74 protein-coding genes, 2 tRNA genes and 1 pseudogene are annotated in these 86,006 nt (G+C 47.8%); 28 read left to right on the forward strand and 49 right to left on the reverse strand.

The window, feature by feature from the left end; translation table 11 throughout:
* Positions 1-104 precede the first annotated feature (104 nt).
* Positions 105-1,850, reverse strand: a complete 1,746-nt coding sequence (locus F7D20_RS08065) for a glycoside hydrolase family 10 protein (RefSeq protein ID WP_158463596.1) — start codon at positions 1,848-1,850, stop codon at positions 105-107.
* A gap of 94 nt (positions 1,851-1,944) precedes the next feature.
* Here F7D20_RS08065 and F7D20_RS08070 point away from each other — a divergent pair, with 94 nt between their 5' ends.
* The 8 genes from F7D20_RS08070 (at position 1,945) to F7D20_RS08105 (ending at position 7,141) form a co-directional block, all read left to right on the forward strand.
* The gene (locus tag F7D20_RS08070) at positions 1,945-3,468 is read left to right on the forward strand and encodes a carbon starvation CstA family protein (RefSeq protein ID WP_158463597.1); all 1,524 of its coding nucleotides are present in this window, start codon (positions 1,945-1,947) and stop codon (positions 3,466-3,468) included.
* A 29-nt stretch (positions 3,469-3,497) separates the two neighbouring features.
* On the forward strand, positions 3,498-3,980 hold the full coding sequence (locus tag F7D20_RS08075; protein WP_158463598.1) for an outer membrane beta-barrel protein: 483 nt from the start codon (positions 3,498-3,500) through the stop codon (positions 3,978-3,980).
* Between the two features lie 5 nt (positions 3,981-3,985).
* Positions 3,986-4,597, forward strand: coding sequence for a recombination mediator RecR (recR, locus tag F7D20_RS08080; protein ID WP_158463599.1), 612 nt, complete (start codon positions 3,986-3,988; stop codon positions 4,595-4,597).
* A gap of 62 nt (positions 4,598-4,659) precedes the next feature.
* Positions 4,660-5,103, forward strand: a complete 444-nt coding sequence (locus F7D20_RS08085; RefSeq protein ID WP_158463600.1) for a hypothetical protein — start codon at positions 4,660-4,662, stop codon at positions 5,101-5,103.
* Between the two features lie 3 nt (positions 5,104-5,106).
* A complete protein-coding gene (locus F7D20_RS08090; protein ID WP_367383920.1) occupies positions 5,107-6,312 on the forward strand; it encodes a glycosyltransferase family 2 protein in 1,206 nt (401 codons plus the stop codon).
* Positions 6,313-6,351: 39 nt separating this feature from the next.
* A complete protein-coding gene (locus F7D20_RS08095) occupies positions 6,352-6,864 on the forward strand; it encodes a GNAT family N-acetyltransferase (RefSeq protein ID WP_158463601.1) in 513 nt (170 codons plus the stop codon).
* Positions 6,865-6,963: 99 nt separating this feature from the next.
* Positions 6,964-7,037 (forward strand) — tRNA-Asp (locus F7D20_RS08100).
* A gap of 30 nt (positions 7,038-7,067) precedes the next feature.
* Positions 7,068-7,141, forward strand: a tRNA-Asp gene (locus F7D20_RS08105).
* A gap of 1,258 nt (positions 7,142-8,399) precedes the next feature.
* On the opposite strand, the gene F7D20_RS08110 is transcribed toward F7D20_RS08105, so the two are convergent.
* From F7D20_RS08110 to F7D20_RS08170, 13 genes are all read right to left on the reverse strand, one after another.
* Positions 8,400-8,768: a DMT family protein gene (locus tag F7D20_RS08110; RefSeq protein ID WP_022252408.1), complete on the reverse strand. Its 369-nt coding sequence runs from the start codon at positions 8,766-8,768 to the stop codon at positions 8,400-8,402.
* 77 nt (positions 8,769-8,845) lie between these two features.
* Positions 8,846-11,347: an ATP-dependent helicase HrpB gene (gene hrpB / locus F7D20_RS08115; protein WP_158463602.1), complete on the reverse strand. Its 2,502-nt coding sequence runs from the start codon at positions 11,345-11,347 to the stop codon at positions 8,846-8,848.
* A gap of 29 nt (positions 11,348-11,376) precedes the next feature.
* On the reverse strand, positions 11,377-12,111 hold the full coding sequence (locus F7D20_RS08120; RefSeq protein WP_158463603.1) for a hypothetical protein: 735 nt from the start codon (positions 12,109-12,111) through the stop codon (positions 11,377-11,379).
* A gap of 98 nt (positions 12,112-12,209) precedes the next feature.
* Positions 12,210-13,388: a glycosyltransferase gene (locus tag F7D20_RS08125; protein ID WP_158463604.1), complete on the reverse strand. Its 1,179-nt coding sequence runs from the start codon at positions 13,386-13,388 to the stop codon at positions 12,210-12,212.
* Positions 13,389-13,455: 67 nt separating this feature from the next.
* On the reverse strand, positions 13,456-14,613 hold the full coding sequence (gene lysA / locus F7D20_RS08130; RefSeq protein ID WP_158463605.1) for a diaminopimelate decarboxylase: 1,158 nt from the start codon (positions 14,611-14,613) through the stop codon (positions 13,456-13,458).
* A 140-nt stretch (positions 14,614-14,753) separates the two neighbouring features.
* Positions 14,754-16,073 carry an aspartate kinase gene (locus F7D20_RS08135; protein WP_158463606.1) on the reverse strand — a complete coding sequence of 440 codons (1,320 nt, stop codon included), beginning with the start codon at positions 16,071-16,073 and terminating at the stop codon, positions 14,754-14,756.
* 94 nt (positions 16,074-16,167) lie between these two features.
* Entirely contained in the window at positions 16,168-16,884 is a 717-nt protein-coding gene (locus tag F7D20_RS08140) for a cell division ATP-binding protein FtsE (protein WP_158463607.1), read from the reverse strand.
* 33 nt (positions 16,885-16,917) lie between these two features.
* Complete coding sequence (gene hisIE, locus F7D20_RS08145) at positions 16,918-17,577, reverse strand: bifunctional phosphoribosyl-AMP cyclohydrolase/phosphoribosyl-ATP diphosphatase HisIE (RefSeq protein WP_293446659.1); 660 nt, start codon at positions 17,575-17,577, stop codon at positions 16,918-16,920.
* A 56-nt stretch (positions 17,578-17,633) separates the two neighbouring features.
* The gene (hisF, locus tag F7D20_RS08150) at positions 17,634-18,413 is read right to left on the reverse strand and encodes an imidazole glycerol phosphate synthase subunit HisF (RefSeq protein WP_158463609.1); all 780 of its coding nucleotides are present in this window, start codon (positions 18,411-18,413) and stop codon (positions 17,634-17,636) included.
* 48 nt (positions 18,414-18,461) lie between these two features.
* A complete protein-coding gene (gene hisA, locus F7D20_RS08155) occupies positions 18,462-19,178 on the reverse strand; it encodes a 1-(5-phosphoribosyl)-5-[(5-phosphoribosylamino)methylideneamino]imidazole-4-carboxamide isomerase (RefSeq protein ID WP_158463610.1) in 717 nt (238 codons plus the stop codon).
* The gene (gene hisH / locus F7D20_RS08160) at positions 19,175-19,765 is read right to left on the reverse strand and encodes an imidazole glycerol phosphate synthase subunit HisH (RefSeq protein WP_022252397.1); all 591 of its coding nucleotides are present in this window, start codon (positions 19,763-19,765) and stop codon (positions 19,175-19,177) included. Before hisH ends, hisA begins: the two co-directional genes overlap by 4 nt.
* A gap of 127 nt (positions 19,766-19,892) precedes the next feature.
* A complete protein-coding gene (locus tag F7D20_RS08165) occupies positions 19,893-20,426 on the reverse strand; it encodes an FHA domain-containing protein (protein ID WP_022252396.1) in 534 nt (177 codons plus the stop codon).
* A 4-nt stretch (positions 20,427-20,430) separates the two neighbouring features.
* Complete coding sequence (locus F7D20_RS08170; RefSeq protein ID WP_437182661.1) at positions 20,431-21,492, reverse strand: SPOR domain-containing protein; 1,062 nt, start codon at positions 21,490-21,492, stop codon at positions 20,431-20,433.
* A gap of 227 nt (positions 21,493-21,719) precedes the next feature.
* Between F7D20_RS08170 and rfbC the strand changes: the two genes are divergently transcribed.
* From rfbC to F7D20_RS08190, 5 genes are all read left to right on the forward strand, one after another.
* Positions 21,720-22,274, forward strand: coding sequence for a dTDP-4-dehydrorhamnose 3,5-epimerase (rfbC, locus tag F7D20_RS08175; protein ID WP_158463611.1), 555 nt, complete (start codon positions 21,720-21,722; stop codon positions 22,272-22,274).
* Positions 22,275-22,333: 59 nt separating this feature from the next.
* The gene (locus F7D20_RS13225) at positions 22,334-22,498 is read left to right on the forward strand and encodes a hypothetical protein (protein ID WP_367383922.1); all 165 of its coding nucleotides are present in this window, start codon (positions 22,334-22,336) and stop codon (positions 22,496-22,498) included.
* Positions 22,499-22,531: 33 nt separating this feature from the next.
* A complete protein-coding gene (locus F7D20_RS08180; protein ID WP_367383923.1) occupies positions 22,532-23,131 on the forward strand; it encodes a DUF4738 domain-containing protein in 600 nt (199 codons plus the stop codon).
* A gap of 71 nt (positions 23,132-23,202) precedes the next feature.
* Positions 23,203-25,065, forward strand: coding sequence for an SLC13 family permease (locus F7D20_RS08185; RefSeq protein WP_158463612.1), 1,863 nt, complete (start codon positions 23,203-23,205; stop codon positions 25,063-25,065).
* 160 nt (positions 25,066-25,225) lie between these two features.
* Positions 25,226-27,394, forward strand: a complete 2,169-nt coding sequence (locus F7D20_RS08190) for a helix-turn-helix domain-containing protein (protein WP_158463613.1) — start codon at positions 25,226-25,228, stop codon at positions 27,392-27,394.
* Positions 27,395-27,556: 162 nt separating this feature from the next.
* Here the strand turns inward: F7D20_RS08190 and F7D20_RS08195 are convergent, their stop codons facing one another.
* On the reverse strand, positions 27,557-29,773 hold the full coding sequence (locus F7D20_RS08195) for a RelA/SpoT family protein (protein WP_158463614.1): 2,217 nt from the start codon (positions 29,771-29,773) through the stop codon (positions 27,557-27,559).
* Between the two features lie 125 nt (positions 29,774-29,898).
* On the opposite strand from F7D20_RS08195, the gene F7D20_RS08200 reads away from it, so the two are divergent.
* Positions 29,899-31,428, forward strand: coding sequence for a DUF4301 family protein (locus F7D20_RS08200; protein WP_158463615.1), 1,530 nt, complete (start codon positions 29,899-29,901; stop codon positions 31,426-31,428).
* Positions 31,429-32,003: 575 nt separating this feature from the next.
* Here F7D20_RS08200 and F7D20_RS08205 read toward each other — a convergent pair.
* The 4 genes from F7D20_RS08205 to F7D20_RS08220 are packed head-to-tail and all read right to left on the reverse strand — an operon-like array spanning position 32,004 to position 36,911.
* A complete protein-coding gene (locus F7D20_RS08205; RefSeq protein WP_158463616.1) occupies positions 32,004-33,218 on the reverse strand; it encodes an ABC transporter permease in 1,215 nt (404 codons plus the stop codon).
* Positions 33,218-34,390: an ABC transporter permease gene (locus tag F7D20_RS08210; RefSeq protein ID WP_367383924.1), complete on the reverse strand. Its 1,173-nt coding sequence runs from the start codon at positions 34,388-34,390 to the stop codon at positions 33,218-33,220. Before F7D20_RS08210 ends, F7D20_RS08205 begins: the two co-directional genes overlap by 1 nt.
* 30 nt (positions 34,391-34,420) lie before the next feature.
* Positions 34,421-35,437 carry an HlyD family secretion protein gene (locus tag F7D20_RS08215; RefSeq protein ID WP_158463618.1) on the reverse strand — a complete coding sequence of 339 codons (1,017 nt, stop codon included), beginning with the start codon at positions 35,435-35,437 and terminating at the stop codon, positions 34,421-34,423.
* A 34-nt stretch (positions 35,438-35,471) separates the two neighbouring features.
* Positions 35,472-36,911 carry a TolC family protein gene (locus F7D20_RS08220; protein WP_158463619.1) on the reverse strand — a complete coding sequence of 480 codons (1,440 nt, stop codon included), beginning with the start codon at positions 36,909-36,911 and terminating at the stop codon, positions 35,472-35,474.
* Between the two features lie 187 nt (positions 36,912-37,098).
* Here F7D20_RS08220 and F7D20_RS08225 point away from each other — a divergent pair, with 187 nt between their 5' ends.
* Positions 37,099-38,001, forward strand: a complete 903-nt coding sequence (locus tag F7D20_RS08225; RefSeq protein WP_158463620.1) for a helix-turn-helix domain-containing protein — start codon at positions 37,099-37,101, stop codon at positions 37,999-38,001.
* 117 nt (positions 38,002-38,118) lie between these two features.
* Positions 38,119-38,853 carry a lipopolysaccharide kinase InaA family protein gene (locus F7D20_RS08230; protein ID WP_194253529.1) on the forward strand — a complete coding sequence of 245 codons (735 nt, stop codon included), beginning with the start codon at positions 38,119-38,121 and terminating at the stop codon, positions 38,851-38,853.
* 127 nt (positions 38,854-38,980) lie between these two features.
* Here the strand turns inward: F7D20_RS08230 and thrC are convergent, their stop codons facing one another.
* From thrC to F7D20_RS08250, 4 genes are all read right to left on the reverse strand, one after another.
* Positions 38,981-40,282 carry a threonine synthase gene (gene thrC / locus F7D20_RS08235; RefSeq protein WP_158463622.1) on the reverse strand — a complete coding sequence of 434 codons (1,302 nt, stop codon included), beginning with the start codon at positions 40,280-40,282 and terminating at the stop codon, positions 38,981-38,983.
* 7 nt (positions 40,283-40,289) lie between these two features.
* Positions 40,290-41,609, reverse strand: coding sequence for a cofactor-independent phosphoglycerate mutase (locus F7D20_RS08240; RefSeq protein ID WP_158463623.1), 1,320 nt, complete (start codon positions 41,607-41,609; stop codon positions 40,290-40,292).
* A gap of 32 nt (positions 41,610-41,641) precedes the next feature.
* Positions 41,642-44,077 (reverse strand): bifunctional aspartate kinase/homoserine dehydrogenase I, encoded by a 2,436-nt coding sequence (thrA, locus tag F7D20_RS08245; RefSeq protein ID WP_158463624.1) that lies wholly within the window; start codon positions 44,075-44,077, stop codon positions 41,642-41,644.
* A gap of 189 nt (positions 44,078-44,266) precedes the next feature.
* On the reverse strand, positions 44,267-45,136 hold the full coding sequence (locus F7D20_RS08250) for a tRNA threonylcarbamoyladenosine dehydratase (protein ID WP_158463625.1): 870 nt from the start codon (positions 45,134-45,136) through the stop codon (positions 44,267-44,269).
* A gap of 484 nt (positions 45,137-45,620) precedes the next feature.
* Here F7D20_RS08250 and F7D20_RS08255 point away from each other — a divergent pair, with 484 nt between their 5' ends.
* From F7D20_RS08255 to F7D20_RS08295, 9 genes are all read left to right on the forward strand, one after another.
* On the forward strand, positions 45,621-46,688 hold the full coding sequence (locus F7D20_RS08255) for a metallophosphoesterase (RefSeq protein ID WP_158463626.1): 1,068 nt from the start codon (positions 45,621-45,623) through the stop codon (positions 46,686-46,688).
* A 36-nt stretch (positions 46,689-46,724) separates the two neighbouring features.
* On the forward strand, positions 46,725-49,547 hold the full coding sequence (locus tag F7D20_RS08260; RefSeq protein WP_158463627.1) for a TonB-dependent receptor: 2,823 nt from the start codon (positions 46,725-46,727) through the stop codon (positions 49,545-49,547).
* Positions 49,548-49,704: 157 nt separating this feature from the next.
* Positions 49,705-50,070 (forward strand): hypothetical protein, encoded by a 366-nt coding sequence (locus tag F7D20_RS08265; protein ID WP_158463628.1) that lies wholly within the window; start codon positions 49,705-49,707, stop codon positions 50,068-50,070.
* A gap of 72 nt (positions 50,071-50,142) precedes the next feature.
* The gene (locus F7D20_RS08270) at positions 50,143-51,165 is read left to right on the forward strand and encodes an iron ABC transporter permease (RefSeq protein ID WP_158463629.1); all 1,023 of its coding nucleotides are present in this window, start codon (positions 50,143-50,145) and stop codon (positions 51,163-51,165) included.
* Between the two features lie 1,349 nt (positions 51,166-52,514).
* A complete protein-coding gene (locus F7D20_RS08275) occupies positions 52,515-55,778 on the forward strand; it encodes a helicase-related protein (protein WP_158463630.1) in 3,264 nt (1,087 codons plus the stop codon).
* Between the two features lie 2 nt (positions 55,779-55,780).
* Positions 55,781-56,473, forward strand: coding sequence for a DUF4391 domain-containing protein (locus F7D20_RS08280; protein WP_158463631.1), 693 nt, complete (start codon positions 55,781-55,783; stop codon positions 56,471-56,473).
* Positions 56,466-57,509: a PDDEXK nuclease domain-containing protein gene (locus F7D20_RS08285; protein WP_158463632.1), complete on the forward strand. Its 1,044-nt coding sequence runs from the start codon at positions 56,466-56,468 to the stop codon at positions 57,507-57,509. The genes F7D20_RS08280 and F7D20_RS08285 overlap by 8 nt, the downstream gene beginning before the upstream one ends.
* A 19-nt stretch (positions 57,510-57,528) precedes the next feature.
* Complete coding sequence (locus F7D20_RS08290) at positions 57,529-59,481, forward strand: site-specific DNA-methyltransferase (protein ID WP_158463633.1); 1,953 nt, start codon at positions 57,529-57,531, stop codon at positions 59,479-59,481.
* Positions 59,482-59,485: 4 nt separating this feature from the next.
* Positions 59,486-62,572: a type III restriction-modification system endonuclease gene (locus F7D20_RS08295; RefSeq protein ID WP_158463634.1), complete on the forward strand. Its 3,087-nt coding sequence runs from the start codon at positions 59,486-59,488 to the stop codon at positions 62,570-62,572.
* An 83-nt stretch (positions 62,573-62,655) separates the two neighbouring features.
* Here F7D20_RS08295 and F7D20_RS08300 read toward each other — a convergent pair whose 3' ends face one another.
* The 8 genes from F7D20_RS08300 to F7D20_RS08335 all read right to left on the reverse strand — a co-directional run bounded on the left by F7D20_RS08300 (position 62,656) and on the right by F7D20_RS08335 (position 70,952).
* Positions 62,656-63,102, reverse strand: a complete 447-nt coding sequence (locus F7D20_RS08300) for a LexA family protein (RefSeq protein WP_158463635.1) — start codon at positions 63,100-63,102, stop codon at positions 62,656-62,658.
* Between the two features lie 53 nt (positions 63,103-63,155).
* Complete coding sequence (locus F7D20_RS08305) at positions 63,156-64,511, reverse strand: Y-family DNA polymerase (protein ID WP_158463636.1); 1,356 nt, start codon at positions 64,509-64,511, stop codon at positions 63,156-63,158.
* The gene (locus tag F7D20_RS08310; RefSeq protein WP_158463637.1) at positions 64,508-66,142 is read right to left on the reverse strand and encodes an ABC-F family ATP-binding cassette domain-containing protein; all 1,635 of its coding nucleotides are present in this window, start codon (positions 66,140-66,142) and stop codon (positions 64,508-64,510) included. The genes F7D20_RS08305 and F7D20_RS08310 overlap by 4 nt, the downstream gene beginning before the upstream one ends.
* 92 nt (positions 66,143-66,234) lie before the next feature.
* Positions 66,235-68,205: a KUP/HAK/KT family potassium transporter gene (locus F7D20_RS08315; RefSeq protein WP_158463638.1), complete on the reverse strand. Its 1,971-nt coding sequence runs from the start codon at positions 68,203-68,205 to the stop codon at positions 66,235-66,237.
* Between the two features lie 316 nt (positions 68,206-68,521).
* A complete protein-coding gene (locus F7D20_RS08320) occupies positions 68,522-68,911 on the reverse strand; it encodes a PepSY-like domain-containing protein (RefSeq protein WP_158463639.1) in 390 nt (129 codons plus the stop codon).
* A 254-nt stretch (positions 68,912-69,165) separates the two neighbouring features.
* Positions 69,166-69,948: a ZIP family metal transporter gene (locus tag F7D20_RS08325; RefSeq protein ID WP_158463640.1), complete on the reverse strand. Its 783-nt coding sequence runs from the start codon at positions 69,946-69,948 to the stop codon at positions 69,166-69,168.
* 68 nt (positions 69,949-70,016) lie between these two features.
* Positions 70,017-70,181, reverse strand: coding sequence for a VOC family protein (locus F7D20_RS08330; RefSeq protein WP_228114143.1), 165 nt, complete (start codon positions 70,179-70,181; stop codon positions 70,017-70,019).
* 6 nt (positions 70,182-70,187) lie between these two features.
* Positions 70,188-70,952 (reverse strand): YaaA family protein, encoded by a 765-nt coding sequence (locus tag F7D20_RS08335; protein WP_158463641.1) that lies wholly within the window; start codon positions 70,950-70,952, stop codon positions 70,188-70,190.
* Between the two features lie 241 nt (positions 70,953-71,193).
* Between F7D20_RS08335 and F7D20_RS08340 the strand changes: the two genes are divergently transcribed.
* On the forward strand, positions 71,194-71,937 hold the full coding sequence (locus F7D20_RS08340; protein WP_158463642.1) for a DUF1349 domain-containing protein: 744 nt from the start codon (positions 71,194-71,196) through the stop codon (positions 71,935-71,937).
* A gap of 8 nt (positions 71,938-71,945) precedes the next feature.
* Here the strand turns inward: F7D20_RS08340 and F7D20_RS08345 are convergent, their stop codons facing one another.
* The 4 genes from F7D20_RS08345 to F7D20_RS08360 form a co-directional block, all read right to left on the reverse strand.
* Positions 71,946-72,704 (reverse strand): LuxR C-terminal-related transcriptional regulator, encoded by a 759-nt coding sequence (locus F7D20_RS08345; RefSeq protein ID WP_158463643.1) that lies wholly within the window; start codon positions 72,702-72,704, stop codon positions 71,946-71,948.
* Positions 72,705-72,832: 128 nt separating this feature from the next.
* Positions 72,833-73,648 (reverse strand): carboxymuconolactone decarboxylase family protein, encoded by an 816-nt coding sequence (locus F7D20_RS08350; RefSeq protein ID WP_158463644.1) that lies wholly within the window; start codon positions 73,646-73,648, stop codon positions 72,833-72,835.
* 24 nt (positions 73,649-73,672) lie between these two features.
* Positions 73,673-74,563, reverse strand: coding sequence for a helix-turn-helix domain-containing protein (locus F7D20_RS08355; RefSeq protein ID WP_158463645.1), 891 nt, complete (start codon positions 74,561-74,563; stop codon positions 73,673-73,675).
* 94 nt (positions 74,564-74,657) lie between these two features.
* On the reverse strand, positions 74,658-75,152 hold the full coding sequence (locus F7D20_RS08360; RefSeq protein WP_228114144.1) for a pyridoxamine 5'-phosphate oxidase family protein: 495 nt from the start codon (positions 75,150-75,152) through the stop codon (positions 74,658-74,660).
* A gap of 343 nt (positions 75,153-75,495) precedes the next feature.
* On the opposite strand from F7D20_RS08360, the gene F7D20_RS08365 reads away from it, so the two are divergent.
* Positions 75,496-76,461: a glycoside hydrolase family 5 protein gene (locus F7D20_RS08365; protein WP_158463647.1), complete on the forward strand. Its 966-nt coding sequence runs from the start codon at positions 75,496-75,498 to the stop codon at positions 76,459-76,461.
* 172 nt (positions 76,462-76,633) lie between these two features.
* Here F7D20_RS08365 and F7D20_RS08370 read toward each other — a convergent pair whose 3' ends face one another.
* The 14 genes from F7D20_RS08370 to F7D20_RS08440 all read right to left on the reverse strand — a co-directional run bounded on the left by F7D20_RS08370 (position 76,634) and on the right by F7D20_RS08440 (position 84,548).
* Positions 76,634-77,026: a TIGR04076 family protein gene (locus tag F7D20_RS08370; protein ID WP_158463648.1), complete on the reverse strand. Its 393-nt coding sequence runs from the start codon at positions 77,024-77,026 to the stop codon at positions 76,634-76,636.
* 21 nt (positions 77,027-77,047) lie between these two features.
* Complete coding sequence (locus tag F7D20_RS08375; RefSeq protein WP_158463649.1) at positions 77,048-77,560, reverse strand: GNAT family N-acetyltransferase; 513 nt, start codon at positions 77,558-77,560, stop codon at positions 77,048-77,050.
* 29 nt (positions 77,561-77,589) lie between these two features.
* Positions 77,590-77,826, reverse strand: coding sequence for a hypothetical protein (locus tag F7D20_RS08380; RefSeq protein WP_158463660.1), 237 nt, complete (start codon positions 77,824-77,826; stop codon positions 77,590-77,592).
* Between the two features lie 56 nt (positions 77,827-77,882).
* A complete protein-coding gene (locus tag F7D20_RS08385; RefSeq protein WP_158463650.1) occupies positions 77,883-78,476 on the reverse strand; it encodes a ribonuclease H in 594 nt (197 codons plus the stop codon).
* Between the two features lie 2 nt (positions 78,477-78,478).
* Entirely contained in the window at positions 78,479-79,159 is a 681-nt protein-coding gene (locus tag F7D20_RS08390) for a DNA alkylation repair protein (RefSeq protein ID WP_158463651.1), read from the reverse strand.
* A gap of 2 nt (positions 79,160-79,161) precedes the next feature.
* Complete coding sequence (locus tag F7D20_RS08395; RefSeq protein ID WP_158463661.1) at positions 79,162-79,830, reverse strand: AlkZ-related protein; 669 nt, start codon at positions 79,828-79,830, stop codon at positions 79,162-79,164.
* Positions 79,831-80,007: 177 nt separating this feature from the next.
* The gene (locus tag F7D20_RS08405; RefSeq protein ID WP_158463652.1) at positions 80,008-80,838 is read right to left on the reverse strand and encodes a nucleotidyl transferase AbiEii/AbiGii toxin family protein; all 831 of its coding nucleotides are present in this window, start codon (positions 80,836-80,838) and stop codon (positions 80,008-80,010) included.
* Positions 80,835-81,461 (reverse strand): type IV toxin-antitoxin system AbiEi family antitoxin domain-containing protein, encoded by a 627-nt coding sequence (locus F7D20_RS08410; protein WP_158463653.1) that lies wholly within the window; start codon positions 81,459-81,461, stop codon positions 80,835-80,837. The genes F7D20_RS08405 and F7D20_RS08410 overlap by 4 nt, the downstream gene beginning before the upstream one ends.
* Positions 81,462-81,636: 175 nt before the next feature.
* The gene (locus F7D20_RS08415; RefSeq protein ID WP_437182662.1) at positions 81,637-81,825 is read right to left on the reverse strand and encodes a GNAT family N-acetyltransferase; all 189 of its coding nucleotides are present in this window, start codon (positions 81,823-81,825) and stop codon (positions 81,637-81,639) included.
* Positions 81,826-82,000: 175 nt separating this feature from the next.
* A complete protein-coding gene (locus F7D20_RS08420) occupies positions 82,001-82,276 on the reverse strand; it encodes a DUF1294 domain-containing protein (RefSeq protein ID WP_158463654.1) in 276 nt (91 codons plus the stop codon).
* A 27-nt stretch (positions 82,277-82,303) separates the two neighbouring features.
* A complete protein-coding gene (locus F7D20_RS08425; RefSeq protein WP_158463655.1) occupies positions 82,304-82,681 on the reverse strand; it encodes a YccF domain-containing protein in 378 nt (125 codons plus the stop codon).
* A 24-nt stretch (positions 82,682-82,705) separates the two neighbouring features.
* A complete protein-coding gene (trxA, locus tag F7D20_RS08430) occupies positions 82,706-83,005 on the reverse strand; it encodes a thioredoxin (RefSeq protein WP_022121765.1) in 300 nt (99 codons plus the stop codon).
* A gap of 27 nt (positions 83,006-83,032) precedes the next feature.
* Entirely contained in the window at positions 83,033-83,635 is a 603-nt protein-coding gene (locus F7D20_RS08435; protein ID WP_158463656.1) for a YqiA/YcfP family alpha/beta fold hydrolase, read from the reverse strand.
* Positions 83,636-84,353: 718 nt separating this feature from the next.
* A complete protein-coding gene (locus F7D20_RS08440) occupies positions 84,354-84,548 on the reverse strand; it encodes a hypothetical protein (RefSeq protein WP_158463657.1) in 195 nt (64 codons plus the stop codon).
* 443 nt (positions 84,549-84,991) lie between these two features.
* On the opposite strand from F7D20_RS08440, the pseudogene F7D20_RS08445 reads away from it, so the two are divergent.
* A pseudogene (locus F7D20_RS08445) lies at positions 84,992-85,654 on the forward strand (RhuM family protein); the annotation flags it as partial.
* Positions 85,655-86,006: the final 352 nt, after the last annotated feature.

Raw genomic sequence — 86,006 nt, forward strand, 5'->3', positions numbered from 1 at the left:
TTCGAACCCTAGACCCACTGATTAAGAGTCAGTTGCTCTACCAACTGAGCTAAGGGTGCAACGTTAAGCCTCATTTCTGAATTGCGAGTGCAAAGGTACTGCTTTTATTTTATTCCACCAAATTTTTTATCAACTTTTTTCTGTTTTTTTTGAGCGCTTTTCTTGATAAAGGTGCCCAAAGTGTGCTCTATGTTCTTGTAATTCACGCAGTTGAGTGTGTATATGCCATCCTTGATTTTTTTGATATTTATTTTGCCGTTCTGGGGCTTGGTGATGTATACCGCTTGTTCCTGCATGTTTTTTACGATGATGTATTGGCAGTCTGTTTCGTGTATCGAGGACGACAAAATGATGCTTTCACCCGTTGTGGTCAGTCTGCAGGCTTTGCCATATCTTGTCGCTGTCTTCACCACGGCTGTCTGGTTCTGTTGTTTTGCCCGGCTCTCGTTGCCAAAGCCGTCGGTAGTTGTCACAGCATAATAGGTGGGTGTGTTGTCAGTCCTTGTCGTCAGTTGCCGTCTAGTGGTTCTTGTCAGTATCAGGTTGCGGGCATCATGGACGTCCACCGGATATTCTTTGCTCGCGTACACATTATTATATATAGAGGGTGTCTTGATGGCGGTTCCGTCCTCGTATTGCAGTCTGTTGTCCCATCTCAGCGTGGTGGTTCCTTCATTCTCTTCTATGCAGAGTGTAACCGGTTGCTGTGGTCGCTTGTTGCTTTCCCATGTCATGGGAGGCACAAGGGCAGGGTAGCGGTTGAAGTGGGCAGTCACGAAGTCGTATATACCCTGATGGTTGTCGAGCAGGAACTTGTTGCGGAAGAATGCATGTCCCTCGCCGATGTTGCGCAGGTGGTACAGTTCGCTTGTTATGTCGCTGATATTCCATTTCCCCTCCTTGGGGTCGAGGAAGTAAATGCCCAGTCCCGGTGCGATGATTTTGCCATAGCTATGCTCTTTCCAGTCGATGGCGAAGGGGAAGAACTGGTCGCCTCTGAAGTACATCATAGGGAATAGCTCGTCCATGAGTCCGTCTTTCAGCCATGCCTGGGCGTCCTGCGCCACCTTGGTATAGGCATTCCATCCATGGCTCCAGTATCTGCTCAGGTCGTCGAACTTGCCTATCGGCGAGCAACTCATCTTCACCCATGGCTTTTCCTTTTTCACCGCCTGATGGATCTTCTCCACAATGCGGGTAATGTTACCGCGTGCCTGGTCTTTGCTTATTCTGAACTTCCAGGTCTCGGGATAGCGTATGTAGTCGAGGTGGATGCCGTCCACATCGTATCGCTGTACGATTTCGCGACACATTTCAGCCAAGTAGCAGCCCGTCTGTGTCGCTTCAGGGTCCATGTATCCATCCTGGTCTATTCGCTTGATGAGTCTTGGAAATTTCTTTCTCAGCTGTCTGCATCCGTAAGAGTTCCATTTTCCCACGGGTATGGTCACTACCCATGCATGCACCTCCATGCCTCTTTTGTGGCATTCGTCGATGGCAAACTGCAGGGCGTCATAGCCGGGCGACTTTCCGGGGAATCCCGACAGACAGCCGTCCCAAGGCTCGTATTGCGAGGGATAGATAGTGGTGGCACGGATGCGTGTTTGCAGCAGTACGGTGTTGATGTTGGCTTTCTGCAGTCGGTCGAGGATAGCTCTCAGTTCCTCTTTCTGTTTCTCTGCCGAACGTTCCGACTGAGCATAAGAGTGGGGCCAGTCTATGCCCCCTATGGTGGTTAGCCACACGGCTCTTACTTCGTATTTTGGATTGGGGTTGACGGCATAGAAACTCTGGCCATACGAGGCCACTGCAAGGTGAAAAAGTATAAATATTATATATAAATAGCGCATAATCTTTCAATTTGGCAACAAAGATACTGATATTTTTTCTTATTCCAAATAAAAATGTTACTTTTGCCAAGAAATTTAAACAAAAAAAGAAGAAATGGTTAGCTTTTTACTGAGTTTGGTAGCCCTCGTTCTGGGTTATCTCTTTTATGGAAAGTTTGTGGCCCACGTGTTTGGACCCGACGACCGTCCTACGCCAGCAGTGACTAAGGCGGATGGGGTAGACTTTATCGTGCTGCCCAGTTGGAAAATCTTCATGATCCAGTTTCTCAACATTGCAGGTACCGGGCCTATCTTTGGCGCCATCATGGGTGCATGGTATGGTCCTGTGGCCTATCTCTGGATTGTATTGGGCTGTATCTTTGCCGGTGCCATGCACGACTATATGAGTGGAATGCTCAGTATCCGCCATGGCGGAGCAGGTCTTCCCGAACTGGTGGGCAAGTATCTGGGCGGCACCACCCGCAAGGTGATGCTTGTCTTCTCTGTGCTGTTGCTGATGATGGTGGGCGTTGTCTTCGTCTACAGTCCTGCCATTATCCTCGAGTCGATATGTGGTTCCAAGATGTTCTGGATCATCGCCATCTTCGTCTATTACATCATCGCCACCCTGTTGCCTATCGACAAGATAATAGGCAAGGTTTATCCTCTCTTCGCCATCTCGCTTCTCTTCATGGCTGCAGCTCTGATGATAGGTCTGATCGTCAAGATGCCTGCCATCCCAGAGTTGTGGGACAATTTGTCGGAGAGCAATCTCAATGCCAATCCGGCATGGTTGGGTGCCGAGCCTTTTATGAGTAAGAACCCCTTGTTCCCTTGTCTTTTCATCACGATAGCCTGCGGTGCCATCAGTGGTTTCCATGCCACTCAGAGCCCGTTGATGGCTCGTTGTATGAAGTCGGAGAAGTTGGGTCGTCCCATCTTCTATGGGTCAATGATTACCGAGGGCATCGTGGCGCTCATCTGGGCCACCGTTTCTATGTATTTCTTCTATTATGGAGGCTGGCGAGAGGTGGTTTCTCCAGAGGTGGTACAGCAGTTTACTGCCCAGGCTGCCGATGGCGGCAAGACCTTGGTGCAGTATTTTGATGCGCCCACAGTCGTCAAGTTGGTTTGCTCCTCTTGGTTAGGAGTGGCAGGTGGCGTGCTTGCCCTCCTGGGCGTAGTGGCAGCACCTATCACCAGTGGCGATACAGCATTCCGCAGCGCGCGTCTTATCATTGCCGAGGCCATAGGACTGGAGCAGCACTCCATGCACCGTCGTCTCTATATCTGCATCCCTATGTTTGTTGCCGCCATCCTTCTCTTGGTATGGCAGATGAACAATCCTGACGGCTTCAATGTCATCTGGCAGTATTTCGGATGGGCCAACCAGACCCTCTCTGTTTTCACCCTCTGGACACTCACCGTCTATCTGGTGCAGAGACAGAAACCCTTCATTGTCACCTTAGTGCCAGCCTTGTTCATGACGGTGGTTTGTTCCACCTTCCTGCTTATTTCCAAGCAGGCTCTCGGCTTGCAGTCTACTGTGGCCTACACGGGTAGCATCATCATCCTGGTGCTGGCATTGGTTTGGTTCTTCGCCTGGTACACCAAGTATCAGCGTACGATTCATTCATAATCATTTATTATAAACAACGTACAATTCACATGAAAAAATTAGTAGTTATGCTGGTAGCCCTGTTGATGACAGTAGCTGCCAATGCACAGTTTGAGGAAGGAAAAGTATATTGTGGCGCATCGCTCTCAAGCCTTGATTTGAGTTATAGCGGAAGCTCCGAACTGAAGTTCGGCATCAATGCCCAGGCAGGTTATCTTTTTGCCGACAACCTGATGGCAGTGGGAACCGTGGCTTATAATCATGTGGGCTCTTCAGATGTGAGCGACTATGTTTCTGTAGGAGCACAGGGACGCTATTACATCATTCAGAACGGACTCTATTTGGGCTTGGGTGCCAAGTATGTACATTCTGGTGGCTACAACGATGTGATGCCCGGACTCGAGGTGGGCTATGCCTTCTTTGTGAGCAAGACGGTAACCGTCGAGCCTGCAGTGTATTACGACCAGAGCTTAAAGGATCACTCCGATTTCTCAACCATCGGTTTCAAGGTCGGTGTTGGCGTATACCTCTAAGAGTTATGATGCGCCAATATCCTTCGGCCTTGCTTAACAAGGCGGTGGGCGAGTTTGCCAAACTTCCAGGAATCGGGCGCAAGACAGCCTTGCGCTTGGTTCTTCACATGCTTCGACAGAGTGATGAGGATGTGACGGCCTTTGCCGAAGCCGTAGAACGGCTGAAGAAAGAGGTGAAGTACTGCAGGGTGTGTCACAACATCAGCGATACGGATGTTTGCCCCATCTGCAGCGATCCGCGCCGCGATGCTTCCACAATCTGTGTGGTGGAGAATGTGCAGGACGTCATGGCAGTGGAGAACACCCAGCAGTTTCATGGACTCTATCATGTTCTGGGAGGCATCATCTCGCCAATGGACGGCATAGGTCCCAACGACTTGGAGATAGACTCGCTTGTAGAGCGGGTGGCTCAGGGTGGGGTGAAGGAAGTTATCCTGGCGCTGAGCAGCACCATGGAGGGCGATACCACCAACTTCTTTATCTCTCGCAAGTTGGCTTCCTTTCCTGTCAGTCTTTCAGTGATAGCCCGTGGCATCTCTGTGGGCGACGAACTGGAGTATACCGACGAGGTGACCCTGGGACGTTCCATTCTCAACCGCACCCCCTTTGCTCAGTAGCTGGGGGGTCATCTTAGACAGTCCTCAAAACTTGTATATATTAATACCTTCTATAAAAAAGTATGTTAGATCTCAAATTAGTACAGCGTTACCTCATGCTCAATTTCTGGGTGATGGTGGGCGTCTGTCTGCTGATAGTAGTGCTCTATGAGACAGAGGTGCTTCTGCCTCTCGAGCAGTTCGACAATCCCCAGTTGGAGTTCTTCCTGCAGGTAGTCATGGAGTTTGCCTCCATCATCGTCATACCTGTAGCCCTGAAGCTCTTCTCCATACCGTCGGTGCGTCGTCGGCTGTTGGAACATAAGGGCTCGGCATTGATTACCTGGGGCACCGCACGCATACAGATGCTCTGCGTGCCCATGTCCATAGACACTTTCTTGTATTATCAGACCATGTGGCCAGGTTTTGGCTATCTGGGCATCATTCTTTTGTTGTGTCTCTTCTTCGTCTATCCCTCTATGGGCAGATGTATGGACGAGACAACCGAATCCTCTAAAAAAGATTAGGCTGTGAAACTGTCAGTAGTAATCGTCAACTATAACGTAAAGAATTATGTAGAGCAGTGTCTTCTTTCGCTCCATAAGGCGTTGGAGGGAATCGAAGCCGAGGTGTTGCTGGTGGACAATCATTCTGTCGACGGTTCGGTGGAGTATCTGCGCGAGCACTTCGACTGGGTTCGCATAGTGGCGAGCCGGCATAATCTGGGCTTTGCCCGAGCCAATAACCTCGCCATCCGCATGAGTCATGGCGAGTATGTGCTTTTGCTCAATCCCGACACCATCGTGGCAGAGCCCACACTGCGTGAGGCTTTGGCGTGGATGGATGGCCATGCAGATACCGGTTCCTTGGGTGTTCGCATGCTGAATGCCTGTGGCGAGTCGGCAAGAGAGAGCCGTCGTGGAGTTCCTACGCCGATGGTGGCATTCTGGAAAATGATAGGACTCTGCGAAAGAATGCCCGCACATCATCGCTTCGGACATTATTATATGGGTTATCTCGACTGGAACACACCGGCAGCCATCGAGGTGGTGAGTGGAGCTTTCTGCATGCTGCGGCGCGAGGCGCTCGACAAGGTGGGACTCCTCGACGAGGATTTCTTTATGTATGGCGAGGATATCGACCTGTCTTATCGTGTCCTCAAGGGCGGCTATCGCAACTATTATCTGCCATCGCTCATCCTTCACTACAAGGGCGAGAGCACGCAGAAGTCCAGTTTCCGTTATGTCCATGTGTTCTATGAGGCGATGCTCATCTTCTTCCGTAAGCACAATTCGGGCATGTCGCTGCTGCTCACAGTGCCCATCAGCGCTGCCATATATGCGCGTGCCAGCGTGGCTGCTTTCGGCATGCTGCTCTCCAAGTTGCGCAAGAGCTTGGGCTTCACGCCCCGTCGCGAGGCTTCGCCCCGTTATCTCTTCTTGGGCAGTCAGCAGATGCTCGACGACTGTCGTTCCCTCAGTATGGAGAATGGACTCGATGCCCAGTTCGTCCTGGCAGATGCACAGACTATGCCCGATGGACACCTGTCGGTTTCTGTTCAGGCGATGTTGCAGGGTATGGGCAAGTCGGTGGTCAATATCGTCTACGATGCCGATTCCTACGACTATCAGCACATCTTCGGTCTCTTCATGCAGCAACCGCAGCGCCAGTGGAGGATAGGCACCTATCATGCCGCTACGCACAAGATAGTGACCGACCGTGATGTGATAAGCTGATGTATCTTTTATTTCTGAAATATGCTATCCACCGAAACTATGAAATCTTTCCCTCCAGTCAGTCTGCGAGCCATGGAGCCCGAAGACCTTGACACGCTCTATACGTTGGAGAACGACCGTACGGTATGGGGCGTGAGTGCCACCAATGTGCCTTATTCGCGCAGCGTGCTGATCGACTACATCACTTCTTCCAAAAGCGATATTTATGCCGACGGGCAAGTGCGGCTGATGGTTGACAACGAAGAAGGAGAGACGGTCGGTACAGTCGACTTGACCAATTTTGACCCCAAGCATCGCCGGGCAGAGCTTGGAATAGCCATAAAAAAAGAGTTTCGCGGTCAGGGATATGGCAAGTCTGTTCTGCACGAAATATTTGGGTATAGCCGCAATGTGATACATCTGCATCAAATTTATGCCATTGTGGGTTGCGACAATGCAGGATGCCTCAAACTTTTGAAATCGTTTGGGTTTCAGGGAGATATCTGTTTGAAAGACTGGATTTTCTCAGGAAAAGAGTATGGCGATGCCTATTTCTTGCAAAAAATTTTGTAAAAAAGTTGCAGAAAAATTTGGTGGAATCAAATAAAAGCAGTACCTTTGCAACCGCAAATGAGAAATGAACCTCAAGCGGTTAAGATTTAATCTTCTTTTGGTGCGTTAGTTCAGTTGGTTAGAATGCCTGCCTGTCACGCAGGAGGTCACGAGTTCGAGTCTCGTACGCACCGCTTGTTCATCTCATCATTTCGACCTTAACTGGTGCGTTAGTTCAGTTGGTTAGAATGCCTGCCTGTCACGCAGGAGGTCACGAGTTCGAGTCTCGTACGCACCGCAGAAAAGCCTTCAAGATTATTCTTGAAGGTTTTTTTTGTTGGTATGCCTGGAAAGTATTGTCTATATGTTTATTTACTTCTCTTACGAAAGTTAAGTATAAAAATGAGGAAAATGTCATTAAATGATGTGTTTTATTGGCTCATTGTGTGTATTCAAAGTAGGTTTTCTTGTCAACAATGATAGGAAAAATGGTGATATGGCAAGACGGTTTGCTTTCGCTGATGACTTTCTTTATGTGAAATTGATGACAGAGAAAACGAGAAGAAGATGCTGTTTTGTAAAATCTGTTTACAATGTTCTTTTGCACCGAAAATTCCTGTTTTTCAATAATGTATATTTATACATTATGCCTTGACGATGTGGCTTAGTATATTTATACAAATCAAAACATGGATAATAGCAATAAGTATTCATATAAAAGTTAAATATGAGTTAAATAACTTTCTTTGTGTTATATATTGTTAATTTATAACCTTACGTTTTTCTTTTTTATGAACAGATTTTAAAGAAAGTCTGGACTTCTGAATATGATTATTTTTCTGTTTTTGTACTACTGATAGATGGTGAACGTGTAAGATTACTTTACTTTGTGCTTAGCTGTAAATTGTGGTCAAAGTGGTCATGGTCAAAGTGGTCAAACTCGAAATCTGATGAGAAAAAAAGTTCTAAAGATAGTATATATAAATAATATATATTATTTATATATACTATCTTTAGAAGAGAAAAATACTTTCAAAAAATCGAGTTTGACCACTTTGACCATGACCACTTTGACCACATTTGTATTATTTCCAAAAGTTACAATGTAGAGCAACAGATATAAGATGTAAAAAAGCGTTATATACGTATTCCGCACATACTCAGTAACTTACAGCACTGTTTCTTGCCATTTTTGACCTGTTTTGCTTAACAAGTCATTCTACAAATGATCAAATAGCCGAAAAATGTTGTATCTTTGCAGCGTCAACCAATGAAAGTGCTCAGGGAGCCTCGCAGGAGGCATCTATTACGACCAAGGGCGGTCACAATAGACGACAGGCGCCGGTCATCTATTAAGACCCAAAAGGTGGCACTTTCGGGCAGCTGACAAAGTATTAAACTATCATTCCAAAACCTACAGAACTATGATTAATTACAGCATCGTAAAGCGCAGCGTGAACGCAAACCTCATCGAAATCAACCAGGCAAAGTCACGCATCAACCAGGCAAAGAAGGGGGGCAAGACTCTATAGCCAGCCGACCTTGCACAATTTCTCTTACTTCATGAACACGAAGTAGACGGCGGCAATGAGGCAGAGGAAGGCTGCAAAGTGGTTCCAGTGCAGACTTTCACCCTGGAAGAGAATGTTGGCAATGACGGCGAAGACGATGAGGGATACGCATTCCTGTATCACCTTGAGCTGAACCAATGAGAAGGGGCCGCCGTTGTCGATAAAGCCAATACGGTTGGCGGGTACCTGACAGCAGTACTCAAAGAAAGCGATAGACCAACTGAAAGCGATCACACCTACTAAGGGCCAGTGGCTACTGACGCCTGTTTGCTGCAGTTTGAGGTGTCCATACCATGCAATAGTCATAAAGATGTTGCTTAACACTAAGAGAAGTATTGTGTATATTCCGTTCATTGTTTTTTTATTTGTAAAAGTACATAAATTACTGAAAAAGCAGTCGGTTTTGGGGAGAAAAGTGAAGAAGCGGGCTTTTATTTTCTTTTCACTCCTCTCACAGCCTCGCTCTCTAAAGGGTTCTCGGGCCAGTAATGTTTGGGATAACGGCGCTTCAGCTCCTTGCGTACCTCAAAGTAGGTGCCTTGCCAGAAACTGGCGAGGTCTTGCGTGAGTTGTACGGGTTTGAAGCCCGGAGACAGGAGCTCCATCAGCAGGGGTTGCCTGCCGTTGTCTACCTTGGGTGTCTGAGTCATACCGAAACATTCCTGCAGTCGTACACTCAATACTGGCGCCTCGGTTCCTGGCCGATAGTCGATGCGGATGCGACTGCCCGAAGGTACTGCGATATGGGTAGGAGCCCAATGGTCTATCTCTTCCTGAAGCTCGTAGGGAACTTGTGCCCATAGTATCTCGGCAAGGTCGAGTTTCCTGAGCTCGGCTGTAGTCGTTCTCAGTTTTCCCTCTTGTTCTATATAGAAGGGAAGCCAGGCAGAGGCTGTCGTCAATAGGTGCTCGGTGGTAAGGTTGGGCACGTTCATTTCCGGGTGCCATTGCTTTACCTTTTCCACTCTCTGCTGCAGTCGTTTCACCTTCTCGTTCCAGTCGAGCATGCTGAGTCCTTCTTTTCTGACGGCAGAGCAGATGATGTCGATGATCTGTCCTTTGTCTGCGTCGTGGATGGGTTTGCTTTCTACGACGAGCTGCCCGATTCGTCTTTCACTTTGCATACGCACTGCTCCTGCCTTGCTGTCCCACGAGATATTGGTGAACGTAGATGTGGGCAGGTCGTTGATGCTGACGGGAGCGGAGAGGAATACCTTACCCTTGGAGCCTGCTGAGTTGAGCGAAGCGATGGCAAGCCAGGAGTGCAGGGACATGGGATCGTTTCGGTCGATGAAGATGTTCTGTCCGCCCGACATTCTGAAGTTGCCGATATTGTCGACAGCCATGGCAATTCGCTCCGGATAGGCTGAGGCGATCAGGCTTCCCACTTCCTCGGGGTCGACAGGATGGTTGTCCTCCTTCACCTTGAGCATCCTGCGATACTCCTGGGCTATCTGTGCGATGCGTGCCCATTTGCCCAAGTTCTTTCTCTCTCTTTGTGAACGCAGCATGGCGATGCGGAGTGTCATGTCTGAGTCCTCATGTTCGCTCATTGGGTCTTTCTCCTCCAGTACGGCTGCCATGTCGCATGCCAAGGCTTTCTGTGCATCTGTCCTGGAGTTGAGCATCATCTTGGCTATGCGGGGATGGCAGGGCAGGGATGCCATCTTTCTGCCAAGTAGCGTGACACTACCGTCCTCGTTGATTGCTTGAAGTGACAGGAGTAAGTGTTTGGCATTAAATATGTTGCTATGGGAAGGAGGCGTGAGCCAGGGGAGCGACATGGGGTCGCTCTCGCCAAAGGCTGCAATGTCGAGAACCATCGGGGTGAGGTCGGCTTCTTCTATCTCGGGCTTTCTTTGTTCCTGCATCAGGTGTTCTGAGGTCTTCGACCATAGTCGGTAACAGATTCCTTCTGCCACTCTGCCTGCTCGTCCTCTTCGCTGGATGGCCATGTCTTTACTGATGCGCACAGTCTCAAGATGACTGAGCCCTGTCCGGGCATCGTACACCAACTGACGGCAAAATCCTGAGTCTATTACGATTCTCACGCCTTCGATGGTGAGTGATGTCTCGGCAATGGGGGTGGCAAGAACGATTTTGCGCTCGCCTTGAAGGGAAGGGGCTATGGTCTTTCGTTGTCTCTCGGGCGAGAGATTGCCATAGAGTGGATACACCTGTGTCTGTGTGTCGGCAAGATTAGCGATAAGGAGTTCCTCGCATCTCTGTATGTCGGCTTGTCCGGGCAGGAAGGCAAGGATGTCGCCCTCGTGTTCGCGGTGGGCCCGCATCACGGCAGCTGCCACCTCTTTATATATAGTGTACTTGTCGGTATCGGTCTCGGCATAGAGGGTCTTCACGGGAAACATTTTTCCGGCACACTCGATGAGCGGTGCATGAAGGGCCTGACAGATGGCAGATGTGTCGATAGTGGCCGACATGATGATGATTTTCAGGTCGGGGCGGATGATATTTTGTGCCTGCAGGGTTAGTGCCAATGCCAGGTCGGAATGGATGCTTCTTTCGTGGAACTCGTCGAAGATAATCACGTCGACACCCTCGAGGGTGGCATCATTGACGAGCATTCGGGTAAGGATGCCTTCGGTGAGAACTTCGATGCGTGTCTCGGCCGACACCTTGTTCTCAAATCGTACACGATAGCCTACCGTCTTGCCTGCTGGTTCACCTATGAGACTTGCCATTCGTTCGGCTATCTGTCGGGCGGCGAGGCGTCTGGGTTCCAACATGAGGATTTTCCCCTTGCCGTTCATTCCTTCGAGGATGGTGAGAGGCAGCAGGGTAGACTTGCCGGCTCCTGGAGGGGCTGTGACAACAAGATTAGCCGACTCTCTCAAGGTTTGATTGATGGAGTCGGCTATGCTGAATGCTGGCAAGTTGCTGGCCAAGGAATTGATTTTCGTATTATCTGTCATGAATGGAGTGAGTCATACAGGGTTGATGGTTATTTGATGTATTTCAGGATCTGTCTGCTCTTTCTGCCTTTCCTGGCAGGCAGAGGCATGAATCCCTCGGTGAGTCCTGTCTTCTCGGTCATGGCATCAAAGACGGCAGCTGCATACTTGTCAAGTTTCTGCTTGGCGAGTTCGGCCTGGATGGCATCCTCGTCGTAGTTGTCGGCATAGAGCAGGGTGTGCAGGTCGTCGATGTATTTTTGCGGAATGTTACGGTGCGGCATCCTGCTTTTTATCTGCATGATTTGTGCGATGATAGGCTCGTCGGTCTTCGCAGCTATGGCTTCTGCCTTTCGCTTCTCGTAGTTGGTGAAGGTGATGGTGTCAGTGTCAGCGCTTTGCCAGTCTTCTGTCATGGCCGACTGTGAGGTGAGCTGGCTGTAACTGAAATATCGGATGAGCGAGATGTGGCTGTTCCACCCTAAAGCGGTGAGATATTCTTTCTCCAAGGGTGTGGTGGCGATGATGAGTTCTGCCGACTTGCACATTGTCTTCTGATAGATAAGGGTTTGCAGGCTTCTCTTCATGCCAGGATTATGGCAGTTTCTCTCCGAGATGTCGCCCAAAGGACAAACGATGTATGGGATTCCCATCTTTTTGGAACGTTGTGCCAGTCGGAATCCCTGGTATGACCATGCACCAAGAAACAATACCACGTCGGCATCCTCGATGTTGTCGGCGATGTCGAGTCTCTGCTGTAAAGTCTCTATATAGGCTTTGTACATGGCGTATTGCCTTTTTTTCTTGGTTATGAATAAATATATTTTCATCGTTGATTATTTAAGCTTTTTGTAAACAGTCTCGCTGAGTCCTTGTATTGTCCTCAAAGTTTGTGGCTGGTGAAGTCGTTCTTGTCGGCTCGCCAGTAACGCACTTTGTTGGCGAAGTTTCGCCAGATGATTCCGTAATCGTAGAAGGGCAACTTATACGTAGGAATGAGAGAATCGAAACGGGCGACTGCCCTGTGGGCGATGATGGTTCGAAGAACGATGAGCAGCAACAGAGCAAAACCTGCACAGCCCGTCAGTATCCAGTCTTTCATCACGACGGAGCACGCCAAAACTGCTATAGAGGCGATAAGGCTGAGGTGGGGAAAGAGATGGTCGAAGAACATCAGGGTTCTCATAGACAGGTTGCGATTGAGTGACTTGCGCGAAGCCTGCAGGTAGAGGCTCTTGTTGTGCCAGCTCTTATCGGTAGGGGCTTCCTGCTGAAGCCATGCTGATGGTGCCAGTTCGACAGCAGTGTCGCCACACAGGGCATACTTGTTGACCAGGAAGTCATATTCGCCGCGCACATATTCCAAGTTGCCCTGATAGCCCTGCTCGCGCATGAAGTCGCTCTTGCGGAAGATGACGTTGGGCATATTGGTGCGGTAGCCGTAGGAGCGTTGTGCTCTGCGCAACAGGTAATAGGCTTTTCTGATCATGTCGAACCGACGCACACTCTTGCAACTTTCCTCTGTGCTTACGTAGCCTAATACCAGATGGTTAGGCTCCTGGCACTGACGGGTCATGCTGGCAAGCCAGTCCTCGCTGCAGGCCATGCAGGCAGGTTCGGTGAGCAGAATCCACTCATACTTGGCAGCTTTCACACCTACGGTAATCTGCAGTTTCTTTCGGCTCATATAGCGTGAGCTCTCTGGTATGAAGGTATAATAAAGGTGTGGATTTTCTGAAGACTGACGTTTCAGAAAATCGATCGTCTCACCGTCGCTGCTCTGGCAGACAACCACTACCTGATAGTTGGCAGGATATTTCTGCTCAAGGAAAGTATGCAGGTTGCGTTCCAGCTCAGGCAGGTTGTCATGAGCTGTGATAAGTATGGTGACTGGAGGAAGTGGCTGGGTTGCGGCTGCATCTTCAGTCGTTCCCTCGGCAGACGGTTCTTCCTCTTTATTGAGACGCAATGAGCGCAGAAATGGATTGATCAGCGATCCGAGGACTGCCAATAAAACCACTGCTGCGCCAGCGATAATAGTAGTTAAACTGATTATCATCATTTTAGTTTTTTAACTTCCTCGTTTGAGAAAGTTGAGTTATTTTCTTTTCTCGTATTGTTAAGGTGCCTTACATTTCTTCTGTGATGTAGCCTTTAGGCAACTGACGGCAGTTGTACTGACTTGCCATAATCTCGCCATAGGCTCCTGCCGAACGTAGTGCAATGAGGTCGCCACGATGGGTCTTGTTCAGGTCGATAGCCTTGGCAAAGACGTCGCTTGACTCACAGATTGGGCCTACTACATCGTAGGTTTCTACAGGCTCCTCGCTCGTGATGTTCTCTATTTTGTGATAAGCTTGGTAGAGGGCAGGGCGTATGAGGTCGGTCATGCCGGCATCTACGATGGCAAACTGCTTGGCTGTGCCTTGTTTTACATAGAGGGTTCTTGTGATGAGTGATCCCATTTGGCCTACCACTGCACGGCCCAATTCGAAATGCACCTTCTGTCCGTCGCGCAGTTTCAGGTGCTTGGCATAGGTGTCGAAGTAAGACTTGAAGTCGGGTATGGGCACGCGGTTGGGATGCTTGTAGTCTATGCCGAGTCCGCCGCCCACATTGATGTTCTTTACTTCGATGTGGTGAGCTTCCAACTGGTTTTGCAGTTCATTGATTCTGTTGCAGAGAGCCTCGAAGTCACCCATGTCAAGTATCTGACTGCCAATGTGGAAGTGCAGGCCGAGGAACTTGATGTTCTTCATGGTTGCAGCTTCTGCAATGACACTCTCCATGTCTTGCATGGCAATACCGAATTTATTTTCTGCCAGTCCTGTGGTGATGTTGGCATGTGTGTGTGCTCCTACGTTAGGATTGATGCGAAAGCAAACCTGTGCTGTCTTGTTCTTTCTGGCAGCCAGCTCGTTGATGATTTCCAGTTCGGGAATACTCTCCACGTTGAAGCAGAAGATGCCTTTCTCCAGTCCGAGATTGATCTCCCAGTCGCTCTTGCCCACACCGGCATATACAATCTTGTTGGCAGGAAATCCTGCGTTGACAGCAGCTTGTATTTCTCCTCCGCTCACGCAGTCGGCTCCTAATCCTGCCTGGCTGATGATGCCCAGCACTTTAGGATTGGCGTTTGCTTTTACGGCATAGTGTACCTCGAAACCAGGATGTTTACCTGCTTCCTCGCAGATGGTTCTGAGGGTTTGTCTCAGCAGGGCTGTGTCGTAATAGTAGAACGGAGTCTGTGTCTCCTGAAACTTATCTATAGGAAATGTTCCTTTCATTTCACTTAAATCTAAAATTAATATCTTATATAGTCAAATTAGAAAATCCAATTTATTGTAAATCAGAATATCCAACGAAGAGTGAGTAGGAAGCATTGCATACGAATTCTTCACTCTTCACTCTTCGTTCTTCACTTAAATTACTTTTCAAACAGGTTGTCGCTCAAGTTCTGCAAAGCCTGCTTCTTGTCTCTTTCTCTGATGAGGAATGAGATGTTGTAGTTGGAACCTCCGTAAGAAATCATTCTTACAGGGATGTTCTTCATTGCCTCTGTGGCAAGTGTCTCGAAACCTACGTTGCTCCAGTCGAGGTCGCCTACCACGCAGATGATACACATATCTGTGTCGACAGTGACAGTACCATATTTCTTCAACTCGTTGACGATGTCGTTCAGGTGGGCGTCATTGTCAATACTCATGCTTACACCCACCTCAGAGGTGGCAATCATGTCGATAGGAGTCTGATAGCTCTCGAAGATCTCGAACACCTTGCGCAGGAAACCTGTAGCCAGCAACATACGGCTGCTCTTGATCTTGATGGCGGTGATGTTGTCCTTGGCTGCCACAGCCTTGATCTTGCCACGTACTATCACGTTGTCGATGATGGTTCCGTCGGCCTTAGGGTCGAGGGTGTTCTTCAGTCTTACTGGAATGCCGGCATACTTGGCTGGCTGTACGCAGGTAGGGTGAAGAATCTTGGCACCGAAGTAAGCCAGTTCGGCAGCCTCTTCGAAGTTGAGCTGATGTACTGCCTCTGTATGCTCTACCACTCGTGGGTCGTTGTTGTGCATGCCATCGATGTCGGTCCATATCTGGATCTCGTCGGCAGGAAGGGCTGCACCGATGAGCGATGCTGTATAGTCGCTGCCGCCTCGCTGCAGGTTGTCAACCTCGCCATAAGCATTGCGGCAGATGAAACCCTGCGTGATGTAGATCTGCTGGTCCTTGTTCTTCTCCATGATGTCGGCAAGCTTTTCCTTGATGTACTGTGGGTCTGGCTCGGCATTCTTGTCGGTACGCATGAAGTCGAGCGCATTGAGCAGCACTGCCTTGATGCCCTGCTCCTTCAAATAGTTGACCACCATGTTGGTGCTCATGATCTCACCCTGGGCCACGATACTCTTCTCCTCGAAAGAGGTGAAAAGATCCTTGGTGAAGGAACGCAGATAATCGAATTCGCTATGAAGGAATTCGCTTGTGGTTTTCTTCATCTCCTCGGTAGAGTAGAGCTCTTCCACATGCTGCATGTATTTCTTCTCCAAGTTGTTGATTACCTCGTTGGCGCCCTCTGGATTCTTCTTGTAGAGATAGTCAGAGATTTCAACGAGTGAGTTTGTTGTACCGCTCATCGCAGAAAGTACGATGAAAGTAGGTTCACCTGATTCTGTAACCAAGGAGGCTACTCCCTTCATGCGCTCAGGTGAGCCAACCGAAGTACCTCCGAATTTCATTACCTTCATAGTCTTAATATTATATTAATGTTTAATTTTATTGTTTTATTTTATTGTTTAATGAGGGTGTTGAATTCTTCACTCTTCATTCTTCGTTCTTTACTCAACTTTCCTCGCCGTCTTCGGTCAGGTCGATGTGGTTGTACTCATTGGTCACATCGTGCAGACTTCCGTCTTTGCATCGATATACGATGCCTGGGAACTTGTCGAGCATGGGGATGTTGTGGGTCGACATGACGACAGTAGTTCCCTGCTTGGTGATGTCTTTCAGCAGACTGACGATATGGCTTGCCGTTTCGGGGTCGAGGTTGCCTGTAGGCTCATCGGCAATGATGAGTTTAGGGTTGTTGAGCAGTGCCCGTGCTATGGCTATGCGCTGCTGCTCGCCACCCGACAGCTCGTGAGGCATCTTGTCTGCTTTCTCGCTCATGCCTACCTCCTCGAGAACTTCTGCGATGCGTTCGTTGCGGGCTTTCTTGTCTTTCCAGCCTGTGGCTTTCAGTACAAATTCGAAGTTCTTGTGTACACTGCGGTCGTGCAGCAACTGGAAGTCCTGGAAGATGATGCCCAACTCCTTTCTCAGCGCAGGAATATCCTTGCGTCTGATGGTCGTGAGGTCTCTGCCTAAGATTTCTGCCTTCTCAGTCTCACCTTCTACGAGGTCGAGCTCGCAGTACAGAGTCTTGAGCAGTGAACTTTTTCCCGATCCTACCTTTCCGATGAGATAAGTGAACTCGCCCTCGTCAACATGGAAGTTCACGTCCTTGAGGATACACTTGTCGGCTTGGTAGATGCTTACGTTTTTATATTCTATCAACATCCTAATTTTTTCTCCTTATTATATATATATGTATTACTTCATTTCACCCTTGCTCTTTGCTGTACGGCGCTTCTTGTCCCATTCTGGGTCGTGGCGCATCTGCAGCTCTTTTGCCACGTCCTCGATGCGCAGCTTTTTGCTGGTAAGCAGAACGATGAGGTGGTAGAGCAGGTCGGAGGATTCGTAAACGAGTTTCTCGTCGTTGCCGTTTGTGGCCTCGATGATGGTTTCCACTGCTTCTTCGCCTACCTTCTGTGCCATTTTGTTCACTCCTTTCTGGAACAGGCTGGTGGTATAGCTTCCCTCGGGCATTTCCTCATGACGCTTGTTGATGAAGTCCTGCAACTCTGAGAGGAAGAGGATAGGGTTCAGCGTGTTGTCCTCGCCCCAGCAGGTGTCTGTTCCCTTATGGCAGGTTGGACCCTGTGGATGTACCTTGACGAGCAGCGTGTCTTTGTCGCAGTCGTTCTGAATGCTGACAAGGTTGAGGTAGTTGCCCGATGTTTCACCTTTGGTCCACAGACAGTTGCGTGAACGGCTCCAGAAGGTGACTTTCTTTGTGGCTATGGTCTTTTCGTATGCCTCCTTGTTCATGAATCCCAACATCAGTACGTTTTTGGTTACTGCGTCCTGGATGATGGCTGGAACAAGGCCGCCCATTTTCTCGAAATCTATTTCCATTTCCATATCTATTTCTTTTTGCTTTATTTCTTAGTCTATATACTTCTGCTATGTGTTAGCTTCGTTTATTATATTCTCACGTTGATACCTTCATTGCGCAGGTATTTCTTGAGGTCGGGTATGGCAATCTCTCCGAAGTGGAACACACTGGCAGCCAGTGCTGCATCGGCCTTGCCCAAGGTGAAGGCATCACGGAAATGCTGCATGTTGCCTGCTCCTCCAGATGCAATGACTGGAATGCTCAACTCGTCGGCAAGTCTTGCCAAAGCCTCATTGGCGAAACCTTGCTTCACGCCATCGTGGTCCATGCTGGTGAAGAGAATTTCGCCAGCACCACGGTCGGCAACTTCCTTTGCCCAGTCGAAGAGTCCCAGTTCCACTCTTTCTCTTCCTCCCTTTACGTAGCAGTGCCATCCGTCGCTGTCGAGCCTGGCGTCTATGGCACATACACACACCTGAGAACCATAGTGTCCGGCTATCTTGTCGATGAGACCGGGGTTGCGTATGGCTGCACTGTTGATACTTACCTTGTCGGCTCCGGCATTGAGCAGTCGGTCAACATCTTTCAGTTCGTTGATTCCTCCTCCCACGGTGAAAGGTATGTTGATTTGCTCGGCTACTCGTGTCACCATGTCGGCAAAGGTCTTTCGCCCTTCAAAGCTGGCTGTGATGTCGAGAAACACGAGCTCGTCGGCTCCTGCATCGCTGTAGGCCTTGCCCAGTTCCACAGGGTCGCCTGCGCTGCGGAGGTTCACGAAGTTTGTGCCCTTTACGGTCTCTCCGTTCTTCACGTCAAGGCAGGGTATGATTCTCTTCGCCAAACCTTTGCTTATGTTTTGTTCAACCATATCTCTTTCTTCTTTTTCATTATTGCAGAAATCTCGCTATGAGGGGACTCAAAGACCTAATTTGTCTATGTCGATTTTTCCCTCGTAGAAAGCTTTGCCGAACACCACCGCAGGAATGCCGGCTGTCTCTAAAGCATCTATATCCTCGTTGCAGCTTACACCTCCCGAGGCAATCAGATGGAGATCGGGATAGGCTGCCATGATCTCTTTGTAGAGTTCGATGGCTGGCCCCTGCAGGGTTCCGTCCTTGCTGATCTCTGTGCAGAGCACGTTGCGCACACCCTTGTCGGTGTACTGTTTGAGGAAAGGAAGCAAGTCTTCTGCCGAGTCTTCCTTCCAGCCGTTGATAGATATTTTGCCGTTTCTTACGTCGGCTCCCAAGATAAGGCGCCCGGCTCCATATTTGTCTATCCAACTAAGGAAAAGCTCTGGGTTAGTTACGGCGATGCTTCCTACTGTCACCATGGCAGCTCCTGCGTCGAATGCTTTCTCGATATCTTCCTCTGTCTTGATTCCGCCTCCGAAATCTACAGATAGCGAAGTGGCTGACGTGATGGCTTTCAGCACGTTGTCGTTGACGATATGCTTGGATTTGGCTCCGTCAAGATCCACCACATGCAGACGTTTAAACCCTAATTTCTCAAAGTGTTTTGCCACTTCGGCAGGGTTGTCGTCGTACACTTTTTTCTGGTCGTAGTCGCCTTTGGTGAGTCTTACGCATTGTCCACCAATGATGTCGATGGCTGGTATGAGTTCTATATTCATAGTTCCATAAAGTTCTTGAGGATTTGTTCTCCTACCTTTCCGCTCTTTTCGGGATGAAACTGGCAGGTGTAGAAATTGTCTTTGTGCAGAGCGGCACTGTAGGGCTGTATGTAGTTGGCCGTAGCAATGGTTTCCTGGCATAGCGGCACGTAGTAGCTATGCACGAAATAAGTGTATGGATTTTCGCCCAGGTCTTTCATCAGGGGTGAAGAGAGGTTGTAGATCTCGTTCCATCCCATGGCAGGCACCTTGTCCTGATGCTGCTGGGGCACAAACTTCTTTACGTCGACATCAAAGATGCCGATGCAGTCCACGTCTCCTTCTTCTGAATGTCGGCACAGGAGCTGCTGTCCCACGCATATTCCCAAGACGGGTTGTGTGAGCGACTTAATGGTTTCGTCGAGCCCGTGTGCTTTGAGATAAAGCATGGCTTCTCTGGCCTGTCCCTGCCCGGGAAAGAGCACACGATCGGCCTTACGCAGGGTTTCTGCGTCGTCGGTGAGGATGGGGGAGATGCCGAGTCTCTTCATGGCATTCACCACGGAGTAGATGTTACCGGCGTTGTATTTTACGATTGCTACATCCATAAGCTGACGTTAATCTTAAGTTTACAGATGCAAAGATACGCATTTTCTTGCAATATAAAGAAAATATTGGCAAAAAGATTATAAAAGTGTGCGAATTTCTTTCAGATAGTAAGCGAAAATGGTATAATTATTCGTCTTTATTATCTGCGGAGCGTAAAATGATGGAAGTGGCTCCGATGGTAAAGAGTGTGCCGTCTTCTATGACGCGGCGCTCTCTGTCGCCCAAGATCACATTGTCGACAAAGGTTCCTGTATAGCTGGGACCGTCGCGCAATACATATTTCAAGTTGCCTTTCTTGTCGCGACTCACATTGATGACACAATGGTTCATGTCGACACTGGGGTCTACGGTCTCGATGGGGCAGTTGATGCCGCTGTTCTTCATGTATCGTCCTATGATGTTGTCGCCCATCTGCAGGGGAATGACCTGCTTGTAGGCGAAGACATTCTCTATCACAACGATAGAGCCAAAACCATGCTCGTTGGCTCTTTCGTCGAGCTTTTCCTCCTTTTGAGTCTCGCGCAACTTGGACACACCCATGCGTATGCCGAACTGCTTGTTGCATTGTGGGCATACAAAGACGAGACTTTGTCCTGCCTGGTACTTGGTCTCGTCGAATGTGATAAAGTTGTCACACTTGGGGCATCTTACTCTTTTCATGCGTTTATTCTTTTACGAGGGTTACCCATCCGTCGGCAAAGGCCTCGTGGTGGTGCAGCTGGTTGAGCGCTGTGTAAGCTTGTTGCTCGGTTTCATAGGAACCATAGACCACCTTTACATTGTTGGATGTAATGAGTACTCTGGTGTCCTTGAAGCCCTTGGCCTGCAGACTCTCCGTATAGGTAGCTGCATTGCGCTTGGTAACACGACTTGCCAGCACGATGCAATAGTGTGGCTTGGCTATTTCTTGCTTTTCAATCTCTGCTTTGTCTGTACGTTCGGCATTCCCCGCAATCTCTGTTTTCTTCTCGACTTCGCTGGCTACAGCCTCGAGTGCCTTGATGCTGTTGTCCTTTACCATTTCCTTAGGCATAAGACGGTTCAACATGCTGATGTCTACCTTGCTCTTCTGCACCTGTGGTGTGTCGAGTGGGGTAGAGAGTGTGAAGAAGGCAATAAGGGCGATACATGCAGCCACGGCATTGCGCAGCCAGCTCTTTCTGATCTGTACGAACTCGCTGCTTTCCTCTTCCTCCTCCTCTTGTTCGTTTAAGGACACGGTATCTGTTGTGGCTTGTCGGCTGCCCTCGTTTTCTTCCACCTGTTGGTTGGAATTGCTGTCGAAAGGTATGATTTCGGCTGATGCCGCTGTCTCCTCGTTGCTGGCAGATGCGCCAAGCTCCGCAAGTGGCTGCATGACAAAGCCGTCCAAACCATAGTAGTTTGGAGTCAGCAGGCCAGCCTCGCAGGGCTTAAAGGTATATGTGCCCTGGCTGTTGAGGTAGAGAGTACCTATGTCCGTCAATTCGTATTTTCCGTTGATGTCGAGCTCGGCACGAATCTCTCTCACGTCTTCTGCGATACGGCTCAGGGCATCAGGATAGCTGATGTCGTAGGCCTCTACATATGAAAGCGCGAGGAGCGAATCGTTCATAGTGAGCTGTGGATTGAAGCCAATAGTCCTCAGTGGTGGCAAAAACATGTTGTCTCTGCCATCATATCTTGCATCTACATGATGAGCCATGAAGCCTCCAAAGTCGGGGACTATCACGCAATCGTTGCTCAAAAGTAGGATCTCTATATGTCTTTCCAGTTCAATCACGTTTGCAAAGATAGTTATTTTTTTTCTTCCCGCCAACAATTTTATATAAAAAATAAGTAATAGACGATAAAAAGTTTTATTTGTTTTGCCGTTTCAAAAAAATATATTATCTTTGCCATATATATAAAATAAGGTATAGTGCTATTGCTTGCTGGAAACGGTTCAGGCGAAGCAGAATAAACTAAAGAGTAATGGAATATTTGAAGACTGAGATTGATGGGGTCTACGTGTTGGAGCCCAGGGTTTTTCGTGATGCACGTGGCTATTTCTTTGAGTCATGGAGACAGGCTGATTTCGATCAGCATATAGGTCGTCATGTAGAGTTTATACAGGACAATGAGTCCAAGTCGAGCTATGGTGTTCTTCGTGGACTGCATTATCAGAAGGGCGAATACTCACAGGCCAAGTTGGTGCGTGTCATCCGTGGACGTGTGCTCGATGTGGCTGTCGATATTCGTAAGAGCAGTCCTACTTTTGGAAAGTATGTGGCTGTGGAACTGAGCGAGGACAACAAACGGCAGCTTTTCATCCCTCGTGGCTTTGCTCACGGTTTCCTGGTTTTGAGCGACGAGGCTGTGTTTACCTATAAAGTAGATAATGTGTACGCTCCACAGCACGAGGCCAGCATCCGCTGGAATGATAAGGACATCCACATCGAGTGGCCTATTTCTGCCGATGATGTGCTCACCTCAGAGAAAGATCTCCTCAAGGCTACATCGCTGAAGGATGCCGAGGTCTTCGAGTAAAGAGAGAACAGTGTGACCCATTTTTTTCACAGTCACAGAAAAGGAAAATTAAATCATTGATGAAACGCAATATTATATTATTGGTCATAGGGTGCCTGATGGTGTTTTCGGCCTGTAAGGAACGTGCCCAGAAGGAAACGTTCAAAGAAGACATGAAGGCCAAGCAGATGCTGCAGGGCATGTGGATTGACGAGGATGACGAGGATGTGGTCTTTCGGGTGTAGGGCGACACTATTTATTATCCAGACTCTACCAGTATGCCTGCCTATTTTTATGTGTCGGCAGACACCTTGGTGATACGTGGCGCCAGTGATATTCGCTATGCTATCGTGAAACAGGCCGCTCATCTCTTCGAGTTCAAGACTCAGAATGGAGATGTGCTTAGGTTGGTGAAGACCAATGACAAGACCTATCTCAGTTCTTTCAAGCATCAGCAGCCCGTGGTGCTCAATCAGGGACAGCTGGTTCGGAGAGACACCATCGTGACTTTTGGGGCAGAGAAGTATCATCTTTATACACAGGTCAATCCTACAACCTATAAGGTGCTCAAGAGTACCTATAATGAAGATGGAGTGGGGGTAGACAATGTGTATTATGACAACATAGTAAATGTGAATGTCTATCATGGAGCCTCGCGCCTTTTCGGGCGTGACTTCCGCAAGCAGGACTTCAGCCGTAAGGTGCCTGACTCTTTCCTGAAGCAGGCGGTGCTGAGCGATATCGTTTTCCGTGCTGCCGACAAGGCGGGCGTACATTTCCGTGCTGTCCTTGCCATGCCCGACAGCTCTGTCAGCTATCAGGTAGAAGTGACTGTTTCCTTTGATGGTCAGCTTAAGATCAGTACTGCAGGCGCTTGATGTGTCTCTGTACTGATTTTTTTTGCCTCATTTCTTTTGTCATTTACGAAAAAATAAGTAGCTTTGCAAACATGACAGTAACGCTTATCATTTTAATCATTACCGTTGCCATGTTTATATGGGGCAGGGTGAGGGCTGACATCGTGGCACTTACCGCCCTGGCAGCACTCCTTGTTTTCGGAATTCTTACTCCCACAGAAGCTCTTGCAGGCTTCTCCTCGCCTATTGTCATCATGATGATAGGACTCTTTGTGGTGGGTGGGGCCATCATGCAGACTGGTCTTGCCAAGTTGACGGGCAACAAACTTATGGCGCTTTCGCACGGCAACGAAACCATTACCTTTCTCTTGGTGATGCTCGTCACCTCGTTTATCGGAGCCTTTGTCAGCAATACGGGTACGGTGGCTCTGATGATGCCCATCATCGTAAGCCTTGCCGCAGCATCAGGCTTACAGTCCTCACGTTTCCTCATGCCCCTTGCCTTTGCAGGTAGCTTAGGCGGAATGCTTACGCTTATCGGTACTCCGCCCAACCTTGTCATCGACGAGGTGCTGACCGAGGCTGGCTATCAGTCGCTCAGCTTCTTCTCTTTCATGCCAGTGGGCCTTATCGTCATTGCCATTGGCATCATCGTGCTCATGCCTCTGAGCCGGGTGTTCTTGAGTCGTAAGCAGAGTGGAAAGAAAAAGCAGAGTGGCAAATCGCTCGACGACTTGGTGCAGGAATATCGTCTGCTCGACAATCTGCATCGGTTTATTGTGCCAAGCCATCGTTCTTCTGCAGCTATCGATGAAAAGGGTGAGAAGCTTGATATAGTGGGCAAGACGCTCAAGGAACTCAGTATACAGAAGCTTTATGGAGTGAGTGTCATCGAGATAAGAAACGAGAAAAAGTCGCGCTTGGGACTGATGAAGGACATCAACCAGAATATGGCGAAGAGCAGCAGCGTCATTGGAGAGCATGACACCTTATATATAATGGGTGACGAGGCTAAGATGCAGCGCTTTGCAGCCGACTATGGTCTGCGCAAGATGAAGGACGTGAAGATAGACTTTTATGACTTGGGACTTTCCGAGATTGTCGTCATGCCTACTTCTCATTTTGCTGGACTCAGAATCGGTGAGGCCAATCTGCGTAAACGCTTCGGCATGAATGTATTGGGAATCCGTAGAGGAGACGAGTACATCACCGACAATCTTATTGGCACCCGACTGCATGTGGGCGACATGCTCCTGGTGCAGGGCGAGTGGACCAACCTGGCTCACCTTGCTGCCGATACAGCCAACTGGGTGGTGCTCGACCAGCCTGAGAAGACTGCCGACAAGGTGCTTCTCGACTACAAGGCTCCTGTGGCCGCTGCCATCATGTTGCTGATGGTGGTGATGATGGTTTTCGACTTTATTCCTGTTGCTCCTGTAACAGCGGTTATCATTGCCGGTCTGCTGACTGTCTTTGCCGGATGTTTCCGAAATGTGGAGGCTGCCTATAAGACCATCAACTGGGAGAGCATCGTGCTCATTGCCGCCATGATGCCCATGTCTACAGCCCTTGAGAAGACAGGAGTCTCGGCTTTGGTGTCGCAGACCCTGGTAGACAGCTTAGGAGCCTTAGGTCCCACAGCCCTTTTGGCAGGCATCTATTTCACCACCTCGCTCATGACCATGTTTATCAGCAATACAGCCACGGCAGTCCTCATGGCACCTATAGCTCTGGTAGCAGCCCAGCAGGTAGGGGTCAGTCCTTATGCTTTCCTCTTTGCCGTCACCTTGGGAGCCAGTATGTGTTTCGCCTCTCCCTTCTCCACACCGCCCAATGCGCTGGTGATGAAAGCAGGAGGCTATACGTTTATGGATTATGTCAAGGTGGGTTTGCCTTTGCAGATTATTATCGGCATTGTCATGACCTTCGTGCTTCCCTTGCTGTTCCCGTATTAGCGCTTTGTCATTTTGGTCATTAGTCATTTTCGGCTGTTAGAAGTTATAGGAATGTTTTTTTCTTTTTTAACTCTCGATGCTTACTCTTGTTGAATAAAAATAACTATCTTTGTGCGATAATTGAACCTATTTTCGTCACACATTAAAAATACACAGCAAGATGGAAATGAACGAGGAGTCCCTGAAAGCCTGGGACATTATAGAGAAGACGAGTGCCAATTTGTTTCTTACAGGTAAGGCGGGTACAGGAAAGACAACCTTCCTGAAGGAACTCAAGCGCAGGTCGCCCAAGCGAATGGTGGTTCTGGCTCCTACAGGAATCGCTGCCATCAATGCCGGTGGTGTGACCATTCATTCATTCTTTCAGCTGCCCCTTTCGCCTTATCTTCCGGGTACTACATTCGCTGGTGGTGAGAAGAAGCGGTTTCAATTCAGCAAGGTGAAGCGAAACATCATTCGTACGATGGATCTCTTGGTCATCGACGAGATTAGTATGGTGCGCAGCGACTTGCTTGATGCCATCGACTCGGTGATGCGCCGTTATCGTAAGCACGATCTGCCCTTTGGCGGCGTTCAGTTGCTCATGATAGGCGACCTGCAGCAGTTGGCTCCCGTTGTGACAGAACATGAGGAAAGTATGTTGCGCCAGTATTACGACACTCCTTTCTTTTTTTCGAGCAAGGCGTTGCAACAGGCAAGCTATCTCACCATAGAACTGCAGACCGTCTATCGTCAGCAGGACGAGAGGTTTGTGGCGCTTCTCAACCAGATAAGGGAGAACAAGGCAAGCGACGAAACCCTTGCTGCACTTAATCAACGTTATATTCCCGATTTTCAGCCTCCTAAGGGTGGTGACTACATTCGGCTTACTACACATAATATCCCTGCTCAGCATATCAATGAGCAGGAATTAGGCAACTTACCCTCTCAAGTATATAGTTTCACGGCAGAGGTGGAGGGCAACTTCCCCGAGACGTCCTATCCTGCCGATTTCAAGCTGCTGCTGAAGAAGGGAGCTCAGATTATGTTTATCAAGAACGATGCTGACCACCGGTTCTATAATGGTATGATAGGCGAGGTGACGGCTATTGATAACCAGGAGATCAGGGTCATGGGAAAGGACAATGGCGAAGAGTTTATACTGGAAAAGGCAGAATGGAGCAACTCGAAATACACACTCAATGAGCAGACGCAGGAGATAGAGGAAACCGTGGAGGGCACTTTCCGACAGTATCCCGTTCGACTGGCATGGGCCATCACTATCCACAAGAGTCAGGGACTTACCTTCGAGCATGCCATCATTGACGCCTCGCGATCCTTCACCCATGGTCAGACCTATGTGGCGCTGAGCCGTTGCAAATCGTTGGAGGGAATGGTGCTCAGCAGCCCTTTGTCTCGTTCTGCCATCATCAGCGACAGTACCGTCGATTCGTACAACGATCGTATGGTTTCTCCTACGAAGGAGCAGATTGCTACGCTGCAGCAGCTCTATGTTCAGCAATGTATAGCCGAGCTTTTCGACTTCCGTTCCCTGCAGCAAAGCTATGACTTGCTGTTGCGTTGCTTGGTGGAGTATTTCATGAGCAATTATCCACGACTCGTAGGCGAGTATCAGAAACTTGGGGTGGTGCTGAAGAGTCTGGCTGCTGTTTCCGACAAGTTCAGGGTGCAGTATTCCTGCATGCTGAATGCCAATCCCGATGTGAGCGATGAGGCATTGCAGGAGCGCATACACAAGGCTGCTCAATACTTCTGGCAAAAGACGGGTATACTGACCGACCTGCTGAAGAAGACGAATGTTTCGACCGACAACAAGACTGCGAAGAAGCAGTTTGCCGACCGATTCGGGACCTTTGCCGATGAAACGCTGCTCAAGCAGTCGCTCCTGCGTTATGAGCAGGAAGCCGAGTTCTCGGTGAGCGACTATCTGAAGAAGAAAGCGCTGTTTATTCTTTCGCGTGCAGACGAGGAATCAATGGGGGCGGGTAGTGGTCGCAAGCGCAAGTCGGCAGCCAAGGAACCCAAAGAGCCTAAGGCTCCCAAGACGCCTACTCGTCAGATCACTCTCGACCTCTTCAAGGAGGGCATGAATGTGCAGCAAATAGCCACAGCCCGCGGACTTGCCCAGAGTACCATCATCACTCATTTGTCACATTATGTGCGTGAGCGAGAGATTGGTCTCAGGACTCTCATCTCTTCGAGTCGCGAAAAGAAGATTCGTGACTTTATGCAGGCTCATCCTGAAATGAAGCAGATTTCTGAAATCAAGCAAGCCATGGGTGGCGACTATGAGTATTGGGAAATCATACTTGTCAGGGATGTGGAGTAGGAAAAATGCACAAAAAAAATGAAAGTACTTGCGATGACAAACGCAAGTACTTTCAACTGCTTATGAAAGTACTTTCAACTGCTTATGAAAGTGCTTTCAACTGCTTATGAAAGTGCTTTCAACTGCTAACGCAAGTACTTTCATTTTTTAGGGGTATCTGGCTTAAATTCTCATGACTTGTTTTACACCCTTCACAGCACTCAACTTTTTGATGAGAGCTTCGGTGCGTGAGGCATCATCAATCATCACCGTGATGTTGCCCGAGAAGAGACCGTCTTTCGACGAGATGTTGATGCCTCTCATCACGAGTTTATCCTCTTTGGATATGATGTTGGTGATGTTGCTCACGATTCCAATATCATCATTGCCGATGATTCGCAGGGTAATGGCGTACTTGGAGGTTCCCTTGCCGCTCCACTTTGCCTTGACGATGCGATAGCCGAAACGTCGCTGCAGTTCCTTGGCATTGGGACAGTCGGAACGATGCACCTTGATGCCTTTGCTTACGGTGACGAAGCCGAAGATGGGGTCGCCATAGATAGGGTGGCAGCAATGGGCCAACTCGAAGTCTATTCCCTTCAGATTTTCATCGATGACGAGCACGTCGTCGTTCTGTCGCATCATTTCCTCGGTAGGATTCTCATACTCGAACTCGGCAGCACTGGCGGCAGGACGTGTGGTGTTGGTCACGTTCAGGTCGTGGTCGCGTTCGGCGATGTATTTCTCAATGATGCTGTTGGGGTCTATCTTCTCCTCGGCAATGTCCTTGTAGAAATCAGAGTTCTCCTTGTAGCCCATCTTCTTGATGGTGCGTGCCATGATGCTCTCTTCTATTTCCAACTTTCTGTTCTTGAATCGTCGCTCCAGGAGTTCCTTGGCAAAGAGACCTTCCTTCTTCTGTGTCTCCTTGATGGCGAGGCGGATCTTGGCCTTGGCTTTCGAGGTCTTCACGATGTTGATCCATTCCTGACGTGGCTTCTGGTTGCTCTGTGTCAGGATTTCTATTTGGTCGCCCGAGTGCAGCTCTTGTCTGAAGCTTACTGCGCGCCCGTTGATCTTTCCTCCCACACAGGTGTTGCCGATACGTGAGTGGATGTAGTAGGCGAAGTCGAGCACCGTGGCTCCCTTGGGGAAGTTGAGCAGGTCGCCCTTAGGTGTAAATACATACACCTCGTCTTCCTTCAGGTCCATCTTGAACTGGTCCATCAGCTGCAGGTCGTCGTTGTTCTCGAGTGCGCTTCTGATGTTGGCGAGCCATTCGTCGATGCCTCCCTTCTCGCTCTTGATACCTTTATAGCGCCAATGGGCAGCCAGTCCGTGCTCAGCAATCTCGTCCATACGCTCTGTGCGAATCTGTACCTCCACCCATTTGTTCTCGGGTCCGAGCACGGTGGTGTGCAGACTCTCGTAACCATTGCTCTTAGGCACAGAGAGCCAGTCGCGCATACGTTTAGGGTTGGGCTGATACATGGCCGTGATGAGAGCGAACACCTGCCAGCATTGCATGTATTCCTTGTCGCGTGGCGAGTCGAGGATGATGCGGATGGCAAAGAGGTCGTACACGCCCTCGAAGCCGCATTGTTGTTTCTTCATCTTCTGCCAGATGGAGTGGATGCTCTTGGTGCGTCCCTTCATGTGGTATTTCAGTCCGGCAGCATCCAACTTCTCCTGTATAGGCTTGATGAATCGTGCTATGTAGGCGTCGCGCGAAGCCTTTGTGGCGTTGAGCTTCTCCTTAATCATATAGTAGGCATCGTGCTCCAAATATTTCAGACTCAGGTCCTCGAGCTCGCTCTTCAGTTTGTACAGACCCAGTTTGTGGGCAAGGGGAGCATACAGATAGCTTGCCTCTTCGCTCACACGCTGCTTGGCTTCGAGCTGGTCGGTGTCTCTGATTTGCCTCATCATATTGACACGGTTGGCTATCATGATCAGGATCACACGCATGTCTTCCGAGAACGAGACGAGCAGGTTGCGGAAGTTCTCGCTCTCTATGACAGGATTGCGCTTGTAGAGTTCGTTGATTCTCAACAGACCGCGGATGATGTGCGCCACGCCTTCGCCATATTTCTTCTCTATGTCGTCGAGCGTCTGGTAACCGTCCACCACACTGGTCTGCATCAGGATGGCGATTACTCCGTCGCGTCTGAGTCCTATTTCGTTGACTGCTATCTCGGCTGTCTGCAGAGCATACAGTATGGGATTGAGCCCAAAGACATCTCGGCTTATCTGATGGTTGATGAATGCGTGATGAATATCTTCTCTGATCAGTTTCTCATCCTGGGCGCTGAAAGTGTTGCCGACAGCAGTACGCAATCGTTCCAGAATGGTGAGGGTTTGTTCCCTTTCTTCGGGTGTAAAAGTGAATTTTTCGTCCATAATTCTTCCCTTTTCTTAAAAACTTATTGCAAAGGTACAAAAAATCGTCATAAAATTTCTTTTTTTCAAAAAAACTTACTACATTTGTAGCACAACTAAAGAAAAAATAACATAAATATGGTATCATGAATCAGCAAGAACTAACCCAAATTGCAGCTCGCGGCATTTCGGAGCAGCAAATAGCAAAACAATTGGAGCAAATCAAAAATGGTTTCCCTTTCCTTCGTCTCGAAGGTGCTGCAGCCATTGGTAAGGGAATTATGTCTCCCGACGCAGAGGAGGTAAAGAAGTATGAACAGGTGTGGGACGAGTACAAGAAGCAGGGTCACCGCATTGTGAAGTTTGTGCCAGCATCGGGTGCGGCAAGCAGAATGTTCAAGGATCTCTTTGCGTTCCTTGATGCGCCTTATGATGTGCCTACTACCGACTTCGAGAAGCATTTCTTCGACAATATCAAGAAGTTTGCCTTCCGTAAGTCTCTCTGCAGCAAGTGCAAGGAGAACGAGGGCAGCTGCGTATGCGACCTGATCAAGGCAGGCAAGTACAAGGCTGTGGTGGCAAATCTGCTGAAGGAAAGCGGACTCAACTATGGTCAGTTGCCCAAGGGCTTGCTGCAGTTCCATGAGTATTCCGACGAAGAGGTTCGCACGCCTATGGAGGAGCACCTGGTTGAGGCTGCGCTTTATGCCAGCAGTAACGGTGAGGCAAATGTCCACTTTACCGTTTCGCACGACCATCTGGAGCTCTTCGAAAAGATGGTGGCAGATAAGGTAGAGGGCTACGCCAAGAAATTCGGTGTGAAGTACAACATCTCTTTCTCTGAGCAGAAGCCAAGTACCGACACCATCGCCGCCAATCCCGACAACACTCCCTTCCACAATGAGGATGGCTCGCTGCTCTTCCGTCCAGGCGGTCATGGAGCGCTGATAGAAAATCTGAACGAGATAGATGCCGACGTGGTGTTCATCAAGAATATAGATAATGTGGTGCCCGACCGTCTGAAGGCCGACACCGTGACCTACAAGCAGGTGATTGCCGGCATCTTGGTTTCGCTGCAGCAGAAGGCATTCGAGTATCTGCGCGTTCTCGACTCGGGTACTTACAATCATGAGAAGTTGGAGGAGATTATCCGATTCCTGCAGCGCGACCTGTGCTGCCGTCGTGCCGACATCAAGGAACTGGAGGATGCTGACCTGGTGATTTATCTGCGCAAGAAGCTGAACCGTCCGATGCGTGTATGTGGCGTGGTAAAGAATGTGGGCGAGCCTGGTGGCGGACCTTTCCTTACCTACAACAGCGACGGAACGGTGAGTCTGCAGATTCTGGAAAGCTCACAGATCGACAAGAACAACAAGCAATACATGGATATGTTTGCGCAGGGCACTCACTTCAATCCTGTAGACCTTGTTTGCGCTACTAAGGACTATAAGGGCAACGATTTCGACCTGCCTAAGTATGTGGATCCCAAGACAGGATTTATCAGCAACAAGAGCAAGAACGGCAAGGAACTGAAGGCGCTCGAACTGCCTGGTCTTTGGAATGGTGCGATGAGCGACTGGAACACGGTGTTCGTAGAGGTTCCTCTCAGCACTTTCAACCCAGTGAAGACGGTCAATGACCTGCTTCGCGACCAGCATCAGGCGAAAGCTGAGTAAAGCAACTCAACTTACGCAAATTGGTAAGTGAAGAATTTAAAGAAGTTGGAGAAACTAAACCAATAAGCCTTAAGGGAATGTTTCTTCAGAGCAAAGGAGTCAAGGGAGCTGAGGGAGTTTAGAAATAACTCCCTCAGCTCCCTTAATTCTGTAATACCTTTTTTTACCGTCACTTAGTGACTTCAGCCCCCAGCGATAGATGCAGGGTTCATATTTTAGTATGAATCCTGTCTTTGTTTGACAAAAAACTCACCAACCGCTTTGGGAGGCATGATGACCAAAGTAGGGTTGGTGAGTCGGAGTAGTGGTCAACTAAAATCGTCAAACCACAAGAAATCTTACTCTTATACTATATAAATGTTCTTTTTAGCCCTAAAAATCTATGTTCTAAACTATCGAACTTATGTTCTAAACTTTCGAACTTAAGTTCTAAACTATCGAACTTGTGTTCTAAACTTTAGAACATAGATTTATAAACTAATAGAAAACAATTTGTATCGTATTAAAGAAATTGCTCGTGGCTATAGGGGTGCTGAGTTGTTACAAAGTATGTTCCAGAAAAGAAAGTTGCAGTATCATTTTCCTTGATATATTCTTAGTCGATTCTTGGCTGATGATAGTCGTTTGACAATAGCCTTCAGGCGCAGACGATACATGACACATGCCAATATGCCGTAAACAAACACCTGGCACCACAAACCCACATACTCCTTATGTATATCGGCAATGGACGCACCAGTGCCCATGATGCGCAGGTAGCCGTTCATGCCAAATGTAGAAGGGAAGAGCCGTGACACATACTTCCAGAATACAGGAATCTCGGATCCAGGCCACGAAATGCCCGACATGAAAAGCAACGGCACCGAAAGGAAGACGAACAGCATGATGCAATCTTCTCTTCTGTAAACCAATACAGACAGCACCATCGCCATGAAGATGCAGGCTAAAATGTACGGAATGATGAATCTGAGGAACACGAAATAGTCACCCACGTCGGGCAATCCAAACCACAGGGTCACAGCGGTGTACATATATATGGCCATCAGCAGATAGAGGATAAAGTAGAAGATGGCTTTGCCTATTACTATATCCACAGGTCTTCTGTACCATTTGCGCTTGGGCAGCATGTTGGCAAGGCATTTCTCACGCTGGTTTCCCATCGACATGCCGATGCCTAAGAAGAGTGTCTGCTGGATAATGAGCATCAACACTGGAGGAATGAGAAATGCAGCAAAACCGCTTTGCGGATTGAAGAGACTGATGTAGTCGTATTCTATTGGCATTCGGGCAATCTTTTCATCTTCACGGGTCATCGGATGCAGGTAGTTGTCCACCTTGATGTCTCGGTTCATATCGAGTGAGACATTATTGGCGGCAAGAAGCAAAGCTTTGTAATACAGCAGCGAACTCATGTCACAGTAAAGTCCGACGGTAGTTTGCTCACCTCTCCAGATATCCAGATTGAAGGTCTTCGGGATGCGAACCACACCGTATATTTTTCTTTCCATCAGCAGTTGGCGTGCCTCGTTGACATCGTTGCAATGTGCTGCCAGGCTGGCCTCTGGTGTCGCATCCATCTTTCGGATGAACTCACGACTCATACTGCTGTTGCAATCATCAATCACAGCAAAAGGCACATCACGCACCACCTCGTTTGTGTAGACATAAGAGTAGAGCAACGGATAGCAAAGAGGCACAAAGATGATGAAAATCAAGATACCCTTGTCGTGCATGATTTCCCTGAGTTCCGTCATCCAAATCTGTATGATATTTATGATAGATCTTGTCATTATGGTATGTACTTAACGTTGATGAATAAACGGCGATAGTGGTGGAGCGTGAGCACTGGCAGTAAGGCGAATATTGCCAGCGCCAGCACACTATGCCAGACATATACGATGCTGTATCCGTTGAGTGCCTGGTTGACGTACAACAGATAATAGTGGCGCAAAGGAAAGACTACACACAGCTTCTGCAGGATGGTGTCCATGGCTGTTACCGGGAAGGTGAAACCAGCCAAAGAGAATGACAGGATTCCCCATAGCGAACAGAGACACATGGAGAGTCGCATCTGTCCACATACACCGAAGAGAAAGGCTGCAAATCCCTGTGCGCCCAACACGGTGAGCATTCCCACGAGTATCATCGCCATGATGCCGCTGTTGCATGGATACTGCAGATAGCGATAAAAATAAACGGCATAGAGAATATAGATGAGCCAGAACACTAAGGTTTGTGGCAACAGTTTTCCCACAAGGGCGGTGAGCGGAGACTTTCCCGATATGCGATAGAGTACAAGCTGTGTGTCTCGTTTCCATTCCAGTCCGATGGTGTAGGCTGCGGAGAGCATCACCAGGAGGATGAAGATTCCAGGTATGAGCATATTGTTGAGATATACTGCATAGTCAAGGTAAGGGTTGTTAAGCGGATGTGTCTCTATCTTGATGGGTTGTATCACGCCCATCGCCTGTCGTGGGTTCATGCCGTGGGCATAAAGCGTTTCGCGTGTCAGGGCGAGACCTGTCAGCTCGGAAGCGTAGCGCATATCGCGCATCTCCAGGTTGCCCGGAACATAATAGCACTCGTTGGTATAGAACGAGATACGGGGCTGGCGATTGGACAAAGCCTTCTCTGTTGTCTTCTTGGGAAGATAGAAGAAGGCGTAGATTTCTCCTCGCTGCATGGCTTCTCTTGCCTCGCCGAAGGTAGAATAGTGACGCACGATCTTCACTCCTTCCAAAGAGCCGAGTATTCGGGTGATGGTATGAGTAATGTGGGTGTCGTCTTCATCAACCATGGCTGCAGGCATCTTGGTAGGCAAGCCGGCGCTCATCAGCGAGGTGAGGAATATAAGACAGAACAGCGGCGCAATGATCATGCAGAAGAGGAAGAGTGGGCGATGCGAGTACATCTTCAGTTCTCTTTTGCCTATCATGGCGAGCCTTCTGATAGTCTTGCTTATGATGTTCATGATGATGATTTTTTATATGCTTTAATTCTTTGAGGATTTGTCGGTTGCAGAAGATGACTTTCTCAGTACTGCCGACATGCCCGACATGATGTTGCTTACCGGCTGTAATGGATGAGCCTGTACCTCGAAGGTCTTCAGGTCGAGATCATCGAGAGCCTTGGTGGCCTTCCATACGGCAAAAGAGCCCACATCCTTCATCAGGGTGATGCGTACAGGAATGGTCTTGTCTACGGCAGGAACATACACCTCTGCCTCGGTTCCCACGGAATAGCCCTTCAACTTGTCTTCGCGGATATTGAAGACAAACCATACATCTTTTACCACCGACACATTCATGATAGGTGCGCCAGTGCCCACCAGTTCGCCTACTTCGGGGAAAATCTCGGTTACCAAGCCGTCGGCTGTAGCCGTCAGTACCGTCTCCTTGATGTAGGAATGTACTTCGGCAATGGCACCCTTAGCACGGTTGGCCTGTGCCTGTGCCATAGATTTTTCCTCTTTTCGGGCACCGTTCACAGCCATGTCGTATTTTGCCTTGGCGGCTTTCTCGGTAGCCACGGCAGCATCATATTGCGCCTTTGCCTCATCGCGCTTCTGCTCAGCCATCACGCCTCCCTCGAAGAGGCGCTGCACACGGTTGTAGGTCTTGCGCATCACATCCACGGCTGCTATCGACTTCTGCCACATCTCGTAGGCTGCCTGTATTTCTTCTTGTCGGGCACCACTGTACACTTTGTCCTCCATAGCTTTGGCGGCATCGTAGGCGGCAGTGGCCTGAGAAAGCTTTGCCTCAACATCGGGAGCTTCGAGTACTACAAGTGTATCACCTTTGTGAACAAAGTCACCTTCTTTTACTCTCAACTCCAATACGCGTGAAGGTACTTTGGAAGAGAGACGGTAGTCGGTCGTTTCTGCCTGTCCCTCAAGGGTTTCTTCCTTGGTGGTTTTGAACAGACCTACCGTGATGACAACGATGATGACGGCAATGAGCACCAAGGCGATTGCCAGAATACTGGTGATGATTCTATTCTTTTTCATTTCTAAGTTATTTCAGATTTAACATTGTTGTATTTTAAATATGTGTATCGATAGAACCGATGGCTTTTCGCAGATAGAGATTGGCAAGGCGTACGTCCACCTGTGCGTTTACCCATTCCGATTTAGCCTTGAGCCATGCAGTCTGTGCCTCCATCACATTGCTCAGCGTAATTACGCCTTCCTTCATGCCGAGGTTGGCGTAACGGAGGTTTTCTTCTGCCTCGTCCACACTGCGCAGGGTGGTCTGGTAACGCTCCAGACTCTCCTGAAGTTTCTGACGGCATTGGTTCACCTGCAGCTCAATCTTTTCCTTCACCTCTTCGGTTTCAAATCTGTGCATCAGGGCTTCTGCCTTGGCAGTCTTCACCTTGTAAGAGCGGTCGCCCCAGGTGAGGATGGGGACGTTCAGCGTGACACCTACATTCCACATACCTTTCATCTTGCGTTCAAAGCTGTTGAATACCGATGGGTTGCTGGCCAGATAGCCTCCCATCAGGGCTACCTTGGGCAGGTATTCGGCACGTGCCAACTTGATTTTCTCATCGTAAATCTTGTTCTGAAGTCCTAAGGCCTGCAGCTCTTTGCGGTTGCCTTCTGCCTGTTCTACCAGGTTGTCTGTCTTCGAATTGACCATTTCCACCTGGCCCATTATCGCTGTGCTTTGGCTCTTCTCGTCGATGGCATCTTCTACCTCTACTGCTTCGTTCATGTCAAGTCCGCAGATCCTGCAGAGGTTCATTCTTGACAGTTCTATGCCATTGTTCACCTGAATGAGTGTCACACCGGCTTCGTTCACCTTCACCTTTACACTCAGGAGGTCGGCCTTGGTAGCCATGCCTTCCTTTACCAGTTTCTCTACATCTCTTTCCAATTTGTCAACCAAAGCCTTGTAGCCCTCGGCAAGTTTCTTCTTGCTGTACAGCGCCACTAAGTTCCAGTAAGCATCGTCCACCTCTACAATGATGTCTTGCAATTCCTTGTCGTACAGGGTTCCGGCAGCCTCTTCGGCATATTGGGTAATCTTATTGTATGCTCTGATTTTGCCTCCCATATAAATAGGTTGAGTCAGGGTAACCGCTACGACACCTGCATTACGGGTATCGGTATGAAGGGCATCCACGACTCCTTGTCCTACAGAGTTGATGGTAGAACTCATTGGAGCGAGATTGGGAACTGCTGCAGATAGTCCTGTTCCTATATTAGATAAGGTGTGCTTCTGCTCATCGCTCAGCAGCGACAACTCGCGGCTTGTGTACATATATGCACCTGTAGCTGATACTTTTGGCAGGTAGTTGGTGGTTGCAGATTTATGGGTGTAATGGGCTGCTACCTTTTTCTGCCCAGCCATAAGTAGGGATTTATTGTTGCTGATGGCTCTGGCTCTTAATGAGTCGAGTGACCAACTTTTGCCGACGGCATTTGTATTGACCAATACAAGCGACAACAATCCAAGCATTAATACTTTTTTCTTCATTATTTTCTATCTGTTTTTATAATTCATGCGGCAAAATTACTACTATTAGAACACTATTTGGTGCTCTAATAGGTCTGTATGGTGTTCTTTTAGGGAAGTTGTTATGTGAAAGAACAATAAATCTACCTTTTAGACCACTAAACGTGTATGTTTTTTTACTAAATTTGCCAGCAAAAAGAACTAAAGTATGGCAAAGTTTGAAAAAATAGACATTTCTGACATCAGACTCATAGCGAATGCAGAGTTTATAGACTATGCAGACAACGACGTGGTTATTATTGATGACCTGCGCAATTTCTCGAGGTTGCAAGCCATCAAGGTGGATTTCCTTTTGATCATAGTCATCAAGTCGGGGCGTGTGGCCATGCAGGCAGACAAAGAAGAAGCCACGGCCTCTTCCAACGACATTATTATTTGCCAGCCCAACACCATTATGAACGATTGCTTGTTTAGTTTTGACTTTAGTGCCAAGGCTGTTTGTCTATCGTCAAAGATAGCTCGAAGCATGTTGCACATTGGTGATGTGGTGGATATTTCTTTCTATTTGAAGAATAGACCTATCATTCATGTGGGTGAGTCGAATATGAGTACATTCGAAAAATATCATGCACTCTTGTCTGAGCAAATAGTAAAAGAAAATTCTAAATATAAGAAGCTGATTGTGGGAAGTTTGGTGAATTCTTTCCTGTTTTGCTTGCTGAGCATCATAGAACAAAGTTCTCCGGAAAGGGAAACGCTCCATGTCTCAAGGGGCAGTCTGTTGTTCAAGCAATTTATAGAACTGTTGTCTTCCTTGGAGGTAAAACCAAGAAACGTGGATTTCTATAGCAAGAAACTTTGTATTACCCGAAAATACCTGTCGAATGTCTGTAAGGACAACAGTGGGAAAACTGCTTACGAGTGGATCATTGAATATTCGATAGAAGATATCAGCCGTCTTTTGTCTCATTCGGATATGAGTGTAAAGGAAATCGCCAACTATTTGAACTTTCCAAATCTTTCTTTTTTCGGCAAGTTTGTTAAATCTCATCTGGGTTGCTCACCGACTCAGTTCAGAATGATGAAAGGTAAAAATGCAGCTGAGAAATAGTATGTTGGCAGAGAACTCATCGTTTTATTGCGAAGTGTTCTTTGACTGTGTAATGATAAGTAAATGATGATGTATTTTAAAAAAACAACCATAAAGGTAAGTCCCAGGCACCCTGAGATGAGAGACTTCATTGAGCGCATTCCTGAGGTGTTCGAGCAGGAGGGACAATGTGTTTATATAGGAAGAAATGTGATTAAGGCATTTTGGATAAAGGTGAATGGTGAGGACAAAGAAGTGATGGTGAAAAGATACAGGCAACCTTACTTTGTCCAAAGAATACACTATACTTTATTCCGCCCCACGAAGGCGTGTCGTGCATACGAGTATTCCTTTAAGTTGCAGGCTAATGGCTTTGCTACCCCCGAAGGCTATGGATATGTGGAGACAAGGATTATGGGACTTCTCAAGTATTGCTACTTTATATCTGACGTTGAACATAGTCCTCTCCTTTCTGAGCAACTGAATGAACTAAAGGATTTCAACAAGGTGATGGCGAGTGATTTTGCTCGTTTTGTGAATCGTTTACACCAGAAAGGCATCGTGGATCTTGACTTGAATAGCAGCAATATTTTCTATCAGATCCAGGATGATGGTCATTACAGATTCTCTCTTATCGACATCAATCGCATGAGGTCCTACAAAGGATATCCTCCGCTGAAAATATGTGTAGAGAACCTGATGAGTTTTACTGGCAGAATAGATTTGTTCGAGTTTGTGATACAGCAGTATATGAACGTAAGGGGAATTAATGAGAATGTGATCAGGAAAATCTTGGAAGCCAAGAAGGTACATGACAGACGATGGAAACATATTAAAGGCTTTACACATTTATTTAAATGGATAAGAAAATAGGCGATAACTTCCATAACTTCTGAACTTGCTAAATTTCAGTATAAAAAAATTTCACCCATCCTCCAACTCTAAACAGAGAAGAAGGATGGGTGAAGTTTTTTTATGTGTTTGTGACTGTAGAATCTTCTTATTCGTTCATCAGATAGTTCTTGAATGAAGCGAAGTCCTTTGTCATTTCGATGCTCTGCTTCTTGCCCTTCATGAACTCGGCAAGGCGTGCTGGAATCTCGATGTCGGTGCCGAGGATGCTGTCCACCTTCTCCTTGAACTTGGCAGGATGGGCAGTCTCGAGGAACACACCAACCTCGCCTGGCTTCAACTGTTCCTTCAAGGCACGATAACCGCAAGCTCCATGAGGATCAAGCACATACTTGGTGTCGTTGTAACATTGCTTCATGGTCTCGGCTATCTGCTCGTCCTTGTATGTGGCACCGCTGATGTAGGTTGTGATGGCCTCGTGGTTGCCCTTGTAGAGGTCGTAGATGCGGGCGAAGTTGGATGGGTCGCCCACGTCCATGGCATTGGCTATTGTGGCCTTGCTGGGCTGAGGATTGTACTCGCCAGTCTGCAGATAGTTGTAGAAAATATCGTTGGCGTTGTTGGCAGCTATGAAGCGATGGATGGGCAGTCCCATCTCATGACCGAAGAGTCCGGCTGTGATGTTACCGAAGTTTCCGCTGGGCACGCAGATCACCAACTTGTCTGCCAGTCCCTTCTCCTTCATGCGTGCATAGGCGTTGAAGTAGTAGAAAGCCTGAGGCAGGAATCGTGCCACATTGATAGAGTTGGCCGAGGTGAGCTTCATGTGCTTGTTGAGTTCCTCGTCCATGAAAGCCGACTTGACAAGCGCCTGGCAGTCGTCGAACACGCCATCCACCTCGAGGGCTGTGATGTTCTGTCCGAGGGTGGTGAACTGGCTTTCCTGAATCTTGCTTACCTTCCCCTTAGGATAGAGCACATAGACGTGAATGCCGTCAACACCGAGAAATCCGTTGGCTACAGCCGAACCTGTATCGCCCGAAGTAGCAACGAGCACGTTGACTTCCTCCTTGCCTTCCTGACGCACGAAGTACTGCAGCAGACGGGCCATGAAGCGCGCGCCTACATCCTTGAAGGCGAGGGTAGGGCCATGGAAAAGCTCCAAAGAGTAGATGTTTGGCTCTACTTCTACCACAGGGCAGTCGAAAGCCAGTGTGTCGTAGACGATCTTCTTCAAAGACTCAGCATCGACGTCCTCGCCGAAGAAGGCGTCAGCCACCTTGTAGGCAATCTCCTGGAAGGAGAGTTTCTCAATGTTGTCGAAGAAGTCCTGTGGCAACTTCTTGATGACTTCGGGCATGTAGAGACCACGGTCTTCTGCCAGTCCTTTTACTACCGCCTTGTGAAGATCGGCGATGGGTGCTTTCTTATTTGTTGAATAATATTTCATTTTGATTTTAATTGATTGCCATAAATGTGTTCATAAATTCCTGCAGTTGCAGCAGTCCGTAGCAGCCTCTCACGCAACTTACCTCGTCGTACTTTTCTACGCTGTCGGGCTCGATGCCGGGATAGTAGATGATGAACGGTACGGGCTCTTTCACGTGGGTGCGAATCTCTACCGGAGTAGGATGGTCGGGCAGGATAGCGATGCATACTGGCTCGTCCCAAGTGCTTACCTCGTCGAAGATTGGTTTGATGAGTCGCTGGTCGAGGTTTTCGATGGTTTTGAGCTTCAGTTCCAGGTCGCCGTCGTGGCCAGCCTCGTCGCTCGCCTCTACGTGCACATAAACGAAGTCGTCGCCGTCTTTCAGCGCCTGGATAGCTGCTGCTGCCTTTCCCTCGTAGTTGGTGTTGGCAAGACCGGTAGCGCCCTCAACGATGATGTTGCGCAGACCGGCGTAATGGCCGATGCCTCGTATCAGGTCTACTGCAGAAATCACAGAACCCTTCTTGATTTGCGGATACATCTGCGAGAGGGTGAGCATGTGCGGACGATAACCTCCGCCCCAAGGCCAGATGATGTTTGCCATGCGCTCGCCACGCTCCTTGCGCGCTACATTGAACGGATGGTTCTCCAGAATCTCCTGACTCTTCAGAATCAGCTTGTTCAGAAGGTCGGCTGTCTGCTGGGCACTCATGCGATATTCGTCGCTCAGGATACCGCCGTTCTCAGCCACATCCTCGGCAGGAGTCTTGTCGCTGTTGCCGGCAAGAAGAGCCTCGTCAACACCTTCCATCGGTTTCACCAGCAGCGGTTTCCACTCTTCGTTAGGATGATCGTGAGGAGGAGCGCAATCTACATATTTGTTTCCGCCCTTGATGATCAGAAGGTGTCGATACTGGATTCCGGTGATGAATTTCACGATGCCGGGATACTGGCTGGCAAGCTTCTCGTTGAGGTACTTGATGAGCACGTCGGCGTCTTCTGTCTCCAGGTTACCGCCGTTGTGTGTCACGATGATTCCATTGTTCACGTTGATGATGTTGCAGCGCAGAGCGAAGTCGTTAGGACTCATCTCGTAGCCGATGCTTGCAGCTTCGAGCGGTCCGCGTCCCTCGTAAACCTCGTTCTGGTCGTATCCCATGATAGAACTGTTGGCAACCTCAGATCCAGGATGAAATCCGTCGGGTACGGTTACCAGTCGTCCAGTCTTTCCTTTCTTTGCCAGCATGTCCATATAAGGTTTGTTGGCGTATTGCAGGAGAGTCTTGCCTCCCAGTCGTTCTACAGCGTGGTCGGCCATGCCGTCGCCAAGTATGATAATATGCTTCATAATTGTTATCCTTTCTATCTGATAAGACAATATTAAATATTAGCGATACTCATGATGTTGGCAAACACACCTGCCGCTGTTACGCTGGCACCAGCGCCATAGCCCTGAATCATCATCGGATATTCCTTGTAGCGCTCGGTGGTGAGCAGTACGATGTTGTTGCTTCCCTCCAGGTTGTAGAATGGGTGCTCTGGGCCTACAGCCTGCAGGCCAACGCTTGTCTTTCCACCATCGAGGGTGGCAACGAATCGCCATCGTTTGTGCTCCAGGTCGAGAGTTTTGCGCTTGGCCTCGAAGTCAGCATCCAGCTCTGGCAGTTTCTTCCAGAAGTTGTCTATGCTGCCCTTGAAGTAAGAGTCGGGCACGAAGAGGTGCTTCTCCACATCTTCCTGTTCCACTCTGTATCCAGCCTCTCGAGAGAGGATGACGAGTTTTCGTATTACGTCCATTCCGCTGAGGTCGATGCGTGGATCGGGCTCGCTGTAGCCTTTCTCTTTGGCCATGCGTACGGTCTCCGAGAATGGTACTACGCCTGAGATGGCGTTGAAGATGAAGTTGAGCGTACCAGAGAGAACAGCCTCAATCTTAAGGATTTTGTCGCCCGAGTTGCGCAGGTCGTTGATGGTTCCGATGATAGGCAGACCAGCACCCACGTTGGTTTCGAATCGGAACACCACGCCACGCTGTATGGCGGTTTTCTTCAGTCGCTCGTAGTTTTCGTATTCGCTTGAGGCTGCAATCTTGTTGGCTGCGATGATGCTCACGTTGTGTTCGAGCAGACTCTGGTAGAGGGCAGCCACGTCCTTGCTGGCAGTACAGTCAACGAAGACGCTGTTGAAGATGTTCATGGCGAGTATTGTGTCTCGCAGCACCTCGGGTGTGCTGGGGTCTGAGTTCTTCAGTTCCTCGCGGTAGTTCTCCAGGTCGAGTCCGTCGCGGTTGAAGATGGCGTTCTTGGATGAAGCGATGCCCACCACGTTGAGCTTCAGTTTGCTGCGCTCCATCAGGTCGGCATACTGGTTCTTGATCTGTTCTATCAGCTTTCCGCCCACGGTTCCCACTCCACAGATGAAGAGGTTGAGCACCTTGTATTCAGAGAGGAAGAAGTTGTCGTGCAGCACGTTGAGTGATTTGCGCAGGAAGTCGCTCTTGACGACAAACGAGATGTTGGTCTCCGATGCGCCCTGTGCACAGGCGATGACCGAGATTCCGCTTCGTCCGAGCGTTCCGAAGAGTTTACCGGCAATACCTGCAGCATGCTTCATGTTCTCGCCCACGATGGCGATGGTGGCAAGTCCGCATTCTGCGTGCATGGGGAACATGGCTCCGTCGGCAATCTCGTTCTTGAATTCCTCGTTGAGCACGCGTACAGCCTCGTTTACGTCCTGCTCGCGCACACCGATAGAGGTAGAGTTCTCTGACGAAGCCTGCGACACCATGAACACGGAGATACCCTCGTTGGCCAGGGCGGTGAAGATGCGTCGGTTGACACCGATGACACCCACCATCGACAGACCTGTAACGGTGATCAAAGCCGTTCCGTTGATAGACGAAATACCCTTGATGGGTTTCTGGTCGCCGTCAATTTTGTTCTTGATTATGGTGCCTGGGGCATCAGGATTGAAGGTGTTCTTCACCTTGATAGGTATATTTTTTACACAAACTGGGTAGATGGTAGGAGGGTAGATGACCTTTGCTCCAAAGTTGCAAAGCTCCATGGCCTCGATGTAACTCAGTTCGTTGATGGTATAAGCTGATTTGATGACACGTGGGTCGGCAGTCATGAATCCGTCGACGTCGGTCCATATCTCGAGCACCTCAGCATCGAGTGCTGCGGCGATGATGGCAGCTGTGTAGTCGCTTCCGCCTCGTCCCAGGTTGGTGGTGCGCTCTGTGTGCTTGTCGCGGCTGATGAAGCCAGGCACGAGCGAAATGCGGGGCAGCTCGTCGAAGGTTTCTTTCACCAGTTGGGTGGTCAGTTCGCTGTCGAGGGTGTGCTTTCCACCGATGCGCTCCGTTTTGATAAACTTGCGCGAGTCGAACCACTTGGCGCCACGTATGAGTGTGGCCACAATTTTCGAGCTGAGCCTTTCTCCGTAGCTCACGATGGCATCCTGTGTCTTCTCGCTGAGGTCGTGGATGAGGTAGACGCCGAAGTAGATGCTCTTCAACTGTTCGAAGAGCGAGTCAACCGAAATGAATAAGTTTTCTCTGTCTTTGGTGTCTGTGATGATTGTGTCGATCATCTTGTGGTGACGGTCTACCATGGCGTCGAACTCTTCTTTCCATTGTTCGTCGCCTTTGAGGGCAAGCTGTGAGGTTTGCAACAACTTGTCTGTGATTCCTCCGAGGGCGCTCACGACTACTACAACACTCTGTTTCTTGGCCTCATTCTCTACGATGCGTTTTAAGCTGAGGATGCTTTTTACGGAACCAACCGATGTTCCGCCGAATTTTAATACTTTCATTGCTTGTTTATTTTGGTAATGTAATGCCACCCCCGAAACGACCGGGGCCGAGACAAAACTTGGTTGCAAAAGTAAACAATTTCTATCAAACTGCCAAGGATTTGCTCAAAAAAGTTACAATTTGTTTCTGAATCCTTGTTTGCGTGCAGTTTTTTATGGGGTCGTATGTTGAGTTTTGATGGAAGCGAATCAGTTTGGGGTGTTTATGATTTTTCCGATGACGATTCCTGCTATTGCCATACCGAAGGAAGCGGTGATGTGGCAGAGCGAGCCGTTGATTTGCGCCTTCGTCGAACACCATTCGTGCTCCACCAACTGCTGGTCACCGGGAGCGTCGTAGACGGCAGTCTCTGTGCCTCTCTCGCCGCTGAGCAATTTGGCCTTGGGGCAGAGGCAGCCTCCGGTGCCGCAGGCTTTGTTCACGCCCAGGTTCTGCATCGGCTTCTCCTCGCTGTATACGCATTGGAACTTGCGGCGGGGGAAGGTCTTGTCCTTCTTGAATTTCTTGCGCAAGGCCCGTGCCAAGGGGTCGCCCTCTATCTTCCAGAACTCAGCCTTCCTGATCATGAAGGGGTCGCAGCGCAGGGCTGCACCCATGGAGGAGACGAAGGTGATGTGTCGGGGCAGGGCTGTGGCACGTAGAATGAGGTCGGCCTTGTCCTTGAGCGAGTCGATGGCGTCGATGATGTAGTCGTATTCCTCCATGTGGAACTCGTCGGCTGTCTTGGCCTCGTAGATTTTCTGATAGGCTGTGATGTTGGCGTTGGGGTTGATTTCGAGAAGGCGTTCGCGTAGTGCGTCGACCTTCACCTGTCCGATGGTGCGGCTTGTGGCCATGAGCTGTCGGTTGCAGTTGGTCACGCAGACGCGGTCGCTGTCCACGATGGTGATGTGGCGCACTCCGCTTCGCACGAGTCCCTCGGCGCACCATGATCCCACACCTCCTATTCCGAAGATGAGCACGCGTGCTGCCTGCAGTTTCTCAAGATTGTCTTTTCCCAAGAGCAGTTCTGTGCGTCGTTGCATTCCTTGCTCCATTCTTGTTATTTTGTCTCCCATCTTTTCTTGAAAATATGTAATGTGTTGTGTTTAATGCGTTATTTTTTAATTTGCAAAGGTACAAAATAATCACTCAATTTTTGCAAATGGGGAAGTTAAAGAAATTAAAGATGTTGTCTTTTGTGAAGAGTTAAAGGAGGTAGGGGGAGTTAAGACACTACTCCTATAAGCAGCACGCTCTGGGACCGTGGTGTGATGTACGACACGAGCAGCATCGGAGCGTGTGCTTCTCGACATCTACGAGCATGGCGAGAGTGCTTACAGCAACTGATTTTTGTGACATCTGAACCCATCGGCGTTTCGATCGTCAGTAGATATATAGAGAAGGGGCGCATGTTTTCCCCTGTAGAACTCCTGTAACGACATTGTAGCATTCTTTATGGCCTAATTAAAATCGCTGTAACCTTATTGACACATGATAGCCGTACTTTTGCACCCGGAATTTAACAAAGAATATTTTATAGTCATATTTAAAAAAAAGAAAATGGAAAAGAAAATTTCGGGAAAGCATGGCAACAGAATTGCTGTGATGAAAGAGAGAATGGCAGCTGTGGTTTTGACTTCAGCATTATTGTTGGGCGGCGGCTTGACAGCAAAGGCTCAAAACACGGAAGTAACCACCTGCTCGCAGAGTGCGGCGACCGCCATTCAGCAGAATCCTAACTGGAAGGAGAATGCTGCAGAATGGCAGAAGCTGAAGGGCGAAATCACACTCTACATGACCAACGACATGGGCCGCAACGGCTATTACGACCAGAAACCTATTGCCGAACTGATGGGCGAGATGGCCGACGTGGTAGGTCCTGAGTGCGTGATTGCAGCCGGCGACATTCATCATTTCAACGGAGTGGCTTCCACCCAGGACCCATTGTGGCTTACCAATTACGAATGGGTTTACTCTCATCCCGAACTGATGCTCGACTGGTTCGCCGTTTGCGGCAACCATGAGTATCGTGGCAACACACAGGCTTTCATGGACTACGGCAAGGTGAGCCGCCGCTGGATGATGAGAGAGAAATATTACACCAAGGTGTTCGACCACAAGGGAACCACCCTTCGCGTGGTGTTCCTCGACACCACTCCTCTCATCGACTCTTACCGCAAGGCCTCTGTCAAATATCCCGATGCCTGCAAGCAGGACGTGGAGGCTCAGCTCGCCTGGCTCGACGAGACCCTGAAGAATGCCAAGGAAGACTGGGTGATCGTAGTGGGCCATCATCCCATCTATGCCTACACCACGAAGAAGGAGAGCGAGCGTCTCGACATGCAGAACCGCCTGTTGCCCGTACTCCATAAATATAATAATGTGGCCATCTACGCCTGCGGACACATCCACAACTTCCAGCACATCCAGAAGAAGGGCGACAACATCGACTACGTGGTCAACTCCTCTTCATCTCTGGCCCGTCCTGTGAAGCCTACCGATGGTACTGTGTTCTGCAGTTCAGCCGACGGTTTCTCGGTCATTTCAGCCGACAAGAAGCAGCTCCGAATGTCGATGATCGACAAGGACGGAAAAATCATCCACACCATAGAAAAGGTGAAGAAGTAAATTCAAATCGAAAAAATCATTATACAGGAAAATTTTATGAATCTCAAGAAAGTATTATTCTCGGCCCTGATGCTGACAGCCACAGGCGCAGCAGTCGCCGTGACAGAACCCGAAAACAATGTCCTGATGGGCGGAGTCATCAGCGGACGTGTTGTCGACGCAGAGCGTCAGGCTTTGCCAGGAGCAACCATCATGGTGGAAGATTTGCATACAGGAGTAACAAGCGATGTGAACGGTTTCTACACCCTGCCCAACATGAAGCCCGGAACCTACAAGGTGAAGGTGTCCTACGTGGGCTATTCGCCCAAGACCTACGTCATCAAGCTGGTGGGCAGGAACGTGGAGCGAAACATCATCCTGAGCGAGGGCAACGAGCTCAAGGAAGTGGTGGTGAACGGAGCCTTCTACGGTCAGCGCAAGGCCCTGCAGATGCAGAAGGAGAACATGGGTGTGACCAATGTGGTGAGCGCCGACCAGGTGGGCAAGTTCCCCGACTCTAACATCGGCGACGCCCTGAAACGCATCAACGGCATCAACGTGCAGTACGACCAGGGTGAGGCCAGGTTCGGACAGGTGAGAGGCACTTCTGCCGACCTTACCTCGGTGACCGTCAACGGCAACAGAATGCCTTCGGCAGAGGGCGACACCCGCAACGTGCAGCTCGACCTGATTCCTGCCGACATGATTCAGACCATCGAGGTGAACAAGGTGGTGACCTCCGACATGGACGGCGACGCCATCGGTGGCGAAATCAACCTCGTGACCAAAAACACCCCCAGCCACCAGGTGCTCAACTTCAACGTCGGTTCAGGCTACACATGGATCAGCGGCAAACCACAATGGGACCTGGCAGCAACATGGGGCAACCGATTCTTCCAGAACCGACTGGGCATCATGGCCTCTGCCTCTTATCAGTATGCTCCCGGAGGTTCCGACAATACCGAGTTCGAATACGAGGAGAACGACGACAAGGAGATAGAGCTGAAGGAGGCTCAGGTGCGCCAGTACTACGTCACCCGTGAGCGTCAGAGCTACTCCCTGGCTTTAGACTATAAGTTCAACCCCCTGCACAAGATTTCGTTCAAGGGCATTTACAATCGTCGCAGCGACTGGGAGAACCGTTACCGCATCAGCTACAAGAAGCTGAACAGCAAGGCTTCCAAGCAGAGCGTCGTGTTACAGACCAAGGCGGGCTCGTCCGACCAGAAGAACGCCCGACTGGAGTTGCAGCAGACCATGGACTACACCCTCGACGGAGAGCACCAGCTGGGCAACCTGAAGATGGACTGGGCTGCCAGCTACTCGCGAGCCACCGAGGAGCGACCCAACGAGCGCTATGCTTCCTATAAATATAAATATGGTAAGAGTGAAACCGAGTTCATCGACTTCGGCGACGGCTTCCAGGACGTGGGCGACAAGCAGCCTTACTACGCCAAATCGCTCCCATCACTCGACGACAGCCACTGGGTGCTCGACGAGCTCAACAACTCCAACCAGGACATCGTGGAGAACGAGTGGAAGGGACGACTCAACTTCACCCTGCCGCTCTGCAAGGGGCTCTACGGCAACACCCTGAAGTTTGGTGCCAAGTACACCAGCAAGAACAAGAAGCGCACCACCTCATTCTTCGACTACGACCCCGAGGAGGTGCTGGGCGACGACTGGCGCAGCAACACCTCGCTGCAGATTCGCGACGGCTTCATGCCGGGCAGCCAGTATCCTGCCAACTCGCCATTCATCTCGATCAGCACGTTGGGTAAAATCGACTTCAGCCAGTATGAGGGAACAGAGAACTACGAGGAGGAAGCCGGCAACTATAAAATCCGCGAGCAGATAACAGCCGGTTACCTGCGCTTCGACCAGAAGATAGGCAAGAAACTCTCAGCCACCCTGGGTCTGCGCGTTGAGCGTACCGACCTGAAGACCAGCGGCTACAATGTGGACATTCCCGAGGACGGCGACCCAACCATGAAGCCTACAGGCGACATCAAGAGTCACTATATAGACCTCCTGCCAAGCCTCTTGCTGAAGTACAAATACTCGGACGACGGAAGCCTCAGAGCCTCCATCACCAAGACCATCTCGCGTCCTAAGTATTCGGCACTTATCGCCAACAAGACCTTCAATATTGCCGACGAGGAGGCTACCATCGGCGATCCTAACACCAAGCCAGCAAGAGCGCTCAACATCGACCTCTCTGCCGACCACTACTTCAAGAGTGTGGGACTGGTGAGCCTGGGACTCTTCTATAAGGACATCAAGAACGTGAACGTGGAGTGGGCTTCCAACAAATACTTGGGCAGCGACCTCGGACTCTCGGGCGACAATGCCGACAAGCAGTTTGCGGTGACTCAGAACATCAACGCCTACGACGCCCGTGTGTATGGTGTGGAAGTGGCTTATCAGCGCGACTTCGGTTTCATCACACCAGCCCTGAAATGCCTCGGCTTCTACGGCAACTACACCTACACTCACAGCACCACGCGCAACTTCAACGAGCGCCTCGGCATCGAGGACGGCGACGACGTGAAGGTGGCAGGCTCGCCTGAGCATACTGCCAATGCCTCGCTCTTCTTTGAGAAGTGTGGACTGAGCCTCCGTCTGTCTTACAACTTCGCTTCTTCGTTCATCGACCAGATGAGCACCAGCCGTGCTCTCGACCGCTACTACGACAACGTGAACTATCTCGACCTCAACGCCAGCTACACCTGGGGAAAGAAGCATAAGTTTACAGTCTACGCCAACGCCAACAACCTGCTCAACCAGCCTTTGCGCTACTATCAGGGTGAGAAGAACCGCACCATGCAAGTGGAGTACTACGGAGTGAAGATCAACGCAGGTATTAAGGTCAACCTGTAAGGGACACAATCAGCACGCCCTACCTTACAGTGCGTGCTGTTTTGCGAACCTTCCGATAAAAATGTCACACGATTGTAACACGTTCTACATCATGGTGTAATATGGCTCTTGTACTTTTGCATCAGAAAAAGGAAACATGAATTAAATGATTAGGCTTATGGAACTGACAATGAATCAAGCCAACATGAATCTTGGCAACGCAAACGCAGAGTGGGGCAGTACGGGATGGAGAATGCCCGAGTTTGGCTTTCAGAAATACGTAGCTGAGGCTGTGAAAAGCATTTTTCACACCATCCACAGCAGTTTCAATTATCACAGCAAGGCAACAACCCGCGAGCTGCTTGTCTTCCTGGTCTACGCCGTTGTGCTTCAGGGCGTTCTGATTCCTACCGAGTCCTACACCACGCTTCATGCCGATGTGAGCATGATGGCAGCAGCAGGACTTGCCGACCTCGTGGCCTGCATCCTTCCAGGCGTCGCCTTGGTGTGGAGATGGATAAAAAGCCATTCGAAACTTCAATAAATTTTTTGCCGGTTGCAGGAAAAAATGTAACTTTGCAGTCGTAACATTTTCAAAAGACTCAAAGCTGCATTTATGAAAAGTCCCCAAACCATCGTCGCCCTTACGGCAGCAACCCTGTTGCTGGTTGTGCTCTTCGTGCTCAACCTCGCCATGGGAAGCGTCAGCATTCCCCTGGCCGACGTATGGGCAGTTCTTACAGGAAACGTTACGGGAGAAGCGTCCGACACCTGGCGCTTCATCATCATAGAGTCGCGACTGCCTCAGGCCATTATGGCGCTGATGGGAGGAGCGGCTCTTGCTGTTAGCGGACTCCTGTTGCAAACCACCTTCCGCAATCCTTTGGCGGGTCCCGATGTGTTTGGCATCAACAGCGGAGCAGCCCTTGCGGTGGCAGTCGTCATGCTGGGCATGGGCGGCAGTCTGTCGGCAGGCTCCCTCTCCCTGGCGGGTTATGCGGCGGTTCTGTTTTCGGCTTTGGTGGGTGCCTTGGCGGTGACGGCGCTCATCTCGGCACTTTCGGCTGTAGTGCGCAGCAGCACCATGCTGCTCATCATCGGTTTGATGATCGGTTATCTGGCCAACAGCGCCATCACGCTGCTCAACTTCTTTGCCACGAGCGAGGGTGTGAAGTCTTACACCGTCTGGGGAATGGGCAGTTTTGGCAACGTCTCGCTCTCCAGCATCCCTGTGGCAGCCGTGGTGATCGGTCTTTTCCTCCTGGCGGCTTTGGCGCTTGTCAAGCCTCTCAATGCCTTTCTCTTGGGCGAGCTGTATGCAGAGAACCTGGGTTACGACACCCGCAAGCTCCGTCTACTGCTGCTCCTTGTCACAGGCGTTCTCACCGCCACGGTCACCGCCTTCTGTGGACCCATCGCCTTCATCGGTTTGGCCACGCCCCATATCGCGCGTCTCTTCGTCACGACCGAGAATCATCGTGTTCTCTTGCCCTCCACGATGCTCTTGGGTTCGGTCATCGCCCTGCTGTGCAACTGGCTTTGCGCCCTTCCCACCCAGAATGGCATGATTCCCCTCGGAGCAGTCACCCCACTTCTTGGTGCTCCCGTCATCATCTACGTGCTGCTGAAAAGGAGGTAGTTTAACATTATCTTCTTGTTTTGTAAAAGGAAAAAACTCATAGAGGCAGCACGCCCTGAAGGGGGCAGAAGCTCTTAGCCCGTACATAAACTACTTGCGGAACTTGAGTAAAGTTCAATTAATGTTTCATTGCGCATGGTATTTTCAACGCTGAGTGTTGACTCATACTCCTCTAAAATTCCCCTTTAGCGGTAGAGATTTCTCTGAGCCAAACAGGGGATCGTGGGAGCGAATGTGACGATTGCCGCATTCGCTCCCATGTATTTTGCATTCGCTCCCACGAATCTCTGTTTCGCTCCCATGAACGTCAGATTCGCTCTGGCAGAATCGTCTGTAATCCTTAAACAGAGTGGGCTCTCTGCTTCTTCTCTTCTGAGGTTTCTCAACTTCTCTCTTCTGAGAGTGAGGTAATCTCAGCTTCTTTCTCTGCCATTTCTCGTTGGACAGTGAAAGCACTTGTTCTATTTCTGCATCTTTGGCCATATGTTTGTTGTTTAGATTTCGATTGCAAAGTTCGGAATTTTTTTTGTAACCGTTGTTATCTCCTATATGAGATAACAACGTTAATTTTGTTACGAAAGTTTAGTATCTCTTAACTCTCTGAGCATTTTTTTCCATCATGCCAAAATGCCGGGCAAAAAACAACTTTGGGGATTAGAAGCACTTTTTCTAATCCATTTTTCTTGCGTCCCCCTTATTATCAATACTTTATACCATTTTTCTCGCGTTGTTTATATATAAATGTTGAAATGAATCGGCACGGCAGCAGTTTTGGTAGTAATAACTGTTCAAAAAGGGTAGTAAATTCTGTTTCCATCCACTTTTTTAGTTGTGGATTTGGTTGGGTTTAGCGAAGTGCATCCACAGGGGATGCGCCCTTTTGGGGAGTGCCCAAATCCCCTGTTTTTAGCCCCGCATCCCCTGTTTTGGGTCCCGCATCCCCTGTTTTGGGGTGGCAAATCCCCTCATTTCTCCACTTTTTTCGTTTTCTTTTACATCGATTTTGTGTTTTTCTTCATGAATTTTGCATATTTTCCCATTTTTTTGTCAAATTTTCTGCTTGCGCAAACGCAAATTGGCAGATTTAGGGAGTTTGCCCAGGGCCGCACCTTCCACCTCACCAAGGGCGACTTGACAGGAATGAGTCTGATTTTGTATTGTGGTCATTTCTGTCAAAGTCATTTTTGTCATTTTCAACATTTGATGTCTTCCGCATGATTTAGTCATTTCATATCATAAAAATAATGCCCCAATAAAATACTTTTTATTGTCTTTATGGCTTCATATCGTTTTTTTTGTGTATTTTTGCATTTAGAATATCTTTAAACGGGAAGTCATAATAAAAGAAAATGGAACTGCCTAAGGTAATAAATAATATTTCTGAACGATTGATAGACGATTTGAGAGACAAGTTGTCTAAAGGCTCTCGTGTGTCAATTGCAGCAGCCTCCTTCTCTATTTATGCTTTTGAGGTATTAAAGGAAGAACTGGAGAATGTGGAAGAATTGCGTTTTATTTTCACCTCACCTACATTTATCAAAGACAAGGTGAAAAAGGAGAAACGTGAGTTCTTTATCCCGAAACTCAACCGTGAACGCAACCTTTATGGCTCCGACTTCGAAATCAAACTCCGTAACAAACTGGAACAGAAAGCCATCGCCAAGGAATGCGCAGACTGGATCAGACGTAAGGTAAAATTCAAGTCTATCGCTTCTCAGGAACCGATGAGCGGTTTCCTCTATATCAATGGCGAACCCCCACATACATATACACCTTTCAATGAGTTCACTACCACAGAATTGGGATGCGAGCGGGGTAATAGCGTTTATTCCATGATCAATGTCATGCCATCACCCATTGCTGAGCAATATCTGAACGTATTCAATGAACAGTGGAAGAATGGCGATAAGTTTGAAGATGTTACTGCCAAGGTGCTGGAATACATAGAAACCGTTTATCAGGAAAATTCACCCGAGTTTATCTACTTCATTACGCTATATAATATTTTCAGCGAGTTTCTCGATGATATCAACGAGGATGTTCTTCCTAACGAGAAGACCGGCTTTCGGGAGAGTGTAATTTGGAAAAAACTTTATAATTTCCAAAAGGATGCAGCCCTGGCTATCATCAATAAACTCGAAAAATACAATGGTTGCATCCTTGCCGATTCGGTGGGTCTGGGTAAAACCTTCACGGCGCTGAGCGTCATCAAGTATTACGAAAACCGCAATAAGTCGGTTCTCGTATTATGCCCTAAGAAGCTCTATGACAACTGGAGTACCTTCAAGACTAATTACAAAAACAATCCTCTTGCCGCCGACCGCCTTCGCTATGATATCCTGTTCCACAGCGATTTAAGCCGAGATAGAGGTATGTCAAACGGAATTGATCTTGAAAGAATCAACTGGGGTAACTACGACCTGATAGTCATAGACGAAAGCCACAATTTCCGCAATGGCGGTAATGTGGATGACGAGGATGATGAGGCTGACAACCTGGATATATTGGATGATGGTAAGAAGAAGAAGGAAAACCGCTATCAGCGACTGATGAACAAGGTGATTAGAGCAGGAATCAAGACAAAAGTCCTGATGCTGAGTGCCACTCCAGTCAACAACCGTTTCAACGACCTGAAGAACCAGTTGCAGCTGGCATACGAAGGTCATGCTGAGCAAATCAACGAGGTTCTTGACATCGACCGCAGCATAGATGATGTGTTCCGCTCTGCACAGTTGGCATACAACCGATGGACCAAGTTGCAGCCCAAAGAGCGCACCACGCAACGCCTGCTTGAAGAACTGAACTTCGATTTCTTTGAATTGCTGGATGCGGTTACCATCGCCCGAAGCCGAAGCCACATCGTGAAATACTACGATACGAAGGATATCGGTAAGTTCCCTACCAGATTGGCTCCTATATCCCGCCGTCCAAAGTTGACGGATTTGAGCGATAGCATCTCTTTCAGCGAGATTGCTGAACAGCTGAACAGGCTGAATCTGAGCATCTATACGCCGTCACTCTATATCTTTGATAGCGTGAAGGAGGATTATGAAATCAATATGGAAGGCTCGGGTATTTCTATCGACGGACGAGAGAAGGGTCTCCGCAAGCTGATGGCCACCAACCTGCTCAAACGTCTGGAGAGCAGCGTCAACTCCTTCCGTCTTACCTTGCAGCGCATCCAGGAATATATAGACGAAACGCTGAATATCATTGATAGCAACGGGCGCAGCGGTTCTGTGGATGTTACCGAGTTTACGGATGATTTAGATAGCGCAGATAGCGATAACGACCCATTTGTGGGCAGAAATTCCAAAATCAACCTCCGGGATATTGATGTGATTCGCTGGTCACGTGATCTTCGCAGCGACCAGGAGAATCTTGCCCTGCTTCAGATGATGCTCCAGGATATTTCTCCCGAGCACGACTCCAAGCTGCAGATGCTCATCGAAGATTTGAAGCACAAGTTTGAGCATCCCATCAATCCGGGCAACAAGAAGGTGATTATCTTTACAGCCTTTGCTGATACCGCCAACTATCTTTACGACCAGCTGGCGGCACGCATCAAGGCGGATTGTGGGTTGAATGTGGCGCTTATCACGGGTTCTACGGATGGCAAATGCACCATACCGAAGTTCCCGATGAGTTTCAATAATGTGCTGACCTATTTCTCGCCCGTATCGAAAGACCGGGCTGCTCTCTTCCCGAATGCCACCGAGGAGATTGATGTGCTGATTGCCACCGACTGCATTTCCGAGGGTCAGAACCTGCAGGATTGTGATTTCCTCATCAACTATGATATCCATTGGAATCCTGTCCGCATCATCCAGCGCTTCGGCCGTGTGGACCGTATCGGCAGCAGAAACGATGTCATCCAGTTGGTTAACTACTGGCCAGATATGGAGCTGGACCAGTATATCGAACTGAAAGGTCGTGTAGAGAGCCGTATGAAGGCCACCGTCCTCACCAGTACGGGCGACGACAACCTATTGTCGCAGAACGAGAAGGGTGACCTGGAATACCGTAAGAACCAGCTCAAGAAGCTTCAGGAAGAAGTGATAGACATAGAGGATATGGATACAGGTATCAACATCATGGATTTGGGACTGAATGAATTCCGCCTCGACCTGCTGGCATACGTCAAGGAAAATCCGAATGTAGAACACTCGCCGTTCGGCATGAATGCGGTGGTGGCAAGTTCGAAGCATGCTAAGCCGGGCGTTATCTTCATCCTGAAGAATAGAAACAGGAATATCAATATAGACCGTAAGAACTTGCTGCATCCGTTCTATATGGTGTATCTGGGCGAAGACGGCTCCGTCATCTGCGACCATCTGCAGCCTAAGAAACTGCTCGATGTGATGCGCCACGTTTGCCGAGGCAAGAGCCAGCCGGATAAGGAGTTGTGCGCCATCATCAACCGGGAAACGGCTGACGGCCGACAGATGAGCCATTATAGTGATATGTTGGCGAAGGCGGTTGACAGCATTATTTCTGTCAAGGAAGAGTCGGATATCGACAGCCTGTTCTCCATGGGCGAGACGAGTGCCTTGCTGGGAGATGCCAAGGGGCTGGACGACTTCGAGTTAATAACATTCTTAATTATCAGATAGATATGATAGATTTACATTATCCTCCAACCACGTTTGTAAGCAAGCCTGTTCCCAAGAACGCTTTCTACAGGCATCTGGAAGTGAATGCGAAGATGAAGCAGCACTTCGTAGATGATGTGGTGGCTATCAAGTGGCTTTATAAGTTGGCTCCTTCCACCCTCAATGTGGCAGATGGCAAGGAGGTTCACGAGATTGTGGTCTTTTCTGCGCAACTGAAGTCGCAGGATTGTCCGGATGATGTCTTCCTCTTCATCGATAGGAACATGCCTCGCCACGTGGTGTTTATCCTGGAATATGAGGGGCAGTATAAGCTGTTGCTCAACTATAAGGAATGGCTGGATGCCACGGCAGGAACCTTCAGGATAGTGAAGTCTTTCGCTTCGGAATGGCTCCGTGAGGCAGATTTATCTTTGCCTATCCAGGGACTTACGATGGATGCCATCTATGAAAATATGGCAGGCGTGATTTCCGGCTATGGCACGAGCCGTAGCGAGGAAACTAAGCGCATGGTGGAGCTGGATTCCTTGATACAGAAGGGCTGGAAAGAGATTGCAGCCTTGCAGAAGCGGGTTAGAACCGAAAAGCAGTTTAACCGGCAGCTGGAACTGAACAACGAGGCTCGGGCGTTGAAGAAGAAGGTTGCTGAGTGGGAAAAAGAAATGGATGTTTTTAAAAAAGGAGAATATTATGGCTGATTTAAAGAATGATAGTGAAGTCCTAAACGATATTCGCAAAATAATAGAGCAGGGGAGACATCAAGCCTATGCTGCTGCGGGACAAGCAGCTATAGCCACTTATTGGGGTATTGGCAGGCGAATAGTAGAAGAGGAACAGCATGGTGATGAACGTGCTAAATATGGTACACATTTGATTACAGAACTTGCAGCAAAGTTGATACCTATATTTGGAAACAACTATAGTAAACGCAACCTTCAGCATTATCGCAAATTCTACATTTTATTTCCTGATTATTCAAAAGTGTACGAGTTCGTACACAATTTGAATTGGACACATATTAGGCGACTGTTGTCTGTGGTAAATCCGGAAGCACGAATGTGGTATCTAAAAAATGCCTCTGAAGAGATGTGGAGTACGACAACTCTCGATCGTAATATTTCGTCTCAATACTTCGAGCGTCGTCTGGCTGCACAACGCGCAAATCCAGATATGAAAATGACCGAAGCTGTTGCTCCTTATAATGATAGTGATCCTTTGGAATACATAAAAAATCCAATGATTGCTGAATTTATGGGATTCAGGAAAGATACGAAGTTCGATGAATCACAGTTAGAACAGGCTTTAATAGACAACCTACAACAGTTTATTTTAGAGCTTGGAAGAGGCTTCGCTTTTGTTGACCGTCAGAAGCATATAAAGACCGAAACTGGTGACTATTATATCGACCTTGTCTTCTATAACTTCCGTATTAAACGTTTTGTTTTGTTTGAACTCAAGACACACACGCTGACTCATCAGGATGTAGGACAATTGGATATGTATGTTCGTATGTACGATGACCTTGTTAAGGGGGAAGACGATAATCCTACAATAGGTATTTTGCTTTGTGCTGAAACCGATAAAACTATAGCAAAGTATTCTGTATTGCATGAAAGTGAGCAGCTATTTGCTGCTAAATATATGGCTTTTATGCCTACAGAAGAGGAGTTGCAATGCGAAATAGAAAAGCAAAAGCGTTTCTTTTTGTCACAACATGGAAATAATGAAGAATAATTTATAAAATATAGATAATATGGATAGACCAAATAGAATGAAATTGCAGTCGGCAGATGGAGTGCAGCTGAATCTGGATGCGCTTTATCAGATTGCGCCTTCGTGCTTTACGGAGGTAGCCGACCCTGATTCGGGGGGGGGGGTAAAACGTGTAGTTAATTTTGACGTACTTCGCCAGCTTCTTGGTGACAACGCAGTGGAAGATGCTCCTGAGGCATACGAGTTCAACTGGGTTGGCAAGCAGGCAGCTCGTGCCGAAGTTTTGAAGCCTATTAAGAAGACGCTGCGTCCTGTAAAGGAGGATAGTGTGGATTGGGACAACACACAAAACCTTTATATTGAGGGTGATAACCTCGAAGTGCTTAAACTTCTCCAGAAGTCTTATCTGGGTAAGGTAAAGATGATTTATATTGATCCGCCTTACAATACGGGTAATGATTTTGTTTATCATGATGATTTTGCGATGTCTGCTGATGAGTATGCTGAGGCTTCGGGAGCAGTAGATGAGTTGGGCAATAAATATATCAAGAACATGGATTCGAATGGACGTTTTCATTCGGATTGGTGCTCTATGATTTATTCGAGATTGATGGTGGCGAGAACGCTGTTGACAGAGGATGGTGTGATTTTTATCTCGATTGATGATAATGAGGTTGAGAATCTGAGAAAGATTTGCGATGAAGTTTTAGGAGAAAATAATTTTGTGACAAACATAGTATGGCAATCTACAGCTGGTTCAAATACTGGAACTGATATTGTAACTGTTACTGAAAATATATTAGTTTATACAAAAAATAGAAACGTTTTTAAATTCAACGGAAAATTGAGTGATGAGAACTCTTATACGCTTTCTGATGAATATGAGAATATACGTGGAAAATACTCCTTAGATAAGATGGATAGGCGAAGAGTTGGTAGTCACTATTCTGAGGCTTTGAATTATCCAATTACCATGCCTGATGGTAGCTTACGTTATCCTGGAGGTTATTCTGAAAAATCAGCAGAGGGTTGGAATTATCTTTGGAGCAAGACAAAAGTCGATTGGGGATTAAAGAATGGTTTTATTGTATTTAAGCAAAATAATGGAGTTTGGAATGTATATAATAAACGTTATAGCAAGGTAGACAATGAAGGAAATGTAATAGAAAGATCCACACCTTATCGTAACTTGATAACATCAGATATTTGTAATACTGCACAAGGTACGGCAGAGATAAGAAATCTTTTCGGAAATAGGTTCTTTGATTTTCCTAAGCCAACAAAAATAATAAACATATTGTTAAATACAGTTGTAAGAAAAGACAAAGATTCCATCATCCTCGACTTCTTCTCCGGCTCCGCCACCACCGCTCATGCTGTGATGCAGCTCAATGCCGAAGATGGAGGCAACCGTAAATTCATCATGGTTCAGCTTCCTGAAGAAACACCGGAAGATAGCGAGGCAAGAAAGGCTGGCTATAATACCATCCCAGACATCGCCAAAGAAAGAATAAGAAGAGCCGGCAAGAAAATCAAGGAGGAATCTCCTTTGACCACTGCCGACCTCGATACCGGTTTCCGTGTCTTTCGTCTCGACGAAGGCAATTACGAAGATGTAAATCGTACACCAAAGGAATTCAAGCAAGACCAGCTCGATCTGTTCCTGAATAATATCAAGGCCGACCGAAACGACCTCGACCTGCTCTTTGGATGCATGCTCGACTGGGGCGTTCAGCTCTCTCTGCCTATGACCCAGGAGGTGGTGGATGGCAAGACCATCTATACCGTGAACGACGGAGACCTGGTGGCCTGTTTCGCCGAGAACGTATCAGAAGACGTAGTAAAAGCCATGGCAGAAAAGATGCCTTTGCGTGTCATTTTCCGTGACAGTTGCTTTGCCCAGGATGCCGACAAGATTAATATCTACGAGACCTTCAAGCAGAAGCTGGATTGGAGCGACCAGGAAGTAGTGAAGAATATTAGAGTGATTTAAGCCTATGAAACTCAGATATAAACATCAACGCTTCCAAACCGAAGCGGCGCTGGCTGTGGCTAATGCCTTTACTGGTCAGCCCAAAAGCGACGGACAGAGCGACCATATCGTGGACCAAGGAGTTAATCAAGGCCTCTTTGTGGTAAAGGGCTTTGGCAACAAGAATGTTATCCTCGCTCCGGAAGCCGTCTGCGAAAATGTAAGAGCCATACAGACAGAACAGGGTCTGAAACCTGTAGAACAGCTGCAGCGACTGCAAGGCGTAGGTACCGCCCTCACCATCGAAATGGAAACGGGTACGGGTAAAACCTATACCTACATAAAGACCATGTATGAACTGAATGCCCGCTATGGCTGGACCAAGTTTGTGGTGGTGCCAAGCATCGCCATCCGAGAAGGCGTATTGAAGAGCTTTGAGAGCATGCAGGAACATTTTGCCCAGGAATACGGCAAGCGCACGCAATACTTCGTGTATAACTCCAAGCAGCTCAGTAAGATAGATGCCTTTGCCAGCGATGCCGGCATGCACGTGATGATTATCAATACCCAGGCATTCAACGCATCTATGGATGAGGAGAAGTCAACCGATAAGATGGAGAAAGGAAAATTGAAGAAAGCTGATAAGGCAGCCCGCATTATCTTCGAACGACGTGATGAGTTCGGCTCCCGCCGTCCTATCGACGTGCTGGCACAGACCCATCCTATCATGATTATCGATGAACCTCAGTCGGTATTGGGTGTGGACAAGAAAAACAAGACCCGTAAGGGTATTGCCATGTTCAAGCCGCTCTTTACCCTTCTGTATAGCGCCACCCACCGCAAGGGTGATATATATAATATGGTGTATAAGCTGGATGCCATCAATGCCTACAACCAGAAACTGGTGAAGAAGATTGAAGTGAAGGGCATCAGACAGGTAGGCAGTACCGCAACCAACGGCTACGTCTATCTGGAGGAAATCGTCATCGGCAAGGGCAATCCGCAGGCTCGCATCAGCTTCGACATCAAGACGCAGACCGGAACAAAACAGGTAAGCCGACTCGTGGATGAACGCTTCAACCTGAAGGAACTGAGTGGGGGACTTGCCGAGTATGACAACAACTTTATCGTAGAACGCATAGACGGCAGGCTGGGAATCGTCCGCTTCCTCAACGGCTTGACTCTGCATGAAGGCGATGCCGTGGGCAGTGTGAACGAAGACTATATCCGTCGTATTCAGATTCGTGAAACCATCCGCACCCATCTGGAGCGTGAGCGCCAGCTATATGGACAGAATATCAAGGTGCTCAGTCTCTTCTTCATCGATCATGTGGATAGCTACAAACTCTATGAAGGCGAGGATAGCAAGGGAAAGTTTGCCAAGATGTTTGAGGAAGAATATAACCGAGTGCTTTCAGAAATGCTGCCATCATTTACGGATGAAGCCTATCTGCGCTATCTTTCAGATCCTCGCAATGCGGCATCCAAGGTGCACAAGGGATACTTCTCCATGGATAAGAAAAGCAAGATGGTGGAATCGAAGGAAAGGCAGGGCGAGAACGAAGAGCGTGCCTTCGACCTGATTATGAAGGATAAGGAGCGTCTGCTTTCGCTCAGCGAGCCTGTCCGCTTCATCTTTTCGCATTCCGCTTTGAAGGAAGGTTGGGACAATCCTAATGTGTTCCAGATCTGCACCTTGAAGAACTCGGATAATGAGACCAAGAAACGCCAGGAAGTGGGACGAGGAATGCGCCTTTGTGTGAATCAGAAGGGTGAACGCCAGGATGCGGATGTGTTAGGCGATCATGTCTTTGACACCAACATTCTGACCGTGATTGCCAGTGAGAGCTATGAAGATTTTGCCAAGAAGCTACAGACGGAAATGGCAGAAGCCTGTGCCGACCGACCAACCGTTATCACTCCAAACCTCTTTGAGGATAAGACTTATACGATGGAAGATGGAACCAATGGCAAGTTGGACATTAATCAGGCAAGAGCTATCTATAATGAACTCATTCGCCAAGATTATGTAAATGACGAAGGAACGTTGACGGCTCGTTACTTTGATGATAAGCGCAATGGTTCTCTCGATTTCGGCAAGTCGAATGATATGAAGGACAGCATCATTGCTATCCTCGATACAGTCTTCACCCGATCTATAGTGAAGCCAGAGGATGGTAGAAAGCCGAAACTGGCAAAATTCCAAAAGGATAACTTTGCCAAGAAGGAGTTTCAGGAGCTATGGAAGCGTATCAACCGCCGTACCTACTATCAGGTAAACTTCGATACTTCTGACCTTGTCAAGAAGTCTGTCAAGGCCGTTGACGACCTTTTGAAAGTTACGGAAATACGTATTGTGGTAGAAGGCGGTTCGATGGAGAATATCCATGATAAGGAATCGCTTGAAGCAGGTGTTGCCATGACTCAGGGAAATATTCGTACCATCCATTTAACTGAGGCTGTGGGTAAGGGCGTGACATACGACCTGATCGGTCAGCTGGTAAGTGCAACAGGATTGACAAGAAAGACTATCGTGGAAATTTTGAAAGGTATCAAACCAGCTACATTCAGTATGTTCAAGATGAATCCTGAGGAATTTATCATCAAGACTGCACGAATCATCAACGACTGCAAGGCTCTTGCTGTTATCCAGTGCATCAAGTATGAGAAGTTGAACGATGAATTCTCTACCGATATATTTACCGAGAACGCCCTCCGTGGCAAGTTGGGTGTTAATGCCATAGAGTCTGTCAAGTCGCTCTACGACCTTGTGGTGCTTGACAGTATGGGTACAGAGAAAGACTTTGCTGAGTCGTTGGAGCATGAAGATGACGTGGTGGTTTATACCAAACTGCCTCGTGGCTTCTACATCAATACACCTATGGGTAAGTACAATCCCGACTGGGCTGTGGCTTTCCGTGAAGGCAGCGTAAAGCACGTCTATTTCATTGCTGAAACAAAGGGAACGGATGATTTGCCTTCCGATCTGCGTGGCACGGAGAACAGTAAGATAGAGTGTGCCCGTAAGCATTTTGAGGCTATCAGCGAAAAGGATGTTATTTTTGATGTGGTCAAGAATTACCAGAAATTGTATGATGTAGTAACAAAATAATTGCAATAATACAATCTATCTATACAAATCAGGCCGCTCCATAAGGAATGAGCCTGATTTTGTATTGTGGTCATTTCTTTATGTTATTCGGCTATGCGATGAATGACATAGGTGACGACGCCCCATATCATGAAGCGGTTGGTCTCGTCGACACGGATGGGAGAGTAGGCCTTGTTCCAGGGAATGAGCCAGCCGAAGGTTCCGCTTTCGTCGATCTTGAATTGCTTGATGGTAAACTCGCCATCTACGAAGGCTATGACGAAGTTGCCGTTGGATGGTTCTATCTGGCGGTCTACGATGGCAAGGTCGCCGTCAAGGATGCCGGCTCCTGTCATGCTGTCGCCTGATATGCGGACATAAAAGGTTGCCTCACGATGACGTATGAGTACTTCGTTGAGGTCTATTTCTCCTTCCATATAGTCTTGGGCAGGTGAAGGAAAGCCTGCTTTCACACTTTGTCCTGCAAGGGGAATCGGCAGTCTTTCTCCGATTCCGGCTGCATGAATGGTTAGTTTTATCTTGTCTTCCATATTTTTATTCAAGTTTCGCAAGCTTTTTCCCACACGCCCTGAAATTAACTTCTTCAGTTCTTTACTCTTAATATCTCGTCGATGTTTGTTGTAAACCGTTGCGACATATATTCCCGTTTCAGGTCGAAGCGGCAGGAGGTGCCTTGTATGGCCTGGCGGATGGTGCCGTGTCCGTTCTTGCGGTTGATGGCATCTATGGCTTCCATGAGTGCTTTCTGACGATGGCGGTCTATGGGGTCGAAGAGGTCTTGCTGACGGGGATTGTCTGGTGATATTTGCCAGAGTATGACGCCTGCTTTCTTGAACCGGAATGTCAGCTCGGGACGGTCGGGACGACTGTCGATGGGCTTGGGATAGCGGCTGCGCAGAATGGTAAGGGCTGCTCCTACTATCTCGTCTTGTGCCTGCGTGGCTATGGGAAGTACGAGGGAGTCGTGTAGGGTGTATTCGGGGGCGTTGCCGTTGAAACGAGATGTCCAGGCAAACACGGTAATGCCTTGACACACACTGCCTTGTCGGCGCAACTTCTCAGTGCATCGCACGGCAAAGTTGGCCACGGCTTCTTCTATCACGTCTTTGTCGGAAATGCCTTCGTCGGAGAAACTGCGACTCGTGCAGATGCTCTTCTTCTGGGGCAGTTCGTCGATGCTGATACAGCTCTCGCCATTCAGCTCTTTCCAGGTTCTTACCGTGGTGATGTTGAAGTGGCTTCTCACCCAGCTCTCTTTCTTGTCGGCAAACTGGGCTGCTGTATGTATTCCCATGTAGTCGAGTCGGCGGGCTGTCTGCCGGCCTATTCCCCATACGTCTTCTACGGGGAAGAGCGAGAGGGCCTTGTGGCGCCGTTCGTCGGTATCAATGATGCAGCATCCCTGGTAACCCTTGTATTTCTTGGCAAACTTGGAACCTATCTTGGCAAGTGTCTTGGTCTCGGCTATTCCTATCGAAATGGGGATGCCGACAGCCCGGAGTACGTCGCTGGAAATCCTTGCGCCATAGCGATGCAGGATGGGGTCGTCGACCGCTGCTGTCTGGTGGCGCTTGTTGTCGGAATCCTGTAAGAAGAATGTCTCTGCCATGGACTCGTCCACCTCGAAGAAGCTCTCGTCGATGGAGTATTGGTCGATGTGTGGCGAATAATGGGAGAGCATTGACATCACTCTGTTCGACAGGGAGCCATAGAGGGTGTAGTTGCTCGAGAAGATGGCTACGCCTTCTGCCTCGAGCTTGCTCTTCACCTGATAGAAGGGGTCGCCCATCTTGTAGCCCAAGGCCTTGGCTTCTTCGGAACGGGCAATGACGCATCCGTCGTTGTTGCTCAGCACAACAACGGGCTTGCCTGTCAGGTCGGGGCGAAACACCCGCTCACACGAACAGTAGAAATTATTGCAATCTGCCAGACCTATCATTTCTTTTCGAGCTCCTGTAGACTTTCCATTTTCTTGGTTTCGAGGAATTCGTAGATGCCGCAGAGATGTTCGCGTACTCGTCCGTGACCGAACTCGTAGACTTTGCTTACGAGTCCGTCGAGGAAGTCGCGGTCGTGGCTTACTACGATCAGCGTGCCGTCGAAATCCAGCAGGGCCTGCTTTAGCACATCTTTTGTCCTGAGGTCGAGGTGGTTGGTGGGCTCATCGAGGATGAGTAGGTTGACGGGCTCCAACAGGAGCTTGAGTATGGCAAGGCGTGTGCGCTCGCCTCCCGAAAGGACTTTAACCTTCTTGGTAGAGTCTTCGCCACCAAACATGAATGCGCCCAGAAGGTCGCGTATCTTGTTGCGTACTTCGCCCTTTGCCACATCGTCTATGGTCTGGAACACGGTAAGCTCGCCGTCGAGGAGCGAGGCCTGGTTCTGGGCGAAGTAACCTATCTGTACGTTGTGGCCCAGTTCGAGTTTGCCCTGGTTCTGCAACTGGCCCATGATGCATTTCACCAGCGTAGACTTACCCTCGCCATTACGGCCTACGAAGGCTATCTTGTCGCCCCGTTCTACCGTGAGGTTCACTCCGCTGAATATCTTCTTGCCGTCGAACGACATGGCCACATCGCTCATCTGCACCGGGTAGGCGCCGCTGCGAGGGCTGGGCGGGAACTTAAGGCGAAGGCGGCTTGTGTCTTCTTCGTCCACCTCGATGAGTTGCAGTTTCTCGAGCATCTTCACCCGGCTCTGTACCTGGAAGGTCTTGGAGTAGGTGCCTTTAAAGCGCTCGATGAAATCTTTGGTCTCGGCTATCATCTTCTGCTGTTCCTCGTATTTCTTCATCTGCTGTTCGCGGCGCTCCTTGCGAAGCTCAAGATACTGGCTGTATGTGGCTTTGTAGTCGTATATGCGCCCCATCGTCACCTCGATGGTGCGGGTGGTGATGTCGTCGACAAACTTGCGGTCGTGACTGATGACTACCACGGCCTTGGAACTGTTGATGATGAAGTCTTCGAGCCAGCCGATAGACTCGATGTCGAGGTGGTTGGTAGGCTCGTCGAGGAGCAATACGTCGGGCGACTTCAACAGCAGTTTGGCCAGCTCGATACGCATGCGCCATCCTCCTGAGAATTCGCTGGTGGGGCGGTTGAAGTCGGAACGCTCGAAGCCGAGGCCGAGGAGTGTCTTCTCTACATCCTCCTCGAAGTGGCTCATGTCTATGGCATAGAATTTCTCCGAGAGGGTGGACACTTTCTCGATGAGCTGCATATAGTCGTCGCTCTCATAGTCGGTACGTGTGGCGAGTTCGTCGTTGATGCGGTCGATCTCTGCCTGTATCTCATGTAGATGTGCGAAAGCCTGACAGGTTTCCTCGAATACGGTGCGGCCGTCTTCTGTCATCAGGTGCTGTGGCAGATAGGCTATCACGCAGTCCTTGGGGGCCGAGACGGTGCCTCGTGTGGCGGTGCGTACGCCTGCGATAATCTTGAGCAGGGTGCTCTTGCCTGCGCCATTCTTGCCCATCAGGGCTATACGGTCCTTCTCGTTGATCTGAAAGGAAATGTCTTTGAATAGGGTGGTGCCGCCAAACTCGACGGTCAGTCCATCAACTGTTATCATATTTGTTTTCTTGTGCTTGTTGTGAAAAAGTGCTGCAAAATTAACAAAAAATATTCATATTCCCTTCTGTAACGGCTGAAACTTCAGAAAACTTACTTTTCCTCTTCCATTTGAACGATGCGCTTGATGTTGTCGTTATGCTGATTGATGATCAGCGGCACTCGTTCCACCACCACCATGGATGTGTCGAGGCCCAAAGCCTTAGGCTCGTCAATGCCTATCTTGCCGATAAGGGCATAGAGACTCATCAGCAAGTTCTGTTGACGGTTGTCGGAACTCTCGGGGTAATATACGCGGTGGATGATGATGAAGCGGAAATCGCCAGAAATGCCATTCTTGCGAAGCGAAGGATAGGTGCTTCTCAAATCCACCTTCCTGCTGGCCACAAGGTCTTCTATCACTTGTCGCAGATAGAGGCTCACCCTGGGCTCAATGCGGAAACCTATGCGCATGGTTATACTGTAGAGGGTGTCGGGAACCAGGGTCTCGCAACTGTACTCCAGCGTGTCAGGAGTATCTGCAAATTCCAGATTGATAAGCCAGTAATGGTCAGCACGCTTGGGCTGCTTGTTGATGATGGAATAGAGCAGCTTGTCGTCCACCGCACCTTCCTTGTCGGCATGGTTCACATAAACCAGGTTGGATGCGTACTTGGGGATGCTCTCGTCGGCCTTGATATTGGAGATAATCTGATAATAATCATCCAGCGGTTTGGTGCTGATATAATGGCGGCGTATCTTGATGGCGTGGACCCATACATACATCATCAGGAACAGGATTCCGCCAATAAGCATCGTACACCATCCTCCTGCGAGGAATTTTGACAGGTTGGCGGCAAGGAAAATGCCCTCGATAACGCAATATGCGCCCATAAAGAGCAGGATGAAGATGCGCGCCACACCCTTGGTGCGCAGGTAGAAGCCGAGCAGCAGGGTGGTCATCAGCATGGTGATGGTGATGGCGAGACCATAAGCTGCCTCCATGTGTGAGGAGTCGCGGAAGAGCAGGATGATGAGAACCACACCGATGTACATGGCGAGGTTGATTACCGGGATATAGAGCTGTCCCTTTACATGGGTAGGATGCTTGATTCGCATGCGTGGCCAGAAGTGCAGGTTCATGGCTTCGCTCAATATGGAGAAGGTGCCGCTGATAAGTGCCTGACTGGCAACGATTGCCGCCCCCGTGGCCATGATGATGGCAAAAATCAGCATGCTCTGGGGCATGATGGAAAAGAACGGATTCACGGAGGAGGCAGTCTGAATATGGTTCAGCACCCATGCTCCCTGACCCAGATAGTTGAGGATGAGCATGGCCTTTACGAAAAGCCAGCTGATGGTGATGTTCTTTCTGCCACAATGTCCCAAGTCGGAGTAAAGAGCCTCAGCACCGGTGGTACAGAGGAACACGGCACCCAGAATCAGAAACCATTCTGGTGATTGCGACAGCAGAACAATAGCGTAATAGGGATTGAAGGCCTTCAGAATCAATGGGTAAGAGGTGATGCTGAAGGCTCCCATCACGCCCAATAGCAGGAACCATATCAGCATAAATACTCCGAACGACTTGCCAATACTCTCTGTGCCAAAGCGTTGCACAAAGAAGATGATGGTGATGATGCCCAGTGTGATGGGGATGACTGGCAGGTGGGGACTGATGCTTTCGAGTCCTTCGATGGCTGTGGTAACCGTGATGGCAGGGGTGATGATTCCATCTGCCAGCAAGGTGCTGGCGCCGATGATGGCCAATAAGTAAATCCACTTTCTTTTCATCTTGCGCAACAGGGCGTAGAGGGCGAGAATGCCTCCTTCGCCATTGTTGTCGGCACGCAGCGCCACACATACGTATTTGATGGTGGTCTGAAGGGTGAGTGTCCAAATGATGCAGGACAATGCGCCCAGGATAGTGCTCTCGTTGATGGTTTCGCCTGTATGGAGGATGGCCTTCATCACATAGAGTGGGGATGTTCCGATGTCGCCAAACACAATGCCTAATGTGACGAGCAATCCCAGGAAGCCTACTCGATGATGGCAGGCTACTGAACTTTCTGAATTTTCTCTCATATATTCTTCTATAAATAATTAAAATGTTACCCTTTAGATTATTCAATTTGCGTGCAAAGGTATGAACATGAGAGGTAAGATAGAATTTGTTTAACAAAAATTATCGGATTTAACATATGATGCAAGACATGTAGAGAATTCCATTCTCTTGACTCACAACCATCCTGACCATTATGATGAAACAGATAGAAAAATCCCCACTAACCATCCGTGTCCTTCTCGGAATCGGAAAGTTAGTGGGGCTCATTAGATGAAGGTCATCACATTTTTTCGGGTGAACCTTTTAAAAACAATCCGTCAATATCGAGTTGTCTTATCAATCGATGTCGATTACCTGGAAATGCTTGTTGAAGGTCAAATCCAACCCGTTTGCCAATTCCACCTCGTATTCATTCTTGTTCATTTCAATCTTCTTTACCGCTTGCGCTGGATAATTCTCCTTCAGGTAGTTTCTGATGGCTTGCGGAATCAGCTTGGCTGGCACGATTCCCTGCTTGCAGTCTATCTCTGTAAGATTTCCTTTTTTGTCGAATTCCAGCTTCGTGCCATTCTGCAGAACCACATCATAGCTCTTGTTGATAATTCCCGATTCAATCGTTGCAAGCATCACCTTCTGACCATTGAAATGATTATTGAGCAAGGTCTGAGCCTTTATCGGGAGTGCATTAATGGCGATAGGCTTGTCATTGCCTGCATTCGCTGCCATATTGCATGATAGCATGCAGCAAATGGCAATCAACAAAATTCTTATCATTCTTTTCATAAGCCACAATATTAAAAGTTTATAATTTCTATTTGCGATGAATGTTTAAACATCCTATACTATATGTCCTAAACTTTATCAATTAGACGCATACTATCCACAAAGGTTTAAGTAAAAACATTCTTCCTTGGAACCGTCCTCACAGCGGCGACGATTTTGCGTGGAGCTTTGCCGGTTTCATAATTAATATATTTTTGTTAACCCATTACCACATCAAGCACCATCATCAGCACGAAACCTATGGCGAAGCCGATGGTGCTGAGATTGCTGTGCTGGCCGCTTGAGGCTTCAGGGATTAGCTCTTCCACCACTACGTAGAACATGGCTCCTGCTGCAAAGGCGAGCATGTAGGGTAGGGCTGGCATAATGAGAGAGGCAAGCAACAGTACGGCAATGGCTCCTATAGGCTCTACCACTCCGCTCAGCGAGCCTAACATAAAGGATTTCCATCGGCTGTTGCCTGCCGCCCGCATGGGCATAGAGATAATAGCGCCTTCGGGGATGTTCTGAATGGCAATGCCCAACGACACGGAAATGGCAGCGGCTAACGAGATATGCGAAGCACCGTTTTCGGCTCCTGCAAACACCACGCCTACTGCCATTCCTTCGGGCAGGTTGTGGATGGTTACGGCAAGGGCAAGCATAGCTGTCTTTGACATGTGCGACTTGATGCCCTCGGGCTTGTCTGTGCCAATATGAAGGTGGGGCGTAAGCTCGTCGATCAACAGTAGGAAACCGATGCCTAACAGAAAGCCTATGGCTGCCGGTACTACCGACCATACGCCGCTCTCTGCCTTCATCTCCATAGCAGGAATTAGCAAAGACCATACGGACGCTGCTACCATCACTCCAGAGGCAAAGCCCAACAATGTCTTTTGCAATCGCGCAGACATCTCGTCTTTCATTATGAATACGAAAGCCGAACCAAGCATCGTTCCCAATAGCGGAATCAGAAGTCCAATGATTATTGTTGCTGTCATTTCTGTCATAGTCTTTTATCTGTTAGTTATGATGCAAAGATACAATTTAGTTGTGAGTCGGGCAATACCTATAAGTGATGATTCTTTACTTTTCGTACAGTTCTATCGGCAGTCCGTTGGGGTCGCTGAAGAACACAAACTGCTTGCCGGTCCAACACTTCTGTATAGAAATACTTAGATTGCTCATAGTCAGAGCAAATCACGGCTACATGATGTATTTTGTTTAGTTTCATAATATTTTATTTGATAAATTCTCTTACGAAATGCGGATTGTTCGCATCGCCTAATAGCGGAGCGTATTCAAAGCCTTCGTAATTGAAAGCAGAAAGTTCTTCGGGAGTGACGAGGCGGTTGTTAAGAATGAAGCGTACCATAGCTCCACGGCACGACTTTGCCCAAACAGCTTGCATCTTCAGTCTGCCGTCTTTCTGCCTCACATAGAAGAGAGGCTGTACGACCGTCACTTCTTTGCAAACCCTCTTCCAGTCGAACAGATGTTCATATTCCTCCGTGGATAGATGCAGGAGGATGCCGTCGTCTGCCTTCACGCTATCTATTAGCACATCCGTCAGCCGGTCTTTCCAGAACTGATGAATGGGCTTGTCGTTTGTGGCTTCTATCGTGACGCAATGCTCCATACGATAGGGCACAATGCCGTCCATAGGGCGAAGCAGACCATAGAGGAAACACGTTATCCAGAGATGCTTCTGGGCATACTCCAAAGCCTCGTCGCTCAAGGTGTCGGCACGCAGATGCTTGTATGCCTGACCGTTGTAGGCAAGCAGGGCAGGCATCTTCTCGGCTGCCATGAAGTTGTGGTATCGTTGCCAGTTCTCTGCCGCTATCTTCTTGCTGCAATCCAGCTGCCGAGCCAATTCCTCCACGTCCATCCTTGCCATTTCCGCAGCCAGAGTGTCTGCCACGGTCTGGAAGAGTGGGGTGGAGATGGGCTTTCTGTCCGCCTTGCCGAACATTATCTTGGCGTTTGCTAATAATATCTGCATGTTGTGTTTTGCTTGTAAATGTTTTTGTGCAAAGATACACCATTTATTTCGAAATAACCAACTTTTAGCGATATTTATCATGTAATTATCCGAACTTGCGAAAGTCATGCTTGCGTCCTTTCAGAGGTCAGGCAGGTAGTTTCAAGCCCAGCGTGAGTCATCTTCAATTGGTTATAAATGACTATTGTCAGAACTGCAGATAATACGTACCTTTGCAGCGCGAATTAAAACAATAAATAATATGACATTTAAATCATTTTTACCAATGGCTGCCTTATGCGTGTTAGCATCGTGCAGCAACTCTTCAAAGCAGGAGAAAGCAGACAGTTCTTCAGCTGATTCTGTTCAGACACCTGTCATGAGTTTTCAGGATTGTGACCTCACGCTTGGCGGTATTCACTTCACCAAGATGCTTAATGAAGCCGACAAGCAGGTGAGCGAGAAGGCTGGTGTCATCACTTTCGTTTCTCCTGAGAAAACCGATTTGTTCATCGACCCCAACGATGCAAAGCTGACCGCCAATACGGCAAAGGTGCTTTTTACGGAGGTTGACAACACCAAGCCCTTTACTTTCTCTGCCAAAATGAAGCCGGGCTTTACTCCTGATGGACTCTATAATGCAGCAGATCTTGTTGTGATGGCCAACGACACACTCTATCAGAAATTCTGCTTCGAACAGGATGAACGAGGCAAGCACCGTGTGGTGACCGTGCGCACCGTGGGGACGAGCGATGATAACAACCATGAGGTTGTGAATCAGGATTTTATCTATTATAAGATAAGTTCTGACACAAGAACCATCGCTTCCTATTATTCGCTGGATGGCAAGGAATGGCAGATGGTTCGTCTTTACCGCAACAACTATCCCAAGAACCTGAAGGTGGGCATCAGTTCTCAGGCTCCTCAAAAGGGAGTATGTGTGAGTGAATTCTCAGAGTTACGCCTATCTACCGAGACGGTGGGTGACTTCCGAATGGGAGAGTAGAAACTGTGTCAGAGTAATCCCATCACATGTGCCAGTTTGCATGCTTCGATGGCACGATCTACCTTCAGTTTCTGGAGAATGTTCTGGCGATGGCGGTTCACGGTGTTGATGCTGATGCAGAGATTGTCTGAAATCTCTTTCGACAGCAGTCCATGGTCGATAAGACGGAGCACTTCCATCTCCCGTTTAGAAAGTATATTTTCGTAATCCTTATTCGTCAATATCCGCACCTCTCCGGTTCGGGTATTGGTGAATTTTGCTTTCCTGTCCTCATCAGTTGCCAGCGTATAGATGCAGGCGCAGAGCAGCAGGCAACCGTTCTTATCGGTGGCAAGCGGAATCATTCGATGCTTCACCCAGCGGTATTCTCCGCAGGCATCTTTTACCCGCAGGTAGTTGCAGAGCACATAATCACGATAGTGCTGGGGGGTAGAGTTGCCGGCGATGTAGCGAAGGAAGGCAATCTCCTCTGCATGGCGCCTGCTGAGATCATCGGGATGGCAACGGTCGAAGATGAAATTCTCGTAAAGCGAAGGCAGCTGGCTGACCCGTTCCTCCGGCGAAATGCCCAGCACGTCGGCCACTCCGCCGAAGTAGCAGTAACTGCAGTTTCTGCGGTTGTCTCCCATCGAGACCACTGCATTCTCTGCCAGGGCGTATGTCCGGGCTATCATCTTACATTCTGTAAGCATCTGTTCTTCATCGCTTTCCGTATCAAACGCCTGCGAGAGATACAGTTGCTCTATTGGTTCGAAATTCTTGTCCATAATTTCTTCATGCGCTATTCATTAGATGCTTATGCGCCTATAATCCAGGAGGATAAGCCATGCTCAATCCCCATCCCCATGCCATTGCTTAACTTTATCTTCTTCATAATTGTAAAATCTTATAGTTGTTATTTTATCTTGTTATATTCCTCATCGCTCACAGGCTCCAGCCACTCGTTGGAGGTGTTCTCGCCAGGTATTTCAAAGGCGAGGTGGGCAAACCAGCTGTCTTTTGCAGCACCATGCCAATGCTTTACGTTGGCTGGAATATGGATGACGGTGCCTGGGAGAATCTCCTGTGCAGGCTTGCCTTCTTCCTGATACCAGCCTCGTCCTGCCACACCTACCAACATTTGCCCGCCGCCCTTAGTGGCGTGGTGTATGTGCCAGTTGTTACGGCAATCAGGTTCAAAGGTAACATTGGAGAAAGGTATCTGACTGTCAGATATTTGTGCCAGATAACTGTTGCCCTTGAAGTATTTGGCGTAAGCGGTGTTGGGTTCGCCAATAGGGAATATCATCTCGCGCTGGAATGCAGCTTTGGCGTCTTCTCCTTTCACATCTTCGTTCCATACCTCCTTTGCCAGATTGAAGGCAGCCCAGGCCTTTGGCCAACCGGCGTAGAAGGCGATGTGGGTGATGATTTCAGCTACTTCCGTGCGAGTAATGCCGTTGTTCTTTGCCGACAGCAGATGATATTTCAGCGAGCTATCGGTTATTCCTTGGCTGATAAGCGAAGTGATTGTTACCAAACTGCGGTCGCGCAATGAAAGCAGATTATTGCGGCTCCATACTTCTCCGAAGAGGACGTCGTCGTTGAGGTGGGCGAACTCAGGGGCAAACTCACCCAGTTGGGTGCGCCCTGCTGTCTGTGCTATTTTCTGTTGTGCCATAATATTGAGTGAAATAGTCGTTAATATGATGAATATAGCAAATCTTTTCATAAGAATCAATAGTTAAGAGTCTATCTACGCAGTTTTGCGGTACTCGCTTGGAGTCTTGCCCGTCTGTGCCTTGAAAAAACGGACGAAGTGTTGGGAATACTCAAAGCCGAGGCGCTGGCTGATTTGCGTAATGCTTAAGGTTTCATCCACAAGTAGTTGGCGGGCGACCGAAAGCAGTCGATCGTTGATCAGACTCTTGGCGGTTCTGCCAGTCTCAGTCTTGACCAATTCTCCGAAATATTTGGTAGAATAGCAGCATTTGTCGGCAAAGTAGGCTACGGTAGGCAATCCTTCACGCATCGCTTTCTTGGCAATGTATTCATCGAGCAGAGAGATGAATTTCTTGACCACCGAATGATTAATCTCCTCGCGTGTGATAAACTGACGGTCGTAGAAGCGCAGACAGTAGTTCAGCAACAACTCGATGTTGGAAACGATGAGTTCGCGCGAATGCTTATCTATAGGATGCTGCAGTTCCTGCTTAATCATTGAGAGCACATCACGGAAGATATTGACCTCGGCAGCGGATAAGTGTAATGCTTCGTTGCTTGTATAGTCGAAAAACTCGTATCGGGAGATGTTCTTGCCAAGCTGCGTGCGGTTGAGCAGGTCGGGATGGAAAGCCAATACCGTATATTTGGCAAGCGGAACTCCAGGAATGGGTTCAACCTTAATCGACTGTCCTGGAGCAAAAGAGGTGACGGTCATCTCGTCAAAATCATATTCAGTTCTGCCGTATGACAATTTGCAACCCTTGTTTTCCTTCAGAAAGAGGGCGTAAAGTCCGTAGTGATGCACAGCCTCCTGTATAGGAGAGGCGTTCTCCACACGCACAACGCTTACCAGGGGATGAAGCGTTTTCACCCCAATGTAGTCGTTGAACTCCTGTATGGTATTAAAGAATAATTCCTTCATAATCCTATGTTGTAACATTTTTTGTGCAAAGATACGCACATTCTCCAAAAGAGCTTATACCTTGTTTTCGGAAGATTTTACCATTATCGGAGATTTATTCCATTCTTCCATATTTCATTTCCACGCCTTCCTTATCATATTGCTTGCGCTTGCCGGTTGGTGGCTCAGTAAGTGTGATGCGAACTACAGCCGTGCGTGAAAGGGAACGTGCGATGCTCTGGTCGAAAGCATCCATGTGTTGAGGAAGGAAACGTTCACAGATTAGTCGGAGACCATGAATCTTTTCTGCATCATCGGTCACGATTTCTGCCTTTCCGAATGCAATGGCTGATTTGAATTGCAGGGTGAAACTGCCGTCTTTCGGACCAACCGTAGGCGCACAACGGGTTACGGCTGAAAGGCAAACCTCTGGATGAGCCTTGATTGCCTCCAACTTCTTGCCTTCCAAGGCACCATGAAAATACCAATTCACATTATCATCTGATGCGAGCGACAGTGGTAAACCATAAGGCTTGCCGTCTTCGTCAATGAAACTTACAGTTATATACGGAGCCTTGTGCATTGCTTCCAATGCCCACCTACTATCCATTGCTCTTGATTTCTTTCTCATTTTTATCCTAATTAATTTGATTATTTTTATCCTGCAGGATAAGCCATGCTCACCTCCATATTAACGCAATATATCTGCAAAAATACAAAAAATATTCAGAAAAGTGATTATATGGATGGATTTTGTTTGCAGGACGAACTTGATTTGACCTTATTTATAAGCTCGAGGGGGCATAGGTAACTACTCCCTATGGGCGTGAGGAGTACATTTAACATCTTGTTCTTTAAATTTATCCAAAATTCAGCTTATTTTTTACTTCAGTATCTTTTGAAGGTCTTAATATTGTGAGTACGACATTAATGTAAAATAAAATAATGGAATTATGAGAAGATTATTTATAAGTCTGATGCTGACTTTGACAGCATTTATCGTTAACGCCCAACCTTCTGCCATCGCTCCACGCGATTATCAGCAGATGCTGAAGAAGGGAATCGATGTTGATTGGTGGGGAAGAAGTGAGAAAAATAAATATGGTGCCTATTCGGAGACGGCAGTTAAGAGATTTGCACAGCAAGGTATCAAGCATGTAAGATTCCGTTTGCATCATTATCATTTTACTGATGAGGATTTCAAGAGACTGTTTTCGCAGATAAATACCTGCATGCAGTATGAGCTGATTCCGATTATAGCCTTCTCTGCAAAGCCTTACAAGGAGAATCCGAATACTGGGGAGCATGAGAAAGTTGTAAAGTGGTGGAAGATAATGGCTGAAAGATGTAAGAATCTCTCACCATTAGTTTCGTTTAATCTGATTGTAGAGCCTTCGGATCAAGTAAAAAAAGATGTGGCGGAACTTAACTCCCTTTATGAGGATTGTGTTACGGCTATTCGCAAGACTAATCCTAAGCGAATCGTCTTTATAGCACCTCCGAAACTGTCTCATCCAGAAGGCCTTAAAGATTTGAAGATTCCTTCGATGGGAAATGGCTATCTGATGGCTGAATGGCATTTCTATGCTGCTGGTCCCAGCAAGTCAAACGACAAAAAACGCTGGACTACTGGCACGGCAGAGGAAAAGCAAAAGATAAAGAAAAGCATCAAGGTGGCAGTTGATTGGCAAAAGGAAACTGGTATTTACACCTGGGTTGGGGCTTGGATGCCTGGCGCTTATAACAAAGACGATAATTACAGTGTAAAGGAACAGACTGAATTTGCATCATTCATGACCCAGCAGCTTGATAAATATGGAGTTCCTTTCGCCATTAATGCCGATCATCATTTTTATGATTATAAGGCTGAACAATGGATTCCCAAATATAAAGATTTGTTGAATACAATATTTATGTGATATTTAAATGATTTTTTTAGTAAAGAGCGACCTGAAGGCCGCTCTTTACTAATGCTTATACTTTGCCTTGCTGAAAGGATTGTCCTGTTATAGCAGGTTCTTATGGTCATAATCTCATGAGCCACCTATCCAAACATCATATGTCGGTGCGTCCTGAGTCATGGCAAAACAACTACTCTTCGTCTATGCGCTCAATTTTGAATATGACTGGCCTTGTTCCGTCAGAACAACAGCAAATCATTTCGTTTTCACGCTTCATCCACCCCTTCATGATTGAACCACCTTGCAGTCCGGTGTATATATATCGTGAAATAGCATCCCATGCCTCAGAGCAATGTGGCATTTTCGGACCTCCAGCTACCGTGTTCGGGTCAGCGGATGTTTTGACGAGCGTATTCAATCCTCCATGCCAGAAATGGTCGTTCTCTTCGTCACGCTCAAAGATAAACTCATCGCCAACATTGTAGCATGGACACATTCCTGCTTTAGGGTCGGCGCAATACTTCTCCTGTAGTTCCGGATAGATTTTCTTGTCTATAACGGTCACTTTTACTTGATGCTTCATATTCTTTTTAATTTATTTTAATCATTTGTACTTAAACACTTTCACCATATCCTTGTCGCCACCTACGAGCTGGCTACATTTATTCAACATACCTGTATCGACGAAACTGCATTTCTCCATGACTCTTCCCGATGCAGGATTGCCTGTAAAATGGTCTGCCCAGATGTTTTCGAAATGCTTCACTTGGATGCAGTAGTCGAGCATCAGCTTCAAGGCTTCGGTGCAGATTCCTTTATTCCAATAAGGCTTACCTACCCAGTAACCCACCTCGCAGTCGTTTTCTCCGATAGGGATGTTGCTGGTTTCATGGGTGTAGTAGCCGATGCAGCCGATAGCCTCGCCTGTCTCTTTCAACACAATCGCCCATGTCGTTTCGTTATGGAAGAATGTCCGGATTATCTCTCGACTTTCTTCTACAGACTTATGTGTCGGCCATCCAGCACGTGGTCCTACGTCAGGGTCGGAGGCGTACTTGAAGAGCGCCTCTGCATCCGATTCCTGCCAATATCGAAGTAAAATTCTTTCTGTTTCCATCAGATTATTTCAATGAAATTCTTCGTTCTTTATTTTATTATTATCCATTCATTCAGTTTATCCTCTCTGATAATCTTAGGCTGAGCCTTGCCAGCGAGAATGAGAATCTTCTTGCCATTACGATAAATATGAAGCTGTCGTGAGCGAACCACGGCTGTCAACTCCTCATCGTTCTGCATGGCTTGCCAGATAGGATAATATACTCCCTCAGGTTCAAACAACTTCTTTTGAAGATGTGAACAGAGGTTTGTTGTATCAATTGTCATAGCCGCTTGTGCGCCACCGTTCACGATGACTACTTTATCTTTGTATTCCATATTTTTCATTTGTTTTTCTGGTGAAATTCCTTCCTTGTCTTAGCCATTGCTTCCGTAGCCATGTCATGGGTTTCTATCAGCAATGGGCTTTTGTGATATTGCACAATCTTAACTCCAACAGAGTTGTGCCTTTTCTTTTCCTCGATGCATTGAATGATCAAGTCGGAGTTGGCTCTCGCCTTCCTCCCTCGCGACTCGGCAGAGATTGCAAGCGAGTTTGCATCTTTGCTCTCGCTGCTCGTTCGGTTGGCTGATTTAGCCATTGGAGTCTTGTCAAAGTTCTGAATGTAGGCGGCATTGGTCAGGAAGAGAATGTCGGAACCTTCAGGGATTTCCTGCATTACCTTCACCATGAGGGTTAGCATCATGCGGAACTCTGTGGTGTGCGTGTCGCTGATTACATCACGACTGATGATATTGCCGTTATGCTGACCTTTGGTCTTCTTCTGTCGCGACTCGGCAGAGTTCAAACAAGTTTGACTCTGCTCTCGCTGCTCCATCAGTTCAATCACAACGGCAGCACCACCAGCTCGCTCTTTATGGCCATAATCACATGAGCCACCTATCCAAACGTAATATGTAGTTGTATCTTGTGTCATAATTATTTTATCTTCAATGTCCGCAGATATTCCTTCTGCTCGGGCGTGATTCTGTAGCTCTCGATGGCCTTCTGGATGGACTTATTATGCGTCCAGGGAGCAAGGCGGCGTTGCTCGATGTAGGGAATCGCCTGGTCCCATTGCTTGGCAAGAGCCGTGGCGAAGAACCAAGCAACCATCATCTTTACGTAATACTCTTCGCTCCTTACTGATGCAGGAATTTCAAGATATTCTGCCTTGAAGTCTTTATCCAGGTAATGAGACATAAGTGTCTCTATTCCAAATCGACAAGTATAAACGTGTGACGATTTACTCCAAGTCTTGATCTTCGCCAATAGCTCCTTCTTGTGTTTGGCAAATACCTTCGGAGACATGATGTCGCAAACTGCCCAGTTGTCCACGAATGGCAGGAATTTCTCAGTAAGACGAATGCATTCCTCGTAGTCCTTCACCTCGGAAATGAGGAGACCGTGAAGCATGTTCTCATCGTAGTATTCGTGAGGAAGCTGATGAAGGAATTCCTTGCATTCTGCCTCCTTTGTAAACTCTTTTGCGAACTTGCGAAGCACGGGCACACGAATGCCTATGAAACTTTCCTCAGGCACTCCCGGTGTCAGTTTGGCCAGGAAAGCAGCATACTGCTTATCCTGCATGGCGAACAGTCTTTCTTGAAGTGAAGTCATTTTTATCCAATTAATTTGATAATCTGTTTATCCGAAGCATCAGGCAGGATTTCTTTCAGATGTTCGAAAATCCTCTGATAAGATTCCAGGGGAGTTCGGTTGCATTGGCAAGCCTCCCTGCCATAGAGATCTTCGGGAGTATTGAGCAGCGACCATCCCCAGCCATATTCGTGATTGTGCTTGTCGCGAGGGTAGATAAAATCCTCGGTCACGATGTAAGTCGCCATTTCCAGTCGGGTGAGATAACCGTCAAACTTGCTTCTCATTCCCTTTCCTGCAAAACCGCAGGCTGCTCGAAGTTCTCTTGTGATGAGACTACCGGTAGATTGAAGCGTACTGAGAATGGCTCCTTCTATCGATTCTTCATCCGGACGGGGGTATTTGCTTCTTCTGTAGTTACAGAAGTCCGGCCACCATTCCTCGCTGATGAATCCCGCTTTCTTGTTAAAGAACTTTCCGTACATACATGGCATTTCCTGCACGATCTCGCCCTTCCATTTCCAAAGCGGCCAGTCCCAACCGCCTTCAGTAAGTCTTACGTAACCGCAGTCTTCTGCTACGATGTCTTCGGCAGAGAAGCCTTCAATGCCGCTATCAAGAAGAGGGAGGAAGCCGATTTTCTGAATCAGCTCCATCATGCCTGTTGCTGAATATATTTCTGGAAAAGTCATGTTCATTTATTTTTATCCTTTATACTTAAACACTTTAACCATATCCTTGTCGCCACCCACAAGCTGGCTGCATCTGTTCAGCATTCCGGTGTCAGAGAAACCGCATTTCTCCATGACTCTTCCCGATGCAGGATTGCCTGTAAAATGGTCTGCCCAGATGTTTTCGAAATGTTTCTTTCATTCAAATCTGATCATTTTTGCAAGTTCCATAAAATAGTCATTCGACCAAATATCCAACTCTTTGGGATTCCTGACAAAAGGCAACACGTCTGCCTTTATTTGATTCATGTCTGCCGTGGCAAGTCTTTCATTTAGTTTTTGAAGGAACGTCTCCTTGTCAAGCTCTTCGTGATTGAACTGTAAGGCTCTTTCGCATAAGTGAGTAAAGTCAAGAGGAACATTGTGGCGAACATACCATTCGAAGTCATACCAATCACGTCCCTTGACTCTGTTCTTCCAGGCACGATACACCAGTGCATGCATCTTTCCTGCAAAGAGGGCTGGCAAAGTGAAACATCGTGTCATGAAAGATTGGGGGAGCAGAAGCAACTTCTGTTCTGTTTGGTATTTCAAAGGAGGTTGAGTATCAACTTCAATCTTGATCTTAACAGATTTCTCAGTTTGGAATGTAATATCATATACATCTGTGTTGTCTTTCAGAAAGGCAGACTCCACTTTGCCAAAGTTCTTTTTGTCCTTCTTTCTGATCTCAACCTCTCTACCCATCATAGCGAATTGGTCAATGATGGGCTGAAAATAATGTGTAAAATCAAAGTTTTCATTCGGAGCAAGCAGGGAAAAATCCATATCCTCAGAGAAACGATGCAATCCATGGAATATACGCAGACATGTTCCACCATAGAAAGCTGCCTCGTTGAAAAAGCCACCATTGTAAAGACCAGAAAGAATAATCTGCTGGTTGACCTCAAAGATAGCATTGCGCTTTTGCAGCTCGGTCGTTATGTCATAGCTCGAAAGCATTTGATTGAATATCTCGTTTGTATTCATTTCCTTAAATATTTAATTAGAGTTTCTATGGATTTAGACTTTTTTCCAACCTGAGCATATCGCTCAAATATACTTATGTCCATATTCCTGAAATCATCTATTTCCATTCGGATGTCCTCCTCCAAATAGTTCTCTACCTCCTTCAGGTAACGTAAATTAACCTTCGGAGAATTTGCGATTAAGTCACAGAGAGCTTTTTCTGGTGTTGCCATCAGAAAGGCGTAACTCTGCATATTGATGCTTGTAATCCCTATTGAAAAGGCTTCTCTTGACATGTTCTTATACTCAAAACGCCCGACAGGAGTATCAAAACTACGGGAGTGCTTTAGTGTCATAGACAGAGTAGTATAAACAGCTTCTGGTATTAATCCATAATAACGTAAGGCTGTCTGCATAGACACATACGAAGGAGCATAAAGATGATTGGCTATCAGTTCTGTGGATAGAGCAACACGAGACACATTTGGGGCTACCACATAAAGCCCCTTCTTGAGTCGGATAATTTTATGAGCCGCCTCAAGACTGCGTACTTTCTGATTCCCTGCTTCAATGTTTGTAAACAATGAAGCTATAGCTGAAGTACTGACTGGTATGTTACCTATATGTTCTAAATCCATTATCATGGTGCAAAAATAGTAAAATTTGGAATAGAAAATGAACTTTTATCTGCTTTTCTGTTCTATTTTTGGCTATTTTAACAAGTTGCTTAGTTAGACCGCTAAACATTGATGCAGAAATCAAGCTACATACTCCGAGTCTGAATAGTGCTCCTGTTCCATAGCATTCTCATTGTCCACATCAGCATAGCCGTATCGCCCAAGTCGTGTCGTTATGGAAGAATGTGCGGATAATCTCCCGACTTTCCTCTTCTGACTTATGTGCCGGCCATCCAGCACGAGGTCCTACGTCAGGGTCGGAGGCGTACTTGAAGAGCGCCTCAGCAACCGATTCCTGCCAATGGCGAAGTAAAATTCTTTCTGTTTCCATCAGATTATATCAATGTTTTGCATTTTATTTACTATGTGCACTTACCCCAGCCAGTCGGTAAAGATAAGTATACATTCGTGCACCTTCTCAAAGAATTTCCCTATCCGGCGCTTGATGCCCTTCCAATATATCCCATTCTTTTTAATGCTCATATACTTAGTTATTTATTTTGTTATTAATTCATGTGCAAATACGCCATCAGCGCAATCTGTATCAGCAGAATGGCAGGAATACCGTATTTGAATTTCTTGTGCATCGTCTTATGGTGCCAGACTTTCATTCCCATCCATGCCCCGACGCTTCCTCCAACGACAGCCAGCAATAAAAGCGTTACTTCCGGAATGCGCCATTTGGCTTTCTTTGCCTTGTACTTATCAATGCCGTACACGATGAATGCAACTGCATTGATAGCAAGGAGATAGTAGGCGAGGCAACTATGTAATGTATTCATATCCTTCAACTTTTTTTTCTTATTTCTTTAAAATCCCAACTCCACATCTTTACCGAATGGTGCGAGTGAAAGTCCGGCCATCTTGAAATGCTGTTTTCCCCAAGGAATGCCGAAGATGGTGATACATAAGATAAAACCGAAGAACAGATGCATGAGGCAAGCCCACAATCCTCCGAAAAACATCCAGAGTAAATTCAGTGGAATGCGAATGCAACCAGTTGGACTATTCGTTTCTCTTACCGTAGAACCAAAAGGCCATAGGCATAGCAGACCAATCTTGAATGTCTGTATCGCAAAGGGAATGCCGATGATAGTACATGCAAGAGCTATACTTCCGGTGAAATAACCGATGGCAGCTTCGAGACCTCCGAAGAGCCACCATAGTAAGTTTCCTATTATGCGCATAAGATTATTCTTTAATATTTTTGATTATATCAAGAATGGATCAAGCGTAGCCAGCAGTTCGGCTTTATCTACCACACCGCTTGTGCGCCACAATACTTCTCCGTTTCTGAAAAGCATCAGCGTAGGCACGGATTGGATGCGGTATTGGCTTGCAGTTACGCCGTACTTATCTACATCCACCTTGATGATTCGGATGCGGTCGCCCAACACACTCTTCACCTGCTCCAGAATGGGGTGCATCGCCTTGCAAGGTTGGCACCAAGTAGCAAAGAAATCGACCAGAACAAGCTGGCCACTGTTTATTACATTATTAAATGTCTCCATAATTATTTGTCTATTTCTGTGAAACGATTAAAAGTTTGCTGAAAACTCCATCAGCATTTTCTGGGCAAGGGGAGCGTACCAGGTCTTCACCTCCTGCTCAGTAGGCGTGTGACCGCCAGGGAAATGGAAGGCTTGATTGTAATGCTGTAGGAAGAGAGGGGAGAAGTGAGCCAGGGTGTCCTGCTCACCAAAAAGTCCCCACACACGATCCTTATAATATGGGTTGCAATGGTCAAACTGCACGGCTTCCAGCTCCGCAAACTCCTCAATCAGCGCCTCGTCAATCACCAGCCGCTGATTTCCGTCCCTTCTCGGAGCCTTGTATTCATGCTCGCCGATTCGCTCCTTCAGAAACTCCGTCATCATGAAATACGGATTGCCGAGCAGGGCAGGAATGCCCACCACTGGAGCCAGCATCTGGGCGAGGAAAGAGCCGCAGCTGTTGCCCAGAAGCAAGTCGGGCTGTTCCCGGTCGATGATGGAGCGAATCTCCTTCAGTGCCTCCTTGGGGTGCAATGGCAGGTCGGGAGTCAGCACCACCGCCGTCCCCTCAAACGCCTCTTTCAAGGCTTTCGCCATCGGACAGCTGCCCGTAGCGAAGAATCCGTGTAGGAATAATATCTTTTTCATGCTCAAATCATTTGATAATGATGCGCCTGTAATATAGGAGGATAAGCCATGCTCAACGCCCATACTGGCGCAATATATCTGCAAAAATACAGAAAAAAATCAAAAAAATGATTTTATGGATAGATTTTGTTTGCAGGGCTAACTTGATTTAACTTTATTTGTAAGCAAGGGGATAACGAGGACGTCTTTAGTGTTATCTTGGGTTCCAAGTACATAGTTTCTCTTCACCTCATTCTTAACCTCACTTTCAACCTCACTTTCTGTAATCTTCTATTTTTTTGATTATTAGCAATGCTATCATCAGTTTTCTATGTACTGCGTTTCTGGGTATTTGTCTGAGTGCTTGTTTTGGCAATATTGTTGACTTTCTGAATATAATCACCGACTTTGCACATAATATTCATAAGATTATTACGTGCAAAAAACAATGAATATATCCAGTCAGCTGCACTATCATGATTGAATGATAGGGCAAATCTGCAGATTTTAGCGTATTTTTCGAAAAAGATTGAGAACATAATAAAGCCCTCGATACCAAGGTACCGAGGGCAAGCCTATCTGTCACGTCCAGCCTCATTGAAGAGACAAAAACTAACTTAATAGCACATAACAACGATAGGTTTCCGCTGAGGACGTCCAGCCTCAGTGAAGAGACTAACACTAACTTAATAGCACATAACAACAGCGGTTATTCTTTACGTTCCTTTCAAAGAGAAACTTACTTTGCGAAAGGTCCTTTTCCTCCATGCTCTTTAAGATATTTTCGTGAACGTTCCATCATTCTGTCAATATCCTCAAACGAGAAAAGCAATTTTCTCCTTTGTGGATTTTTCTCATTCTCTTCCGCCTCACGTATAAAACGTTCAGCGTCTTCACCTGTCAATACAGGTGTGCTTTTTATTTCTAATGCCATAATTTTACGCAAGAATTATTCTGACTCTTCGTATTACTTCTATTGCACCGATGATAGCAACTATACCTGCTAAAAAGAAACATCAGTAACTCCATAATTGTTTGATCTTAATAATGTAATTGCCGACAAAGGTACAAAGAATACGTGAGATAGCCAAACTTTTTAAGAAAATCATACTTCTCAGTGCCTGTTTCCCTGATGAAGGTTTCCCTTCGGTTGCGGATGCGGTTGTCCTCGTCTTCTGTAATAACGTAAGGTGCGTTGGATTATTGCATCGTCTTGATAGGCGATAAAATCAATATATTCTGACATGTTTCTTTCTTTTTGCATAAATAACATTAAAAATCATACTTCTTATAAATGATTAGGGTGATTTTCATCTTTTTTTTGTATTTTTGCTATTCAATGTTGTAGAACGTCGATACAAAAGAAACGGAAAAGATATGGATGAGAATAATGTGCCTGACATGCGTCCGACATTCGAAGAAATTCGGAAAGTGGATGACAACGGGAAAGAATACTGGAGCTCACGTAATCTTTGTAATGCGATGGGCTATTCGGGATATTGGAAATTCCAGAATGTAATAGACAAAGCAATCAAAGTTGCCAGTGAAAAAGGTATGGATATAGATGACCATTTCAACCGTGTGGTTGAAATGGTTAAGTTGGGTAGTGGATCGTTTCGCAAGGTCGAAGCTTTCCATCTATCCCGTATGGTCTGTATGATTATTTCTGAGAATGCTGATTCAAGGAAGTTATTGGTGAAGCAGGCAAGAGCCTATTTTTCTCAATCCGTATCTACAACCGAATATATGCGTAACTCGCTGGAATCAAACATCTTACTGTATAAGACTGAACAAGGTGAAACTCGCATTGAAGTGATTTTCAACAACGAAACTTTTTGGATGTCACAGAAAAAGATGGCTGTATTGTTTGGTGTTGACGTAAGAACAATCAGCTATCATATTGGGCAGATTTACGAGACTGGAGAATTGGATAAAACGGCAACTATCCGAAAAATTGGGATAGTTCAAACCGAAGGAGAGCGTGATGTTGAGCGTTCTCCATTGTTCTACAATCTTGATGTTATCATTGCTGTTGGTTATAGTAGTACCGTCTTATCTTATATAAGAAAAATAACGCAATGAAATAATCAAAATATTTAAAGACAATGAAAAGGATTATCGATAGTACATTAGTAATACTTTCTTTGATGTTGATCTTCGGTTGCAAGGAAAGTAAGGTGGTCAAATTATACCTTTCTCTTATCCAAAGGACGATACTTTTGACCCAAATGGTGGTCTGAAGGCAACAACTTCGTGCTTTCTCTAAAGGTATGGATTCAAAAAACAGACGCAACAAGTGATAAAAAGATAGGGAACGCGCTGCGTTCCCTATTTTCGTTGTGTGTCGGGCATGACACTAACCTAACTGGTTTAACTCCAGTCGCAGGTATTT

This window comes from Segatella copri, from assembly GCF_009495355.1.
Classification (GTDB): Bacteria; Bacteroidota; Bacteroidia; order Bacteroidales; family Bacteroidaceae; genus Prevotella.

What these genes read in the sequence shown, in the direction of transcription:
- F7D20_RS08300 (WP_158463635.1), bottom strand. Translation starts at nt 63,102, where the DNA reads ATGGAAGACAAGATAAAACTAACCATTCATGCAGCCGGAATCGGAGAA.
- F7D20_RS08330 (WP_228114143.1), bottom strand. Translation starts at nt 70,181, where the DNA reads ATGAAACTAAACAAAATACATCATGTAGCCGTGATTTGCTCTGACTAT.
- F7D20_RS08440 (WP_158463657.1), bottom strand. Translation starts at nt 84,548, where the DNA reads ATGGCATTAGAAATAAAAAGCACACCTGTATTGACAGGTGAAGACGCT.
- F7D20_RS08085 (WP_158463600.1), top strand. Translation starts at nt 4,660, where the DNA reads ATGTTAGATCTCAAATTAGTACAGCGTTACCTCATGCTCAATTTCTGG.
- F7D20_RS08295 (WP_158463634.1), top strand. Translation starts at nt 59,486, where the DNA reads ATGAAACTCAGATATAAACATCAACGCTTCCAAACCGAAGCGGCGCTG.
- F7D20_RS08190 (WP_158463613.1), top strand. Translation starts at nt 25,226, where the DNA reads ATGGAAATGAACGAGGAGTCCCTGAAAGCCTGGGACATTATAGAGAAG.
- F7D20_RS08180 (WP_367383923.1), top strand. Translation starts at nt 22,532, where the DNA reads ATGCCTGCCTATTTTTATGTGTCGGCAGACACCTTGGTGATACGTGGC.
- F7D20_RS08390 (WP_158463651.1), bottom strand. Translation starts at nt 79,159, where the DNA reads ATGACTTCACTTCAAGAAAGACTGTTCGCCATGCAGGATAAGCAGTAT.
- trxA (WP_022121765.1), bottom strand. Translation starts at nt 83,005, where the DNA reads ATGGAGACATTTAATAATGTAATAAACAGTGGCCAGCTTGTTCTGGTC.
- F7D20_RS08255 (WP_158463626.1), top strand. Translation starts at nt 45,621, where the DNA reads ATGGAAAAGAAAATTTCGGGAAAGCATGGCAACAGAATTGCTGTGATG.
- thrC (WP_158463622.1), bottom strand. Translation starts at nt 40,282, where the DNA reads ATGAAATATTATTCAACAAATAAGAAAGCACCCATCGCCGATCTTCAC.
- F7D20_RS08370 (WP_158463648.1), bottom strand. Translation starts at nt 77,026, where the DNA reads ATGAAGCATCAAGTAAAAGTGACCGTTATAGACAAGAAAATCTATCCG.
- F7D20_RS08325 (WP_158463640.1), bottom strand. Translation starts at nt 69,948, where the DNA reads ATGACAGCAACAATAATCATTGGACTTCTGATTCCGCTATTGGGAACG.
- F7D20_RS08415 (WP_437182662.1), bottom strand. Translation starts at nt 81,825, where the DNA reads ATGGAAACAGAAAGAATTTTACTTCGCCATTGGCAGGAATCGGTTGCT.
- hisF (WP_158463609.1), bottom strand. Translation starts at nt 18,413, where the DNA reads ATGGTTGAACAAAACATAAGCAAAGGTTTGGCGAAGAGAATCATACCC.
- F7D20_RS08410 (WP_158463653.1), bottom strand. Translation starts at nt 81,461, where the DNA reads ATGATAATGGATTTAGAACATATAGGTAACATACCAGTCAGTACTTCA.
- F7D20_RS08335 (WP_158463641.1), bottom strand. Translation starts at nt 70,952, where the DNA reads ATGCAGATATTATTAGCAAACGCCAAGATAATGTTCGGCAAGGCGGAC.
- F7D20_RS08375 (WP_158463649.1), bottom strand. Translation starts at nt 77,560, where the DNA reads ATGGAAACAGAAAGAATTTTACTTCGATATTGGCAGGAATCGGATGCA.
- F7D20_RS08220 (WP_158463619.1), bottom strand. Translation starts at nt 36,911, where the DNA reads ATGAAGAAAAAAGTATTAATGCTTGGATTGTTGTCGCTTGTATTGGTC.
- F7D20_RS08195 (WP_158463614.1), bottom strand. Translation starts at nt 29,773, where the DNA reads ATGGACGAAAAATTCACTTTTACACCCGAAGAAAGGGAACAAACCCTC.
- F7D20_RS08250 (WP_158463625.1), bottom strand. Translation starts at nt 45,136, where the DNA reads ATGGGAGACAAAATAACAAGAATGGAGCAAGGAATGCAACGACGCACA.
- F7D20_RS08395 (WP_158463661.1), bottom strand. Translation starts at nt 79,830, where the DNA reads ATGACTTTTCCAGAAATATATTCAGCAACAGGCATGATGGAGCTGATT.
- F7D20_RS08365 (WP_158463647.1), top strand. Translation starts at nt 75,496, where the DNA reads ATGAGAAGATTATTTATAAGTCTGATGCTGACTTTGACAGCATTTATC.
- F7D20_RS08290 (WP_158463633.1), top strand. Translation starts at nt 57,529, where the DNA reads ATGGATAGACCAAATAGAATGAAATTGCAGTCGGCAGATGGAGTGCAG.
- F7D20_RS08135 (WP_158463606.1), bottom strand. Translation starts at nt 16,073, where the DNA reads ATGAAGGTAATGAAATTCGGAGGTACTTCGGTTGGCTCACCTGAGCGC.
- F7D20_RS08070 (WP_158463597.1), top strand. Translation starts at nt 1,945, where the DNA reads ATGGTTAGCTTTTTACTGAGTTTGGTAGCCCTCGTTCTGGGTTATCTC.
- F7D20_RS08340 (WP_158463642.1), top strand. Translation starts at nt 71,194, where the DNA reads ATGACATTTAAATCATTTTTACCAATGGCTGCCTTATGCGTGTTAGCA.
- recR (WP_158463599.1), top strand. Translation starts at nt 3,986, where the DNA reads ATGATGCGCCAATATCCTTCGGCCTTGCTTAACAAGGCGGTGGGCGAG.
- F7D20_RS08225 (WP_158463620.1), top strand. Translation starts at nt 37,099, where the DNA reads ATGGCAAAGTTTGAAAAAATAGACATTTCTGACATCAGACTCATAGCG.
- F7D20_RS08185 (WP_158463612.1), top strand. Translation starts at nt 23,203, where the DNA reads ATGACAGTAACGCTTATCATTTTAATCATTACCGTTGCCATGTTTATA.
- F7D20_RS08270 (WP_158463629.1), top strand. Translation starts at nt 50,143, where the DNA reads ATGAAAAGTCCCCAAACCATCGTCGCCCTTACGGCAGCAACCCTGTTG.
- F7D20_RS08140 (WP_158463607.1), bottom strand. Translation starts at nt 16,884, where the DNA reads ATGTTGATAGAATATAAAAACGTAAGCATCTACCAAGCCGACAAGTGT.
- F7D20_RS08165 (WP_022252396.1), bottom strand. Translation starts at nt 20,426, where the DNA reads ATGAAAAGAGTAAGATGCCCCAAGTGTGACAACTTTATCACATTCGAC.
- hisH (WP_022252397.1), bottom strand. Translation starts at nt 19,765, where the DNA reads ATGGATGTAGCAATCGTAAAATACAACGCCGGTAACATCTACTCCGTG.
- F7D20_RS08385 (WP_158463650.1), bottom strand. Translation starts at nt 78,476, where the DNA reads ATGACACAAGATACAACTACATATTACGTTTGGATAGGTGGCTCATGT.
- F7D20_RS08310 (WP_158463637.1), bottom strand. Translation starts at nt 66,142, where the DNA reads ATGATAACAGTTGATGGACTGACCGTCGAGTTTGGCGGCACCACCCTA.
- F7D20_RS08350 (WP_158463644.1), bottom strand. Translation starts at nt 73,648, where the DNA reads ATGAAAAGATTTGCTATATTCATCATATTAACGACTATTTCACTCAAT.
- F7D20_RS08095 (WP_158463601.1), top strand. Translation starts at nt 6,352, where the DNA reads ATGAAATCTTTCCCTCCAGTCAGTCTGCGAGCCATGGAGCCCGAAGAC.
- F7D20_RS08200 (WP_158463615.1), top strand. Translation starts at nt 29,899, where the DNA reads ATGAATCAGCAAGAACTAACCCAAATTGCAGCTCGCGGCATTTCGGAG.
- thrA (WP_158463624.1), bottom strand. Translation starts at nt 44,077, where the DNA reads ATGAAAGTATTAAAATTCGGCGGAACATCGGTTGGTTCCGTAAAAAGC.
- F7D20_RS08215 (WP_158463618.1), bottom strand. Translation starts at nt 35,437, where the DNA reads ATGAAAAAGAATAGAATCATCACCAGTATTCTGGCAATCGCCTTGGTG.
- hrpB (WP_158463602.1), bottom strand. Translation starts at nt 11,347, where the DNA reads ATGACAGATAATACGAAAATCAATTCCTTGGCCAGCAACTTGCCAGCA.
- F7D20_RS08435 (WP_158463656.1), bottom strand. Translation starts at nt 83,635, where the DNA reads ATGAAAAAGATATTATTCCTACACGGATTCTTCGCTACGGGCAGCTGT.
- F7D20_RS08355 (WP_158463645.1), bottom strand. Translation starts at nt 74,563, where the DNA reads ATGAAGGAATTATTCTTTAATACCATACAGGAGTTCAACGACTACATT.
- lysA (WP_158463605.1), bottom strand. Translation starts at nt 14,613, where the DNA reads ATGAAAGGAACATTTCCTATAGATAAGTTTCAGGAGACACAGACTCCG.
- F7D20_RS08315 (WP_158463638.1), bottom strand. Translation starts at nt 68,205, where the DNA reads ATGAGAGAAAATTCAGAAAGTTCAGTAGCCTGCCATCATCGAGTAGGC.
- rfbC (WP_158463611.1), top strand. Translation starts at nt 21,720, where the DNA reads ATGGAATATTTGAAGACTGAGATTGATGGGGTCTACGTGTTGGAGCCC.
- F7D20_RS08285 (WP_158463632.1), top strand. Translation starts at nt 56,466, where the DNA reads ATGGCTGATTTAAAGAATGATAGTGAAGTCCTAAACGATATTCGCAAA.
- F7D20_RS08380 (WP_158463660.1), bottom strand. Translation starts at nt 77,826, where the DNA reads ATGACAATTGATACAACAAACCTCTGTTCACATCTTCAAAAGAAGTTG.
- F7D20_RS08305 (WP_158463636.1), bottom strand. Translation starts at nt 64,511, where the DNA reads ATGATAGGTCTGGCAGATTGCAATAATTTCTACTGTTCGTGTGAGCGG.
- F7D20_RS08110 (WP_022252408.1), bottom strand. Translation starts at nt 8,768, where the DNA reads ATGAACGGAATATACACAATACTTCTCTTAGTGTTAAGCAACATCTTT.
- F7D20_RS08240 (WP_158463623.1), bottom strand. Translation starts at nt 41,609, where the DNA reads ATGAAGCATATTATCATACTTGGCGACGGCATGGCCGACCACGCTGTA.
- F7D20_RS08065 (WP_158463596.1), bottom strand. Translation starts at nt 1,850, where the DNA reads ATGCGCTATTTATATATAATATTTATACTTTTTCACCTTGCAGTGGCC.
- hisA (WP_158463610.1), bottom strand. Translation starts at nt 19,178, where the DNA reads ATGAATATAGAACTCATACCAGCCATCGACATCATTGGTGGACAATGC.
- F7D20_RS08205 (WP_158463616.1), bottom strand. Translation starts at nt 33,218, where the DNA reads ATGACAAGATCTATCATAAATATCATACAGATTTGGATGACGGAACTC.
- F7D20_RS08230 (WP_194253529.1), top strand. Translation starts at nt 38,119, where the DNA reads ATGAGAGACTTCATTGAGCGCATTCCTGAGGTGTTCGAGCAGGAGGGA.
- F7D20_RS08265 (WP_158463628.1), top strand. Translation starts at nt 49,705, where the DNA reads ATGGAACTGACAATGAATCAAGCCAACATGAATCTTGGCAACGCAAAC.
- F7D20_RS08405 (WP_158463652.1), bottom strand. Translation starts at nt 80,838, where the DNA reads ATGAATACAAACGAGATATTCAATCAAATGCTTTCGAGCTATGACATA.
- F7D20_RS08420 (WP_158463654.1), bottom strand. Translation starts at nt 82,276, where the DNA reads ATGAATACATTACATAGTTGCCTCGCCTACTATCTCCTTGCTATCAAT.
- F7D20_RS08275 (WP_158463630.1), top strand. Translation starts at nt 52,515, where the DNA reads ATGGAACTGCCTAAGGTAATAAATAATATTTCTGAACGATTGATAGAC.
- F7D20_RS08260 (WP_158463627.1), top strand. Translation starts at nt 46,725, where the DNA reads ATGAATCTCAAGAAAGTATTATTCTCGGCCCTGATGCTGACAGCCACA.
- F7D20_RS08125 (WP_158463604.1), bottom strand. Translation starts at nt 13,388, where the DNA reads ATGATGATAATCAGTTTAACTACTATTATCGCTGGCGCAGCAGTGGTT.
- F7D20_RS08345 (WP_158463643.1), bottom strand. Translation starts at nt 72,704, where the DNA reads ATGGACAAGAATTTCGAACCAATAGAGCAACTGTATCTCTCGCAGGCG.
- F7D20_RS08075 (WP_158463598.1), top strand. Translation starts at nt 3,498, where the DNA reads ATGAAAAAATTAGTAGTTATGCTGGTAGCCCTGTTGATGACAGTAGCT.
- F7D20_RS08120 (WP_158463603.1), bottom strand. Translation starts at nt 12,111, where the DNA reads ATGTACAAAGCCTATATAGAGACTTTACAGCAGAGACTCGACATCGCC.
- F7D20_RS08360 (WP_228114144.1), bottom strand. Translation starts at nt 75,152, where the DNA reads ATGGATAGTAGGTGGGCATTGGAAGCAATGCACAAGGCTCCGTATATA.
- F7D20_RS08320 (WP_158463639.1), bottom strand. Translation starts at nt 68,911, where the DNA reads ATGGCAGCGAATGCAGGCAATGACAAGCCTATCGCCATTAATGCACTC.
- F7D20_RS13225 (WP_367383922.1), top strand. Translation starts at nt 22,334, where the DNA reads ATGAAACGCAATATTATATTATTGGTCATAGGGTGCCTGATGGTGTTT.
- F7D20_RS08280 (WP_158463631.1), top strand. Translation starts at nt 55,781, where the DNA reads ATGATAGATTTACATTATCCTCCAACCACGTTTGTAAGCAAGCCTGTT.
- F7D20_RS08425 (WP_158463655.1), bottom strand. Translation starts at nt 82,681, where the DNA reads ATGCGCATAATAGGAAACTTACTATGGTGGCTCTTCGGAGGTCTCGAA.